120 protein-coding genes (2 of these 120 cut by a window edge) are annotated in these 114,456 nt (G+C 44.2%); 51 read left to right on the forward strand and 69 right to left on the reverse strand.

Translation table 11 applies throughout. The annotated features are described in order from the left end of the window. The 3 genes from P0M28_RS08565 to P0M28_RS08575 all read right to left on the reverse strand — a co-directional run. Positions 1–166 carry the 5' portion of a DoxX family protein gene (locus P0M28_RS08565; RefSeq protein WP_302209388.1) on the reverse strand. 716 nt of this gene lie to the left of the window's left edge, so only the first 166 of its 882 coding nucleotides appear in the window; its start codon is at positions 164–166; the stop codon falls past the left edge of the window. 114 nt (positions 167–280) lie between these two features. Beyond that, positions 281–1,720 carry a hypothetical protein gene (locus tag P0M28_RS08570; RefSeq protein WP_302209389.1) on the reverse strand — a complete coding sequence of 480 codons (1,440 nt, stop codon included), beginning with the start codon at positions 1,718–1,720 and terminating at the stop codon, positions 281–283. Between the two features lie 684 nt (positions 1,721–2,404). After that, entirely contained in the window at positions 2,405–2,683 is a 279-nt protein-coding gene (locus tag P0M28_RS08575; RefSeq protein ID WP_302209390.1) for a VOC family protein, read from the reverse strand. 74 nt (positions 2,684–2,757) lie between these two features. Here P0M28_RS08575 and P0M28_RS08580 point away from each other — a divergent pair, with 74 nt between their 5' ends. Together P0M28_RS08580 and P0M28_RS08585 are read left to right on the forward strand one after the other, a co-directional pair. Then, positions 2,758–3,789 carry an XdhC family protein gene (locus tag P0M28_RS08580; protein ID WP_302209391.1) on the forward strand — a complete coding sequence of 344 codons (1,032 nt, stop codon included), beginning with the start codon at positions 2,758–2,760 and terminating at the stop codon, positions 3,787–3,789. Between the two features lie 346 nt (positions 3,790–4,135). Further along, the gene (locus tag P0M28_RS08585) at positions 4,136–5,155 is read left to right on the forward strand and encodes a Fic family protein (RefSeq protein WP_302209392.1); all 1,020 of its coding nucleotides are present in this window, start codon (positions 4,136–4,138) and stop codon (positions 5,153–5,155) included. 8 nt (positions 5,156–5,163) lie between these two features. Here the strand turns inward: P0M28_RS08585 and P0M28_RS08590 are convergent, their stop codons facing one another. Continuing rightward, positions 5,164–5,784: a redoxin domain-containing protein gene (locus tag P0M28_RS08590; protein ID WP_302209393.1), complete on the reverse strand. Its 621-nt coding sequence runs from the start codon at positions 5,782–5,784 to the stop codon at positions 5,164–5,166. Between the two features lie 83 nt (positions 5,785–5,867). Here P0M28_RS08590 and P0M28_RS08595 point away from each other — a divergent pair, with 83 nt between their 5' ends. Next, entirely contained in the window at positions 5,868–7,151 is a 1,284-nt protein-coding gene (locus P0M28_RS08595) for a monooxygenase (RefSeq protein ID WP_302209395.1), read from the forward strand. A 34-nt stretch (positions 7,152–7,185) separates the two neighbouring features. Here the strand turns inward: P0M28_RS08595 and P0M28_RS08600 are convergent, their stop codons facing one another. The 9 genes from P0M28_RS08600 to P0M28_RS08640 form a co-directional block, all read right to left on the reverse strand. After that, positions 7,186–8,055 (reverse strand): pepsin/retropepsin-like aspartic protease family protein, encoded by an 870-nt coding sequence (locus P0M28_RS08600; RefSeq protein ID WP_302209396.1) that lies wholly within the window; start codon positions 8,053–8,055, stop codon positions 7,186–7,188. Between the two features lie 22 nt (positions 8,056–8,077). Continuing rightward, entirely contained in the window at positions 8,078–8,761 is a 684-nt protein-coding gene (locus P0M28_RS08605; protein ID WP_302209397.1) for a DUF8737 domain-containing protein, read from the reverse strand. Between the two features lie 144 nt (positions 8,762–8,905). Further along, positions 8,906–9,361, reverse strand: a complete 456-nt coding sequence (locus P0M28_RS08610) for a DUF1569 domain-containing protein (RefSeq protein ID WP_302209398.1) — start codon at positions 9,359–9,361, stop codon at positions 8,906–8,908. A gap of 128 nt (positions 9,362–9,489) precedes the next feature. Then, positions 9,490–10,071: a Crp/Fnr family transcriptional regulator gene (locus P0M28_RS08615; RefSeq protein ID WP_302209400.1), complete on the reverse strand. Its 582-nt coding sequence runs from the start codon at positions 10,069–10,071 to the stop codon at positions 9,490–9,492. Between the two features lie 54 nt (positions 10,072–10,125). Then, the gene (locus tag P0M28_RS08620; RefSeq protein ID WP_302209401.1) at positions 10,126–10,506 is read right to left on the reverse strand and encodes a diacylglycerol kinase family protein; all 381 of its coding nucleotides are present in this window, start codon (positions 10,504–10,506) and stop codon (positions 10,126–10,128) included. A gap of 92 nt (positions 10,507–10,598) precedes the next feature. Next, positions 10,599–12,059: a TrkH family potassium uptake protein gene (locus P0M28_RS08625; protein WP_302209403.1), complete on the reverse strand. Its 1,461-nt coding sequence runs from the start codon at positions 12,057–12,059 to the stop codon at positions 10,599–10,601. A 172-nt stretch (positions 12,060–12,231) separates the two neighbouring features. Beyond that, on the reverse strand, positions 12,232–13,572 hold the full coding sequence (trkA, locus tag P0M28_RS08630) for a Trk system potassium transporter TrkA (protein WP_302209404.1): 1,341 nt from the start codon (positions 13,570–13,572) through the stop codon (positions 12,232–12,234). 258 nt (positions 13,573–13,830) lie between these two features. Next, positions 13,831–14,373 carry a hypothetical protein gene (locus tag P0M28_RS08635; RefSeq protein WP_302209405.1) on the reverse strand — a complete coding sequence of 181 codons (543 nt, stop codon included), beginning with the start codon at positions 14,371–14,373 and terminating at the stop codon, positions 13,831–13,833. A 62-nt stretch (positions 14,374–14,435) separates the two neighbouring features. Continuing rightward, on the reverse strand, positions 14,436–15,122 hold the full coding sequence (locus P0M28_RS08640) for an HAD family hydrolase (protein WP_302209406.1): 687 nt from the start codon (positions 15,120–15,122) through the stop codon (positions 14,436–14,438). 74 nt (positions 15,123–15,196) lie between these two features. Between P0M28_RS08640 and P0M28_RS08645 the strand changes: the two genes are divergently transcribed. Both P0M28_RS08645 and P0M28_RS08650 read left to right on the forward strand, forming a co-directional pair. Continuing rightward, the gene (locus P0M28_RS08645; protein WP_302209407.1) at positions 15,197–15,487 is read left to right on the forward strand and encodes a YciI family protein; all 291 of its coding nucleotides are present in this window, start codon (positions 15,197–15,199) and stop codon (positions 15,485–15,487) included. An 80-nt stretch (positions 15,488–15,567) separates the two neighbouring features. Beyond that, the gene (locus tag P0M28_RS08650; RefSeq protein WP_302209409.1) at positions 15,568–17,163 is read left to right on the forward strand and encodes a peptide chain release factor 3; all 1,596 of its coding nucleotides are present in this window, start codon (positions 15,568–15,570) and stop codon (positions 17,161–17,163) included. Positions 17,164–17,184: 21 nt separating this feature from the next. Here the strand turns inward: P0M28_RS08650 and P0M28_RS08655 are convergent, their stop codons facing one another. Then, positions 17,185–17,838 (reverse strand): Uma2 family endonuclease, encoded by a 654-nt coding sequence (locus P0M28_RS08655; RefSeq protein ID WP_302209410.1) that lies wholly within the window; start codon positions 17,836–17,838, stop codon positions 17,185–17,187. A 168-nt stretch (positions 17,839–18,006) separates the two neighbouring features. Between P0M28_RS08655 and P0M28_RS08660 the strand changes: the two genes are divergently transcribed. From P0M28_RS08660 to P0M28_RS08680, 5 genes are all read left to right on the forward strand, one after another. Then, the gene (locus P0M28_RS08660) at positions 18,007–18,594 is read left to right on the forward strand and encodes a Crp/Fnr family transcriptional regulator (RefSeq protein WP_302209411.1); all 588 of its coding nucleotides are present in this window, start codon (positions 18,007–18,009) and stop codon (positions 18,592–18,594) included. Positions 18,595–18,695: 101 nt separating this feature from the next. Beyond that, positions 18,696–19,529, forward strand: a complete 834-nt coding sequence (locus P0M28_RS08665) for an oxidoreductase (RefSeq protein WP_302209412.1) — start codon at positions 18,696–18,698, stop codon at positions 19,527–19,529. 20 nt (positions 19,530–19,549) lie between these two features. Continuing rightward, on the forward strand, positions 19,550–20,281 hold the full coding sequence (locus P0M28_RS08670; protein WP_302209413.1) for an RluA family pseudouridine synthase: 732 nt from the start codon (positions 19,550–19,552) through the stop codon (positions 20,279–20,281). Positions 20,282–20,300: 19 nt separating this feature from the next. After that, positions 20,301–20,609: a DUF6787 family protein gene (locus tag P0M28_RS08675; RefSeq protein ID WP_302209414.1), complete on the forward strand. Its 309-nt coding sequence runs from the start codon at positions 20,301–20,303 to the stop codon at positions 20,607–20,609. A gap of 14 nt (positions 20,610–20,623) precedes the next feature. Further along, on the forward strand, positions 20,624–21,067 hold the full coding sequence (locus P0M28_RS08680) for a hypothetical protein (protein ID WP_302209416.1): 444 nt from the start codon (positions 20,624–20,626) through the stop codon (positions 21,065–21,067). 137 nt (positions 21,068–21,204) lie between these two features. Here P0M28_RS08680 and atpC read toward each other — a convergent pair whose 3' ends face one another. Together atpC and atpD are read right to left on the reverse strand one after the other, a co-directional pair. Further along, on the reverse strand, positions 21,205–21,453 hold the full coding sequence (gene atpC, locus P0M28_RS08685) for an ATP synthase F1 subunit epsilon (RefSeq protein WP_302209418.1): 249 nt from the start codon (positions 21,451–21,453) through the stop codon (positions 21,205–21,207). Positions 21,454–21,535: 82 nt separating this feature from the next. Continuing rightward, on the reverse strand, positions 21,536–23,041 hold the full coding sequence (gene atpD / locus P0M28_RS08690; protein WP_302209419.1) for a F0F1 ATP synthase subunit beta: 1,506 nt from the start codon (positions 23,039–23,041) through the stop codon (positions 21,536–21,538). Between the two features lie 166 nt (positions 23,042–23,207). Between atpD and P0M28_RS08695 the strand changes: the two genes are divergently transcribed. Both P0M28_RS08695 and icd read left to right on the forward strand, forming a co-directional pair. Beyond that, complete coding sequence (locus tag P0M28_RS08695; protein ID WP_302209420.1) at positions 23,208–23,369, forward strand: hypothetical protein; 162 nt, start codon at positions 23,208–23,210, stop codon at positions 23,367–23,369. A 294-nt stretch (positions 23,370–23,663) separates the two neighbouring features. Then, positions 23,664–24,890, forward strand: a complete 1,227-nt coding sequence (icd, locus tag P0M28_RS08700) for an NADP-dependent isocitrate dehydrogenase (protein WP_302209421.1) — start codon at positions 23,664–23,666, stop codon at positions 24,888–24,890. Between the two features lie 73 nt (positions 24,891–24,963). On the opposite strand, the gene P0M28_RS08705 is transcribed toward icd, so the two are convergent. Then, the gene (locus P0M28_RS08705; protein ID WP_302209423.1) at positions 24,964–25,326 is read right to left on the reverse strand and encodes a hypothetical protein; all 363 of its coding nucleotides are present in this window, start codon (positions 25,324–25,326) and stop codon (positions 24,964–24,966) included. A gap of 426 nt (positions 25,327–25,752) precedes the next feature. Here P0M28_RS08705 and P0M28_RS08710 point away from each other — a divergent pair, with 426 nt between their 5' ends. Then, positions 25,753–26,709 (forward strand): L-threonylcarbamoyladenylate synthase, encoded by a 957-nt coding sequence (locus P0M28_RS08710; RefSeq protein WP_302209425.1) that lies wholly within the window; start codon positions 25,753–25,755, stop codon positions 26,707–26,709. A 14-nt stretch (positions 26,710–26,723) separates the two neighbouring features. Here P0M28_RS08710 and P0M28_RS08715 read toward each other — a convergent pair whose 3' ends face one another. Then, positions 26,724–26,915 (reverse strand): hypothetical protein, encoded by a 192-nt coding sequence (locus tag P0M28_RS08715; protein WP_302209427.1) that lies wholly within the window; start codon positions 26,913–26,915, stop codon positions 26,724–26,726. A gap of 368 nt (positions 26,916–27,283) precedes the next feature. On the opposite strand from P0M28_RS08715, the gene nqrF reads away from it, so the two are divergent. The 3 genes from nqrF (at position 27,284) to P0M28_RS08730 (ending at position 30,483) form a co-directional block, all read left to right on the forward strand. Next, the gene (nqrF, locus tag P0M28_RS08720; RefSeq protein ID WP_302209428.1) at positions 27,284–28,585 is read left to right on the forward strand and encodes an NADH:ubiquinone reductase (Na(+)-transporting) subunit F; all 1,302 of its coding nucleotides are present in this window, start codon (positions 27,284–27,286) and stop codon (positions 28,583–28,585) included. A 94-nt stretch (positions 28,586–28,679) separates the two neighbouring features. Continuing rightward, on the forward strand, positions 28,680–29,852 hold the full coding sequence (locus tag P0M28_RS08725; RefSeq protein WP_302209430.1) for a formimidoylglutamase: 1,173 nt from the start codon (positions 28,680–28,682) through the stop codon (positions 29,850–29,852). 19 nt (positions 29,853–29,871) lie between these two features. Further along, positions 29,872–30,483 (forward strand): 3-keto-disaccharide hydrolase, encoded by a 612-nt coding sequence (locus P0M28_RS08730; RefSeq protein ID WP_302209431.1) that lies wholly within the window; start codon positions 29,872–29,874, stop codon positions 30,481–30,483. A 20-nt stretch (positions 30,484–30,503) separates the two neighbouring features. On the opposite strand, the gene P0M28_RS08735 is transcribed toward P0M28_RS08730, so the two are convergent. Next, positions 30,504–31,907, reverse strand: a complete 1,404-nt coding sequence (locus tag P0M28_RS08735) for an amidohydrolase (RefSeq protein WP_436841395.1) — start codon at positions 31,905–31,907, stop codon at positions 30,504–30,506. A 188-nt stretch (positions 31,908–32,095) separates the two neighbouring features. On the opposite strand from P0M28_RS08735, the gene P0M28_RS08740 reads away from it, so the two are divergent. The 3 genes from P0M28_RS08740 (at position 32,096) to P0M28_RS08750 (ending at position 33,284) form a co-directional block, all read left to right on the forward strand. Continuing rightward, a complete protein-coding gene (locus P0M28_RS08740) occupies positions 32,096–32,479 on the forward strand; it encodes a Dabb family protein (RefSeq protein WP_302209433.1) in 384 nt (127 codons plus the stop codon). Positions 32,480–32,649: 170 nt separating this feature from the next. Next, positions 32,650–32,904: a hypothetical protein gene (locus tag P0M28_RS08745; protein ID WP_302209434.1), complete on the forward strand. Its 255-nt coding sequence runs from the start codon at positions 32,650–32,652 to the stop codon at positions 32,902–32,904. Next, positions 32,904–33,284: a type II toxin-antitoxin system VapC family toxin gene (locus P0M28_RS08750; protein ID WP_302209435.1), complete on the forward strand. Its 381-nt coding sequence runs from the start codon at positions 32,904–32,906 to the stop codon at positions 33,282–33,284. The genes P0M28_RS08745 and P0M28_RS08750 overlap by 1 nt, the downstream gene beginning before the upstream one ends. Positions 33,285–33,320: 36 nt before the next feature. On the opposite strand, the gene P0M28_RS08755 is transcribed toward P0M28_RS08750, so the two are convergent. The 4 genes from P0M28_RS08755 to P0M28_RS08770 form a co-directional block, all read right to left on the reverse strand. Further along, a complete protein-coding gene (locus P0M28_RS08755; RefSeq protein ID WP_302209437.1) occupies positions 33,321–34,028 on the reverse strand; it encodes an Rv2686c family ABC transporter permease subunit in 708 nt (235 codons plus the stop codon). Beyond that, entirely contained in the window at positions 34,025–34,717 is a 693-nt protein-coding gene (locus P0M28_RS08760; RefSeq protein ID WP_302209439.1) for a fluoroquinolone export ABC transporter permease subunit, read from the reverse strand. Before P0M28_RS08760 ends, P0M28_RS08755 begins: the two co-directional genes overlap by 4 nt. Beyond that, the gene (locus tag P0M28_RS08765; protein WP_302209441.1) at positions 34,714–35,562 is read right to left on the reverse strand and encodes an ABC transporter ATP-binding protein; all 849 of its coding nucleotides are present in this window, start codon (positions 35,560–35,562) and stop codon (positions 34,714–34,716) included. Before P0M28_RS08765 ends, P0M28_RS08760 begins: the two co-directional genes overlap by 4 nt. A gap of 88 nt (positions 35,563–35,650) precedes the next feature. Further along, positions 35,651–36,307 carry a TetR/AcrR family transcriptional regulator gene (locus P0M28_RS08770; protein ID WP_302209442.1) on the reverse strand — a complete coding sequence of 219 codons (657 nt, stop codon included), beginning with the start codon at positions 36,305–36,307 and terminating at the stop codon, positions 35,651–35,653. A 291-nt stretch (positions 36,308–36,598) separates the two neighbouring features. Here P0M28_RS08770 and P0M28_RS08775 point away from each other — a divergent pair, with 291 nt between their 5' ends. From P0M28_RS08775 to P0M28_RS08810, 8 genes are all read left to right on the forward strand, one after another. Then, the gene (locus tag P0M28_RS08775) at positions 36,599–36,907 is read left to right on the forward strand and encodes an ArsR/SmtB family transcription factor (RefSeq protein WP_302209443.1); all 309 of its coding nucleotides are present in this window, start codon (positions 36,599–36,601) and stop codon (positions 36,905–36,907) included. Positions 36,908–37,170: 263 nt separating this feature from the next. Continuing rightward, positions 37,171–37,314: a DUF302 domain-containing protein gene (locus P0M28_RS08780; protein WP_302209445.1), complete on the forward strand. Its 144-nt coding sequence runs from the start codon at positions 37,171–37,173 to the stop codon at positions 37,312–37,314. Between the two features lie 63 nt (positions 37,315–37,377). Continuing rightward, on the forward strand, positions 37,378–37,935 hold the full coding sequence (locus P0M28_RS08785) for a YeeE/YedE family protein (protein WP_367281904.1): 558 nt from the start codon (positions 37,378–37,380) through the stop codon (positions 37,933–37,935). 11 nt (positions 37,936–37,946) lie between these two features. Then, the gene (locus P0M28_RS08790; protein ID WP_302209447.1) at positions 37,947–38,417 is read left to right on the forward strand and encodes a DUF6691 family protein; all 471 of its coding nucleotides are present in this window, start codon (positions 37,947–37,949) and stop codon (positions 38,415–38,417) included. A 126-nt stretch (positions 38,418–38,543) separates the two neighbouring features. Then, positions 38,544–39,116 (forward strand): RNA polymerase sigma factor, encoded by a 573-nt coding sequence (locus P0M28_RS08795; protein WP_302209449.1) that lies wholly within the window; start codon positions 38,544–38,546, stop codon positions 39,114–39,116. A 6-nt stretch (positions 39,117–39,122) separates the two neighbouring features. Further along, a complete protein-coding gene (locus tag P0M28_RS08800; protein WP_302209451.1) occupies positions 39,123–39,431 on the forward strand; it encodes a hypothetical protein in 309 nt (102 codons plus the stop codon). A gap of 145 nt (positions 39,432–39,576) precedes the next feature. Further along, positions 39,577–39,951: a hypothetical protein gene (locus P0M28_RS08805; RefSeq protein WP_302209452.1), complete on the forward strand. Its 375-nt coding sequence runs from the start codon at positions 39,577–39,579 to the stop codon at positions 39,949–39,951. A gap of 31 nt (positions 39,952–39,982) precedes the next feature. Continuing rightward, positions 39,983–40,420, forward strand: coding sequence for an Hsp20/alpha crystallin family protein (locus tag P0M28_RS08810; RefSeq protein ID WP_302209453.1), 438 nt, complete (start codon positions 39,983–39,985; stop codon positions 40,418–40,420). Between the two features lie 81 nt (positions 40,421–40,501). Here the strand turns inward: P0M28_RS08810 and pyrF are convergent, their stop codons facing one another. Continuing rightward, positions 40,502–41,323 carry an orotidine-5'-phosphate decarboxylase gene (pyrF, locus tag P0M28_RS08815; RefSeq protein ID WP_302209454.1) on the reverse strand — a complete coding sequence of 274 codons (822 nt, stop codon included), beginning with the start codon at positions 41,321–41,323 and terminating at the stop codon, positions 40,502–40,504. A 414-nt stretch (positions 41,324–41,737) separates the two neighbouring features. Here pyrF and P0M28_RS08820 point away from each other — a divergent pair, with 414 nt between their 5' ends. The 5 genes from P0M28_RS08820 (at position 41,738) to P0M28_RS08840 (ending at position 47,549) form a co-directional block, all read left to right on the forward strand. Then, on the forward strand, positions 41,738–43,777 hold the full coding sequence (locus P0M28_RS08820) for an alpha/beta hydrolase family protein (RefSeq protein WP_302209456.1): 2,040 nt from the start codon (positions 41,738–41,740) through the stop codon (positions 43,775–43,777). Positions 43,778–44,006: 229 nt separating this feature from the next. Next, entirely contained in the window at positions 44,007–45,917 is a 1,911-nt protein-coding gene (locus P0M28_RS08825; protein ID WP_302209458.1) for a tetratricopeptide repeat protein, read from the forward strand. Then, positions 45,917–46,651, forward strand: coding sequence for a LytR/AlgR family response regulator transcription factor (locus tag P0M28_RS08830; RefSeq protein ID WP_302209460.1), 735 nt, complete (start codon positions 45,917–45,919; stop codon positions 46,649–46,651). Before P0M28_RS08825 ends, P0M28_RS08830 begins: the two co-directional genes overlap by 1 nt. Before the next feature lie 126 nt (positions 46,652–46,777). Continuing rightward, positions 46,778–47,200 (forward strand): beta-ketoacyl-[acyl-carrier-protein] synthase family protein, encoded by a 423-nt coding sequence (locus P0M28_RS08835; protein WP_302209461.1) that lies wholly within the window; start codon positions 46,778–46,780, stop codon positions 47,198–47,200. Positions 47,201–47,396: 196 nt separating this feature from the next. After that, complete coding sequence (locus P0M28_RS08840) at positions 47,397–47,549, forward strand: hypothetical protein (protein WP_302209462.1); 153 nt, start codon at positions 47,397–47,399, stop codon at positions 47,547–47,549. A gap of 360 nt (positions 47,550–47,909) precedes the next feature. On the opposite strand, the gene P0M28_RS08845 is transcribed toward P0M28_RS08840, so the two are convergent. From P0M28_RS08845 to P0M28_RS08880, 8 genes are all read right to left on the reverse strand, one after another. Next, positions 47,910–48,296, reverse strand: a complete 387-nt coding sequence (locus P0M28_RS08845) for an LbetaH domain-containing protein (protein ID WP_436841375.1) — start codon at positions 48,294–48,296, stop codon at positions 47,910–47,912. Positions 48,297–48,479: 183 nt separating this feature from the next. Beyond that, positions 48,480–49,607, reverse strand: a complete 1,128-nt coding sequence (tal, locus tag P0M28_RS08850) for a transaldolase (RefSeq protein ID WP_302209463.1) — start codon at positions 49,605–49,607, stop codon at positions 48,480–48,482. A 146-nt stretch (positions 49,608–49,753) separates the two neighbouring features. Next, positions 49,754–50,371: an NUDIX hydrolase gene (locus P0M28_RS08855; protein ID WP_302209464.1), complete on the reverse strand. Its 618-nt coding sequence runs from the start codon at positions 50,369–50,371 to the stop codon at positions 49,754–49,756. A gap of 218 nt (positions 50,372–50,589) precedes the next feature. Then, positions 50,590–51,225 carry a uridine kinase family protein gene (locus tag P0M28_RS08860; RefSeq protein ID WP_302209465.1) on the reverse strand — a complete coding sequence of 212 codons (636 nt, stop codon included), beginning with the start codon at positions 51,223–51,225 and terminating at the stop codon, positions 50,590–50,592. Beyond that, positions 51,218–51,808, reverse strand: coding sequence for a non-canonical purine NTP diphosphatase (locus P0M28_RS08865; protein ID WP_302209466.1), 591 nt, complete (start codon positions 51,806–51,808; stop codon positions 51,218–51,220). Before P0M28_RS08865 ends, P0M28_RS08860 begins: the two co-directional genes overlap by 8 nt. Positions 51,809–51,810: 2 nt before the next feature. Further along, positions 51,811–52,782 (reverse strand): FKBP-type peptidyl-prolyl cis-trans isomerase, encoded by a 972-nt coding sequence (locus P0M28_RS08870; RefSeq protein WP_302209467.1) that lies wholly within the window; start codon positions 52,780–52,782, stop codon positions 51,811–51,813. 27 nt (positions 52,783–52,809) lie between these two features. Next, complete coding sequence (locus P0M28_RS08875) at positions 52,810–53,712, reverse strand: FKBP-type peptidyl-prolyl cis-trans isomerase (protein ID WP_302209468.1); 903 nt, start codon at positions 53,710–53,712, stop codon at positions 52,810–52,812. Continuing rightward, complete coding sequence (locus P0M28_RS08880; RefSeq protein ID WP_302209469.1) at positions 53,709–54,755, reverse strand: DHH family phosphoesterase; 1,047 nt, start codon at positions 54,753–54,755, stop codon at positions 53,709–53,711. Before P0M28_RS08880 ends, P0M28_RS08875 begins: the two co-directional genes overlap by 4 nt. Positions 54,756–55,097: 342 nt before the next feature. Here P0M28_RS08880 and P0M28_RS08885 point away from each other — a divergent pair, with 342 nt between their 5' ends. Then, positions 55,098–55,688, forward strand: a complete 591-nt coding sequence (locus P0M28_RS08885; protein WP_302209471.1) for a NifU family protein — start codon at positions 55,098–55,100, stop codon at positions 55,686–55,688. 1 nt (position 55,689) lies between these two features. Here the strand turns inward: P0M28_RS08885 and P0M28_RS08890 are convergent, their stop codons facing one another. The 6 genes from P0M28_RS08890 to P0M28_RS08915 all read right to left on the reverse strand — a co-directional run bounded on the left by P0M28_RS08890 (position 55,690) and on the right by P0M28_RS08915 (position 63,276). Continuing rightward, entirely contained in the window at positions 55,690–56,427 is a 738-nt protein-coding gene (locus P0M28_RS08890) for a hypothetical protein (protein WP_302209472.1), read from the reverse strand. Positions 56,428–56,990: 563 nt separating this feature from the next. Continuing rightward, entirely contained in the window at positions 56,991–57,701 is a 711-nt protein-coding gene (locus tag P0M28_RS08895; RefSeq protein WP_302209473.1) for an RpnC/YadD family protein, read from the reverse strand. Positions 57,702–57,722: 21 nt separating this feature from the next. Next, positions 57,723–60,683, reverse strand: a complete 2,961-nt coding sequence (gene infB / locus P0M28_RS08900) for a translation initiation factor IF-2 (protein ID WP_302209474.1) — start codon at positions 60,681–60,683, stop codon at positions 57,723–57,725. Positions 60,684–60,720: 37 nt separating this feature from the next. Further along, on the reverse strand, positions 60,721–61,965 hold the full coding sequence (gene nusA, locus P0M28_RS08905) for a transcription termination factor NusA (RefSeq protein ID WP_302210869.1): 1,245 nt from the start codon (positions 61,963–61,965) through the stop codon (positions 60,721–60,723). A gap of 7 nt (positions 61,966–61,972) precedes the next feature. Further along, a complete protein-coding gene (rimP, locus tag P0M28_RS08910; protein ID WP_302209475.1) occupies positions 61,973–62,452 on the reverse strand; it encodes a ribosome assembly cofactor RimP in 480 nt (159 codons plus the stop codon). 275 nt (positions 62,453–62,727) lie between these two features. Then, positions 62,728–63,276, reverse strand: coding sequence for a RagB/SusD family nutrient uptake outer membrane protein (locus tag P0M28_RS08915; protein WP_367281914.1), 549 nt, complete (start codon positions 63,274–63,276; stop codon positions 62,728–62,730). A 665-nt stretch (positions 63,277–63,941) separates the two neighbouring features. Between P0M28_RS08915 and P0M28_RS08920 the strand changes: the two genes are divergently transcribed. From P0M28_RS08920 to P0M28_RS08935, 4 genes are all read left to right on the forward strand, one after another. Next, positions 63,942–65,348, forward strand: a complete 1,407-nt coding sequence (locus tag P0M28_RS08920) for a hypothetical protein (RefSeq protein WP_302209476.1) — start codon at positions 63,942–63,944, stop codon at positions 65,346–65,348. Positions 65,349–65,792: 444 nt separating this feature from the next. Then, entirely contained in the window at positions 65,793–66,518 is a 726-nt protein-coding gene (locus P0M28_RS08925) for an IS1 family transposase (protein WP_302205761.1), read from the forward strand. 74 nt (positions 66,519–66,592) lie between these two features. Then, positions 66,593–67,228 (forward strand): hypothetical protein, encoded by a 636-nt coding sequence (locus P0M28_RS08930; RefSeq protein ID WP_302209478.1) that lies wholly within the window; start codon positions 66,593–66,595, stop codon positions 67,226–67,228. 15 nt (positions 67,229–67,243) lie between these two features. After that, a complete protein-coding gene (locus P0M28_RS08935) occupies positions 67,244–68,401 on the forward strand; it encodes a S41 family peptidase (RefSeq protein WP_302209479.1) in 1,158 nt (385 codons plus the stop codon). Positions 68,402–68,406: 5 nt separating this feature from the next. On the opposite strand, the gene P0M28_RS08940 is transcribed toward P0M28_RS08935, so the two are convergent. After that, positions 68,407–68,715, reverse strand: a complete 309-nt coding sequence (locus P0M28_RS08940) for a hypothetical protein (RefSeq protein ID WP_302209480.1) — start codon at positions 68,713–68,715, stop codon at positions 68,407–68,409. A 275-nt stretch (positions 68,716–68,990) separates the two neighbouring features. Continuing rightward, positions 68,991–69,488: a hypothetical protein gene (locus tag P0M28_RS08945; RefSeq protein WP_302209481.1), complete on the reverse strand. Its 498-nt coding sequence runs from the start codon at positions 69,486–69,488 to the stop codon at positions 68,991–68,993. A 434-nt stretch (positions 69,489–69,922) separates the two neighbouring features. On the opposite strand from P0M28_RS08945, the gene P0M28_RS08950 reads away from it, so the two are divergent. Then, positions 69,923–70,921 carry a M28 family peptidase gene (locus tag P0M28_RS08950; protein WP_302209482.1) on the forward strand — a complete coding sequence of 333 codons (999 nt, stop codon included), beginning with the start codon at positions 69,923–69,925 and terminating at the stop codon, positions 70,919–70,921. Between the two features lie 76 nt (positions 70,922–70,997). On the opposite strand, the gene P0M28_RS08955 is transcribed toward P0M28_RS08950, so the two are convergent. Together P0M28_RS08955 and P0M28_RS08960 are read right to left on the reverse strand one after the other, a co-directional pair. Beyond that, entirely contained in the window at positions 70,998–72,710 is a 1,713-nt protein-coding gene (locus tag P0M28_RS08955; protein WP_302209484.1) for a SusD/RagB family nutrient-binding outer membrane lipoprotein, read from the reverse strand. Positions 72,711–72,728: 18 nt separating this feature from the next. Next, entirely contained in the window at positions 72,729–75,824 is a 3,096-nt protein-coding gene (locus P0M28_RS08960; RefSeq protein ID WP_302209485.1) for a SusC/RagA family TonB-linked outer membrane protein, read from the reverse strand. Between the two features lie 260 nt (positions 75,825–76,084). On the opposite strand from P0M28_RS08960, the gene P0M28_RS08965 reads away from it, so the two are divergent. After that, positions 76,085–76,831 carry a DeoR/GlpR family DNA-binding transcription regulator gene (locus tag P0M28_RS08965; RefSeq protein ID WP_302209487.1) on the forward strand — a complete coding sequence of 249 codons (747 nt, stop codon included), beginning with the start codon at positions 76,085–76,087 and terminating at the stop codon, positions 76,829–76,831. Positions 76,832–76,867: 36 nt separating this feature from the next. Here P0M28_RS08965 and metH read toward each other — a convergent pair whose 3' ends face one another. Both metH and P0M28_RS08975 read right to left on the reverse strand, forming a co-directional pair. Further along, the gene (gene metH, locus P0M28_RS08970; RefSeq protein WP_302209488.1) at positions 76,868–79,624 is read right to left on the reverse strand and encodes a methionine synthase; all 2,757 of its coding nucleotides are present in this window, start codon (positions 79,622–79,624) and stop codon (positions 76,868–76,870) included. A gap of 15 nt (positions 79,625–79,639) precedes the next feature. Then, positions 79,640–80,668 (reverse strand): homocysteine S-methyltransferase family protein, encoded by a 1,029-nt coding sequence (locus tag P0M28_RS08975; protein ID WP_302209490.1) that lies wholly within the window; start codon positions 80,666–80,668, stop codon positions 79,640–79,642. A gap of 231 nt (positions 80,669–80,899) precedes the next feature. Between P0M28_RS08975 and P0M28_RS08980 the strand changes: the two genes are divergently transcribed. From P0M28_RS08980 to purH, 3 genes are all read left to right on the forward strand, one after another. Next, positions 80,900–81,787, forward strand: a complete 888-nt coding sequence (locus P0M28_RS08980) for a geranylgeranylglycerol-phosphate geranylgeranyltransferase (protein WP_302209492.1) — start codon at positions 80,900–80,902, stop codon at positions 81,785–81,787. Positions 81,788–81,967: 180 nt separating this feature from the next. Then, entirely contained in the window at positions 81,968–82,543 is a 576-nt protein-coding gene (gene purN, locus P0M28_RS08985; protein WP_302209493.1) for a phosphoribosylglycinamide formyltransferase, read from the forward strand. 176 nt (positions 82,544–82,719) lie between these two features. Continuing rightward, entirely contained in the window at positions 82,720–84,243 is a 1,524-nt protein-coding gene (purH, locus tag P0M28_RS08990) for a bifunctional phosphoribosylaminoimidazolecarboxamide formyltransferase/IMP cyclohydrolase (protein ID WP_302209494.1), read from the forward strand. Here purH and P0M28_RS08995 read toward each other — a convergent pair. Together P0M28_RS08995 and P0M28_RS09000 are read right to left on the reverse strand one after the other, a co-directional pair. Then, complete coding sequence (locus P0M28_RS08995) at positions 84,233–85,411, reverse strand: glycosyltransferase family 4 protein (protein ID WP_302209495.1); 1,179 nt, start codon at positions 85,409–85,411, stop codon at positions 84,233–84,235. The genes purH and P0M28_RS08995 overlap by 11 nt on opposite strands. A gap of 1,028 nt (positions 85,412–86,439) precedes the next feature. Beyond that, positions 86,440–86,913: a hypothetical protein gene (locus tag P0M28_RS09000; protein ID WP_302209497.1), complete on the reverse strand. Its 474-nt coding sequence runs from the start codon at positions 86,911–86,913 to the stop codon at positions 86,440–86,442. Positions 86,914–87,037: 124 nt separating this feature from the next. Here P0M28_RS09000 and P0M28_RS09005 point away from each other — a divergent pair, with 124 nt between their 5' ends. Next, positions 87,038–87,151, forward strand: a complete 114-nt coding sequence (locus tag P0M28_RS09005) for a 30S ribosomal protein THX (RefSeq protein WP_302209499.1) — start codon at positions 87,038–87,040, stop codon at positions 87,149–87,151. A gap of 8 nt (positions 87,152–87,159) precedes the next feature. On the opposite strand, the gene P0M28_RS09010 is transcribed toward P0M28_RS09005, so the two are convergent. From P0M28_RS09010 to P0M28_RS09040, 7 genes are all read right to left on the reverse strand, one after another. Beyond that, entirely contained in the window at positions 87,160–87,738 is a 579-nt protein-coding gene (locus tag P0M28_RS09010) for a DUF4136 domain-containing protein (protein WP_302209500.1), read from the reverse strand. A gap of 57 nt (positions 87,739–87,795) precedes the next feature. Then, positions 87,796–88,785 (reverse strand): NAD(P)H-quinone oxidoreductase, encoded by a 990-nt coding sequence (locus P0M28_RS09015; RefSeq protein WP_302209501.1) that lies wholly within the window; start codon positions 88,783–88,785, stop codon positions 87,796–87,798. A 175-nt stretch (positions 88,786–88,960) separates the two neighbouring features. Next, complete coding sequence (locus P0M28_RS09020) at positions 88,961–90,373, reverse strand: TolC family protein (RefSeq protein WP_302209503.1); 1,413 nt, start codon at positions 90,371–90,373, stop codon at positions 88,961–88,963. A gap of 129 nt (positions 90,374–90,502) precedes the next feature. After that, on the reverse strand, positions 90,503–93,565 hold the full coding sequence (locus tag P0M28_RS09025; protein WP_302209504.1) for an efflux RND transporter permease subunit: 3,063 nt from the start codon (positions 93,563–93,565) through the stop codon (positions 90,503–90,505). Positions 93,566–93,653: 88 nt separating this feature from the next. Continuing rightward, on the reverse strand, positions 93,654–94,739 hold the full coding sequence (locus P0M28_RS09030; RefSeq protein WP_302209506.1) for an efflux RND transporter periplasmic adaptor subunit: 1,086 nt from the start codon (positions 94,737–94,739) through the stop codon (positions 93,654–93,656). Between the two features lie 135 nt (positions 94,740–94,874). Beyond that, a complete protein-coding gene (locus tag P0M28_RS09035; RefSeq protein ID WP_302209508.1) occupies positions 94,875–95,675 on the reverse strand; it encodes an alpha/beta fold hydrolase in 801 nt (266 codons plus the stop codon). Between the two features lie 163 nt (positions 95,676–95,838). Then, entirely contained in the window at positions 95,839–96,387 is a 549-nt protein-coding gene (locus P0M28_RS09040) for a hypothetical protein (protein ID WP_302209510.1), read from the reverse strand. A gap of 77 nt (positions 96,388–96,464) precedes the next feature. On the opposite strand from P0M28_RS09040, the gene P0M28_RS09045 reads away from it, so the two are divergent. Next, positions 96,465–97,823: a hypothetical protein gene (locus P0M28_RS09045; RefSeq protein WP_302209511.1), complete on the forward strand. Its 1,359-nt coding sequence runs from the start codon at positions 96,465–96,467 to the stop codon at positions 97,821–97,823. 74 nt (positions 97,824–97,897) lie between these two features. Beyond that, entirely contained in the window at positions 97,898–98,320 is a 423-nt protein-coding gene (locus P0M28_RS09050) for a VOC family protein (RefSeq protein ID WP_302209512.1), read from the forward strand. Here the strand turns inward: P0M28_RS09050 and P0M28_RS09055 are convergent. From P0M28_RS09055 to P0M28_RS09075, 5 genes are all read right to left on the reverse strand, one after another. Next, positions 98,310–99,269, reverse strand: coding sequence for a hypothetical protein (locus P0M28_RS09055; protein WP_302209513.1), 960 nt, complete (start codon positions 99,267–99,269; stop codon positions 98,310–98,312). The two genes, P0M28_RS09050 and P0M28_RS09055, sit on opposite strands and share 11 nt — an antisense overlap. Before the next feature lie 12 nt (positions 99,270–99,281). Continuing rightward, positions 99,282–99,836 carry a hypothetical protein gene (locus tag P0M28_RS09060; protein ID WP_302209514.1) on the reverse strand — a complete coding sequence of 185 codons (555 nt, stop codon included), beginning with the start codon at positions 99,834–99,836 and terminating at the stop codon, positions 99,282–99,284. A 144-nt stretch (positions 99,837–99,980) separates the two neighbouring features. Beyond that, a complete protein-coding gene (gene selD, locus P0M28_RS09065) occupies positions 99,981–101,018 on the reverse strand; it encodes a selenide, water dikinase SelD (protein ID WP_302209515.1) in 1,038 nt (345 codons plus the stop codon). A gap of 2 nt (positions 101,019–101,020) precedes the next feature. Further along, positions 101,021–102,070, reverse strand: a complete 1,050-nt coding sequence (gene mnmH, locus P0M28_RS09070) for a tRNA 2-selenouridine(34) synthase MnmH (protein ID WP_302209517.1) — start codon at positions 102,068–102,070, stop codon at positions 101,021–101,023. 26 nt (positions 102,071–102,096) lie between these two features. Continuing rightward, entirely contained in the window at positions 102,097–103,419 is a 1,323-nt protein-coding gene (locus P0M28_RS09075; protein WP_302209519.1) for a dicarboxylate/amino acid:cation symporter, read from the reverse strand. 160 nt (positions 103,420–103,579) lie between these two features. Between P0M28_RS09075 and P0M28_RS09080 the strand changes: the two genes are divergently transcribed. Continuing rightward, positions 103,580–104,200, forward strand: coding sequence for a hypothetical protein (locus tag P0M28_RS09080; RefSeq protein WP_302209520.1), 621 nt, complete (start codon positions 103,580–103,582; stop codon positions 104,198–104,200). A gap of 25 nt (positions 104,201–104,225) precedes the next feature. Here the strand turns inward: P0M28_RS09080 and P0M28_RS09085 are convergent, their stop codons facing one another. From P0M28_RS09085 to P0M28_RS09095, 3 genes are read right to left on the reverse strand one after another with little or no spacing between them, the layout of a single operon-like run. Then, entirely contained in the window at positions 104,226–105,074 is an 849-nt protein-coding gene (locus P0M28_RS09085; protein ID WP_302209522.1) for a DUF2911 domain-containing protein, read from the reverse strand. A gap of 17 nt (positions 105,075–105,091) precedes the next feature. After that, on the reverse strand, positions 105,092–106,198 hold the full coding sequence (locus P0M28_RS09090; protein ID WP_302209523.1) for a helix-turn-helix domain-containing protein: 1,107 nt from the start codon (positions 106,196–106,198) through the stop codon (positions 105,092–105,094). Positions 106,199–106,208: 10 nt separating this feature from the next. Next, positions 106,209–106,904 (reverse strand): hypothetical protein, encoded by a 696-nt coding sequence (locus P0M28_RS09095; protein ID WP_302209524.1) that lies wholly within the window; start codon positions 106,902–106,904, stop codon positions 106,209–106,211. A gap of 258 nt (positions 106,905–107,162) precedes the next feature. On the opposite strand from P0M28_RS09095, the gene P0M28_RS09100 reads away from it, so the two are divergent. Beyond that, a complete protein-coding gene (locus P0M28_RS09100) occupies positions 107,163–107,750 on the forward strand; it encodes a Uma2 family endonuclease (RefSeq protein WP_302209525.1) in 588 nt (195 codons plus the stop codon). A 7-nt stretch (positions 107,751–107,757) separates the two neighbouring features. Here the strand turns inward: P0M28_RS09100 and P0M28_RS31070 are convergent, their stop codons facing one another. Both P0M28_RS31070 and P0M28_RS09105 read right to left on the reverse strand, forming a co-directional pair. Further along, positions 107,758–107,901 (reverse strand): hypothetical protein, encoded by a 144-nt coding sequence (locus P0M28_RS31070; protein WP_367281905.1) that lies wholly within the window; start codon positions 107,899–107,901, stop codon positions 107,758–107,760. 1 nt (position 107,902) lies between these two features. Beyond that, entirely contained in the window at positions 107,903–108,340 is a 438-nt protein-coding gene (locus P0M28_RS09105; protein ID WP_367281906.1) for a DUF1572 family protein, read from the reverse strand. Between the two features lie 601 nt (positions 108,341–108,941). Here P0M28_RS09105 and P0M28_RS09110 point away from each other — a divergent pair. The 4 genes from P0M28_RS09110 to P0M28_RS09125 all read left to right on the forward strand — a co-directional run bounded on the left by P0M28_RS09110 (position 108,942) and on the right by P0M28_RS09125 (position 110,419). After that, positions 108,942–109,451 (forward strand): hypothetical protein, encoded by a 510-nt coding sequence (locus tag P0M28_RS09110; protein WP_302209527.1) that lies wholly within the window; start codon positions 108,942–108,944, stop codon positions 109,449–109,451. Positions 109,452–109,589: 138 nt separating this feature from the next. After that, positions 109,590–109,856 carry a hypothetical protein gene (locus P0M28_RS09115; protein ID WP_302209528.1) on the forward strand — a complete coding sequence of 89 codons (267 nt, stop codon included), beginning with the start codon at positions 109,590–109,592 and terminating at the stop codon, positions 109,854–109,856. Positions 109,857–109,961: 105 nt separating this feature from the next. After that, a complete protein-coding gene (locus tag P0M28_RS09120) occupies positions 109,962–110,141 on the forward strand; it encodes a hypothetical protein (protein ID WP_302209529.1) in 180 nt (59 codons plus the stop codon). A gap of 80 nt (positions 110,142–110,221) precedes the next feature. Beyond that, the gene (locus tag P0M28_RS09125; protein WP_302210872.1) at positions 110,222–110,419 is read left to right on the forward strand and encodes a type II toxin-antitoxin system RelE/ParE family toxin; all 198 of its coding nucleotides are present in this window, start codon (positions 110,222–110,224) and stop codon (positions 110,417–110,419) included. 31 nt (positions 110,420–110,450) lie between these two features. Here the strand turns inward: P0M28_RS09125 and P0M28_RS09130 are convergent, their stop codons facing one another. The 6 genes from P0M28_RS09130 to P0M28_RS09155 all read right to left on the reverse strand — a co-directional run. Beyond that, positions 110,451–110,954, reverse strand: coding sequence for a methylated-DNA--[protein]-cysteine S-methyltransferase (locus tag P0M28_RS09130; RefSeq protein WP_302209530.1), 504 nt, complete (start codon positions 110,952–110,954; stop codon positions 110,451–110,453). Positions 110,955–110,959: 5 nt separating this feature from the next. Next, complete coding sequence (locus P0M28_RS09135) at positions 110,960–111,778, reverse strand: sugar phosphate isomerase/epimerase family protein (RefSeq protein ID WP_302209532.1); 819 nt, start codon at positions 111,776–111,778, stop codon at positions 110,960–110,962. An 84-nt stretch (positions 111,779–111,862) separates the two neighbouring features. Beyond that, positions 111,863–112,969: a fatty acid desaturase family protein gene (locus P0M28_RS09140; RefSeq protein WP_302209534.1), complete on the reverse strand. Its 1,107-nt coding sequence runs from the start codon at positions 112,967–112,969 to the stop codon at positions 111,863–111,865. Between the two features lie 198 nt (positions 112,970–113,167). Next, the gene (gene ispF, locus P0M28_RS09145; RefSeq protein ID WP_302209535.1) at positions 113,168–113,653 is read right to left on the reverse strand and encodes a 2-C-methyl-D-erythritol 2,4-cyclodiphosphate synthase; all 486 of its coding nucleotides are present in this window, start codon (positions 113,651–113,653) and stop codon (positions 113,168–113,170) included. 78 nt (positions 113,654–113,731) lie between these two features. Continuing rightward, the gene (locus P0M28_RS09150) at positions 113,732–114,193 is read right to left on the reverse strand and encodes an RES family NAD+ phosphorylase (RefSeq protein WP_302209537.1); all 462 of its coding nucleotides are present in this window, start codon (positions 114,191–114,193) and stop codon (positions 113,732–113,734) included. A 6-nt stretch (positions 114,194–114,199) separates the two neighbouring features. Further along, positions 114,200–114,456 carry the 3' portion of an Xre family toxin-antitoxin system antitoxin gene (locus P0M28_RS09155; RefSeq protein ID WP_302209539.1) on the reverse strand. 217 nt of this gene lie beyond the right edge of the window, so 257 of the gene's 474 nt are visible here — the last part of the coding sequence; its start codon lies off the right edge, out of view; it ends in the stop codon at positions 114,200–114,202.

Genomic DNA, 114,456 nt, shown 5'->3' on the forward strand with positions numbered 1-114,456 from the left:
AAGTAACTCCGGAAATACGCTCCAGCGGCTCTGACCATTCGTGAAAGGGCAAAACAATGAATTGTGTCCTAAATAGCTTAGTTAACGCATACGGTAGCATAGCTAAGCCAAGTATGTAACGAATAATCGTTTCGTAAGTGGCTTTGTCTTTTAGCAGCTTCAGCATAAACAGGTTGTTTTTCTGAAGATACAATATGCTTGCCTCTTCTCAGCGAACGAAGCATAAAAAAAGCCAAGAACGATGTCCCTGGCCTTATTTTACGTATGAAGAGTATAATTATTAGCAAAGTTTATTAATAAAGGTCTCGTCCATTTTGATGAGCATGGTAGGAGCAAAATGCTTCATATCAAAGCGGGCAAAGCGCTCGGCTAGTGCCCGTATCTTGTTGTACTTATCACGTTTTACATCAGAAACAGAAATCTTCAGAATTTTGGTGAAGATCACGATAGACTCACAGTTGTCTTTACCCAGTAGCCGTATCTGACGCTGAATACTGTTGGTTAACTGGTTAAAGAGATCATAATCGTTCATTAGGCAGTACTGAAGAGCGAGTACCGCTTTTACCTCTAGTTGGGCGTACGGATACTTTTTGAGACTTAGTTCGTTTAGCAGATTGTTAATCCACCGAGCCGACTCATTGTACTCACCAGCGTAGTAGCAAGACAGTGCTCGGTACATCACGTAGGTTACATATTTCGGCACATCGTCTAAATCGCCTTCATAATCGTGGAAAAGCATTTTGTTTTCCTCGTATAAAGTTTCTTCGTTACCCATGCGTTGTGCCCGCTCAATTTTAGAAACTAGGTACTGCGCTGGGTACGTATGTAAGCTGTAATTTGTCAGTAGGGTATCTACCGCATCATTTACTTCTTCGTAGAAGTCTTCAGCCTTACGGTATACTTTGTAATGGTTGTAATATTCTAGACGAAGCAGCTCGTACACCAATTGCAAGTGGTGATAGATAGAATCTAGGTAATAATTACTCAGAATCTCCTGCATTTTATCCAGAATATCCTCAATGGGTTCGTGCGTATTGTTGTCGTAAGACTCACCTTCCACAAATAAACGATGAAAGATATTCAAGCAACTTTGGTAGATGTACAATCGGTGCGATTCGTACAGGTTGCACAAGTTATTCATTTCATCCGTCAGCAGCGAAAGCTCAAGCTGGGTGGTCTCATCGCGCGACATAGTGTAGTCACCGTACTTTTTGAAGTACTGACATAACAACTCTTCAGCCTTATCTACCGCCAGCGTATACGCCACATGCTTGTTGTACGATTGCGAATACGTAAAGTGATCGGGAGTATTGATGTGTAATTTGCGAAGGGTTTTGTAGATGGTGGTAAGTTCACTGGGCAGATCGTAGTCAAGCAGTTCTTTCTCAATCTTCTTCAGCGTAGCAATAGCGATAGCACGTTTCTTCGTAAATATTACTTCGTTAATATTAGCTACCTTTTTAATCAAATCAGTACGAGGGTTTTCCATTTGCTGAAGCAAATATTCCTCGATTTTTTGATTAAGGCGAGACCGCAACGTATAGTAAGCATTCGTATTCACTCCCAGTTCGTCCATTATTTTATTATCAGATAATGAACGTTCGCGCATCGCTTTTAGCAGGTATGCTGACTTCTCCGCACTGTTCTCAATTAGCGACTCATGAATGGATGTATAGTCGGAGTCGGATAACTGCTTAATGATATTCTTAAGTTTCGCCATCGTAAATATTGGTAATTGCTAAACCCTACTTTTAATTTAATGCAAACAATATTACGTAAAATTTGCTACTATTAATAGTTTTGCATTGGCAGTATAAAATTGAAACACAATGGATTAAGTAATAATTATGACAAGCTTTAGCAAAAAGTCACTATAATAACCATATACAATTAGTCAGTATTATTACTTAAATGAAATAGAATATGAATATTCCTTTAAATGGAATATTATTTAGGTTTTGCATCACTTATATGTTCGATGTAATAATTATTGGATAGAGTAATAAATTTGTCTCAATATTCAAGGCCACCAAAAAAATGTGTGCGCGGTTCCACATCCAACGGTAAAATTAATTCCTTATATAGTATTCCAAAAGCTATTTTTCTTTCTTATAAGCAGAAATACCAAAAGTTACCATTTCGCATTTTTTACCGAAAATATTTTACAATCGGTTGCTTAAAGTTGCCAGTAAGATTGAGCGTTGCTAGGTAACAATAGGGCGAAAATCGGCTAAAAAGTGCTGCGTAAGCCCAAAACAGCTCGATAGTTCCTGCAAATTTGCCATCAAATAACACTAAACTGTCACTCATTTACGCGCCAAGGCGGATTTTTGCGATTGCCCCCACTGTAAAATAGAATGAGTTGATTACCATCAGGGTCTTTTAATCGGACTTTCCGCCATAACTAACGTTGGTCAGTCGGAAGCTCATTAAACACAATGCCTGTCGCACGAAGTCGGGTCACCCGTTCATCCAAGCCTGCACACTCAAAGTATACGTAGATTCCATCGCCCTCAGGAAGCTCTTCTACCCGATGAATAGAAAAAGTGGCATCATCCTCGGGACACTCGAAGCGAGCGTAGTACGGCAGTGCGCCTACAATCAGCCGTAAGCCTAACTTCTGATAAAAAGCTACCGACTTGCTTAAGCCTACTGAAGGTACGGTAATTTGGTTTAGGTTCATACGTACTTTTCTGTTATGCATTTCAAGGCTGATAAGATATAGTTTGTACCTTGTAAAAACAACGTTCGTCACTTATGCGTGAATACCTTTCAACATTACAGGCCTGGCTAAAACAGACCAACACTATAGCATTGGCTCGGGTTATGAAGACCTGGGGGTCGTCGCCTCGCCCAGTAGGCTCGGTTATGCTAATTAATTCTGAGGGAGAGATGGACGGCTCGGTAAGCGGGGGTTGCGTGGAAGGCGACGTGGTAAAGCAGGCAAAAAGGGTACTGACTGAGAACCAATCAGCAGTATTAGATTTTGGGGTAAGCAGCGAAGAGGCTTGGTCGGTTGGGCTGTCTTGTGGTGGTAGCATTCAGGTTTTGCTTCAACCTGCTACTTTCAGCGAAAATAGTGTCTGGCAACAACTGTTAAATCACACCGAAGAAAACAAAGCTGCCACGCTTGTTTCGTCTCTCAAGAATGGCAATAGTACCAATACATTGATTAATGAACAAGAGCAAGTTTGGGGCGACGAGCTACCCGAAGAAGTGCTTATGGCAGCGAGAAATGCTTATTCTAAACGCTCTCACCAGACAATTACCCACAATACTACCACCTATTTTATTCAGGTATTCCCTCGCAAGAGCGTGCTACTGATTATTGGAGCCGCGCACATTACTGTAGACTTAGTGGCACTAGCCAATCAGTTTGGTTTTGAAACCGTGGTGATTGACCCGAGAGGTTATTTTGCTCAGCATACGACCTTCAGCGACCCGCCAGCACAGATTCTCCCTAACTACCCATCAGAGGTATTAGACCAATTTCCGCTAGATGCCTACACCTTTTGCGCCGTTTTGTCTCACGACCCCAAAATTGATGACAATGCGCTAGAAATTTTACTCCCATCAGAGGTGGGTTACATCGGAGCACTAGGCAGTAAGAAAACTCACGCTAAGCGAGTTGACCGCCTACTGGAAAAGGGAATCGATCAATCGCTCATGGATCGTATTCACGCCCCTATCGGGATTAATATTCATGCACAGTCGGCCAAGGAAATTGCTCTATCTATTATGAGCCAGATTATTGAAGTAAAGAATCAGTATTCGCGGAGGGAGAAATAGGTGAACTGTCGTATTTTTTCTTTTGATTAGGTTCAATAAGACTTGCTAAAATTTCCTGTTCCATATTTTCGGTTGGTATTGCTGTGTTAATTAGTAAGCTGGATGAACTTGAGATATAGATTATCATATCTCATATTATGCATTATAGTTGAGATATAAATATCTATATTGTAACTTTTCAATCTTAATTGATATATATTTATTTTGTTAGAATTCTTACTATATGATTCAGCTAGAGAGGTATAGGTCTGGATATTTTCAAAAGAGTCATACTGGGTACGAATATTTTATTCCGACCAAAATCAATGATAGATGGGTATGGGAGGACTCTAAACTAAATCTTTTAATGGAGAAGGCTGCTATCAAACTCGGAGAACTAAATTCGTTTTCTAAGCTTGTTCCAACTATTGATCTTTTTATCCAACTGCATGTTACAAAGGAAGCGGTAGTTTCAAGTAGAATTGAAGGAACTCAAACTCAGATGGATGAAGCTTTAATGGATGAAGATGAAATCGCACCGGAGCGAAAAGATGACTGGATAGAGGTAAACAATTATATCAAATCGCTTAACACGGCAATTGAACGACTTGAAAAACTACCCATATCTTCGCGCTTACTAAGAGAAACTCATCAGATATTGCTGGATAGTGTAAGAGGAGAGCACAGATTACCAGGAGAATTTCGCTCGAGCCAAAATTGGATCGACGGAAACAGTCTATCTGATGCGATTTTCATTCCTCCTCATCAGGATTATGTTGGTGAACTAATGAGTGACCTAGAAAATTTTATTCATAACGAGGATATAGATGTACCAGAGCTTGTTAAGATAGCTATTGCCCACTACCAGTTTGAAACTATACATCCTTTTCTAGATGGTAACGGAAGAATTGGTCGACTCCTAATTACTTTGTTCTTGGTTGATAAAAAGATACTAACGAAACCTCTACTGTACTTATCAGCATACTTTGAAAAGAATAAAGGATTGTACTATGATAACTTAACTTTTGTAAGAACAAAAAACGATATGAAGCAATGGCTAAAGTACTTTTTAGTGGGCATTGCCGAAACAGCTGAGAAAGCATCACAGACATTATCTAATGTACTAGAATTGAAAGAAAGACTTGAGAATAAAATCAATAATGATTTCGGCAGAAAAAGCCAGAATGCCATAATATTACTCCAGTACTTACTGAAAAAACCTATTATAAATGTGAATCAGGCCAAAGATGTTACTGGGCTAACTTACAATACAGCAAACTCTCTTATTTCAGATTTTATAGATGCTGATTTTCTTAAAGAAGTAACGGGATATAGCAGAAATCGAGTGTTTATATTTGATGAATACCTCAAACTATTCTATAAATAAGGTCACTATCAATGATGCCCGTGATGCGATTCCTCTACCATACTGGTGCCAATTAGGCAGCCGATGGCTTCGGTTTTGGAGACTGAAATCGGATTACCCTGTAAGTAAGCGGTAAGCGCATCTGCTACGTAGTGTTCAGTAACAACCCGACGGTAGCGACCTAGCTCGTAGAACCAGTTGTCGATCGCTCCGCGGTAGCGCACCTGGCCGAGTGAATCTAGTAAGAACGCTTCGGGAGTGGTGTTGGCTTGAAGCTGCTTCGCTAGCTTTTGTTGGGGGTCGGGCAAATGGGTAAAATTGTAACGGTAGTCTTGGGCAAATTCAGCAATCGTCTCATGGTCAATACCAACTACCGGATACACCGCCACCACGGTCACGTCTTTATCTTGCCACTCTTGCTGAAGCTTACGAAGCGTAGCACCGTACTTCTGTGTCACCGGACACTCGGGGTCCATAAACAAAACTACCGTAGCCGCTTGGCTGCGGATTTGATGCGGAGTAAGTTCCTGCCCAACCAGGGTTTGAAAGGTATCTTGCGGCCAGTGGATAACCTGAGCGGATAAAGTTGAAGCGAGCAGTATGCCAGATAAGCTGACTAGCAACCAGCACCAATAGCGAACGAGATTCATAAGAATTATGTATTTTTGAGGTTAACGTACCGAGCAATATAAAGAATCGGTTAGAGAAGCGAAAATATAATTATGGAAAGCGTATGCTTCGCTTACGTACTATTTTCTTAGTTGGAATATTGAGTTGGACTGGTAGCACTTACGCCCAAAACCAGATCACTTTTAACGATCATGTGGTGCATATCGTCCACCGCAATTGCACTCCCTGTCATCATAAAGGCGGAATTGGGCCGTTTCCACTCGTTACGTATCAAGACGTGGCCAAACGAGCTGATTTTATTCAGCGCGTAACCGGAACTCGCTACATGCCACCTTGGAAGGCCGATCCAACCTTTCAGCGCTACAAAAACGAACGTCTGCTCAGACCTCACGAAATTAACCTGATTAAAGTATGGGTAGAAAATGGTGCTCCCGAAGGCGATCCGCAGAAAGCACCACCTCCGCCCACCTTCGCCAATAATCCGCACTTGAAAATGGAGCCGGATTTAGTACTGCCCATGACGCAGCCCTACGAAATTTCGGATACGGGTATTGAAGATTTCCGCTTCTTCAGCGTACCAACCAACCTACCGAAAGATGTATACATCAAAGCGATTGAGTTTGAACCGGGCAACCGTCGCTACGTGCATCACAGCCGCATTATGGTAGATACTACCAACCAAATCCGGGGTATTGATCGCATGTCGGAGTATGATCCTCGTATTAAAGAATTTCAGAAAACGCCGCTGGCCGATGAGTTTCTGTACGGTTGGGTACCGGGCAACCTGCCAATTGTCTTTCCCGAGGGTACTGGTAAACCGCTGAAGAAGAATAGTGACCTGATATTTAATGTCCATTACGCTCCCTCGGGTGTTAGCGATACGGATCAGTCTACGGTAAAGTTATACTTCACGAAAAAGCCCGTTAGCCGAGAGGTAAAGACATTCGCATTGCGGGAAAACGATATTGTCAACCAGCCCTTCGTAATTCCGGCGAATAACGTTAAAACGTTCTACTTGCGATCAGCACCTCTCAGTAATGATATTCAGCTAATTTCGGTGCTGCCCCATATGCATACCTTAGGTCAATCGTTTGTTGCTTACGCCATTACTCCTAGTGGAGATATGATTCCGCTGGTACGCATCAACGATTGGGATTTCAACTGGCAATCTACCTACGTATTTCGGAAGCCACTCACCCTGCCCGAACGGTCAGTTATTTATGCCGAGGGCATTTATGACAATACCAGCGACAATCCCGAAAACCCTAATGTACCGCCCAAAACCGTTACCTACGGTTGGAACACCACCAGCGAAATGATGAACCTAATTATGTACTACCTGGATGCTCCGTCGGTCGGGCCACTTCGGAAAGATGCCCAGGAATAGAAGATAAGATTGTCGTAACGGACTGTTTCTCTATCTACTTAATCTTGTAGTCCCCGTTGATATTATCTATATAAAGCACGTGATCTTTGAAGAAACGATTTCCTATCCGTATCCGATTGGTAGAACTAATCTTCACCTCAACGTTAGCTATTTCGTAGTCGTCTATTTTAACTAATGGAATAGTTCCAACCTGTTGCTTCACTGTTCGTACTCCTCCTACCGTATAGACCTCTCGCTCTTCTTCGCGTAGATCATATTTGCTCAAAAGTTGTTTAGCAAGCTTTGATTCATTTGGCACACCCAGCGCACTAGATGATCCTAAATCAACCATCGCTTGGTATTGCTCTCCATCAATGGTCACCGTTACAAAGGGAGACCCATCTTTCCGGTCAATTTCAATTTTTTGAAATGTGCTGTCCACTAAGTTACGAGAAGATAGGGTCAGCGTTTGGTTGGGATAGTCTATCCGCCAGTTGGCTTTACTGATTACATTTTGACCGATAAATCCACCAAAATTAGGCACCTTATCATTCAAACCCTCTAAATTACTATTAATGGCTTGTAAGCTTCTGAAATCCACATCGCCTATCTGGAACGATGGTACAACCTCTCGTCCGAATTTCACAGTACGGTTAGAAGCCCCCGTTATTTTCATCGATTTTCCGGTGGTAGTATCTCGCTGGATCACCACTAAGTCGGCTCCCGTATCAAACAAAAAGTTTCGGGTGGTATCACTGCTCAGTGTTACGGGAACGATAATTAGCGATTTGTAGGTGGTAAACGGGAATTCGTAATAGAAATCCTCCGGCTGAATGTAGCCTGCCCGTTGTAGTTTTGTAAGATTAAAGCACCCTACCGTAGTTAGTAGTAAAATTGAAAAGAGTGCGCGTTTAATAAGTTTCAATGATTTGTCGATTTTATTGTTGCTACGGCAAGGTAGTGACAATTTCCTTATTCCATTCGTAGCGCAATGCTACTAAATGGCTAAACAGTACTGCCGGAACTACCACGCCGGGCAGCAAAACGAAAGGAAAGGTTAACACCGCAATATTTGGTTGATTGAAGGCTAATTGCTGAAGCGGAGACGGTATAGATAAAATAGCGTGAATTACGATGTTACCCAGCAGCAGCAGCGAGATAATATGCCACCCAATAATTAATGAACGGCTTAGTACTCTTTTCTTGTAGCCGAAATAGTAAATGAAAGGCGCGGTGATGCCCGCCAGTATATCAAAGTTTCTCCCCGCAAATGTCATTAGCTCCGGGATAGTACCGTACACAAATAGCTGATAAAGAATAAGCTCCACCGGCACTCTAACCACATGAATCAGCACTAAAGGTGGAATATTCGCTTCATGTACCCGCTGGGAGTTAAAAACATAAACAATAGTCAGCAGCGGTATAAGCAACACCATAGTAAAGCGAGGGGGCACTGAATCGGTATTCTGATAAAAGCCAGAAAAAGCTAGCACTGATAGTAGCATTAGCCACGCTAAAGCGGTTATCCATCCGCTTGCAGATAGACGGATAGCTGCATTTAGCATAATCAACGTGAACCCGGCAACCAGAATAAACTCTCCCGCCACAAACCAAGGAATAGAATCAAGCATAATAATGAACGACGATTAATGAATAATGACTAATGTGCGACTTGTCCCAGAGTGAGCAATGTCGCCGTGGAACGAAGCAATGAGCAGATTTACAAGGTTTAAGTTTGGAAAAACAATGCAGCGAAAATAAACTTCGGTCTTCGGTCAAACCCCGAATTGGCGCAGATGATGTTCCAGATGTTTATGAAACATAGCACTCCACTCTTCTTTAGTAAGTCGACCGAATGAATGAGACTCTCGGTTATGAAAATGTTTTTCTCCTAGCTCCTGGGTTTTCTTCAAATACTGTACGAGTCGCTCCTTTTCCACTCCAAAGTCTTTGGCATCTTTCACAATAAATTGCGGAGCAGTTTGACCGTTTTTCTTGTAAGGCTTGCTGCCCACCACGGTAGACTTGGCAAAAAGCTTAAGCATGAATTTTACAAAAGCATTCGGTTTAGGGTGCTTGTTTTCGTAAGTCATTTCGTAGGTCACGTTGCAGTGGGCTAGCATTTGAGCTACATTCATTTTCCCCCATTGGTTGGGAGTAGTAGGGGTTAACTGGTTCACTCGGTTAATGAGGCTGTCAGTGATGCTTTTCTCAAAGATGTTGTTGGCCATAGGTTAGGGATTGGGTGTTGGGCATTAGATTTGTGTTTCTAAGCTGTAGAAGCTCTAATGCCTATAAGCACTTATAACAAAGGTACCGCAGAATGAATACGAAATTCTTGTCATAGGACAAGAATTTACTACTCCTTAGCTATTTCTTTTCTTATTCGGCTCAGTGAAGTATCCGTAATACCCAAATACGTGGCAATATGCTTTAGGGAAACATTGTGAATCAATTCAGGGGACTCTTTTACCAACTGTAAGTACCGCTCCTTGGCCGAGTCAGTAATCATCGCCGTGCTTCTCCGCTTAAGGGCAAAGTAGCTGCCTACCAATCGAGATCGCCCCCCTTCCCGGAAAGCTTCAATACTGTGAAATAACCGCTGAAACTCATCAAACCCCAGCCGCCACACTACGCAATCGGTAAGAGCTTGGTAGTGTTCTTTAGTAGGATTTTTCAGAAAGAAAGATGGCCAGTCAATGAGGATTTGTGCTTTCGTGAAGAAGCCCGTAGTGATGTCATTCCCATCAGTATCAACTGCGTAAGAGCGGACAAAGCCACTTTCTACGAAATAGTAATAATGAGCTACCTCACCCGCCTGTAAAATATACTCGTTCTTATTGAACGTAACTTGGGCGAATTGAGAGACTACGCTAGCTAACTCTTCAGCCGTAAGATTATCATTCTTCAGAATTTTTTGTAGGATGTGTTGCTCAGCCATCAATGATTGTCGTGAATTTTAAAACTTTGTCTTGCCGTTTATAGGGTTTTTGCTTCAGAAGAACAACTCCCCGAGTTTAGGCAGAAAAATAATTACGCCGATCACTACGGCGGTAATAGCGGAAAGTAACACCGCTGCCGCTCCCAAATCCTTAATTCGCTTAATGCGGTCATCTCGCTGAGGTGAAATAAAATCAGCAATGTGCTCTACAGCCGTATTGAGAATTTCGGTTACGAAGACAAAGCCAACCGTTAGCACAATAACTATCCACTCGGTTGCGCTCACGCTGAAGAAGGCTCCGAGTATAATTACCAGAAGGGTAATCGCCAGATGCACCCGAGCGTTATGTTCTTCCCTAAACAACGCCTGCAACCCACTGAAAGCGTGGTGAAAACTCTTAATTCTATCGATGATTGAGAATTTTTTGGCAGACATATCCTCAAGTCACTGATACAGGATAAAATAGCTGATTAATTCCCAGACAAACTCCGAGATTGTTCATTGCTAACTGTTCATTGTTATTTGCCCTACGCATGACGACTCCAGTAATAGGGAGTGAACAGCATCAGTACGGTGAACAGCTCCAACCGCCCGAGCATCATCAGAAATGACAGAAACCACTTGCCAAAGTCAGGCAGATGGGCAAAGTTATCAACCGGACCTACGGTACCAATTCCCGGCCCGATGTTGCCTAAGGAAGTAGCGACTGAACCAACCGCCGTCATAAAATCTACCCCCGACAGCGACATAATGGCTGAGCCTAGCGCAAAAATGGTAATATAGATGATAAAAAACGCCAGTACATTAAAGGTAATATCCTGGGTAACCGCATTATTGTTGTAGCGCACCGGAATTACCGCCGAGGGATGGATCTGCCGCTTCATTTCGAGTAAGCTGTTCTTAAGCAGAATAGTATGCCGAACAATCTTTACCCCACCCGAGGTTGATCCTGCCGAACCACCGGTAAACATCAGCAGAAAGAATATAACCGTCAGTAATGGCATCCAAGCAGTATAATCGGCGGTGATGTAACCCGTAGTACTAATCACCGATATTACCTGAAAAACGGCGTAACGGAAGGATTCTTCCGCATTATTTTCAGTAGAAATAAAAATACCTACCGTAGTAATTGTGGTGACAATAACCGTGAACCACAGATAATTTCTGAACTCTTCGTTCTGCCAGACTTTCCGAAAGCTTCCTTTCAGCATAAAGTAGGTAAGCGTGAAGCTGGTACCTGCTAAAAACATAAAGATAGTTATCACATACTGAATGTAGGCTGAGTCGTAGTGAGCAATACTAGCGTTTTTTGGGGAAAACCCACCCGTTGCCATGGTGGTTAGGCCGTGGTTAATCGCATCGTAAAAGCTCATTCCACCAATCCAGAGCAAAACCGTTTCGGCAAGGGTTAGGCTAAGATAGATAATCCATAACCGTTTGGCCGTATCTCGGATACGGGGTTTTAGTTTGTCAGGACTAATGCCAGGTGCCTCCGATTGAAATAGCTGCATTCCACCGATACCCAGAATTGGGAGAATAGCCACAGCCAGCACAATAATTCCCATGCCTCCAATCCACTGGGTAAGGCTTCGCCAGAACAGAATTCCTTTGGGAACTACCTCAATATCAGTGAGAATGGTTGCACCGGTGGTAGTAAAGCCCGACATAGCCTCAAAAAAAGCATCTGGATAAGTAGGAATAGCCCCACTAAGAAAGTACGGTAAGGAGCCGAAAGATGAGATCAGTATCCAGCTCAGAGTCACCACCAGATAACCATCGCGACGGCGCATTTCTTTATCTTGCTGATTGCGCGTAAGCAGCCACGTACCTCCTCCCACCAACAGCGTAATGCCCGACGACGAGAGTAGTGCTTTCCAATCTTGACTGCCGTAGTACAGCGATACCGGTAAACAAATGAGCATAAAGCCTGCGGTGAATACCAGAATCAACCCCAGAATATTGAACAGCACTTTCCAGTTAAAGAGCATACCCGCGCTAAAGTGTTAAAGTGTTAAAGTGTTAAAGTGTTAAAGTGCGTACGTAGTGTGAGAGTACTTGTGTATTCATATTTAGGGTTGTTTTGAGTTACCAAAAACAGCGTTCTAAATACCAAACTCAAAAATTTTAACACTATAACACTACGCACCATAGCACTAAACTCTATTTAAAAAATTTCTCCACTTCCGACAAAGCATCCCGTTGGCTGAGTACCACTACCCGATCGTCGCGTTCAAATTTGAAATTGCCTAAGGCAATGTAGCCTTTTCCGTCACGGATTACTCCACCGATAATAGCATCGCCCGGAAACTTCAGATCTTTCAGGAGACGATTGGCAATTTTACAATTATCGTTCACTTCGTACTCCAAAATCTCGGCTTCTACTCCGTGAATACCCGTGATAGAGACTACATCGCCCTCGCGGATGTAGCGGAAAATAAAATTGGCTGCAATTAGTTTTTTGTTAATCATGGTATCCACCCCGATATTCTGACTCAGATGGATGTAGTCCGTATTTTCTACCAAGGCAATGGTTTTCTTTACCTTTCTATCTTTGGCTACCAAGCAACTAATAATATTCGTTTCGGAGTCACCGGTAAGAGCAATGAAGGCATCCATGTCGGCGAGCCCTTCCTGCGTAAGTAGCTCCACATTCCGCCCGTCGCCGTTAATCACCAGCACATTGGGTAATTGGTCAGCTAGCTCGAAGCACTTTTCTTTATTTCGCTCAATCAGCTTAATTCGGTACGAGTCGCTAAGTTTTCGGGCGGTGTGGTACCCGGCTTTACTACCACCCAAAATCATCAAGCTCTGGATTTCTATTTTTACCTTGCCCGTCAGTTTGAGCACTCGGTCAATGCCGTCGGGCTGAGCAATAAAGTACACGTGGTCGTTCACTCTAAGACGGTTATTTCCCTTAGGAATGATGGTTCGCCCCTCGCGTAGAATAGCCACAATAATATACGAATTATCCGGGTTGAGCCGGGAGGTTTCAGCCAGCGTCTTACCAATTAAGTTACTATCGTGATCCAGTGTAATTCCGATTAGCGATAATAGCCCTTGATCAAACTCGAAGGTGTCCGTAACTGCGGCCATGCGTAGCAATCGCTTCACCTCCCGGGCCGCTAACGATTCGGGTGAGATCAGTTCATCGATGCCTACGGCTCGTAGATCGAGTGTTTCCTTATCCATGAGAAACTCCTCATTGCTAATGCGAGCTACTGTACGCTTCACGCCCAACTGTTTGGCAATAACGGTAGTAGCCAGATTTACTTCTTCCGATTCGGTTACCGAAATCAGCAAATCTGCCTCGCCCACATTCGCTTGCTTTAGCGTCTTGAAAGAAGTTGCATTTCCCTTTATGGTAGCCACATCAATCTGACTACCTAGCTGACGAAGACGCTCAGCATCCAGATCAATCACCACAATTTCTTGGTTTTCGTACGAAAGGAGCTTAGCTAGGTGTGCTCCCACATCGCCCGCTCCGGCAATAACAATCCTCATAGCAGTAATAAACTCAAAAAAAGCAAATATAGCATAATAGTAGTGGAAAATTGAAAATCGATTATTGGTAGTATTAGACAGTTAAAAGTTAAATTGTCATGTATCTTCTACTGTGTAAGAATAATCTATTGCATCATAATACAAAAGAGTTGATACTAATATCACTATTGACTTTTGGTAGTTGTCATTTTAACAAGATATACCTATGGATATTAAAAGCGAGAATAGCCTATACATTTCCCATTTCGTAAAGGTGGCTTAGGTGAGTTTCTTACTTTTAGATTCTCTGTATAATTTAAACTCTTTCTTTAGTATTCTTCTGTATGATGTATATAACTGATATGCTGCTTCTTGAGTTTGATATATGTCAAACGTCATGTTAGCCCAGTGTATTCCACTCTCAGTGTATATAACATTATACAGTGTTGCGTTTCTAATTTGCTTATTACGACCTTTATTCTGAATATACTCATCAACATGCTCTAATATATCTCGCATATTTCTTGCGTTTGTAATCTCATTGTCAAAATTATTAATAGCATTCTCTACTTTTACTTTAATCTTGGCAACTTTTCTTCCCACTAAGATCGGTTGACGTAACCTTTTTAAAGCCGTAATGTAGAAATATACATCGGTGAGAAAGTTCCAAGGATCATCTCTAATACTAAAGTCATAGTTTACTAAGCGACCCCTTTGTAAATTCAGTCCATCCACTGCTCGATTAACAAAGTACTGAGAATCCTCTAATATCGCGATTTCTCTTGCAGTAAGTGGACAATTATTATCTTTAGTATTATGCATAAAAACACTATTTCTAGATTTAACTATTAGAAGATTCAAAAAGCTCAGCTTATAAAATATACTTAAAGATACTTGATAACATCTTTGATACTACTCAATTGTTTAAACTGAAGATGATCAATGGTGTTGTCTACCTTTTCATAAGCCCAGGTGGTATGATAGGGTACATGAAAGGCATGGCCACCCAGATTTAGCACGGGCATAATATCCGATTTTAAGGAGTTGCCAACCATCAGAAACGCTTGGGGCGGAATATCCAAGTGCTGAATCAACCGTTCGTAATTAGGTTCTTTCTTCTCCGAGACAATCTCAATGTGATGAAAATAGTTGGCTAGCCCTGATTTGAGTAGCTTGCGTTCCTGATCCAGCAAATCACCCTTGGTGGCCATTACCAATCGGTATTTTCCTTGTAAAGCCTGTAGCACCTCTTCTACTCCCTCCAGTAATTCAATGGGTTTATCCAACATCTCTTTTCCAAACTGAATAATCTTTTCAACCGCTTCCAGGCCAATGGTTTTGTCCGACATTTGAATAGCCGCCTCAATCATAGAAAGCGTCATGCTCTTGATGCCGTAGCCGTAGAGAGCAAGATTATTGATTTCGGTTTCTAGCAACTCCCGGGAAACACTGTGCTGAGGCAGATAATCTTCCATCATTTCACAAAACTTATCCTCGGTTTCCCGAAAGTAAGGTTCGTTTACCCACAGCGTATCGTCCGCATCAAAAGCAATTACTTTTATTTGATCCATAGTGGTAAATCTAGCCTTTGGCGCGGAGCATCCCAAACCAATTGTTATCTTTACTACTGTTGAAAACCAATCCTATGGAATTTCTACTAATTGCCTACGATGGCACCGACGAAGCAGCTTTGGAACGACGCATGAGCATTCGGGAAGAACATCTGGCTTACGCCCGCAAATTGTACCAAAGTGGAAAGCTAATTAAAGGAGGGGCTTTTCTCAATGAAGACGGAAAGATGGTTGGCTCTACCATCATTTATCAGGCAGATGCAGAGGCCGAAGTACAAGAAATTATTGCGAATGATCCCTACAAAATCAACGGAGTGTGGGTGGATATTGATGTTAAAGCTATCCGCTTGGCTAACTTGGATTAATCTACTCAAATACGGGAAATTTAGCGATGAGAAACTAATTTTACGAACTTGTTGTCTAGTAGGCGCAGAATACAAGATCCATGAGCAAACTTACTGAAGAAATAGCCAAGCGGCGTACGTTTGGCATTATTAGTCACCCCGATGCGGGCAAGACTACCCTTACGGAAAAACTACTGCTGTTTGGCGGGGCCATTCAGACCGCCGGAGCGGTGAAGTCCAGCAAAATTAGTCGTCATGCTACCTCCGACTTTATGGAGATTGAGAAGCAGCGGGGCATCTCCGTGGCTACCTCAGTAATGGGATTTATGTACCGAAACGGGGGTGACCCAATCAAAATTAATCTGCTGGATACTCCTGGTCACCAAGATTTTGCCGAAGATACCTACCGCACGCTTACCGCGGTAGATAGCGTAGTGATGGTGATTGATTGTGTGAAGGGTGTAGAGATTCAGACCGAAAAGCTGATGGAAGTATGTCGGATGCGAAATACTCCGGTAATTGCCTTTATTAATAAGTTAGACCGTGAAGGACGCGACCCTTACGACTTGCTAGATGAAATTGAGGCTAAATTAGATATTCAGGTACGCCCATTGAGTTGGCCCATAAGTATGGGTAAAAGCTTTAAAGGAGTTTACAGTCTGTACAATAAAAGTTTATTTCTTTTTCAACCGAGTAAACAGAAGTTACAAGACGAAGGAGTACAAATTAGCGATATTCACAGCCCAGAGCTGGATGAATATATCGGCGAAGGCTTCGCCGAGCAACTGCGCGAAGATGAAGAACTGATTACGGGAGTGTACCCCGAATTTGATATGGAAGGCTACCTGAGTGGCAAAGTAGCTCCGGTGTTCTTTGGTAGCGCGGTCAACAACTTCGGGGTGAAGGAGATGCTAGACACCTTTGTAAATATTGCCCCGTCCCCTAAAAGCCGGGAAACCGAAGAACGGGAAATTACTCCGGCTGAAGAGAAGTTTACCGGATTTGTTTTCAAAATTCACGCAAACATCGACCCTCGCCACCGCAATCGGATTGCCTTCGTTCGCATCTGCTCGGGCACTTTTGAGCGAAATAAGCCCTACTACCATACCCGACTCAAAAAGAACTTCAAATTCTCTAGTGTAACGGCCTTTATGGCGCAAGACAAAGAGATTATTGATGAAGCCTTCCCTGGTGATATTGTCGGACTGTACGATACTGGTAATCTGAAAATTGGGGATACGCTCACTGAGGGAGAAGAAGGTACTTTCAAAGGTATCCCTAGCTTCTCGCCCGAAATGTTTAAGGAAGTGATTAACCAGGATGCGATGAAAACCAAGCAACTGGACAAAGGCTTATCGCAACTGATGGATGAAGGCGTTGCCCAGTTGTTCAGCTACGAACTTGGCTCGCGGAAAGTAGTGGGTACGGTAGGAGCACTTCAGTTTGAAGTAATTCAGCACCGATTGAAAAACGAATACAATGCTAGTTGTACCTTTCAGCCAATGAATCTATACAAAGCCTGCTGGATTAGTAGCGATGATCCCAAAAAGCTCCAAGAATTTATCAACTCTAAAGAGCGGCATATTGCCAAAGACAAAGACGGCAAGTACGTGTTTATGGCCGAAACCAAGTCCTGGCTACAAATGGTACAGGATAATTTTCCTGACATTCAATTTCACTTCACTTCGGAATTTTAAACAAAAATCAACTATTTCGTATCAAGCGAAGAGCTGACTTAGAAAAGCCATAAGTTTGTTTTCATCAAAGATCACCGGGATAGGAAAGGTGAGCCCTGAAACCACCGAGCTTTGTAAGTGTCCATCACTAGCTTTAGTTATTAAATCGTACTGCTGGTCTTGCAATACGTACTGCTCTACGGTTTTCTTTTGAGCATCTACAATCCAGTACTCTGCCACCCCGTGTAGCTGATAGTCTTCAAACTTCACTCCTCTGTCTCGGGCCTGCGTCCCCGAAGAGAGCACCTCCACCACTAGGTCAGGAGCAGGAAAGAATAGCTGATCCTCTTCAAACGTTTGAGCTTTCTCTTTCTTAAAGAAGCATACGTCCGGTTCAAAGTCATTGCGGGTCAACCGAATAAGTATTTTCTCGAAGCCAACGTAACCTAAGTCGTTTTTATGACAGTAAACTTTCAGTAATTGTACCAAACGACCGGTAACATCAACGTGCCTTTTTTTAGCGGGTGAATGAACTACTACTTCGCCTTTAATAAACTCTACCTTCTCCTGCTCGCTCATCTCTTCATAGAAACGCTGACGGCGGTTTTGCTCCTCACTCCAGGCTTGCTGAAGCTCTTCCAAAATCATAGGTGCCCGGAGCGAGTTCATAATTTCATCAACAATGGCTTCTTTCATAGCAGTTTAATAATACGAGGTATCTTTAAAATACGAAGAAACTATTAATCTCGTTGTAGTGCCTGTCTATTTTCATAGATGCAGTCAAAATTTGAACCTGGTTTGTACGAAACAAGTTTTTCGGGGCTCAGTTTTTCTTCAAAGAGCTAATTCCAACTAAGTGATATTTTGAACGAATACCAGAAGCTACTACAAAATATTCGTCGGCACGTATCCCTAGGACCGACGGAAGAACAGAGGCTGCTTACAATTGTCCGAACCACCCGCATCCGAAGGCGACAATTTATCGATCAGCCAGGTTATGTTTGTTTGTACCGCAACTATGTGGTGAAAGGGGCTTTTCGCTCTTTCTTCGTTGATACCGAAGGCAAAGAGCATATCGTACAGATTGCGATAGAAGATTGGTTCGTCAGCGATTTTTATAGTTATATCACCCAAACTCCCGCCACGCTCTTCGTAGAAGCCCTAGAAGACTCAGTCATTTTGCAAATGCAGTACGAAGATATTGAGCAGCTTTGTACCGAAATTCACGCGCTAAGCGAGTACTTCCGCATTACAACTGAGCGGGCGTTTGCTTTCTCCCGGAAAAGAGCCTTGTCTAATCTGAGTAAGACAGCCGAAGAGCGTTATCTGGAGTTGCTGGAGCGATACCCCAACATCGTTCACCGGGTTCCACAAAAGACTATTGCTTCGTACCTGGGCATGACCCCGGAGTTTCTGAGCAAAATTCGGAAGAAGCTCGCTTCCAAATCTTAAACCAGTTCAAGTCTATTTCCTAATCTAGCTTATTTCTAACTACCTCAGACTGCTACATCTTTGTAGAGTCAATATTGGCATCACTAAAAATCGTACAACTAATGAAAAAGCATATTTGGTTGATTACCGGAATTTCCAGTGGCCTGGGGCAAGCATTGGCTCAAGCAGTTATGGAAGCGGGCGACTACGTGGTAGGCACGTTACGTCAGCCCGAACAAATAGAACAATTTAATCGGCAGTACGCTGATCGGGGAGCTGCTATTCTGCTCGATATTACGAACCCAGACGCAATTCAGGCGACAGTTGAGCGAGTGACTTCCGAATTTGATCGGATTGATGTATTGGTGAACAACGCCGGAGTGGGTTTCGTAGGAGCAGTAGAAGAAGCTTCTATCGAGGAAGTAAGAAACGTCTTTGAAGCAAATTTCTTCGGTACGTTAGCCCTCACGCAAGCGGTATTGCCCCGTATGCGCCAGCAACGAAAAGGGCATATTGTGCAAATTTCGTCGCACGCTGGTATCAAAGCTTTTGCCGGATTCGGAGTATATAACGCCAGTAAATTTGCGCTAGAAGGGTTCAGCGAAGCCCTGGCTCAGGAAGTAGTTCCGCTCGGCATCAATGTCACCATCGTGGAACCGGGTCCGTTCCGAACGAACTTCGCAGGAAGTCGCTTGGGACAAGCTCAGCAGGTTATTGACGATTACGCAACCACCGCCGGGGCGTTTAGAGAAAAGCTGAAAAGCGTAGACGGACAGCAGGAAGGCGACCCGTCCAAAGCAGCGCGCGCGATCATTGACTTGGTCAATTCCGCTAACCCTTCGCTTCGTCTTCCGTTAGGAAAGACGGCACTCAAAACGATACAAATGAAGCTAGACAGTGTAGCGGCCGATCTGGAAGCCAACCGAGAGATTGCCGAGCGTGCCGTGTTTATGTAGAAAAAGTTGCATTATCTACCATGCTAACCCCGAATGTTCTGTACGAAGACAATCACTTACTGATTGTAAACAAACCCGCGGGGTGGCTGGTGCAGGGTGATCGTACCGGAGACCCGCCGCTGGTAGATTGGGGGAAAGAGTATCTGAAGAAGAAGTACGATAAACCAGGGGCAGTATTTCTAGGAGTAGTGCATCGGCTGGATCGACCAGTAAGCGGGGTGGTAGCGATGGCTCGAACTTCTAAAGCACTGGCTCGGATGAATGAAATTTTTAAGACCAGAAAAGTAACGAAAACCTATTGGGCATTGGTGCAAAATCCCCCGCCTCAGCCAGAAGACACGTTGGTGCATTGGCTGGTGAAAGACTCAGCTAAGAATAAAGTGACAGCTTTTCGTGCTGAGAAAAGAGATAGTAAACGGGCGGAGTTGTCGTATCGTCTGGTTATGAGCAAAAATCCCCCTAACCTCCTTTTCCAAAGGGGGAAAAATGGCGTACATTTATTGGAAGTGAGACCACTTACGGGGCGATCGCATCAGATTCGGGTGCAGTTGGCGGCAATGGGTTGCCCTATTGTGGGTGATGTGAAGTACGGTGCTGCCGAGCCATTGCCGGATGCTAGTATTGCACTACACGCGCGAACGCTATCATTTATTCATCCGGTTAAGCGCGAACCCATGAGTTTTACGGCTGATGTACCATCGCTTGATCTTTGGCAGCCTTTTGTGTCGGCTGAGGAACCAAAAAATGATTAGTTGCCGTTAACGTTTGCGTATGACTTGGATAGAAAAGCTCAGAAGTCGCTGGGAAGTTAATAGTGTCGGACAGGTAATTATCATTTTAATCGTATTTGCCTGCACCGGATTTTCCGTACTTTTTCTGAAGCAGCCCCTCTATAACCTAGTAGGTATCACTCCCGAAACCTCCATCTGGATTCGGGTGCCTTTTTATTTGTTAACCATTCTGCCAGCTTACCAGATACTGTTGTTGGCTTACGGTTTCATTTTTGGCCAGTTCCGCTTCTTCTGGAATTTTGAGAAGAAAACTTTTTTTCGCATCTTCGGAAAGAAACTTCACCACTAGTTGTTCTAACTGCCATGAAAAAGACAATAACATTTTTACTGATTATTTTTAGCTTTTTTGTCATTTTAGGCTGTGAAAAGGATAATGTAGCACCTGAGGATGCGTATTCTATCCTTATTATCAATAAAACGGAATTTCCACTTACTCAAGTAACGTTTGCAGCAGTGAAGGGGCCGGCTAGAATTAACAATACCATATCGTGGAACATAGTAGACAAAAAGCCAGCGTATGACTCAATTATTTTCGATACTATTGGGCAGAATGAAGAGGCCAGTATTAGATGGACGCCTAGCTCTTTTCCTGATAGTGTTGATTTTGTTAGATTTAGCGCAGAATCGAATAACTCTATTAGAAGCACCGCATTTGGCCGATTTAGAGGAAACGATATTCATATCGTTAGAAGCTTAACCTTGACTATCACAGAAGACGCTATTATGACTGCGGGCAAAGATCCGTGATGATTAAAATTGATATTCTATCGTATATGATGGGGGGTTGGCTAATAAAAAAGTAACAGAGTATTGTAATGCGGTAGAGTTCAGTATTCTGATTTTTGTTAGTTGGAACTTTAAGCTCAGAATGCTAAGAACTCAGGCTATTCGCTTATCACCCGTTCGGCTAATACAGTAATCGTATTATTTAGCACTTCCACCACTCCTCCTTCTACGGTCACTGCACCTTCGCCAGCCTTACCTCGGTATGCTATATCCCCTTTTCCCAGTGAGCTAACTAGTGGGGCGTGGTTACGGAGCACCTGAAACGAGCCATCACTTCCTGGAAAGGTAGCTGATTCTACTTCACCTTCAAAAACTTCCTGATCGGGGGTAATTATTGTTAGTTGCATGAGTCTTAGGTTTTGGATTTTGGGGGTTAGGTTTTGGGTTAGAATCTCTAATCCCCAAAACCCAATCCCTAAAACCTAATTTCTATTTCGCTTCCGCCATCAGTTTTTCACCTTTGGCCACGGCATCGTCGATGGTTCCTACTAAGTTAAAAGCGGCTTCCGGTAAGTGATCGTACTCACCATCCATAATTTGGTTAAAGCCTTTGATGGTATCTTTAATATCTACTAGCACTCCTTGCAAACCAGTAAACTGTTCGGCCACAAAGAAAGGTTGCGATAAGAAGCGTTGTACGCGGCGAGCGCGGTGGACTACCTGCTTATCTTCTTCCGAAAGTTCATCCATACCCAGAATGGCAATAATATCCTGAAGCTCGTTATAGCGTTGCAAGATATTTTTCACGCGCTGAGCAGTATCGTAGTGCTCAGCGCCCACAATATCGGCTGAGAGAATTCGGGAGGTAGAATCTAGCGGGTCTACTGCCGGATAAATACCAATCTCCGCTAGTTTACGCGAAAGTACAGTAGTAGCATCCAGGTGGGCGAAGGTCGTCGCTGGTGCCGGGTCAGTCAAGTCATCCGCCGGTACATATACCGCTTGTACGGAGGTAATGGAGCCGTTTCGGGTAGAAGTAATCCGCTCTTGCATAGCTCCCATTTCGGTAGCTAGCGTAGGCTGATACCCTACTGCTGAAGGCATTCGACCTAACAGAGCCGATACTTCCGAACCAGCTTGGGTGAAACGGAAAATATTATCGATAAAGAACAGAATGTCACGACCTTGGCCTTGTCCGTCGCCATCGCGGAAGTACTCCGCCACACTTAGCCCCGAAAGAGCAACGCGGGCACGAGCTCCGGGAGGTTCGTTCATCTGTCCGAAAATCAATGTGGCTTGCGATTCTTTGAGCGAAGCCATGTCTACTTTGCTCAAATCCCAGCCGCCTTCTTCCATAGAGTGCTGAAATTCTTTACCGTACTTAATAATATCGGCCTCAATAAATTCGCGCAGTAGGTCATTTCCTTCGCGGGTACGCTCTCCTACTCCGGCAAATACCGAGAATCCTGAATAGGCTTTGGCAATGTTGTTAATCAACTCCTGGATCAGTACCGTTTTTCCTACTCCAGCTCCACCGAACAATCCTACTTTTCCTCCCTTGGAGTAAGGCTCTAATAAGTCAATTACCTTAATTCCGGTAAAGAGAATTTCCTCGGAAGTAGAGAGGTCTTCAAACTTGGGGGGTGGGTTGTGAATGGGTCGCCCTTTTCCGGCGTCCGGTTGAGCAAGCCCATCAATGGCTTCGCCCACCACGTTGAACAGCCGTCCCCGAATTTCATCGCTGGTTGGCATTTTAATCGGCTGGCCAGTATCTACCACTTCGGTACCCCGCACCAAGCCTTCGGTGGCTTCCATCGCGATGGTTCGCACCCGATCTTCTCCCAAATGCTGCTGAACTTCCAGCACCAAAATAGTCCCGTCCGGTCGGGCGATAGTAAGAGCATCAAGAATATTAGGCAGTTTGGCATCCTGAGCATCGAAGCTAACATCGACCACCGGCCCAATTACCTGAACAATTTTTCCCGTATTTGCCATGAATATGTACTATTAAATAATATGCACTGAATTAAGCGGTGGCAAAAATAGGGCATCTGTGGCGGTATTGCAACGAGGGGGGAGAAAAATATATAGGGCTTTCTTATAAAAATACGTGAGTGAGACAACGTTGTACACTTGGTTTTCCACTACTAAATCCAGCAGCATGTCCACGCACGGTTTACAGCAAGAAACAACCGCATTTTATGAGCAACTTCAACAAGCAGAAGAGCTAGATTTGCGGGACATACGTGGCAAAAAGCATGACATGGTGTTTGTCTTATTAGGTGTATCAATGGGTTGCTTTGGCATCGCGATGGTACTTTAGCCAGTCTTTGGCAACATCCCGGTTTCAGCAGTTTGCTTCAGGTTCAACGCACTTATTTGTGTAATAAAACGAACCAGATAAGTCAAGGAGAATTCTATTACTTTTTCAATGGAAATAGTAAACGCGCCTTTGAGTACTTTAAAGCGATAAGTAATCATTAGGCGATTGAGACTTTGAAGAAAATCAAGTTTCTGTGAGAAAGCCCTATATTCCCTATTTTGCGAGGTTCGGATAGAGATTAAAAATGTGTAATTTTGGTGCCTACTAATTTTTATAACTAATTTTTGATAAGCAATGAGCGAACAAAAGATTACAATTCAAGATGGCAACCTGCACGTACCTGACCAACCTATTATTCCATTTATTGAAGGCGATGGTACAGGAGTAGATATTTGGCCTGCTTCTAAAAAGGTGATGGATGCTGCTGTAGAAAAGGCTTACAGTGGTAGCAAGAAAATTAACTGGAAGGAAGTGTACGCCGGACAAAAATCATACGACAAATCCGGAGAATGGCTTCCTGCGGAAACACTAGATACTTTTCGCGAATATTTAGTGGGTATTAAAGGACCTCTGACTACTCCCGTAGGTGGCGGTATTCGCTCACTCAATGTTGCTCTACGACAGGAGCTTGATTTATACGCTTGCGTGCGTCCGGTACGCTGGTACAATGGCACTCCCTCTCCGGTAAAAGACCCTAGCACTACCGATATGGTGATCTTCCGGGAAAATACCGAAGATATTTACGCGGGTATTGAATTCCAGCAGGGTTCTGACGATGAGAAGAAGTTTGCTTCTATGCTGAAAGATACTTTTGCTGACCGGTATAAGAAAGTGCGCTTTCCTGACACAGCCGGGTACGGTATTAAACCGGTATCGGTAGAAGGTACTGAACGCCTGGTTCGATCGGCGATTGATTACGCTTTCCAGTACAAACGCGACTCGGTAACGTTGGTACACAAAGGTAACATCATGAAGTTTACCGAAGGGGCTTTCCGTGATTGGGGGTACAACCTAGCCAAACAAGAGTTTGGAGCTGCCGATTACGAAGGTGGGCCTTGGCAGATTATTGAGAAGGATGGTCATAACATTATCATCAAAGATGTAATTGCCGATGCTTTCCTACAGCAGATTCTGCTACGCCCAGCGGAGTACGATGTAATTGCTACACTCAACCTAAACGGCGACTATGTGTCTGATGCATTAGCCGCAATAGTGGGAGGAATTGGAATTGCTCCGGGGGCAAATATTAACTATGAAACCGGAAATGCCATTTTTGAAGCTACCCACGGTACGGCTCCAAAATATGCCGGGCAAGACAAAGTGAATCCCGGCTCGGTGATGCTTTCGGGTGCGATGATGTTTGACTACCTAGGCTGGACTGAGGCTGCTACTTTAGTCAGAAAAGGAATTGAGGGCTCTATCTCTGCTAAGAAAGTGACTTACGATTTTGAGCGGCTAATGGATGGAGCTACGCTACTCAAATGCTCTGAGTTTGGCGATAGTGTGATCGAGCATATGTAAAAGTAAAAAAGGTGGCTCATTGAGCCACCTTACTTCATTTCCTAAAGTTGGGGTTGTTCTCCTACACATTGTACTAACCCCGCGCCCAGATTGCTTTAACTTCGTCAATAGCCTCCTCCACTGCATCTCTGTCCAGACCTAATTTACAGGCCATGTCTACGCAAAGCTGATGTTCCTGCTCCGCCATTTCACCGTCAACAATAGATATGAAGATAGCATCCATTATTTGGTCTTCAGGTTGCACTTGGTTCAGTGGTACCACATGTTGTAGTTTATCAGCATCTTTTATAATGCGTTCAAACTCTTCAGCCTTCAATCCTGTCTCCTCAGCTCGCTCAGCCAGAAACTCTCTCTCTCTTGCATTCATGTACCCATCAGCCGCTGCAATAGCAACCAAGTTTACAAAATGTTCTAACTTAATTTTTCGATTTGTCATATGAGGTGGTTTAGAACTCCATATCAAACTTACAATTTGCTATTTAATCCTCCAACTCCCTGATTTTCAGGACATGTAATGTAGAAGTTTCCCAATTCTGCTTTTCTGGTTTTTGCTAGGTAACTCAGATATAGCTTGGCTTGTAAGGTTTGGGTAGGCTTACTTAACAATTGCCCTCTTTAAGAGGAAGTAGAATACAATCTTATTTTAAGAATAGAACTATGGTTAGGAGTCTATAACTGGTCTGAAGTACAGAGATAGTAATATTAAAAAAATAAGATATATAATTAAATTAATAAATTATGGCTTGAGCTCGTTTGAACTCATCCTCTTTTTTGAAGATTTCAGTATTTGTTTGGTTTTACTCTAATAACTAATATTATTGAGTAATACTTACTAAATGACATTTATCTATCGGAAACAGCTATGGCAGTTAGTGGAACTGATGTGCAGTACGCTAAAGAGCTACTTTGCTCAAATGAGCTAGTAGTTATTCCTACTGAAACGGTATACGGTTTAGCAGGCAATGCATTAAACCCCGAAGCCGTAGCCACTATTTATGAGGTGAAAAATCGCCCATCTTTCAATCCGCTCATCATCCATACTGATCGTTTGGAGAAGGTAACCAACTACGTATCCTCCGTACCACGGGTAGCGCAGCAACTAGCTAATGCCTTCTGGCCGGGCCCACTCACCATACTGTTACCCAAAACGGACGCGCTACCCGATATTGTAACCGCCGGATCAGACCGAGTGGCGGTACGAATTCCTCAGCATCCTCTTACGCTTTCTTTACTTAAAGAACTTGATTTTCCATTGGCTGCCCCCAGTGCTAATCCATTTGGCTACATTAGCCCCACTACAGTTACTCACGTAGAGGCTCAACTAGGTGATAAGATAAACTACATTTTAGACGGGGGGTCATGTTCAGTAGGTATTGAATCTACCATTGTAGGGGTAAAAAATGATGGGATAGAAGTATACCGCTGGGGGGGTATTTCTTTGGAAAATATAAAAGCCGTGGTACCCAATGTACAAACCTACGTTAGTCAAACAGAAGAAGCCCCTTCTGCCCCAGGGATGCTAAAAAGTCACTACGCTCCATCAAAGAAGGTTATTATCGGAAACTTAACCGAATTGCTGGGGCAGTATCCTCCATCAGAAGTAGGAATCATTTCCTTTCAAAATATCTTCCCGCAAGTTCCAGAAAATCAGCAGTGTGTGTTATCTGCTTCGGGCAATTTAAATGAAGCAGCTCGGGAGCTTTTTTCCTCGTTACGTCAACTAGACAGTCTCGCTATCAAAGTAATTTTAGCTGAACTTGTTCCTAACTACGGATTAGGGCGGGCTATCAATGATCGTTTAGCCCGGGCTTCAGCCTAGTTTTGTAACTGCATTTACGCAACTACGCTTCTTTCTGGTGCTAGGTTAGGTGAGTTAGAGTAAATACTTCTTACTTCACTTCGGATGTGATTCCATGTTTCTTCGTAAGAGGTAGCGTAGCTTACAGTATGGTGTACGCCTCGTGGTTCCATAGACTCAGCTACCATCCTGGCATTAGATTTCTGAGAAAACAGTAACTTCTTCATGCTAATATTGATTTCATTAAAAAATATTACATTACAAATGTACAAAAATATATTATTATTATACAAATAATTACATTTATTTTTACGAAAATAGCCTCTATTTCACGTTAAGGGCATTTCACCTTTTGTAAAAAGTACATTAGTAATGATAGCTATCACGCAAAAGCAACAATTAACGGTGTATTTACAGCTATCATTCCGTATTAATACTAAATTTAAAATTTCTGTCAACTTTTTTCTTAGGCAGACCGTTACCTTTACAAATCAGCACTTGGCAAAAGAAAAGCTAAGTTTTTGCACATTTTTATATCGATTTATTAGATATATTTGTCGTGCATTTTATGGTGTAATTCAAACTAAATAGACCAATGACGCAAGTTGTCATCACAGCAGTTGTAGCTTTTACAATTATCATCTTACTGCTAGTAGCACTGCTACTGTTTGCTCAATCTAAGCTAGTGCAGCAGGGCGATGTAAGGATTATTGTTAATGGCGATGAGGAGAATCCGATTGTAGCTTCTGCCGGAAGCACATTACTTTCTACCTTATCTAGCGAGAAAATCTTTTTACCCTCTGCTTGCGGAGGGGGAGGTACTTGTGCTATGTGTAAGTGCGCTATTGATGAAGGGGGCGGAGACGTACTTCCTACTGAAGTAGGCCACCTGAGTCGCACAGAGCAGAAGGAGAATGTGCGCCTATCGTGCCAAGTGAAGGTGAAGGGCGATATGCGAATCCGTATTCCAGAAGAGATATTTGGTATTAAGAAGTGGGAGTGTGAAGTAGTTTCTAACTACAATGTCTCTACGTTTATCAAAGAATTTGTCGTTAAGCTTCCGGAAGGAGAGACATTAGACTTTGAGTCGGGAGGATATATTCAGGTAGACGTACCACCGGTAGTAGCGGAATTTAAGAACATGGATATAGCCCCTCATCCAGACTTAGGTCATAAGCCAGATATTTTTCAGGAAGACTGGGATAAGTTTGGTATGTGGGATCTAACCATGAAAAACGACGAAGAAATCTTTCGGGCGTATTCTATGGCGAACCACCCAGCCGAGGGAAATATTATTATGTTGAACATCCGGATTGCAACTCCGCCGTGGGATAGGGCCGCTGGTAAGTGGATGGAAGTGAACCCCGGAATATGTTCATCATACGTATTTACCCGTAAAGAAGGCGATAAAGTAACGATTTCAGGTCCATACGGAGAGTTTTTCATTAACCCTACGGAACGAGAAATGATCTACATTGGTGGTGGTGCTGGCATGGCTCCGCTACGGTCGCACATTTTCCACTTATTTCATACTGAGAAGACCGACCGTAAAGTATCATATTGGTACGGAGGACGTTCCAAACGAGAGCTATTCTACGTAGATCAATTCCGGGATATTGAAAAAGATTTTCCGAACTTCAAATTTCACGTTGGTTTATCAGAACCGCTAGAAGAAGATAATTGGAAGGTGAAAGAAAGTTTGAATGACGAAGGCGACGGTTACGTTGGGTTTATCCACCAAGTGCTGCTTGATAACTACTTGAATGATCACCCTGATCCTGACGAAGTAGAGTACTACCTTTGTGGGCCTCCGTTGATGAACGCTGCAGTACTCAAGATGCTAGAAGACATGGGGGTGCCGCCCGAAAATATTCGGTTTGACGATTTCGGTGGCTAGCCGATTTCTGATTAAAAGAAGAAAGGGAGCGAATTTTCGTTCCCTTTTTTTTATTTTGGCCGATAAGTTTTCAGAATCATTCTAACCTCAGTTCATGAGTTTAAGTCTATTTTTTCGCCCGGTTGACCCCACCGTTTCCGAATGGGTTTCTCAGCAAAATACCGTATTTAAATCCGTTGAGGTATTCACTCAGGAATTTCCGAATTACGCTGAAGCTGATATTGCCCTCATTGGTTTGAGTGAACACCGAGGGGGTGAGTTTGATGAAGGAATGGAGCAAGCTGCCGATGCCGTACGGAAAGCGTTTTACCGACTGAAGAAAGGGAGCGGAGCTTATAAAGTAGTAGACTTAGGCAATATGGTGAATGGCCACAGTCTGGAGGAAACCTATGGAAGAGTGCGTGAGGTGTGCGAAACCCTTATCAATTATCAAACCTTTCCAGTGCTTATTGGTGGTTCTCACGATTTAGATTATGGCCAGTATCAAGCCTACGAAACGCTAGAAAAGCTAATTAGTGTACTCGCAGTTGATGCTTTTATAGATATTGAGCGTACGCAAGCAACTGAGCAACCTCTACGACCCAACCAGCATCATTTACACCAAATCCTGATGCATGATCCTAACTACCTGCTACACTATAGCCACTTGGGTTATCAGAGCTACTTAGTAGACGATGACGTACCATCTTTACTCAACAAGTTTTACTTCGATAGCTACCGCTTAGGGTTGGTGAACCAGAGTATTGCTACGATGGAGCCAGTGCTGCGGGGAGCTGATATGCTGAGTTTTGATATTTCTGCCATAAGATCGGCTGATGCCCCCGGGCACGCCCGAACCCAACCATTTGGTATGACGGGGCAGGAAGCTTGTCAACTTTGTTGGTACGCAGGACATAGCGAGCGATTAACTTCAGCGGGATTCTACGAGTATAACCCTGACTATGATGATGAGCGACAGACCACTGCCGCTGTACTAGCCGTAATGATTTGGTATTTGATAGAAGGCTACTACCACCGTACCTACGAGGAAAATTTTGAAAGCAATGATTTTGTTAAATACTTAGTACCACTATCTAGTGCTCCTGAACAGATCACTTTTTATAAGGCTAAGAAAAGCGAAAAGTGGTGGATGGAAGTACCTACCCCGCCTAATAATCGCTTACGTGAGCGCAAAAGTATTGTACCCTGCGATAAGGCAGACTACGAAATGGCTACCAAAGGAGAAATACCGGATCGGTGGATTCAAACTCAAGCCAGATATTCTTAATAACCTAATTCTATTTCTTATGAAAATTTTCATTTACTTATTTTTTTGCAGTGCCTTACTAATTACTGGTTTAGATAGTTGTGCTCAGAGCGATGATTTTACCTCTCTTTTTAACGGAAAAAACCTAGATGGCTGGAAGATTTACGGAACCGAAAAATGGTACGTAGAAGATGGTTTACTGGTGTGCGAAAGTGGTTCCGATGAAGCCTACGGCTACTTAGCAACTGATAAATCCTACAAGAACTTTGTGCTTACACTAGAATTCCAGCAGGAAGCCAACGGAAACAGTGGTGTGTTCTTCCGCTCGTCTATTGAGGGTACTAAAATTACAGGCTGGCAGGTAGAAGTAGCCCCTCCCGGCAATGATACCGGTGGCATCTATGAATCATACGGACGAGGCTGGCTGGAGCAAATTCCCGAAGAGAAAGAAGATATTCTAAATATGGGAGAGTGGAACCAAATGCGAATTGAAGTAAATGATGATCAGGTGCGGACGTATCTTAACGACGAATTGATGGTGGATCTGCAAGACGAGAAAATTGGTCAGGCCAACGGTGCTATTGCGCTACAAATTCACGATGGTGGCGGTATTAAAGTCCGCTGGCGCAACCTGATGGTGAAGGAGCTGTGACGATCGCCTCTCATGATTTACTATTTTCGGTAATCTAATGGTGGCTCTCGATCACCTAGTAAAGAATTGTAAGCAAAATCATCTCCACGCTTCTGCATTAGTTCTTCCCGAGCGGTTTCGGTTACTTCTGGCTTCTGGAAAATATCAATTGCGGTCAGTGTCAAAGTTTTAGCAGCTACCATCATGCCCTTGTGGCCGATGCTGGTTCCGCCGGCAGCTACGGCTTGCCAACTGTGAGCATAGGTGCCTGGCACCCAAGTGGCAGATGACATTCCGGCGGTAGGAGCCATCCAGCTTACATCACCCACATCGGTAGAACCACCTGTGCCCCGATTACTAACCGCGTAGGGCTGAACTTGATTAGCTGATGCTAGAGTTGCATCAGAATCATAGGTTTTTTGAATCTGCTCAGCAAAGGTCTTTTCTTCTTCATCGTAACTTACTCCACCCACGGTCTGTATATTCTGGTACATGATCTCTGACAGCGTTTCGTTGGGCAGCACATTGTAAATTCCGTGAATCACTTCGTATTCCATCCGGGTTCCGGTTCCCAAAGCAGCTCCTTCGGCAGCTTTCACTACTCGCTCAAACATATCGCGTACTTCCTGCATTTCGGGGTGGCGCACGTAGTAAAAAGACTCAGCAAAGCCTGGAACGATGTTGGGGGCATCTCCGCCTTTAGTAATTACGTAGTGAATGCGACTTTCGGCAGACACATGCTCACGCATCATATTCACCATCATGTTCATGGCTTCAATACCATCCAATGCCGAACGACCTTTGTCAGGAGCCGCTGCCGAGTGAGCCGAGTTACCGTAAAAACGGAATTTTGCTGATTTATTGGCTAGCGAGGATCGGGCACTCGCGCTATTCTGACTACCCGGATGCCAGTGCAGTACTGCGTCTACGTCGTCAAACAAACCCTCCCGAACCATATACACTTTCCCCGCCCCACCTTCTTCGGCGGGAGTACCGTATAGGCGAATGGTTCCTGGCGTTTTGGTTTCTTCTAACCAACCTTTCACCGCAATAGCCGCAGCTACCGAGCCAGTGCCAAATAAATGATGACCGCAGGCGTGCCCACTTTTTCCTTCTTCTATAACTGCCCGTTTGGGTATAGCAGCTTGGGACATGCCTGGCAAGGCATCAAACTCAGCTAACAGGCCAACGACAGGCTCTCCTGAACCATAGGAAGCAACAAAGGCCGTGGGGATTCCGGCTACGCCAGCTTCTACTGAAAATCCAGCATCAGTCAATGTTTTTTGTAGTAGTTGCGAACTTTGCTCTTCCTGGTAGCCTAATTCGGCGTAGTTCCAGATTTGATGGGCGATTTCGGCGTACTGCTCGTATTTTGTATCCAGGCTAGCTAGCACCGCTTTTTCTGCTTTGGATAGCTTAGATTGGGCAAAGCCCGGGAGAACCATGCCGAGGCTTACCAAAAACGTAACGAATATTCTCAAAAGTACGGCTACCAGATTAATGAGACAACCAGAAGGTTAAATTTTCTAGGAAAAGAGTATGTCTAGGTAATGTTAGGTAGCTCCTGACTCATTGAGAGTGCTAATAGCGATAGGAAATTTGTATATTTCGGACTAACCTAACCTTATTAATCATGCAAAAACTTATTTGCCTATTCTTTTTCTTAACATTCTGCACCATGACAACCTTTGCCCAATCCGACAATAATGATGTTCGTCACGTAGTGGTATTTAAGTACAAAGCGGATGCATCAGAGGCGGATATTCAGAAAGTGACCGATAGCTTCCGCGATTTACAAAACAAGATTCCCGGCATAGTCTCCTTCGAGCACGGCATCAACAACAGCCCCGAAGGAAAAAATATGGGCTTCACCCACGTTTACCTACTCACTTTTGAAGATGCCGCCGCTCGCGACACCTACCTCCCTCACCCCGAACACAAAAAATTCGGCAGTCTGCTCGGCGAATTAGATGTGCTAGAAGATGTATTTGTAGTGGATTATACGGTGGGGGAATAACAGCGCATAAATATCCGATAGTTATCTCGAGCGAAGAGCGAGCAAAGTAATTCTTAAAAATAAAATACCTCTTTCAAGTTGGATCGTTTGAAGAAGCGATGCATCAATCTACTTTCTGAACCACACTGCCACTCATTACGCACTAGTTGTTAAAACGTTATTTTTATCTTATGACTGCCATTGAACTGAAAAGTCGGGTTTATCAGCAAATTGCCCACTTAGACGAGGCACAATTAGAAAAGCTGTATGAGTTGCTAGACCAGGAATTTGTGACCCCTACGACAAAGTCGTCTCAAGCTACGAAAAAGCGACCTTTGGGAAATATGAAGGACAAAATATGGATGACTGATGATTGGAATTCAGATGAAGTAAATCAGGAAATTGCCCAGTTGTTCAACGAAGGCTCTGTCTTTCCTAAAGAATAATGCATTATTTGCTAGATACTCACATTTTTCTCTGGAGCTTACGTGATCCAGAAAAACTCTCATCTAAGGCATTAGCAGTTCTAGAAAGCACTGAAAATATTGTATACGTAAGTGCGGCAGTGAGTTGGGAAATTTTCGTGAAGCGGGCAAAAGGAACACTTGCTTTTACTGGAGACGTTTCCGATATTCTGGATCAGCAATCTTTTGAGCCTCTACCAATTAGTCATCAGCATACCACTGCTCTGGAAAAACTTCCGACTATTCGTCACGATCCGTTCGACCGAATTATGATCGCTCAGGCGATTATCGAGGATTTAACGTTTATCACCAGAGATAGAATGATATTGAAGTATGAGGATGTCAAACTTTTGAAGGGCTAGTTTCTCTTCTCTGAGTCTGCACAATTTGACAGTTATTCAAAACACTCTCCTTTCAAAAACCCTTGCCAATACAAACAGCACCACCCCATAAACTGCTAAACCCACAGTGTAAAACAACCAGAAGTTTCCGCCGTAGGCAATGGCTTCTACGCTGCGGAACGACCAGTAGGTGGGAATGATGGCAAAGCCTTCCAACGCACTATAGTCTAGGAAATAGCGGAGGATAGGGAGGTTGAGCACCAGATTGAAAATTTTGAACTGAGCCAAGCCTTCCATTTTGTTGCGGGCGAAGGTCGCCGTCAGTAGGGCGAGTAGTGGGGCGATCAGACTGTACTGAATAGCGAGAAGTAGTGCTTTTTCAAATGGTATCGCTACTAAATCTCCGTACATCAATAGCATTAAGTTGACAATAATGGAGATCATTACTCCAGCAGCTAAGCGAAGTAGAACGAAGATTCCGGCTGAGATGGGAGCAACCCGCAGCGCACTGAATACATTTTCGTCTTTTTCTTCCAGAAACAGAAAACCATTGATGAAGCCAAACATAGTGGCGGACTGCATGCAAGCCCACATCAGAATTACCGGATGGTAAGGTTCAATCACCGGGTACAGTTCGCTAAGATAAGGTACCAGCAACTTCACAATTGCTAGAGCGATGAGCGGGAAGAATAGCAAGCCCTTTAGCAGTGGTTCGCGGAAGGTGATTCGGAAATCGTTGTGGCTAATCAGCAGTAGTTGTTTCATGACCAAATGTGTTTACGGAATGACGCTCGGGCGAGGTAGTAGCTGCCAACCACGGCTAGTGTACCGTAGCCGTAAGCGTAGGCTAATTCTGCGGTCGATACATCTTCAAAAGCGGCTTGTATCAACAAAATACTTGGATACGACGGAATGGGGTAAAACCAGACTGAAGAAGCCGCGCCAAAGAAGGGAATAAACGGTAGAGCGGTGAGAATCAGCAGTGGAATCATCCGCACTATAAATTGGTTAAACGAATTAGTTTGAGCTACCAGCCAACCACCCAGAAAAATATAGAACAAACTAGCTCCAATTACACCCATTGCGAAGTGAACGTACTGAAACTGCCAACCGTAACCTGCCCAAGCCATCAGGAAGGAAGTAACTAAAGCCACTGCCGTAAGTGAGATTGCTTTAGACCAAAGGTAGGTGTCAGTAGATAAAGGTGATACCGCCAAGGCTTCCAGTGTGTGCTGATCCTTTTCAAACAACACTAACGCACCAATAAACATAAGCCCAGTTACTACCGGATCGTTGTAAATCAGGAGTACCAGTAGTTTTTCTAAACCACCTAAGTCTTTCAGCAGGTAGAATAACCCTAAATACAACCCAGCTAGAACCAGTGAAACTACGATTAACTGATTGCGATGTAGTAACACTATATCCCAACGAAGCAAGTGAGTGAGTGATTTCATACTAAGCTTTGTCCGGTTAGTTTGATAAATACATCCTCTAGCGTCGCTTCTTCTGAGTGAATGGTTCGGATATTGTTCTCCCGCAGAATAGATAGAAAACCTTCGTTTTGGCCGAGCGTATCCAACGCGTATTCGTAAGCAGTACCGTTATTCTCAGCTTCAACCCGCACTTTTCGCTGTCCGTGCTGCAACTTCAACGTGGCCGGACGATCCAAAGCTTTAATTTCCCCATCAATAATCAAGGCGATGCGGTCGCAGAGAGCGTCGGCATCGTACATGCTGTGGGTAGTGATGAAGATCGTTTTTCCCTGAGACTTTAAGTCCAGAATGATGTCTTTAATAATTTTTCCGTTCATGGGATCTAGACCCGACGTAGGTTCGTCCAGAAACAGAATATCCGGGTCGTGCAGAAAGGAGCGGATAAAATTTAGTCGCATCTTCATGCCTTTAGAAAAGTCAGCGACAGGTTTGTCTGCATCATCTTTCAACCCTACCTTATCCAGCAATTCGTGAAAATCAGTTGGTTTCTTCTCGTAGAAGTTGGCGAAGAATTGCAGGTTTTCTAGCGCAGTCAATTTCAAGTAATGATTGGGTAGCTCGAAGCTTACGCCAATGCGCTGGTAAAAATCCTTGCCCCAACCAAACAAGTCTTTTCCCTGAATCTGCACTTGGCCGTCGTAACCATCCAGCAGTTTGTACAGAATTTTTTGAGTCGTACTTTTTCCGCTGCCACTCGGACCAAGAAAGCCAAATATTTCCCCAGGATCAATCGCAAAGGAGATACCTTTCAGGGTAGGATCTGAGTTTTTGGGGTAGGTATACCGAAGGTCGTTTACTGTTATCATGACTATTTAAGGTTATCGGATATAATCAAAGTCACTTGTTAGATGGCTCTGATTAGGTTATTTATTTTCCATTATCCTCTTTCAATTTTCAATTGCTCTTCATCCCCGATTGTAAAATATTAATAAGTTGCCGAAGTACTTGAGTGTACTCAGCTTCACTGGCTTGTATTACCGAACCTAAGGGGTTAGCATCACTATCAGCTGGCGCTAGCATTTCCAACAAGGTCTTACTAATCTGTATGATTAGTCGAGCCATCACAGTAGCGTCCAGATTCTTTTTCAGCTTGCCCTGCTCTTGCTGCTGCTTAATTATTGATGAGAAAAAGTTGACAGCCTCCTGATCGTAGCGAGCCATATCTTTTGCCACTGTGGGAATCAACTTCTCCTGACTATAGCGGTACAAGAAGCGGTTCATTATTGGGTACTGAGCATCAAAAGTTAACCCTTGATGAAATAAGGCTTCCAGCCAATCCCAAAAATTGTCGGGAGTAGTGGTCGTGGCCGATTGCATAAACTCTCGTTTTCGGGCGATCACATACTCTTTCAAATAAAGGTACAGGGCTTGCTTATCATCAAAGTACTGGTAAATACTTCCTTTGGCGATTCCTAACTTTTTCACTAATCGATTGAGGGAGGCTTCCTGATAGCTATGCAGCGCAAACTCTTCAAAAGCAGCTTCAATAAACTGTTGCTTTTTTTCGGAATTGAGCCGCTCAAATGTAGGCTTTGCTGTTAATGTGACCATATGGTCATAATTTATTCAGTTATTTAATACGAGACCTGTGCAAACTGGTTTCACTTTGGCTGAGAAATCTTAATTACTGCATTGCCAACAGTGCTGGTTTTTCAACAGTATTATTGGCTGTGGGTAGTTGTGGCGTTTGCAATAATCATTTCCATTGTCAGTATCAATGTTTATCGAAAATCAGCTTCAATCCAGTACAGACTGTTGCAGAAAATAATGGATATTCTATAGGAATTAGCAAAAATTCGGTGAAGATATGAACACACTTTCATATATTTACGTAGACTAAGTATGACTCAAGCAGTACCAACCCTCAATTCGGAAAAATTAGAGAAAGTTGCCTTTATTTTGAAGACGATTGCTCACCCGTTGCGGATTGCTATTGTGGATTTGCTCTCTAAGCGGGAAAAGATGATGGTGAATGAAATTACCGAAGCTTTAGGCTCGGAACAGTCCTTGGTATCGCATCATCTCACTAATATGAAACTGAAAGGAATCTTGGCTAGTGAGCGAGACGGCAAAAAGGTCTTTTATCACCTAAAAATGAGAGAGGTTGTGGGAGTGTTAGATTGTATGGACAAGTGCCAAGCAGTACTCTAAAAAAATTTTGCATAAAACATGAAATAATTAACATATGATAATTTATAAATACATCACCTTAGCAAATAAACTTGCTCTGTATCAATATCCATCTGAGCGAGAGACTTTCACTTCCAATTGTTGATTTTCAACTAAAATACCTATGAAATACTATCACGCTAAACAATTGGCCAATATTTCCTTTTCGGAAGCTGTAAATCGGGTTACCGAGGTTTTACAAGCTGGCAGAAAGTAAAATCAGAACCCTGCTGCCTTGCAATGTAGTGGTTCAGCAACTAGACCATCAAACCGTTGAAGTAGCAACCGCCGATTCAATGGCTTCCATGCAAGCAATGGAGAATGAATCGCTAACTGATATTGCTACCAAAGTGCAGAGTAAACTGAAACATGTGATTGACGCTTTGTAAATATTATTTCTAGAGACTTAACTTCCTCAAAAGAGCCGTTGTACTCTTTCTGACCATGATACTATGAGAACATTACTATATGAACCCTGGCCTTGGTACATCGCCGGGCCGCTCATCGGGCTGATGATTCCGCTACTTTTACTACTGGCAAACAAGCAATTTGGCGTTTCTTCTTCGTTACGTCACGTGTGTGCGGCTTGCGCTCCTATGAAAATTCCGTTCTTTCAGTACAATTGGCAAAGTGAGCGTTGGAACCTGATTTTTGTAGTGGGTATTTTGTTAGGCGGTATGCTGGCCAGCTTTTTCATGCCCTTAACGGAGGCAGTGCCGATTACCGAAGAAACTACTGCCCAACTCAAGACACTGGGAATAGAAGAGTTCAGTGGGCTTATGCCCACTAATCTCTTTTCTTGGAACAATCTATTTACAGCTCAAGGGTTTGTATTGATGGTAGTAGGCGGTTTTTTGGTAGGCTTCGGTGCCCGCTATGCCGGAGGTTGCACTTCCGGGCACGCTATTATGGGATTGTCAAATCTACAGTGGCCTTCATTGGTAGCCGTCATCGGATTCTTTATTGGCGGACTGACAGCTACATATTTTATCTTACCCTGGCTATTCTAATCCAAGCTAATATGACACACTCTACGGTAAATAAAAGACCCGAAAAAATTTCGGACAATCTCTCTGAATTATTTCAGTATCTGAAATTTTTGCTACTTGGTATCTTCTTTGGTTTTACGCTCACCAAAGCAGAAGTGATCTCCTGGTTCCGTATTCAAGAAATGTTTCGCTTTGAATCTTTCCATATGTACGGAGTAATTGGTTCTGCCGCAGTGGTAGGCATGATCGCCCTCTTTCTGATTCGCCGGTTTAGTCTCAGATCAGTTGATGGTGAAAAAATCGTACTGAGGCCTAAGAAATTTCATACTGGAACTATAATCGGCGGAACTATATTTGGGTTAGGTTGGGCATTAACCGGTGCCTGTCCCGGTCCACTTTTCGCACTAGTTGGTAACGGATTCGGCATAATGCTGGTGCCACTGGTCAGTGCCATCATAGGTACTTGGGTATACGGCTACCTCCGAGAAAGCCTACCGCATTAGTAGCTAAATAGCAGAACACTATCGCAGTCTGCTCATTATTCTGTCCAGACTTCTTTCTATCAGATTCTTTCCTACCAGCAGCACTAGTTTAAAGTATTTTTGGCTTCTGTTCGTCTTACCTAAAGAATGGAAGACCCTACTGATACCTTGGTGCCTAAACCCTCTCCACCCAAAATTGTGCAGGTAGTCAAAGACTATGGCAACCGACTCTTTCGCTTCATCCGAGGGCGAGTAGGCTCGGATGAGGACGCAGAAGATATTTTGCAGGAGGTGTGGTATCAGTTAAGCCATTCGGTTAATATTGAGGAAATTGAGCAAATTAGCGGATGGCTATACCGAGTAGCCCGAAACAAAATTGTAGATAAGCACCGTAAGAAAAAGCCAGATTCGCTGGGCGATCATTTACACGGAGAGGATGGTGAATTTAGTATAAAAGCTATTTTACTAGCGGACGACCACGATCCTGAAACTGAATATCTCAAGGAAATTTTTTGGCAAGAACTGTTTGTTGCTCTGGAGGAACTTCCCGAAAACCAGCGGCGGGTATTTGTGGAAAATGAATTAGAAAATAAAACTTTGCAACAAATTGCGGATGAGAGCGGAGAAAAGCTAAAAACGATTATTTCTCGAAAGGGGTATGCCGTAAAACATTTACGCCGCCGACTGGAAACCTTGTATCACGAATTTTTATCTTACTAAGCGCCCATGACTCCTAGAAAACGCCACCGAAGATTTTTCTTTTTCCTATTTGTTTCGCTGCTAATTGGAGCACTATCAGGAGTGGTAATGATGCTGTGGAATGCTATTCTTACTGATGTACTTAATGCTAAACCCATTACCTACCCCCAGGCTTTAGGATTGTTTATTTTGTGCCGAATACTATTTGGGAGTTTTCGCCTCGGAGGCACCGGCCGCTCACCCTGGAAAAAACACCGTCGAGGCCGATGGAGTAATTTGAGTCAGGAAGAAAAAACTAGGTTGAAGGAAGAGTGGCGCAAACGCTGCAACCGATAAACTCATCTGCTTTTCCCGCAGTTCACTTTCATCCGGCGAGATCTTCCCGAAAATATTTTTCAAAAAAATTACCGATTTGGTAAAGTAATTTCCGAAGTCGCCCGTCTTCTGCTGTGAAAAAGTAATTACACTAAAAATAGTAACCATGTATAATTCATTGTTAAAAATCATTTTGATAGGCGTTGGCATTGGCCTCGTCTTGTTTGCTTTGCCCTTCATACTCAAGATAGTACTGTTTGTCTTACTCTTGGGAGTATTATTTCGCTTTGTTGGCCGAAGGCTTTTTTGGAGTAGGTTCGCCCGGGTAGCGTCGATTCGTAACGGATACTACCCGGGTGGATACGGTTACCGTGGACACGGGAGTCGTTGGCATTATCCTCGTAGATATACGTCAGAGCTACATCCGGCATCTGCTGACAACATCCGCAATATGACGGACGAGGAGTACGATTCGTTCCGGCAAAAGCTAGCGGGTAACTCTTCAGATGCTACCCAAAGAACGACTATTGAAATTCAGTAAAACTTATTAGTAACCAATTAAATTAAAAATCATGTACAGAAAACATTATAAAAACCAAGGGGGAACCACCTACAAAAAATACGCACCCTTTATTGACGCTGAGTTTTGGGAAGGTATGCGAGGTGGCTTCTTTCGCCGACCCAAGTACAACGTCCCGCTTAACATTGCTGAAACAGATACCAACTACGAAGTCCACGTATACGCTGTAGGATTTGAAAAAGAGCATATTACCATTACCGTAGAAGATGATGTTTTGTGGATTCGGGGGAAGCGTGACATTGATAAAGATAATCCGCCTAAATTCAAACGGCAGGAGTTTCCGGTAAAGCATTTTGAGCGAGTAGTCAGCCTCTACGGACAGGTAGATACTACCCAGATAACGGCTCGGCAGGAAGGCGAAATACTAATTATCACTTTACCCAAACTGCCTGAGGCCCAAGCCTCTACTCAAGATGTGAAGATTGATTAGAAAGCAAAATCTCCAACAGTAATTAATTTCGAAAGGCAGCTAGTAGTAGTTGCCTTTTTAGCTGTGAAGGGGCGAACAGTGTCAATTTCTAAAATGATTTAGTAGCTGCGCCATTTTCTGTTGTAGCTGTTGGGCGGCTTTTCCAGCCTGTTCAGCAAAATCTTCTCCTGAACTGGCATAAATAATACCACGGGCTGAGTTAACTAATAATCCGCAGCGATCATTCATGCCGTAGCGAGCTACTTCTTCCAAACTTCCTCCCTGCGCTCCCACTCCGGGTACTAACAGGAAGTGATTGGGCACAATCTTTCGGATTTCCTCCAGCTTTTTAGCCTGAGTAGCTCCCACTACGTACATCAGTTGCTCCTCGGAACCCCACTGCTGGCTAGTTTTCAAAACCTGTTGATATAACGGAATCTGTGACTCACCTACTGGCAAATGCTGAAAGTCATGGCTGCCTTTATTGGAAGTGAGCGCTAGTAAAATCACCCACTTTCCGGCGTATTGCAGAAAAGGAGTCACTGAATCTTCACCCATGTAGGGTGCTACGGTGATAGAGTCAAAATTGTAAGTTTCGAAAAAGGTGTGGGCGTAGCGCAACGAAGTGTTACCAATATCGCCCCGCTTAGCATCAGCAATCGTAAAAAAATCATTGGGAATATAGTCCAGCGTTTTTCGCAGGCTTTCCCAACCCCTCGCGCCCAGCGACTCATAAAAGGCAATGTTAGGTTTGTAGGCAATACAGTAATCTGCCGTAGCATCAATAATCTGCCGATTAAACGCAAAAATCGGGTCTTCCTCCCTGTGTAGGTGTCGCGGAATCTTTGCTAAATCGGGGTCTAAGCCTACGCATAAAAAAGATTGTTTCTGTTGAATTAATCGGAATAGGTCGGTTTGGGTCATGATATAGACGGTTTTAGGTGCTTAGCTTTACTAAGATAGTGCGAACTACAGGTAAAAAATGTTTCTTCCTATCTAATAAGGAAAAATTTGCTGTCTGAACGAAGTGATCCACCGTAGACGCGGCGGGTTGCCGCTGCAATTTAAAGCTTCCTAGATTTTTTGCCTACTTTTTCCATTGATGAAAAAGCCGACGTGGCGCGGTAGGAGCCTGTCCGGCTTGAGGACTAGCAACTGAAAGTCAAGTACCTACAAGCTGTCATCATTTCTTCTCCTTCATAATTCTTACTCGTTTGTCACTTTACGGCAATACTCTTTGAAAGAGATATGCCTCGAGAGAATATTTGATGCATCAACAACTTCATTGTAAATTCACCACACTACCTGATTGTCTAACCATTCGTGATTACAGTTCTAATGATCAAAAATACACTTTTCTTACTCTTTGCTATCGCAACCTCTTTTTCTCACCTAATCCTAGCCCAATCGACCAAACCAGCTTTTTTGCGGATGGATGTATTTGAGCTGGAGTGGGTTACTTCGCCCCAAGTTTCACCCGACGGCAGTATAATCGTTTACGAGCGGCGAGGGATGGATATTATGAAAGACCGCAAAACCTCTAGCCTCTGGCTGATGAGTGCCAATGGTCAATCGCACTACAAACTCACCAGCCGGGAGGTGAATGAGTCTAGCCCTAGCTGGTCGCCTGACGGGAGTCGGATTGCGTTTGTGAGCTCAGCCGAAGGTCACGGGTCAGAAATTTACGTCTACTGGATAAAAAATGGTAAAGTCGCCCGTCTGACCCAAACGGAGCGTTCCCCTTCCAGCCTTAGTTGGTCACCCGACGGCAAGCATCTGGCTTTTTCTATGCTGGTACCGGAGAAAGCTCCTATGTTGGTAAGCCCGCCACCCAAACCTAAAGGTGCCGAATGGGCCGAGCACCCGCGGGTAACCACTCGCCTGAAACACGAGTCGGATGGCTCAGGCTATATTGAACCAGGCTACCGTCAGTACTTTGTGCTACCCGCCGACGGAGGTACGGCTCGGCAGATTATCCAGGGCGAATTTCAGCATCGCTCCAAGCCAGTCTGGACAAAGAATGGGCAATCCCTGATTTTTTCTTCCAACCGTAATGATAATTGGGAGTACGACTTCCGTAATTCTGAGATATACCGAGTTAACATTGCGAATGGAGAAGTAACCACCCTAACCGATAGAAATGGCCCGGACAGAGAACCTGCTATTTCTCCCGATGGTAAACAGATTTTGTATATCGGCTTTGATGATAAGAGACAAACCTATCAGGTAAGCAATGTGTATGTGATGGATGCCGATGGCTCCAATAAAAAGCAGATTTCGCTAGAATTAGACCGTAGCATAAGTAGTCCGGTATGGGCCGCTGACGGTAAGGGATTCTATTTTCAGTACGATGATAAGGGGAACACTAAGATTGGGTACGCTACGCTAAACGGTAAATCTGAAGTAGTAACTGGTAATTTGGGAGGCACCGCTATCGGTCGCCCCTACGGTGGGGGGTCGTACAGTGTTTCTAACAACGGCACGATTGTGTTTACCCACACTACTCCTTATCATCCTTCTGAATTAGCGATGGTTCGCCGGGGCGACGAAGCCAAACAAATTACGCACCTCAATGAGGACTTACTGGACTACCGGCAGTTGGGCGAAGTGAAAGAAATATGGTATAAGTCCAGCGTAGATAATCGGGATGTGCAGGGTTGGGTAATGAAGCCACCCACTTTTGATCCCAATAAGAAATACCCGCTGTTGGTAGAGAACCACGGTGGCCCCATCTCCAACTACGGCGACCGCTTCTCTCCCGAATTGCAGTTGATGGCCGCCGATGGCTACGTAGTATTTTACCCCAACCCCCGCGGTAGCACCAGCTACGGTGAAGAGTTTGGCAATCTGCTGTACCACAACTACCCCGGCGATGATTACCAGGATGTGATGGACGGAGTAGATGCGATGATTGAGCAGGGCTTTGTTGCCGAAGATAGCCTCTTTGTCACCGGCGGCAGTGCCGGAGGCATTATGACCGCCTGGATGATCGGTAAAAACAATCGATTCCGAGCCGCCGCCGTGGTGAAACCCGTGATGAACTGGATCAGCAAAACTCTGACAGCGGACAACTACTACGGCTACGCTAACTCCCGCTACCCCGGTCAGCCCTGGGAAAATATTGAAACCTATATGAAGTTCTCGCCAGTGTCGTTGGTAGGCAATATTGAAACCCCTACACTAGTGATGGTGGGTACCGCCGACCTGCGTACTCCCCTATCCGAAGCCAAGCAACTTTACCACGCCCTAAAAATCCGGCAAAAAGAAACGGCGCTGGTAGAAATCCCTGGTGCCTACCACCTGATTGTCAACCGTCCTAGCCAATTGATCACTAAAGTTGATCATATTTTGGCTTGGTTTGATAAGTATCGGAATTGAGGGTTACTCCTGCTCAAGTCAGCGTATTTATCTAGAATACAGCTTCCTATTCTTAATGACAGCTCAGTTCCTAATGTTTGAACGATAGTATAAAATTATTCGGAGCGACTCGTTCTGAGCGACTCATTCCGAAACCACAGTTTCTAGTTGACTATTCAGCTTCTCTTCGCTAGTTTTACTGAGCGGTACTTACCATCTAATTTTTAGTCGCTACTAGTTTCCTATTACCATGAAGAAGTGTTACCTGTTACTTGCGTTGGTACTACTCTCCCACTTCTCCGTTGCCCAGTACAATAGTAAAGTTGACAGTTTACAAGCGATTTTACCCACCCTACAGGGCGAAAGTCGGGTGACGGCCTTACGAGATTTATGCTACTACTTGTCTGAAATGCGACAAGAAGGCTCATTGGAGTACGGACAAAAGGCCGTAGCCTTAGCGCAAAAATTAGATAACCCTCTGGTGTTGGGGCTGGCCTACAAAGATTTAGCCCGAGCCTTGATGATAGCTGACCAGTTTGGCTCAGCCGTTGCCACCTATGATAAGGCCATTGCTATTTTTCAATCTAGGGGCGACCAAGAGCAAATGGCCTACATATACAACAACCTGGGTAATATTTATAAAGATAAGAGCGATTATGATACTTCGCTACGCTATCTGTTTCGTTCACTAGCTATTAAAGACTCACTGGGAGGAATAAAATTGAATACTGCCTACCGGTCGATCGGCGAAACTTTCCGAATGAAGGGCAACTACGATAAAGCTCTACAATACTTCCATCGATCCTTGGAAATTAACCAGCAAGATGGTAATCAGCAAGGTATATCGCATGACTATAATAGTATGGGGGTTACTTACGAGGGGCAAGGTAACTACGAACAAGCACTAAAGCATGGCCTTCAAGCGCTGGAAATTAATCGCGAACTTAATGACTTGATGGGATGCGCTATCGCTATGAATAATATCGGAACAGCCTACTATAAAACTAAGCAGTATGATCAGGCCCTCAAGTATTACCATCAAGCTTTGGCGATAAAGGAGCAGCTTAAAAGTAGAAAAAGTATTGCTTATACTAACCAGCAGTTGGCAAGGTTGTATACCGACTTAAAACAGTACGATAGTGCCTTATTCTACGCGAATACTAGTAGGGATTTATTTGCTGCTATCAATAGTAAAGAGAAGGCAGCACAGACCTATCAGCTACTATCAGATATTCACGAGTCTCAAGGCAACTACAAACGAGCTCTCGCTAATCATCAAAGCTATGTATCACTGAAGGATTCGGTGTTCAGCATTGAGAAGGAAGGGCTAATCGCCGATATGGAAGGTAAGTACCAGTCGGCCAAAAAGGATGCCGAGCTACTTACACAGCAAGCCACTATTACTAAGCAACAAACCCAACAGCGTATCTACCTCGGACTAGCCATTGGACTACTAGTACTGTTGGCCGGACTATTATTCTTCTACCGCAAACGACAGCAGCGCAACCGGGTGCTCCAACAGCTTAACGCGCAGTTGGATGCCAAAAATCATCAGAACGAACTGCTACTGAAAGAAATTCATCACCGCGTGAAGAACAATCTGGAGATGGTTAAAAGCCTAATTGCCCTACAGTCAGCCCAATTGGAAGATTCGGCAACCAAAGAGGCTATGCTAGCCAGTCAGAACCGGGTGCAATCGATGGGTATTATTCACCAGAAACTCTACCAGGGCGATAACCTAGGTAGTATTGAGATGAAAGACTACTTCATTAACCTTAGTGAAGGCATTCTAGATACCTTCAACGCAGAAGATAGAATAAAGATAGAGTGCGCGATGGACTATTTGGAGCTAGATATAGATACGGCTGTACCCATCGGGCTCATTGTGAACGAACTCCTAACAAACGCGCTGAAGTACGCCTTTCCTCAGGATTCGTTGGGCACTGTTAACATTAGCTTAGCCCGCCCTGATGATACCACCTTAACCTTAACTGTTACCGATAATGGTGTGGGCAAAACTTCGGAAACATCACCCCAAGGAACTGGCTTTGGTTCGCAGTTGGTGCAATTGCTCACCCAACAGCTTAACGGGCACATGCAGGAGGAAACTCAAGATGGAATGCGGTTTTCTTTCCAATTTAACCTAAACTATGCTGCCTGATGGAAGAAAAACCTGCCAGTGTGCTAATTGTGGAGGATGAAATGATAATCGCGGCCAATCTTTCCCTGCAACTTACCGAGCTAGGCTACGAGGTGACGGGCATTGTTCCCCGAGGAGAAGATGCCTTGCACCACATGGCTGATAATCGGCCCGACGTAGTACTGATGGATATTAACCTGAAAGGATCATTAGATGGCATCGAAACGGTGTGCCGGTTGCAGGCTATCCACAATGTAGCGATCATCTACCTAACGGCTAACGCTGATGATGCCCACTTTAACCGAGCGAAAGCCACCCGGCCAAGTGCCTTCATCTCTAAGCCCTACAAAAAACTCGATCTCCAGCGAGCCTTAGCCCTAGCGGTTGAGAGCCATAAAGCCATTGAGAATGATCCAGCTATTCCAGAAAAAGAGCTCATGCTGGAAGACCGAATCTTTGTTCGGCATAATGATAAGATGATTAGAGTAATGCTCCAGGATATATCCTATCTAGAAGCCGACCGAAACTACTGCCGTATCTTTACCCAAGACCAAGAATATTTGCTGGTGGGCACTCTCAAGAAAATTGAGCACAAACTACCACCGAAGTATTTTACCCGCGTTCACCGCTCCTTTATTATCAACTTAACCCACATCGACGAAGTGGCAACCAATCATTTAATGATTGCCGATAAGCTCATACCACTAACCAAACCCGCAAAAGACGAATTGCTCATGCGGCTACAAACGCTGTAGCGTATTCCTCGATCACGCAAATGCACTCTTCGTACACTAGTTTCTACTGTTCGTCCAATACCAGTTGTTACCATCATTATTATTTGATTGCTTAGCCAATGTTATCTCATAACAAACGCTATTCAAATGAAAAGCTATATCGCTGCTATTGGAACCGTGGTTCCCAAGTACCGTATGCCGCAATCGGATAGTTTGATCTACGTAAGTTGCACTGGTGTATATGCCCCCAGCGTAGATATTGAACTTGTTCAAGAGTTAGAATTATCGTACCAAGTACAGCGTACTGCTACTATTTTTATGGGATGCTGCGCTGCCTTTAACGCACTAAAAGTAGCCGATAGTATTGTTCGGGCGAATGCCCAAGCCAATGTACTGATAGTATGTACCGAGCTGTGTGCGCTACACTTTCAATCCGCTACGGTGCTGTTTATACTGAAGGCTTTGTGGCAGGATTTGACCATTGCTGACAATGATAAGTCGGTACTTAGCTTAGCCCTTGGCTCCGGATTGACGCTAGAAAGTATGCTACTGCGAGTAGCTTTCCTTTAGGTAAATTATAGCCAATGAGCATACCGCAAAAGGAATAATATTGATATAAAAGTACTCTGATGCTACTTAAGATTACTATGGTGTCGCTTCTGGTAGCGAGGAGTACTTTTCTACAAAAATTGGGATAATCACCCATTTAGTGGGTGCTATCAAAATTGAAAGAACTATAATTTTTATTTCACCTAAAAATCAAGTTATGCAAACCATCTTACTCTTAATCGCTATTGTTACTGCTCTTTTCTTAGTTAAAGTAGATCGTATAATCTACGAAGCTTTACAAATGGACTTTGATTTTTATCGCCCTCTAAATGACGTTCCTCCTTCAACCGATCAAGCGATAAAGCGATAAAGCGATAAAGCTAAAGAAGCCAGTTTCAGAAAACCTTTACCCGGAGGTAGAAAAAGAGTTAGTCAATGTACGATTATCGTATGAGTAGCTGGTTTTAAGGTTCGAGTATCACCCCCTTTTACAATAGCTTGGTACACATTTCACTAAAAAAAAGTAAGTATTTCTTTATACGCTAAATCACAAGGGGCGCTGAACACATAGATTCGGCGGCCTCTTGTTTTTTTAGATGACTGCTGTTGCTTAATAGACAACATTGAACCTTTTGCGCTGGTCAGTATAGAGTAGCGCATCAATCTTCTACCAAACACGTAGACTCGCATTATTATACTCCCGCTCTTAATTTATCTATCCCGTTTCCGGTCAGATTCTGAACATTGGCAGTGATTTTCTCAATGGGCCAATCCCACCAGCGGATTTCGAGCAACTCTTGAATTTCTTCTTCTTGAAATCTCTTCCTAATTTCTTTTGCGGGATTTCCCCCCACGATTGAGTAGGGCGTCTTTGGTGACAACTGCTTTTGTGGCTATAATTGCCCCGTCGCCAATAGTTACGCCTGGCATAAATAATGGTAGCTCCAAACCCAATCCAAACATCATTACCAATGGTTGTATTACCTTTGGTTGGGTACTCCTTGCCATCCATTGCACCCGACCAATCTTCACCAAATATGGCAAAAGGGTACGTTGAGATAGCTTTGCTTAAGTGATTAGCCCCGTTCATAATAAACGTAACATCCAATGCGATCATACAGAACTTTCCGATAATCAGCTTATCTCCGGTATTACTATCATTCTAGCAAAAATTCAGCGTGATAATTCTTATACACATTTCTAAGAATAATTCAGGTAGCCTTCTATCGGCCTGAATAATAACAAAAATGCCAAACCCTATCATGAGTTCGGCATTTGCATTTTTTAAAAGCGTGCTGTTTTAAGCATGAGCTTTGCGCTGTTCTTCAATGGCATCTAGCAGTTGGTTGAATGGTTTCTCAAATTTGGCAACCCCTTCTTTTTCCAGGTCGTCAGTAACCTTTTCCATATCAATGCCTAACTCTTTTAAAGTAGCCATCGCCTTGTCAGCCTGACCCATTCCTTCGGCTACTTGGTTGGTAGGTTCTTCACCTTTCTCTAGTAAAATATCCAGTGTATCACCCGGCATGGTGTTTACTGTATCAGGCCCAATGAGGGGATACACGTAACGTAGCTCTTCATAATCAGGATTTTTGTTACCAGTACTTGCCCACAGCACCCGTTGCTTACGACCACTCTGAGCAGCCAGTTTTTGAAAACGCTCGCTAGAGAATGCCTCTTCAAACACTTTGTAGGCTTGCTTTGCATTAGCTATCGCCGTTTCACCCAACACAGACTTTGCTTTTTCGGCATGATCGGGTTTGTTCTCAATAATATCTTTCAGCATAGGGTCTACCATCACATCAATCCGACTTAAGAAAAAACTAGCTACTGAAACTACATTACGAATTGATTCGCCTTGCTCCAGCCGTTTTTCTAAACCTTCCATGTAGGCTTCAGTCACGGCTTGGTAGCGATCTACGCTGAACAGTAACGTTACATTTACATTAATTCCTTCGCTCAGCAACTGAGTGATGGCCGGTAGCCCCTCTTTAGTGCCTGGTACTTTAATCATCACGTTGGGGCGGTTCACCGCGTTCCACAAATAACGACCTTCTTCAATCGTTCCCTGGGTATCGTATACTAGTGAGGGCTGCACTTCCAGGCTCACGCAGCCATCTTCGCCATTAGATGCATCATATACCGGACGAAACAGATCAGCAGCACGCTGAATATCCTCTATGGCCATGCTTTCGTAAATCTTAATACGCTCTAGCCCTTCGTTGGCAAGCTTCTCAATAGCTTCGTCGTAAGCATCACTGCCACTAATTGCCTTCTGAAAAATTGCCGGGTTTGAGGTTAAGCCTCGTACTCCCTTTTCAGTAATTAGCTGTTCTAACTCACCGTTGTTAAGTATCTGTCGGCTAAGATTATCGAGCCATACACTTTGGCCTAGCATGTATACTTTGTCCAGCATTCGGTTTTCCATAGTTTTTCTTTTTTGCATCAGTATGCACTGAATATGATTAAGGTTAAAAATTAACAGGTTATCCTACTATCTTAACTTGATAAAACAGTGAAGGTTGCCAAAGATGGCGAATAAGTCACCTATACGGCAAAGATGCTAACTTCATACTAATCGAGTAGTACGGCTTGATCGGGATTACGATGAAAGTTAAATAACAACTTAGCTTGGTTCACTGTTAGCCGTTCTACTGACAAGGAAGGCAATTCATTTTCACCAAAGAAACCTACATTCATGGTCTCGGGGCCAGTTTGTATCTCGCCCTTGGTATGCTGACACAGGATAAATATTTTGTAGGTGTAAAAGGGAGTAGGCGGATGATCGTGACATTTCTTATCCAGCACAGCTAGTAGTCGCTCCGGTACTACCGTAATTCCGGCTTCTTCTTGCACCTCTTTTACGACAATCTCGGAAGGTGAGTAACCTACATCAGCCCAACCACCAGGTACTGTCCATCCCTGGTCAATTTTCTCCTGCACCATCAGTAACTTATCGTCCCGAAATACCACTCCCCGAATATCAACCTTCGGAGTAAGGTAGCCGTTTTCCCGTTCAAACAAATCCATCACTTTCTCAAAGGGGGCTTCGGAATAATCAGCCAGCATTTGAGCACTGATCTGCATTAATTCTTCGTATCGTTCCCGATCGTAGTCGTTTTGGCAGTAGGTAAGCCCTGCCTGCGCTAGTGCCTGAATACGTTGAGCGGTGGTAAGCCAGGGGTGGTGCATAATAGTGAGTTAGTTCTTAGTGTGCTGAATATTCAGGTTGTTATGAAACAATGTTCAAGTAGCTACTCCACTCTTCTGATAACGACAAAAATGATCGTACGCTCGGCTGAAGCAGTATTTTGGCTACTGCGTCCATCTTTATTTTCTGGCGGATACAGCCAGTATGTGGACAATAGCGTTGCCTAGCCACCCCAGACCGATTACCGCAAATTGCTGCCTCACGACAACTTGGTTTTAAGGTAAGCAACTAATACCTCCGCCGTAGCTGGACACTCTCCTTCAGCGTACTCTCGGTTGTTCGGAAAAATAAGATCGGCTTCGTGTTTATGCGGATCAATGTATTTCTCGTAGGCAGGAGCTACGTGATGGCGGTACATATAAAGAATATCGTCGAGAGGGTAACCTCGCTCGCGCGTGTCGCGCATAATACGACGTTGTAGCTTCAAATGCTCTTTGGTTTCCACAAATACCTTCAGATCAAGCTGTTGAGCTACCGCCGGAAAATGAAAAACGAAAATACCTTCTACTAAAATAATATCGGCGGGCTTGAATTCCAGCATTCGGGGCGTAATTGCCGGATTATTGAAGGTATACTCCCGACGGTAAACTGCGTTGCCTCGCTTAAGCTGTGCCAAATCATCGGCAAACGCTTGGTCTTCTATTACCGAAGGCTCATCAAAGTTAATTACTCGATTTTCGGCCAAGCCGTGCGGAGGAAAATCTCGGTAGTAATTATCTTGAGAAACCAAACAGCAATGTTCTTCGCCCAGCAGTTGGTGTACCCAGTGTAAGAACTGAGTTTTACCCGACCCACTTCCGCCAGTAATTCCTACTACGTAAGGATTGTTAGCCATGCTGTACTTTGTAGTTGTTCAGAAAATGAACCAGTTGTTGCACCGCCCGACCGCGGTGGCTAATCTGGTTTTTTTCTTCTAAAGACATTTCAGCAAAACTTTGTTGGTACCCCTCGGGAATAAAAATTGGATCGTAGCCAAAACCTTGCTGTCCCGAGCGTTTTTGGGTGATGCTTCCGGTAACTTTTCCCTCGAAGGTATAGGACTTTCCTTCTAAGATAAGGGCAATTATGGTTCGGAACTGAGCCTGGCAGTTGTTAGCACCCTGAAGTTGATCCAGCACCTTTTGCATATTATGCTGGCTGTTTCGTTCCGGGCCAGCGTAATGAGCCGAGTCAACCCCTGGTTTACCATTGAGGGCAGCGATTTCCAGCCCAGTATCATCAGCAAAGCAATTTACCTGATAGTGCTGGTACACAAACTCTGCCTTCTGCCGGGCATTTCCCTCTAGCGTAGGCTGCGTTTCGGGCAGCTCTTCAGTGCAACCAATATCCTGCAAACTAATGATATCGAATGTATCTCCCAGTAGCTGCTGCACCTCGGTAACTTTGTGGGCATTATTAGTAGCGAAGCAGAGTTTCATAGCTAGTTTACTGATACAAGCTCAATATCAAAAACCAGAGTAGTATAAGGAGGTATAAAAGAATCTCCCTGAAATAAATCAGAGAGAATTTCTGAAGGAAATGCTAGTACAGATTCTCTATAAGCTGCTCTGGAAGGTATTACGATAGTACCTTTTTCACCCTGCCTCATCTGCGATACTCCAATATCAAACCCGTCAATCAAATTATTTGACCCCACAGTGAATGGTAGCAAAGTATTCGTACTTACATTACTGTCAAACTCAGTTCCATCCAGAAACGTACCGGTGTAACGCACTGCAACGCGACTTCCTTGACTAGCTTCAGCACCATCGGCCTCACCTTCCTGAGTTTGCACGTAATACACCCCGGCAGTAAGACTGTCCGCATCAGTCAGGTTATTATCAGTTAGATAATTTTTGATAAGTTGATCTTCCTCGGCACGTAATTGCGCTTCAGTAACAATCTCTACCAACTGAACGCGCGCCCGAACAATGGCATCGGGAGGAACAACCCCCTCCAAGCTATACCGCAGGTAGGCAAAGGCCGAAGGTAAGTAGAATTCATACTCCTCACCTACCCGCATATTAGCGATAGAGAAGTCCAATACTGGAAATAAGAGATTATTTTGGTCAATAATATTACTAGCCACAAACTGGTAAGTAACCGGAGGTTCGCCAGAGTCGGCTAACCTTTCGTCAATTATCTGACCATCCAGTACAGCTATTTGGTAATAGATACGAATAATATCATTCCTAGCCAAAGTATCACCAGTGGGGTTCTCGGTAAGTACTTCGTAGAAAATATCACCATCGCGGGTAGCATTAATATTGTTGTCGGCTAGATAATCCTCTATAATCTGTTGTTGCTCCCGCAGTAACTCCTCACCCTGAACACCAGCGTCTTCTGAATCGTCAGAGCAACCCCAACATCCTATTACTATCCCCATGAGGAACCATCCTAGTAGCTTCTTCATACTTCTAAAACAGATTGTATTTGCCAACTATTGCTTTACATCCACCAATTCTACATCAAAAATTAGAATGGAATTGGCGGCAATAAGCCCGTTATCTTGAGGGCCATACGCTAGAGGGGAAGGAATATAGAGCGTGGCTTTCGTTCCTTCATTCAATAGAGCAACTCCCTCATCCCAACCCGGAATTACCGCTCTCTGTCCCAAAGGAAAGCCAAATGGCCCATTAGGGCTATCGTAAGATGATTGAATTTCGGTTCCATCTATTAATTTGAGTACGTAATGTACAAACACCGAATCACCGGCGGAGGGTTGTACTCCACTGCCTTCTTCCTTAATTACATAACGTAAGCCTGATTCAGTAGTCTGAGCGTCAATGCTATTTTCCGCTAAGTACTCGCTAATGGTAAGACTATCAGCACTAAATTGCTCAGCTTGCTGGGCGAGCATATCTTCTTGCTGCTTTCGCATCTGTTCCATCTGATACGCCTGAAAATCTTCCGGCGACATTACATCTTCTACGCCTATCTGAAAAGTAATTGGCATTTCAGGTTCAATACCCGGAGGAATTTGCGCCTGAAATGTGTTCACAAACAACTCTTCGGCAGAAACTTGAAAATGGGTACTGTCACCTTTTTTCAGCGTACCAAAAGCCTCAAAAACCTGATTAGCCGTATCGCTAACAAATTGTACCGGAATAGGGTCAGTCATTCCCGCCGGAGGAAATAGCAGTGAATCATCTTTAAAGTACTTCATGTACATGAGTATAAAATCACCGCTGTCGGCCACAGTACCTTCTCCTTCAGACAGATACTTGATTTTCAAGCCAGACGAAGTGGTTTCGTAGTCGGCTTCTCCGGTCTGGCTACAGGCTGAGAAACCTAATAGTAAACTTATACCAACGTATGCAATATTAACAAAAGAAATCTTCATGGTACGTGTAACGCTTTTTGCTGTAATTGATTATGATGTAACTGATCTTTATACTGCGGTAGCAGTTTCAAAAACTTCTGTAAGGTTTCTTCTAGCGAAAGCTGGGATACACCGCCGGCAGCATTTTTGTGTCCCCCTCCGCCAAAGTGCTCGGCAGCTAGATCGTTCACGGCAAAATCGCCCACCGAGCGAAATGATAGCTTCACCACGTCGTTACGGTCAATAATGATTGCCGCCATCGTAATGCCTTTTATGGAAAGTGCGTAGTTCACTAGCCCTTCCGTATCACCCTGCCGCGACTTGAAGTTCCGTAGATCTTCGGCCGTAATGGCGAAATACGCAGTTTTGTACTCGTCCATCACGACCAGTTTTTGGTTGAGCGCGTAACCGATAAACCGTAACCGATCTACTGAATTGTTATCGTATACTAGTTTACTCACTTTGGCAGCATTAGCGCCCAAACCAATTAAGTCGGCCACTACCTGATGTACGTGCTGCGTAGTATTGGGATGGCGGAATGAACCAGTATCGGTCATCATACCCGCATACAGGCATTCGGCCATATCCGGATCAATTTTATCACGCTCACCTAGCTCATCAATAATTTGGTACACTAGCTCACAGGTAGCTGCTGCTTCGGTATCCCAGAATTCCACGCTGGCAAAATCTTCCCTACCGTGATGATGGTCAATCAGTACTTTGGTGGCTGTGGCTTGCCGGATTGGCTCTTCCATCGTATCAATCCGATTGAGCGAGCAAAAATCCACGCAGACAATAACATCAGCTTCTGCTATACACTGATCGGCCTTTGGTCGCTGCGCCTTATCGCAAAAAAGCAGCACGTTTGAGTGCCCTTTCATCCAGTGCAGAAACTCAGGATAATCAGTGGGTGAAATCACTTGAACATGATGCTGTTGCTTTTCTAAATACAAAGCCAATCCCAAGGCCGAACCGAGCGCATCAGCGTCGGGATTCTGGTGGGGAACAATAACTACCTTCTGGGGTGAACGTAGCAATTCTTTAAAAACGTTAATATCTTGCATTCTATCAGATCAGGTAGTATGCTAAATCAGAAACCCGGCATGTGGTACCTTAAAACGGATCACAAAAGTGAGGATATTAAATTAAAAACCAAAGAGACTATATACGTTTCTTACTCCGAGTATGTTAGCTTAGGTTTAAGATGAACGTAAGTAACTAACTTATTACCAGCTATTTAAAATGTTTTATCTTACACCAATTGACCATATTATACAACATGTAGTGAGATTTAGTTCATCGTTTCTAACTATAAAATCAGGGTGTAGATGTGTGCCCGTTAGATGAACTTAACCTGTATCTTTACGTTACCTAAATAAGTTTTTACTGCATAAATAACATTCACTATGAATAGTACGCAAACCCGTTCTCGCAACGTGCATATTTATCTAGAATCTAACCCCAATCCGAATTCTTTAAAGTTTGTCGCTAACTTTATGTTGCTACCTGATGGGGAAAGTTATGACTTTCCGGATGCAGCAAGTGCTGAGCATGCTCCGTTGGCAAAAGAGTTATTCGCACTTGAGCACGTAGAGCGGGTATTTTACATGAGTAATTTTGTAACGGTTACCAAAAGCGAAAAAGCCGAATGGGCTGAGATTCAGGAGACAATTAAGCAGCATATTAAACAACACTTAGAAGATGAGAAACCGATTCTTGCCCCCGAAGCATTTGCGGAGGATCATGATGATGCAGGGGAGGATGATGAAACTGTTATCAAGATCAAAAGTATTTTGGATGAATACATTCGCCCGGCTGTGGAGCAAGATGGCGGAGCCATTAGCTTTCACTCTTTCCGAGAAGGCATAGTAAAGGTATTATTACAAGGCTCGTGCAGCGGTTGCCCTTCTTCTACCATTACGCTCAAGGCCGGTATTGAAAATCTGCTCAAAACAATGGTTCCCGAAGTACAAGGGGTAGAAGCTGAGGGAGTTTAGTCTAACGTCCTATAAAAATAATCTGACTTACCTGAACAGGTTTTCCTTGGTGATATGCTACCTTCCATGTGGGCATTGATAAAATTATTTCTTCTATTGCTTTTTCAACCTTTAACCTGTTCATTTTGGAAGATACAAAACTTACAACTTCCCCAGTTTCTGAGATAACGACAGCTCCTGAAAATTGCCCTTCAAACTTTACACCCTTTTGAGTAGTGTGGTCAATAATGTACTGATTTATTTTCGCCTTACTTTCGCTTTCATTGCGCGCGCCTGTAAACAGGGCAGGTTCTTCAACTGTTGCATTCAGAAAAATTGGTTTATCGTTGCTTCTTTGGTAATCTATCGTTTGAAACCGAGAAGCGTTCGGTCTTTCGCGTATATTAGATATTATCCTTGCTGTATCGGGCTTATCGCTTATATCCCATCTAGTTTCCAGGTTTAATATTCTTACTAATGTCTTTTGTATCTCTGCAAGTTCTGAATAAATATGAGCCGAGTCCCAACTACCTAGAGTCAGCCGATCTTGATATAAGCTAAGTGTAGGTTTATTATCAACGAAGGCAGTAACTTTAATTTTATTCGCATTTTTTGCTGTAAAAATTTGAAGGCTCACTTTTTGGTTCTGGAAAAAGTCTTTGATAACAATGCCATCACGGTGTAAATCTTTTATGCGGATTCTATACTGGTACTTATCTTTTGATTTTGTTATTGAGTCTAGTTTGGTTCTTTCATCCAAAATTATGAATGTGAGAGGTTTCTTGTCCCATTCTATACTGTACGTGCTCTGAGACTCGAGTTTCTTAGCCCCTCTTGCCTGAGTTATAGGCAGTTGATGAATTTGCGTAGAAAGCTGATTAATTAGGCTATCAATGATTTTCTTATTGGATTGACCATAGATGTGATTGAAGCAAAAAACAAACCCAGTTAGTATTATTCCGACTTTTTGCACGTTTTTTATCGAAAATAACCCCTTAATGTAGGAAACTAATGAGAACATAGAGGAAAGATAGAATTACAAAAAATAACCCGTATGATCTAAGTACTTTCTTCCGATTAGCTACAGGTAACCACCAAAGAGCATACCACGGACGGAAGAGGCCAAATAATAATATTCCAGCCGAAATCCAGATAAGAAAAGCAATGATTGATTGAAGGTAGGTGATAGCTAAAAAAGAAGAGCGAAAATGAAGATGTCACTTTTGTTGCATTTGTTCTCTAATGCCCTGAATTCGGCTCATAGTTACCCCAACAACCTTGGCAATTTGTTCATCAGTTAGCAATTGAGATTGTAAGAGCGATTTAATAGTTTCCTCTGTATTTTCTTCTTTGCCTTTTTCTATACTTTATTCCTTGCTGATAACGTATGTCATCTTCTATGTTATAAGTAATGGGCATAGCTTCTGTATGTTTTATAGTTTCTTTTTGCAGATCCCGTAAGTTGGATAGTATCTCTAGTTGTCTTACGTAACGACGGAGTTTTCGTTCATTATTGGTCAGTGCTTGCAGTTTACGTAAGATTTCTGGAAGGATGGTATCGACCTCGCTTTTCTTGAAATTGCTCAAAATCGCTAATACCGCTTGCTCTGGCTGAGTAGCATCATCCAGTAGTTTACGATAGTCTAACTGATGGATATCTACCAGGGAGAAACGGTAATCAATCATGCCTTCCTTCAATTGGGTAGACATACGTGGTTTTCGTCGGCCCATAAATACAACGTACTGCTTAATACTTTCACCGTACTTTTCTTTTAACATGGCGTAGTACAGAAGCATCCGATTAAGCATTGCTGCTTTATCTTTCACCTGAAATTCAAGGTGAAGTATGTACGACTCGTGGGAATTAGAAGAGATAACGCGCTTCAGAAAATCTGGCCTGCGCTCTAAAGTTGTTTGAATGTCATCAGGAATCTCTTCTAGGCGGCCCAACGATAAACCAAGTAACTTATCAGCTAAAGGGAGAATGAGTGCCTCAATATTTTCTTTGAGAATCTTATCGTAATCCTGGCTCATAGAATATATGAGGTGATCGCTCTACAGTGAGCGTTTCACCTCTTTCTCCTCGAAACCTTCAATTACGTCGCCAACTTTTATGTCATTAAAGTTTTTGATACTGATACCGCACTCAAAGCCAGCACGCACTTCACTTACGTCATCTTTTTCTCGCTTCAATTGATTGATTTCTCCGGTGTAGGCCACAATACCATCACGCACTAGGCGAATTCGGTTATTACGCTTCACGGTTCCGTCGGTTACGTAGCAACCCGCTACCGTACCTACGCGAGATATTTTGAATATTTGTCGTACCTCAATATTACCTGTAATTACTTCTTCCACCGTTGGGGCGAGCATACCTTCCATCGCATCCCGCACTTCATTAATGGCATCGTAAATGATAGAATACAAACGAATTTCAATTTCCTCTTTCTCAGCTAAGTTACGAGCACTATTGGAAGGCCGTACCTGGAAACCAACGATAATAGCATCGGAAGCCGAAGCCAGCAGCACGTCTGATTCAGAAATTTGCCCTACCGCTTTGTGGATAATATTCACTTGAACCTCTTCAGTAGAAAGCTTCAACAACGAATCAGATAATGCTTCCACTGATCCATCCACGTCACCCTTCACAATTACGTTCAGTTCGCGGAACGAGCCAATCGCCAAGCGACGGCCAATTTCATCTAGCGTGATATGCTTTTTGGTACGCAGCGACTGTTCGCGCTGAATCTGCTCTCGCTTGGTAGCAATTTCCCGGGCTTCCCGGTCAGTTTCCATCACGTTGAACTTATCACCCGCCTGAGGGGCACCGTCTAGGCCAAGCATCTGTACCGGAGTGGCCGGAGGAATTTCTCTCATCTTCTTGCCCCGGTGATCAAACATCGCCTTCACTTTGCCAAACTGCGAACCAGCTAAGATTACGTCACCTATTTTCATGGTGCCTGATTCTACCAGTAAGGTAGTTACATAACCCCGACCACGGTCGAGCGTCGCTTCAATTACTGTTCCGGCAGCCGGACGGCCAGGGTTGGCTTTTAGCTCTAACAATTCTGACTCAAGCAGCACTTTTTCCAGCAGTTCATCCACACCTTGCCCGGTTTTGGCCGATATTTCCTGACTCTGATATTTTCCACCCCATTCTTCTACCAGAATATTAACTCCTGATAATTCTTCGCGAATTTTATCAGCATTAGCATTGGGGCGATCGATTTTATTGATCGCAATAACGATGGGTACGCCCGCTACCTGAGCGTGATTTATCGCTTCTTTGGTTTGAGGCATCACGGCATCATCAGCCGCTACCACAATAATTACTACATCGGTTACTTGAGCACCCCGCGCCCGCATCGCAGTAAAGGCTTCGTGACCGGGTGTATCTAAGAAGGCAATGCGTTTACCACTTTCGGTCGTTACATCGTAAGCGCCAATGTGCTGGGTAATTCCACCGGCTTCCCCTTCAGTTACTTTAGAGCTACGAATGTAGTCCAGCAAGGAGGTTTTACCGTGGTCAACGTGCCCCATAATGGTGACGATAGGAGCCCGATCTTCTAGATCTTCTTCGCTATCTTCTTCAACTTCAACGGCAATCTCCTCTTTGGCATCTACAAACTCTACTTCAAAACCAAATTCGTCGGCGATAACGGTAATGGTTTCAGCGTCCAGTCGCTGGTTGATAGAGACGAACATGCCGAGCGACATACACGTAGAAATCACTTCGTTTACGCTCACATTCATTAGCGAAGCTAGGTCATTAGCCGAAATAAATTCGGTTACTTTCAGAGCCTGCTGCTCCTGTGCCTCCTGCATTGCCTGCTCTTCCCGTTCTTTTCGGGCATCACGGCGACGCTCCTGACGAGCCTTTCCTCGCTTCTTATTACCACCGCTTAGGCGGGCCAGCGTTTCCTTAATTTGCTCTTGTACTTCCTTATCCGAGATTTCCTCCTTCTTCTTGCTCCCTCCACGCTTATTACCACCTCCACCTCGACGGTTGTCTTGGCGTCCACCTTGTTGAGTGTTCGGCTTGCTATCATCTTTAATTCGTCGACGACGCTTACGCTTTTTCTTGCGCTCATCGGACGAGGCTACTGGAGTAGCTTTATCCTTTTTCTTAGGTTCGGTAGGCAGTTCAATTTTACCCACCACATTAAGCCCCTGTAGCTTATCAGCTTTTGCCTTAATTACCTGAGATTCCTTTTTTTCTTCCGGCTTTTTGCTGTCTGCTGTTTTGTCCTCTTTGTTCGTTGCTTTCTTAGTCTCTTTATTTTCGGTATCAGCTTTCTCCGGCTTCTTCTCCGGTTCAACTACCTCAGCCTTTTTGGCCGTCGGCACCTCTTCTTTTGGTTGGGCTTCTTGCTGAGGAATTTCCTGTTGAGGTGCTTCCTCTTTGTCTTTGGGCTGGGGTACCGGAGGTGGTGCCTCTTCCTTCACCGCCGGCTCTACCGTAGGACTAGGTTCTTCTTTCTTAGCCTCTACCTTTGGAGTTTTCTTAGCTTCTTCTTTTTGCTTAGTAGGCTTGGCTTTTTTCTTACTGCCTACCTCATCCAGATCAATCTTACCTAGTACATTCAGTCCCTGTAGCTTGGGAGCACCAACGCTATCTGACTTCTCTTCTTTCTCCTCTTCGGCAGGCGATGAACTTACCTTAGCTTCTTTGCTTTCGGTATCCTGTTTTTCTTCTCGAGACGCTTTCTCCGACTCAAGTTTTTTGATAAACAGCTCTTCCTCATCCTGCTTCTCAGGCGGAGTGTGTTTTCCAGTAGCGTCAATAATCTGATTTTCTTCCCGACTACCAATGGTAAGGGCTGATGCTTCTTCTTTATCCATAGCCGATGAGGCAAATTCCTTGGCTAGTACATCGTACTGTTCTTTCGGAATTTTTGCATTCGGACTACGATCTATATCAAAGCCTTTCTTACTCAAAAACTCTACGATGGTGTTACGTCCCACGTTGAATTTTCGGGCAACTTGGCTAAGCCTCATCGTTTTTTCTTCTACCATACTCAAATATGAGTTATTTTTCGCGTTTTGTAAAATTTTATTCAAATTCCTGGCGCAGGATAGAGAGTACATCCTCCACCGTTTCTTCCTCTAAATCAGTACGCCTCACCAACTCTTCTTTGGTTAAAGACAGTACACTTTTAGCCGTATCTAAACCGATCTTTTTGAATTCGTCAATTACCCAGCTCTCTACTTCATCGGCAAACTCATCCAGATCAACGTCTTCATCAGCTTCCAACCCAAGAGTCTCGCGGAACACATCAATCTCGTAGCCCACTAAGCGACTAGCGAGTTTAATATTTTGACCGCCCCGGCCAATAGCCAGCGACACTTGATCAGGCTTTAAGAAAACCGATACCCGCTTGTCATCTTCGTCAATTTTAATAGAGCTAATTTTAGCCGGACTCAGTGAGCGGGTGATGTATAGCTCGAGGTTATCGGTAAAGTTGATTACGTCGATATTCTCGTTCTGCAACTCTCGCACAATGCTGTGGATACGTGACCCCTTCATTCCCACACAAGCTCCTACCGGATCAATGCGGTCGTCGTACGAAGCGACGGCGACCTTGGCTCGTTCGCCCGGTTCACGCACGGTGTTCTTCATTTCAATCAGGCCGTCGTATACTTCGGGCACTTCCATCTCGAACAAACGCTCCAGAAACTTCTCGGAAGTACGCGACATAATGATGCGCGGGTTCCCGTTTACCATCTCTACCCGGTGAACAATGGCTCGCACTGATTCGCCCTTGCGGAAGCGATCTTTCGGAATCTGCTCTGAACGCGGCATAATCAGTTCGTTGCCTTCCCCATCAATCAGCAAAAGTTCGCGACTCAGAATTTGGTATACTTCACCAACAATAATTTCACCTACTAAATCCTTATATTTCTGGAACAAAATATCTTTTTCCAGGTCTTTTACCTTCTGAATTAGCGTTTGGCGAGCCATCATTACCGTACGGCGACCAAAATCTTCCAGCTTAATTTCTTCGGCCACTTCTTCACCAATCTCGAAATCAGGCTCGATCTTTTGTGCTTCGGTAAGACTTATTTTATCGTGATCCCAAATATCTTCGGAATTGTCGTCTACTATCTCCCGAAAGCGCCAAATCTCCAGGTCACCTTTGTCAGCGTTAATAATAACATCAAAGTTTTCGTCAGTTTCGTATCGTTTACGAACCATCGCTCGGAAAACGTCTTCCAGAATGCGGATCATGGTGGGACGGTCAATGTTTTTGCCCCGGGCAAAATCCGCAAACGACTCGATTAAAGTTGCCGTGTCCATCATATGCTTAGAATGTAACTAGTACGTTTGTTTTTTTAATTTGATCAAAAGGAATTTGCACATGCTGCGCTGGTTCACTTTTCTTCTTCTTTTTACTCTTGGCTACCGATTCAAGCTCTATAGCATCGTCTGATACCTCTCGCAAAACTCCCTGAATGGTCCTACTGTCCTGGGTTAGCACCTTCACTGTGCGCCCCACGTTTTTTTGGTACTGCCGATGCAGCTTTAGCGGCTGATCTAAACCGGGAGAGGACACTTCCAGGGTGTACTTTCCGCTAATCAACGCTTCTTCCTCCAGCCAGTTAGCTAATGCCCGGCTTACCTCAGCACAACTATCAATAGAAACCCCTTCATCACCATCAATATGTACAATCACTTTGGTTCCGGCAGGAGTTTGATTTACTCGGGTGTCTACCAGGAAAAAATGATTGTCTTTTTCTTCCAGAATGTTAGAGACCCACTGTACAATTTTGTCTGATACTGTCATAAATTATAACAAAAAAAGAGGGGACGATAGCCCCCTCTTGAATGTTGCTGTAACAAACTTGTGTAAAGTTAGCAAATATGTTATTCAAAGCAAAGACATTAGAGAAAGTGGCTCGTTATCTTTTTGGCTATTTATTGTCACCTATTTTAGCTTGTTGATGGAACAATACTGGAATCAACAAAATTCATTTTTCTAGATTTAATACATCAACAGAATAGCAAAAGCCGTTCGGAAATGATCCGAACGGCTTTTGCTTTATCGTTACTAATTAGTGTTTAGGTACCATAACCTGGTGCTTGTTGAATATTCTCATTCACATCAGTCTCTTCCTGGGGAAGTGGCAAAATAAACCGTTCGTTAGGAAACTCTACTGTGCAAGTAGGCGAAGTGCAGTCGGTACGTACCAAGTCTTGCTGATTGCGGGTAATATCAAATACCCGATGGCCTTCGGCAAAAAGTTCGCGCCTTCTTTCTTCTAGCACCACATCAATTAGTGCTTGCCCCGTCAAACCACTGAGTTCGGTAGCTCCGGCCTGGGCGCGAATTTGGTTCAGATCCTCTAAGGCCCCGGCCGCATTACCCAATTGAGCCCGAGCTTCGGCCCGGATCAGATGCACTTCCGACAGTCGGATAACTGGAACATTATCAGTATCGATATTAGAACCTTCGCTCGGAAATTTATATACTCGCTGGCCTATGCCGTTGGCATCGGCGTAGATTCCTCTACTGATATTCTCATCCCTAATAAATGAGGTGTTGCGAATATCCCATTCTTCACACGGGAGAACAGATAGCAGGAAGGTAAATAATTTTCGTAATCCGATTCTTGATAAAGACTATTAGTATAGCGGGCATACTATTCTCTTAACAATACCAGCAAAATAAGTTTCATCTATTTTTGTATAAGTTGTGACATGATAAAACTTATGGCTCGCCGAAAATGAATATGTAAACACTTTATTTTCTGCGGATATTTTGATGGTTATGATAATAAATTCGCTAGGGCATTGAAATTTGGAAAAAAGATGTAATGGTAAAGTAAATTTTTAATTTGTCTTACAAAACAAAATTTAATAATTGATCTGCTTTGCTTAGTATAATACATTGTATATATTGAGCAAAGATACATTATGATTTTTGTAAAAATATAAACTGTATCAGATTGATACGTCTTAAGGGTGAATAGTACTGGGAATGGGTTAATTTTTTTGGTTGCAGAAAAGAGGTACGGAACCTACCGTGTTTGAAGAAGCCTTAGAGTAGGTCGCTAATCAATTATCTGTTAGGTAATACAAAGCACGCTGTGAGCTGCTTGATATACAGGAATGTTTTTGCCAAACTGTACTACTTTTTTGTAGGGCAAAAGGCATAAAGACCTCTATTACTTATATGGTTTTGTAGCTTTTAAACGCTATTAGCAGAATGCAATAGGTAGAATACTATTTTAAATTATTTTATCTCTCATACACCTTAAATTTTTTAATGACCTATGAAAAAGTTACCTTACTTTGCCTTCTTTATTTTAGTTCTTTTTTCGTGCAGAGAACAAGAACTTAGTGACCCGTCTGTACCTGTACAGGATGGAAAAGCTCTTAGGCCTATTCCTCCAAATGATCCTAACTCACAACCAGACTGGAATTGGGAATCCAACTGGATTGTTCGGTATCAGCCTATAGGAAGCTCGCTAGTAACAATTAACACAGTCAATCCATTCTTTTACAATCCAATTTTTGGTCATGCTGATGCTAACTTGGTAGATATGAGAGCTTCGGAAGGCTGGATGCTTGTTGCTAGAGATTTTGGAACCTCTACATGGGCACCGCCTATTCCTTATATTGTACTATATAATCGGTATAGAGGCCTTCTGAGGGTATGTGCATTAAGGACTAGTGATTTAACAACTAACGAGCAAATCACTGAAATAAGTTTTGATACCACCGTTCCTGCACCAGATTTGTTCCGGTTTACAGGTCAGTCTAAACAGATAGCAGTGACAACAGCTAGAGAAGGAACATCAAGTGGTGCACTTGAGTGGATGATATCAGAATTTAACGTTCAAGGTTATGTGCCGTCCATTAACCGTAATGCACGCTTTATAATAAAATTTAAAGAAGCCCAGAACTATAGGTTTGAGTCTGAGGGAGATATCAATCTCGCGGGAACAGCACAAGCTAAGCCGTCAGGAAATAGTTTAGTTGGCGGAATTTATAAAGTGTCTGATATTACATCTAAAGTTTGGGATAAACTTCCTGAATATGGAAAAGGTGAATTTTTTAATGCTGTTAAAAGTCTTACTAAAAAAAGCCCCCTCACTGTTCTCAACGCCGCTGCAGGTCTTATCAATAGTTTTACTGGGGGAGGTAAGGCTCCTGATTATAATATTTCTCTAAAAGGGAATATGTCGCTAGATGGAACCTTGAGTTTGTCGACTCCTAGGGGAACTGTACCTATTTTTCTTCGTGGTGATGCGACGCATAACAATCAACCTAGGGCAGTGCAAGATATACCATGGGGTGTTATGAATTACAAAGGTAACACAAAGATCATCAAAGAATACTTCATGGATCAGCCCGGTGGAGAAGAAGGTGGTGGGGAAGATGATGACAACCTTAAAATTCGTTATCGTACAAAGAGTGGTTTCTTCAATGATATTTTAGTTGTTAATCCTGCAATTGCTAGCGATATATCTAAAATAGAGGTCGGCTGGATTATGAGCAGACAACATAGTGTTAGATTCATGCTATTACATATATTCCAAGGCTCTGGGTTTTACAGAGAAACAAGTACAGACGCTTACCCTCCCCCAAAAGTACCACAAGGGGTAGCGGTAAGGATTACCTTTAACAACGGTGATATCATTTATAATCGTTTTCCAGTACAATATACATCTAGGTAAAAAGAATAGAAAAAACCAATCGAGAGAGATAAAATAGTAAGAGCACTGTCATAGTTTATTATCTATGACAGTGTTCTTTGTTATAAACAGTTTTTATCTTAATACTACTCTTATACTATTGTAACGTTTCGTTGGTGTAACAAACATTATAGTTGGTTGACTAAACCAAAAGTTAGACTTCATATAACCCTTTGAGCCTCTGGTAAAAGGCTCTAAGGATAGCATTATTTCGCCATTAACCAAACCATAATAATTTTGAATTCATTAGAAATCTTTGTTTTTCACTCCTTACACAAAGAAGAAAAAGTTTAGGCTATCATTTAGACTCGTTAACATTGTTGCTATTATATCGTAGGTAGTGTACTTTAAATAAGGATGGAAAGATTAAAAATTTGGCAATGGAACAGTACTTCGTATTATTGGATCGACCAAAATCTAAATAATATGACTACTTGTCCTCATTGCCAAAGCTTGAAGATCGTAAAAAACGGATTTACCTCCTACGGTAAACAAAACTATCGTTGTCGTGTCTGCAAACGTCAAGCGGTAGAAAGAATGCCCGCTACTACATTTGAAAGAGAAGAACTATTAAAGAAGCTATTGTTAGAACGGGTTTCTCTCCGAGCTATCGCCCGTATCTTGAGGGTAAGTTTGCATTGGGTGGTTCAGCGTGCTAAACAGTGTTGGCAATCAGTAAGTACCGAGCTTCCGATAGGCAAGTTGGATACCCCTGAACTACACTTATATTGTCTGGAAGCAGATGAGATGTGGACGTTTGTAGGGGCAAAAGACTGTCCCGAGTGGCTCTGGTTAGCTGTAGAACGGCGGACGGGACTAGTAGTAGGGTTTCACCTAGGGGGCAGGGATCAGGAAGGTGCTCTAGGACTATGGTTGAGCATTTCTAAAAAACTACGCAAGAAAGCATTGGTATTTACCGATGGGTTAGCTGCTTATGCGAATGTTTTTGAGCGAGGCCAGCATCAGCCCGAAGGAAAGCCCCAGACTATCAAAATAGAGAGATTAAACAATACCATCCGACAACGATGTGCTCGCTTAGTCCGCAAAACGCTGTCCTTCTCTAAAGTTTGGGAAAACCACTACCTGGCAATCAAATACTTCTTGGTAGATTACAACCTTAGCAGATTAGCAAAAAAACCATCCTTATTTTAAATACACTACCATATCGTAGGCTTTTCCTAATAGTTGCCTTACTCTTTTTGGGTTTCATAGAAGCTCCGGCGCAGATGTACGTAGAGGTTAGAGGCGGCTACACATATAACCAATTGGACCAAAAATTCACCTCCGCCACTTTTAAGGAAGTAGAGGCTACAGGAAGCAGTTACATAGCAGTCATGGCTACTTATCATATCGTAGAAAGGGTTCTTGTTAAGTTCGGAAGTGAGTGGGTTTCAAAAAAATATCTTTTAAGAAGAGCGCAACCATTCCGCGATATTTATAAAAAAAAGGATAACAACTATCTACAAGTACCTGCCAGTATTGGTTTACTACTTATTTCTACAAAAAAGCTACGATTTGTAGCAGGTTCAGGAGTTTTTGGTGGATATTGGCTATCATCCACAACAAAAGGAACCATTCCTAACGCTTTCAATACTTTCAATACCATAGTAGATGGAGATATTATACAGAATTTCTGGATTTCTGAATACTCAACTAGAAGTACTCTGAATGAAGATGATAATGTTCGTATAGAAGCAGGGATTTTGTTTGAAGCAACTGCCAATTACTCTATTAGTCCGATATGGTCGTTGGCCACCAATTTTAGCTACCAACACGCCTTAACTAGTCAACGAAAACGTTCACCGGATATAATAAATAGAACCTTAATTGCGTCCGTAGGAGTGATGTATAAGCTCCGCTAATAAATAAGCCTTCAAATGAAGTATATTAATATTACTATGTCACTGTTAGTTCTGATAGTATCTGCTGGCTGCGAACGTCAGGATCAGGAGCATACAATTGAGATACCTTACTTTGAGTATTTGTTTGTATCATTCTGGGAGCAAATGGACAAGAATTATGTCTTCTGGAACACTGACTCAACTGATTGGGAAGAGACTTATTACCAATACCGAGGTATATTTTCTCAACTCGATATAAATGACGACGATGACGTAAAATCATCTGTTAGATACTTCCAAGAAATGACCAGAAATCTTACTGATGGTCACTACCAAATTAACTTCTTTCATTCAGCGATAACAGATTCTGTCATCAATCCTTTATTAGAAAGAAAAAGAAAGCTTGGGGTTCTAGGTAATCCCTATTCCTATTTTTTGAAAGACTCAGTATATTTAGACGAAGGTTATCTAATTGGTAGTGATGAAACGAATACTCTCAACTACCAACCATTGAGGACTATCTGCGGTGAAATAAATGGCGAGATTTTATACTTCGCTTGCAATTTTTTTGGACTGTCACAATCCTATTATTTAAACGCTAGTAAAAGTGTTAAAGCCTCTCTTGATTTCTTTTTTGATTGGATAGAAAATAATTCGGTGCACCCAAGAGGAATCATAATAGATGTGAGAAATAACCCTGGGGGAGATCTAGCTGATCTTAACTTTTTGCTAGGAAGCTTAATTGGACAACCACTACATATAGGCTATTGCCATTACAAAAATGGTGATAACCCATCTAACCTCACTCCTCGGATAGATGCACACGTCAACCCAACTTCTAATACGAAGGATATACAATTGCCAATAGTTGTATTAGCAGATAGCTATTCAGCATCGCTGGCAGAACTTGTAGTAAGTGCAGTCACAGCATTCCCCCAGGGAACGTTTATAGGAGAGACCACTTGGGGCGCAGTGAGTCCCGTAGTACCTTTTGAGGTATACGCCAGTGGGTCATTTGAGATTGAGAATTTTATGCATGTACAGATGTCTTCTTGTAGATTTATCTCTCTTGATGAAAACAATTACGATGGTCTAGGATTGACACCCAATATTTCCATTCCCCATTCCGCGGAGGCATATAGTCAGGGCAAAGATATCCAGCTTGAAAAGGCCATAGAGCTATTTTTCAATTAATATTTTCAGTGTCTCGACATCAAGTAAAAGGTTGAGAAATGCTCATTATAACGTTTGCGGTGATGGCGATAACCACCTATAGAGGCAGCAATGAGCAGGTTTTCTAACCAGTCTTGATGATAGACAAAACCGTTGAGTCTAGTGGCAGGACTGGTAAGCAACTCAGTATGCCGGGTAACTGCTGGACAAGAGGGCGAGAAGTTGTAGAGTAGCGCAAATGCCCGGAAGTTAGCCGATGTGCTTTGGATAGTGGCATGGAACATCTGGGAATTAAAGGCATGGCAGCTCATGGCCTTCATTACCCGGTCTAACATATTGGCTGTACGATGTGCTGTGGGGAAGTCTAGGTGTTTTAACCATCTTTGTTTCTTAGCGCATAGCTTAAGAATATTGGCTTTCATGGCACTATCAGGCACCTGCTCGCTAGCCCATTCCGAGAGCCTACGAATTTGCTGACCTAGCTGGCGTTTAGATTCAGCTTGATAGCAGTCTCATATCTTATCAGCAGCCGTGTCAAAATAGACTTTCAACTTCTGGATGGCCCGATCTCGGACTTTGATAAAGGCATGAAGAAAGCACTCTATGACCGCTACTTTAGGAAAAAGATACTGCCAAGCATTTTGCGTAGCTGACCACCCATCAGTAGTGACTGTTTTAGGCTGATAAGCCGCTCGTATATCTTGAGCTTCCTGCTGAAACACCCCGTAGCCTTCTCTTCATCAGCTTTGGCACAGACCTCGGCCCCTAGCATACAGCCCCGCCCAATAGTGGAAGCGACATAGGCTTTTTGCCCCTGGATACGGATATGCTGCCCATCAGCCACATCAGCCAGCACATCTTCGGGCAAGTTATCAGTCTCATACATGGTAGTACCCACCAAACTGGAACGACCTAGACACAGGTACATCCGGTACCACCACATAGGATTACGTCCAAACACAAAAGCTAGTGCCCAAAAGGGAACCCCAAAGCGCAACAGGAACAAAGGCTTAGATACTTCTTGGGTTTTAGCTCGCATAGCGGGTAGTAAAAAGCTAGGGCGGATTTGGTAGTTTATCCCGTTCACTTGGATCTTATATAGCTGCACGTTGAGCTTTTTGGAGACTCGGCTTCTACCGTTGAGATATACTCTTGAGCCATCTCGCTAGGAAACAGTTCGGCATGACGATCAAAGGCTTCCCTGATAAGTTGGTGAGCTACTTGATTGTCTTGCATAAAGGTCGGGTAGATTGATTCGGGGATATCAACAACTATTGTACGGTTTTGCGTATCTTTCACTGCCTTTAGTCTTGCTTTGATTTTGCTTCGCACCCGAAAGATAGGTACGGCTAATGGCTTTTTTAGCTATCAGCGCAAAACGTTACAATCAGGAGAAATGAACCTCTCTGCATAATTCTGAGCTATTTTTTGTTATAGACTGTTTGGTTTGAGCTAGCTGATGTCCTAATTTCAGAGACAGTTTTCCGATGGGCTGTAGGCATCAGGATACATTTTTGTTTAGACTTTAGAAGACAATACAATATGAAGAAGTTCCGACAGCAGTATACCATTATTGGTATAATCGCTTTACTAGCTGCCTGTCAGCCCAATCAGTCTGAAACAGTAGCTACCGAGCCAACCGGGCCTCGCTATGTTCCGAATTTCAATGCCGACTCAGCCTACGCCTACCTAAAAGCCCAAGTAGACTTTGGTCCCCGAGTGCCTAACTCAGCTGCCCACCGTGAGTGTCGGGATTATTTAGTAAGCAAATTGGAGCAGTTTGGTGCTCAGGTACAACTACAGTCGTTTGAAGCCAGAGCTTACGATGGCACCATGCTTGACCTCAGCAATATTATCGCAAGCTATCAGCCCAAGAAATCCAAGCGAATTCTGTTGGCAGCTCATTGGGACACCCGCCCTTACGCTGATAAAGATTCAGTGCGCGCTGAAGAACCGATTTTGGGGGCGAATGACGGAGCCAGTGGAGTTGCCGTATTGTTAGAAATGGCTCGGGTCATGAGTCAGGATTCTTTGCCAGATGTAGGAGTAGATATTATTTTCTTTGATGGGGAAGATTACGGGGAGCCGGAAGATTACGATGAGTTGCAACCCGAAAATTCGCAGCAAGTGTACTGGTGCTTAGGCTCTCAGTATTGGGCAAAAAATAAGCATGAGCCTCGCTATTCAGCGTACTACGGAATTTTGTTGGATATGGTCGGAGCGAAGAATGCCACTTTTTACCGGGAAGGAGTTTCCCGTCAGGCTGCACCTAGTATTGTTAAACGAATTTGGGATGCGGGTCACCAGTTAGGTCACGGGCAGTATTTTATTTATAAAGACAGCCCCGATATTGTAGACGATCATGTATACGTAAACTACCAAGCCAAAATTCCGATGGTCAACATTATTGAGCACGATCCTGCCAGTGAATTCTACTTTGCCCGTTACCACCATACCCACGCCGACGATATGAACATTATCAGTCGGGAAACGCTAGAAGCGGTGGGTGAAACGGTGATGTATGTGGTGTACCAGGAGTAATACGCCTACGTCAGACATAAGAAAGGCTACCCAGTTGGATAGCCTTTCTTAACAAATTTAGACTGAGACATTTATTCTATTCAGCCCACCAAAGGGTAGTACCTTGCACATTCTCACCTTGCCGACTAATTGCCTCTGCGAAGCCACTGGGATTGAATGTCTGCAAGTTACTGCCGTAGCGCAATCGCTGCGGATACCTTCCTTGCTCTATAGTACCGGGATCATAAATCTCATAATCATCAACTCCATTAGCTAAGCTAGCTGGATAACCGGTGTCCCGCACAATCGCCCAGGCTTCGTAGCCATCAGTATAGTGCGCTGCCCAGCGTTGCATGGCTATTTTTTGCAGATTCTCTTCGGTAGTACCATTTAGCATACCCATATCCTGCGTGGCTAGGTACTCTTCTATACTACCATCGTTCACCTCCCACAAGCGCATTGCTTCCCGAATACCGGTCTGATAAAGGGCTTGAGCGTCGCCAGACACTAATCCACGAACGGCAGCTTCAGCTTGCAAGAAAAAAGACTCGGCTGATAAAAGCACTGTTTCGGGTTTGGCTGAACCGCCTCGATTTTTCCGTTGAATAACAGCTTCACTCGGAAGACAGAAAAAGCCGTACTGAGCCAACCCACTCATTTGGCCATTGAGCCGAACCGGTTGTCCTACGTAGTTCTCTCCTTCGGGCATGGTTACCGTAATTGTTTGGTTACCCTCAGTCTCTCCTTCTGTCCAGGTATACGTTGCCCCAGCTTCGTCGAGTACCTCTCGGATGAAGGCGACTCGCTTAGGAAATAAATCATGACCCGCAGCATTATCGGTAGCGGAGGGGCGTTGTAGGGTGGCAGTACCTCCTAAAGCAGGCTGCGTGTATTTCTCTAGTCGCGGATCGTTATTGTCCCGCAGAAAATTAACTAGCTCCCGGCTTACCGTCCAGTTTGACCCATCGCCAAAGTTGTACCAAATGTCACCGTAGGTAGCATACTCCCACTGCGATATTTCCAGGTCTTTTTCAATGACAGCACTTTCACCTTCGGCTAGTAATGGTTGCTCCAAAGCTTCCTGAATGGCCGTTTCTGAGAAGTCGTTATCGGGTGCTCCGCTGGCCCGCATTGCTACTTTTAGCTTGAGCGTATTAGCAAACCGCTTCCATTTTTGCAAGTCGCCCCCGTAGACTACATCGTTATTTCCCAGGTCTTCAATCACGTTTCCGGTGGAAGTTTCCTCTCCGATAGTAGTCATAGCCGTGTTCAAGTCAGCAATAATACCCTGGTAGATTTCCCGCTGCGTATCAAACTTAGGTAAGTCAATATCTTCCTTGAACAGATCTGAGTAAGGAATTTCACCGAAGGTGTCGGTATAAAGCTGATAGTAGTGGCTTTTGATAATGAGAGCTACCGCGTGGGTAAGTTCATTTTCAAATTCGCCCCCTGGCTCGGTAAACTCCAATACCTGTTTAATGGTAGGTAGGTACCCGTTAAAGTGATCCCAGGTGGCATCGGTATACCCCCCATTGTATTGATACCCTAGCCCGTCGGACCACCAGCATCGGCTGTGGCCAAAGGTGAAGTGCCCACCAAAGCGATCAGCGTGGATAAGATTGCCCCGCCAGTAAGCGAAGCGGCTAGGTAAATAGGGACGCAGCATAGCTTCCGTGAGAAAGAACTTCGCACTGGCATCTTCGGTGACAATCAGATTGGGGTTGATATTCTGCTCCTCAAAATCGGAGGTGCAGGCCCCTAATGTCACTAATACTAAGAGTACAGCAAATGTTTTTTGTAATATTTTCATAGGATAAGTCGTCGAGAATTAAAAGTTTACATTTACGGAGAAGCCATAAGAACGAGGAGTCGGCATACCGTAGAGTAGTATACCTTGTCCGGCATTGCTGGTTCCCAGGGTCATCTCAGGATCAAACCCTCCTTCAAAACCTTTGTACAGGAAGAAAAGGTTCCGCCCAATGAGGCTTACCGAAGCACTCTTAAGAAAGTTCCCGTCTAACAAAGACTGCGGAAACCGGTAGGTGATCGATAGCTCTCGTAACCGCACGTTGGTCTGGTCAATGACATAGTTTTCGGCAATACCACTGTATCCACCCCAGTACTGCTGCGCTAAGATTGTCTGGTCATTGTCTATCAATGTTCCATCGTCTTGCCTGATAACCCCATCTACTATGATACCTTCGTCTCGGTACTGAAGTGAGCGGACCGAATTTCCAGAACCATCCATTGCGGCTTGGGTAGCTGCGTATACTTCGCCTCCGAATCGGCCATCAATTAGCATACTGAGAGTGAAATCTCTGTATCTAAATGTATTACTAAAGCCCAACAGAAAATCTGGTTGGAAGTCGCCCAGCTTCGTTCTCTCGGGGGTCGCTTGTAGACGACCGTCGGCAGTTAGTAGCGGTCGGCCGCTTACGGAATCGCGCAGTAGCGTTTTACCCCAGATTTCGCCGTAGCTTCCTCCTACCGTGGCTCGGGTTTCCAGTCCACCTCCGTTAGTAATATTCCACTGGCGAGCTTCCACATCCTGCACAAATTCGGTCAAGCGGTTACGGTTACTGGAGAAGTTGACACTCGTACTCCACATCATACTCTCAGTGCGTAGTGGCGTACCACCAACCATTAGCTCTATCCCTCTATTCGTAATTTCACCAATGTTAGTATGTACTTCTGCGTACCCAAACGGGTTTACCTGCTGGTTGTCGGTGCTAATGATATCAATCAGTTCGGTAGAGGCAATGTCGTAGTAGGACGCATCAAAGTAGAAGCGATCGCCAAACATGCTTCCTTCAATGCCTACTTCGTACGTTTTTGTAAACTCCGGTTGTAGGTTTACATCAAACCATCGATTGGGCACGGTGAGCGTAGTAATGCCTAGGTAGCTGTTGTTCTTCGCCTTTAGATTGTAGCTGTTTTGCAGCCGCCAGGGCTGAGCGTCTTTTCCTACCTGCGCCCAACTACCCCGTAGCTTTAGTGCATCAAATAGCTGCTGTGACGGGTCAATTAGTTCGCTGACCATCAGGGCTGTGTTTACCGATGGGTAAAAATACGACCAGTCCGTGGAAGGTAAGGTCGATGTCCAGTCATTACGCCCAGTTAAATCTAAGAAGACTATTCCTCGGTAATTGAGGGAAGCCGATGCGTATACCGAGTTGGTTACCCGTGGTACAGGCACCCCCGCCTGAGCATCAACCAGATCAGCACTCTCGATAGTGGTTACGGCCGGAATCCGGAGGTTCTCACCAAAGACACGCATCCGCTGACTAGTGGTGTACAAGTGATTGGCTCCTACGTTGAGGTCAAGATGAAAATCAGACGAAAGGTCTTTACTTACCATTACTAGCACATCGGCGTTGGTTTCTTGAAACTGGTCGTTGGTGAAGTTTAGCCGCCCCTGTTGAAAAAACCAGTGGCCGGTTTGGGTTACTCCTTCGTCCCGAATATCAGTAAAGTCGGTACCGATACGGGCGTGAGCCGAAAGCCAATCAGTAAATTGATACTGAGCCTTAGCGAAGCCCATAAACCGACTACGCGTATCTTCTGACCGGTCGTGGTTCAGCGTCCAATACGGGTTAGATGAGTTAGGCGTCACATTTCTGGCCAGTCCGGTTTCTTCGTCCCGAAAATCTTCAAAATCGGCAATAGCCGCGTTGCGGGGTAAGCTGTAAACGCCGGCCAGTAGTCCTTCAGAACCCTGCCCAATACGGTTGCGGACAAACTGCTTTACGTAAGTAGCTTTGGCATCTAGCGTAAGCCGGTCAGAAAGCTGGGCTACGGTTCGTAGGTTAAAGTTGTGCCGTTGCAGAAATGAGTTATCCACCATGGCTTGGTTGTTGGTATTGGTATACGAAAACCGCCCGGTTATATTCTCGTTACCACCGGATAGAACCAGGGTATTTACGAAGTTCCCTCCCGTGCGAAAGAAGTCTTGTACGTTGTTGGGTTGAGCTACGTAGGGGCGGGTAGTTCCATCCCAGTAGAGCTGGTCGCTGCCGTCGAGGCGGCCACCCCAGGAGGCACCACTACCTTGAAGTTCGTCTATATCAAGCGGGGGTCGGTTTTCAGTACCTTGGCCGTACTCATTCTGAAACTCAGGTAATATCATTGGGTCAGAAAACATAGTACTGCTAGAAATTCCCACACCTATACCCTTACTGGCCTGACCGGTTTTGGTGGTAATCATAATAACCCCATTGGCCGCCCGCGAACCGTACAACGCAGCAGCGTTTGGCCCCTTTAGTACAGTCATGGAAGCAATGTCGTCAGGATTAATATCCGAGATACCAGAACCGGTGTTGCGACTGCTAAAGAGGCTACCGTCTTCGCCAGTAGTCGAGTTATCCATAGGAATACCATCTACCACGTAGAGGGGCTGATTACCTTGGGTAAGGGAATTATTTCCCCGGATGATGACCCGAACCCCAGATCCCGGGCCACCGCCCGTTTCGGTAATGTTCACCCCCGCCACGCGGCCTTTCAGGTTCGATACCGCGGAAGGCGACGCTTTCACAGTAGAGATGTCTTCGCCACTTACCTCCTGCACGGCGTATCCCAGCGATTTTCGCTCTTTCTCGATGCCAAAGGCCGTGACAACCACCTCACCCAGTTGGGCAATATCGTCAAACATCGTTACGTCAATAATCGACTGCTCGTTCACGGCTTGCTCGTGTTCTAGATACCCTACTGAGGTAAACCTCAATACTGCATCTTCGCCTACTTCAATGGAGTAGTTACCATCCACATCAGTGATGGTTCCAGTCTGCTCACCCACGACGATAATATTAACCCCAGGTAGCGGTTCATCATTGAGAGCATCGGTGACTTTGCCGCGTACTTGAACTTGTCCGAAGACTTGCCCTAAGTAGCACGACAACAGGAAGGAGAGTAGTACTTTTTCTTTCATACTGTTGTGTAGTTGGTTATGAAATGTTTTATAGCAAACATAAAGATATTGCTAATCTTATTAATTGCAAACAAAGGGTGGAATTATGCGGGTTTTTGCGGTTTTTTTTAAAATAATCTCAAGTTTTATCGTTTTTACATTATCTTAGATTGATATTCACCAGGTAGTATTTCTTGTTCTTGCAAAAGAGAGCAAGTTTTTTTAAGACATAAACTACCCAACTACATTTTTATCTTGATCATTGTAAGGTTCAATTGACTATGTTAAAAATAGAGAGACAAAACGCCATTTTGCAGGAGGTGCGGGCATTTCAACAAGTGAAATCATCGGCACTGAGCAATATGTTTGAAGTATCGGAAGATACTATTCGCCGCGACCTGTATGAGCTTGAAGAATACGGTCATCTCAAACGAGTACATGGGGGAGCAGTGGTACCCTCCTACATTCCCAGCTTCAAGAAGCGGGAAGTACAGGAAATTGAAACCAAGCATCTGATAGCAAAGAAAGCCCTTCCCCTTATTGAGGAGGGGCAAGTACTTATTATCGATGGAGGCACGTCCAACCTACAGTTAGTTAATCTGCTTCCTACCGATATATCGCTTACTGTGTTTACGAACTCGATACCAGCTGCCTCCAAGCTCTGCGAGTTTGCTAATATAGATAGTGTGTTGATGGGAGGAAATATTCTCCGGAAGGGGTACACCACCGTCGGGCATCAGGCCCTTGATTCCCTAGCTGATATCCACGCTGATATATGCTTTGTTGGCATTACGTCTATCGATGACCAAATCGGCCTCACCGAAGCCAACCAGCCAGAGGCTATCGTAAAAAGGGCGATCATTAATGCATCAGATAAGGTAGTCACCTTGGCAATTTCTTCCAAAATTGGTACTAAGCAAGCGTTTAAAGTAGGCCCGATAGACTGCCTGGATGTGCTAATTACAGAATTAAGCCCTACCCACTCGTTACTAGAACCGTATCAGCAGCAAGGGTATACCGTACTTTGACTCACCGATCAATACAAGATGCCATGCTATCAAAAGTTAATCCTCCAAATATGGACTCAACCACTTACGGCAAACTTCTAGGGGCATATCTTTGCGCTGAGCATAATCCTTTAGTTGGTCTTCATCGATGCGAGAGATGCCGAAATAACGAGACTGTGGATGAGAGAAATACCAGCCACTAACCGAAGCTGCGGGGAACATAGCAAAGTTTTCAGTCAGGGAGATTCCGGTATTTTCGGTAACGTTGAGCAGTGAAAATAGCGTCTCCTTTTCGGTATGATCGGGACAAGCCGGGTAGCCGGGAGCAGGACGGATGCCGGTGTATTTCTCGCGAATAAGGGCTTCATTATCTAAATCTTCATCGGGAACGTAGCCCCAGAACTCCGTACGAACGCGACGGTGCATGAGTTCGGCGAAGGCTTCGGCAAAGCGATCGGCCAGCGCTTTTACCATAATGGAGTTGTAGTCGTCGTGGTCAGCTTCAAAGCGTTTGGCAATTTCTTCGGAGCCTACTCCCGTAGTTACAGCGAAACCACCCACGTAGTCGGTCACTTCGGTATCTTTGGGCGCAACAAAATCGGCTAAGCAGAAATACTCTTTGCCCGCCGCTTTTTTAGTTTGCTGGCGAAGATGGTGCAACGTAACTAAATGCTGGCTACGGTCTTCTCCATCTTCCGTAAAGTGATAAAGTTCAACGTCGTCGCAGCGCACTGTATTGGCTGGAAAGAAGCCAATGACGGCGTTGGCCGTAATCCACTTCTCCTGAATTATCTTCTCCAGCATTTCCCGGGCATCAGCGTAAAGTGATTGGGCTTCCTTACCCACAATCTCATCGTCCAGAATATTCGGAAATTTTCCGGCTAGCTCCCAAGTCATAAAGAAGGGTGTCCAGTCAATGTACTTAGCAATCTCTTCTAGTGGATATTCTTTGAAAACCTTGGTACCCAAAAACTGGGGTTTCTTCACCTGCCGAGCCGACCAATCGGTTTGAAATTTATTGGCGCGGATTTCTGCCAACGGGGTGAAGGCTTTGCGAGTTTTCTTTCCTGCGTGGCGATCACGCATCTGCTGGTATTCTTCCTGAACTTTCTGTTTAAAACCATCGCGAGCTTCTCTGTTGAGTAAACTGCTGGCTACGGGCACCGAGCGGGAAGCATCCAAGACGTGAATAACCCCACTCTGATAGCTCGGTTCAATTTTTACGGCCGTATGAATTTTGGAAGTAGTCGCTCCGCCAATCAACAACGGAGTGGTAAACCCTTGCTCATCCATCAGTTTAGCCACGTTTACCATCTCATCTAATGAAGGAGTAATGAGGCCACTCAGACCGATAATATCTACGTTTTCTTCGCGCGCTTTGTCCAGGATTTTCTGGGCGGGAACCATCACGCCCATATCAATTACATCGTAGTTGTTGCAGCCCAACACCACGGCAACGATATTTTTACCAATATCGTGCACGTCTCCTTTTACGGTAGCAAGTAGAATTTTTCCTTTGCTTTGGGCTACCCCATTATCACCCGATGCCCGTTTTTCTTCTTCAATAAACGGAATCAGGTAAGCGACGGCTTTCTTCATCACCCGGGCACTCTTCACCACTTGGGGCAAAAACATTTTTCCAGCACCAAACAAATCGCCTACTACGTTCATCCCATCCATCAGTGGCCCTTCAATCACCTGAATAGGTCGTTCAAATTGGTGACGGGCTTCCTCTACGTCTTTTTCAGCAAATTCAGCAATTCCTTTAACTAGTGCGTGTTCCAGTCGCTTTTCTACCGGTTCGCGTCGCCAAGAATCATCAGCTTTCTTTTTCTCTTTTCCGTTGCCTCTCACTTGCTCAGCAAAATCAATCAGGCGTTCGGTAGCATCATCGCGACGATCAAGTAATACATCTTCAATGCGTTCCAGTAAGTCTTTCGGAATATCATCGTACACCTCCAACATGGTAGGGTTGACAATGCCCATATCCATGCCAGATCGTTTGGCATGGTACAAGAAAGCCGAGTGCATCGCTTCGCGCACGGTGTTGTTACCTCGGAAGGAAAATGACACGTTGCTAACCCCACCGCTTATGTGCGCTCCGGGTAGGTTCTCCCGTACCCACTTGGTGGCTCGAAAAAAATCTAGGGCGTTGAGGCGATGCTCTTCCATCCCGGTAGCCACCGGGAAAATATTCAGATCAAGAATGATGTCTTGGGGGGGGAAGTTTACTTTATTGACCAAAACATCGTAAGAACGCTGGGCAATTTCAATCCGGCGGTCGTAGTTATCAGCTTGGCCATCTTCGTCAAAAGCCATCACAATCACGGCTGCCCCATACTTGCGAACGAGTTTCGCCTGACGAATAAACTCTTCTTCGCCCTCTTTCAAGCTGATAGAATTTACCACAGACTTTCCTTGCACTACCTTCAGCCCCGCCTCAATGATATGCCATTTAGAGGAATCGATCATAAAGGGAACCCGCGCAATATCTGGCTCGGAAGAAATGAGGTTGACGTACTTCACCATGCAGGCTTCACCGTCCAGCATCCCGTCGTCCATATTGATGTCGATGATCTGGGCACCGTTTTCTACCTGATCCCGGGCTACCTCAATGGCTTCTTCGTACTTCTCTTCAGCAATGAGTCGGGCAAATCGGCGCGATCCAGTCACATTGGTTCGTTCACCAATATTCACGAAGCCAGTATGCTCATTAACAACTAGTGGCTCCAATCCACTGAGGCGTAAGGGCGGTAAGCTAGCATCAGATAACACCTGAGCTACTAAAGTATCTTCTAGCGAAGTAGTTGACATAAAGTAATAGTAGAATTATACAGTAACCGGAGTATTCGAGTGCGTTACCGCGCGAGGCGCATATTTTTCAGCCATGCGGGCAATCGCCTGAATATGCTCGGGAGTGGTGCCACAGCATCCGCCTACAACATTTAAATATCCTTTTTGAGTGAATTCTTCAATCTCAGCAGCCATTTCCTCAGGAGTTTGATCGTACTCCCCAAACTCGTTAGGTAAACCAGCGTTGGGGTGCGCTGTAACCAAGCAGTGGGCGTGGCGTGATAGCTCCCGTAAGTAGGGCTGCAAATCCTTCGCTCCTAAAGCGCAGTTTAGGCCAACACTGAAGAGGTTACCGTGCATAATAGAACTCCAGAAGGCTTCGGTGGTTTGCCCCGATAAGGTGCGCCCACTGGCATCGGTAATTGTTCCGGAAACCATAATTGGTAACAAAATACTATGATCTTCAAAGTACGTCTGGATAGCAAACAAAGCAGCTTTAGCATTCAGCGTATCGAATACGGTTTCCACCAGAAGCATATCCGCTCCGCCTTCTACCAGTCCGGTGATTTGCTCGGTATACGCGGTCATCAATTCGTCGAAGGTAACCGCCCGGTAGCCCGGATCATTCACATCGGGTGACAAAGAGGCAGTTCTATTGGTTGGCCCCAAAGAACCTGCCACAAACCGAGGCTTATGTGGTTCACGCGCGGTAAACTCATCAGCTACCTCACGGGCAATCTTCGCCGACTGGAAGTTGATGTCGTACACCAAGCTTTCCAGGCCATAATCAGCTTGGGCAATGGAGGTGCCACTAAAAGTATTCGTTTCGGCAATATCGGCTCCCGCCGCAAAATACTCCTGATGGATTTCGCGGATAATATCCGGTCGGGTAATTGACAAAAGATCGTTATTGCCTTGTAATGGGTGCGCGTGATCTTTCAGCGCCTTATTCCGAAAATCGTCCTCCGTCAGCTTGTGACGCTGAATCATGGTGCCCATCGCCCCGTCTAAAATCAGAATACGTTCTTGCGCTAGTATCAGTAATTGTTCTTCCCGCGAATTCATAAGAAATTGGTCTAACTTATAATTGCTAAGTTACTGCAAATTTGCTAAATTATTTGACTGTTAACTACCTTAAGTACAGCTCAACTTTATTGCCAAATAGATAACCATGATAGTACACTTGAATAAGTAGCAGCCGATATAACCTAAATTATATGAAATTCATTCGTTGAAGTACTTTTTTATTGATGGTTGAGCAAATCAATATCGGGTAATTTGCGTTTTAGTGTAACTATGGGAGAGATAAAAGCGATACAGATACCGTTTCGGCTTTTTTACTGGACCAAGGGGTTTGCCAAGCTCACGCGGGTACATAACCTACTTTTTCTAGCACTAACGCAGTACTTCGTAGCCTACTTTCTGGTTGATGTCCATCATGGTGAGAAAGCCTATCTCACTGACATACGTCTGTTTCTCCTGGTTTTTTCTACAGTATGTATTGCAGCAGCGGGTTACATGATTAACGATTACTATGATGTTAAGATAGACCTAATCAATAAGCCCCAACGAGTGGTGGTAGGCACTACCTTGAAACGACGCTACGTAATGGCCGGGCACGTAGCCCTTTCGCTCTTTGGTATTTTTGTAGGCTTTTTACTTTCTTGGGAAGTGGGGGTTATCCACTGCGGGAGTGTGTTTTTGCTGTGGCTACATTCTAATCACCTGAAGCGGATTCCTTTTATTGGAAATTTAATTATCGCCTCTCTGTCTGGATTGGCTGTGGCTTTGATCGGTATTTACTATTATGAAAATAAATTTTTAGTATTCACGTATGCAGTGTTTGCCTTTGCCATCTCGCTGGTACGAGAGATTGTAAAAGATATGGAAGGCTTACCTGGCGATCAAACCTTCGGATGCCGAACGCTACCGGTAGTCTGGGGAATCCATCGTACCAAACTATTACTGTACGTTTTATCAGCTATTTTCATTTTTTTGCTCTTCTTCCTCTCCGGAAAGTTAGGTAATCAAACACTTATCAACTACTTTCTTTTGCTAACCATCCCCATCACTTTTTTTATTATCCGCTTAGTTCAGGCTGATACTCGCCGCGAATTTGCTTTGCTAAATAATTTTTGCAAAATACTAATACTAAGCGGCATCATTAGTATGGTGTTTTTTTAATGTGGGTGTTACCATGCTATGGTGCTCTAGTGTTACAGTACCCGTGTATTCAAGTGTGAGGTTTACGTTCAGGGTTCTGTAATCCCCAAATCGATCTACGACGAACTAAGTACCTTCCCACAAGAACTTAAGTACTTTAACACCATAACACCAACAAAGAAAGTATGTATATTTGCCCGCATGAAACAATTGGCGGTTTTTGCTTCGGGTAGTGGTACTAATGCGGAGAGAATCTTTGAGCGATTTCGCGATCATACTTCTATTCGGGTAGCCGTGCTGTTCACTAACAATCCCAATGCAGGCGTGATTGCCCGCGCTGCACGCTTCAATATTCCGGTAGAGATATTTGAGAAAAATGCGCTCACTGAAACTGATAAAGTATTAGAAATACTTCAGTCGTACCAAGTAGGTTGGATTGCCTTGGCGGGTTTTATGTTGATGATTCCCCAGAATTTAATCAATGCCTTTCCAAAACGGATTATCAATATTCACCCTGCCTTATTACCCGCTTACGGTGGCAAGGGTATGTACGGAATGAACGTTCACCGGGCAGTAGTAGAGGCTCAAGAAGAAGTAACGGGTATCACGATTCACTACGTAAATGAAAATTACGACGAAGGTGCGGTAATTTTTCAGGTAGGCTGCACTATTCAGCCCTACGATACCGCCGAGACCATTGCCGAAAAAGTGCATCACCTCGAGCATGAATACTATCCCCAGATTATAGAAGAAACAATGGATAAATACGAGATATGAAATGTGAAAAACAGAGAATAGAAAGAGAAAAATGTGCGGGTGGTCGCTATACGGGTTCTTCGCGCGGAGGACAGAAAATGGAGAAAGGAGCGAATCTTCTCAAGTAACAATTTAACCATTGAGCAAGCAAACAATTGAACCGCGAGGCGGTCGCAATCAAGCAAATCAACATACTTATGAATCGTACTATTCAATCGGCCCTTATTTCTGTTTATCATAAAGATCAATTGGAACCCATCGTTCAGCAATTACATCAATTGGGGGTAACCATTTATTCTACTGGAGGAACTCAAAAGTTTATTGAGGAGCAAGGTGTTCCAGTTACGGCGGTAGAAGATCTAACCAGCTATCCCTCTATTTTGGGCGGACGGGTAAAAACGCTGCATCCGAAGGTATTCGGTGGTATTTTATACCGTCGTGAAAACGAAAGCGACCAAAGCCAAGTCGGCGAATACGATATTCCGGGCTTAGATTTAGTCATTGTAGATTTATATCCATTTGAAGATACCGTTGCCTCAGGTGCCTCGGAAGCCGATATTATTGAGAAAATTGATATTGGTGGTATATCACTCATTCGGGCGGCAGCCAAAAATTTTAGCGATGTACTAGTGGTTTCCTCCCGCCAGCAGTATCAGCCCCTGCTCAACTTATTGAAGGAGAAAAAAGGCACTACCGATGCGGAAGATCGAAAGGAATTTGCGCTGGCAGCATTTCAAACCTCGGCGCACTACGATACTGCTATTGCCAATTATTTTGCCGGAGAAACCTCAAAGCCACTGTTTCCGAAGGAAGGATTACGAAAGAAAGCGTTACGCTACGGCGAAAACCCTCACCAGGCCGCTGAATTCTACGGCAATCTAGACGAAATTCTGGAGCAAATTCACGGCAAGGAACTCTCATTTAATAATCTGGTAGATATTGATGCCGCTGTGGCTCTAATTCAGGAATTTGATGGAGAAACTGCCTTCGCTATTCTTAAGCATACCAACGCCTGTGGAGTGGCCACGGGTGTTACCGTAAAAGAAGCCTACGAGAAAGCCTTCGCGGCGGATACCGTTTCCGCTTTCGGAGGAATTTTAGTAACCAACGCTGAAGTAGACCAAGACGCTGCCGAAGCGATGCACGACTTATTCTTTGAAGTGCTTATTGCCCCTTCTTTTACCAAAGAAGCGTTAGAAGTTCTTACTAAAAAGAAAAAGCGTATTTTATTGCTACAAAAACAACCACTAGAGCAACCTCGTCAATTCAAGACTTTGCTGAATGGAGTAGTAGAACAAGACCGAGACCGGACAACGGATACTAAATCTGACTTGACCACCGTCACTGATAAGCAACCCACGCAAGATGAAATTGAAGCACTGCTATTCGCCAGTAAGGTTTGTAAACACACCAAATCCAATACGATTATCTTGGCAAAAAAAGGGCAAATGCTCTCCAGCGGAGTAGGACAAACCTCTCGGGTAGATGCGCTGAAACAAGCGATTGATAAAGCCGGACGGTTTGGGTTCGATCTAAACGGAGCCGTGATGGCCTCCGATGCGTTTTTCCCGTTCCCCGACTGTGTTGAAATTGCCCAAGGTGCAGGTATTGCCGCCGTTATTCAACCCGGTGGCTCCATCCGCGATCAAGATTCAATTGACGTTTGCAATCAGCACCAAATGGCGATGGTTACTACCGGAGTACGCCACTTTAAGCACTGATACTAGTGGCCCGAGCAGTTTGGGGTTGCAACGTAGCGGTTTCCCGAGATCGTTCAACTGCTTTCTCCTTAACCACAACTGTACGTTTAGGCACTACTAGCTTCGATCTACGTACCAAATAGCGTCGCTGAACCGCCAGCGCATAAACCGTGAAAATCAGAACAATAACGGAGAGCGAAAGAGCGATAGAAGATTGGGCGAAAAGTAAACTGGCTGCAATAATTAGTGCTCCTACAAAAGATAGATAGATAGTAGCCTGCGCGTGCTTATGACCATTGTCTACAATTAGATGGTGTACGTGGTTCCTATCCGGGGTGAAGGGGCTGACTTTACGGAGAAGACGATGGCTAAACACCCGTAAGGTGTCAAACAGAGGAATAGCCAGTACCGCAATCGCCACAGTGGGTGCATTGCCAATGTACCAGGCATTAGGGCTTTCGTTGAATTGAATAAATTTTACCGACAATACTGCCAAAATAAATCCAATCACTAGCGAGCCACTGTCGCCCATAAATATTTTGTGCTGCTTGGAGAAGTTGTATCGTAAAAAGCCTACCAGTGCCCCCACTAGTGTAGCACATAACACGGTACCCCAGATCACCCCTACCACCGCAAAGTAAGTGCCGTAGGCAATGGCTGCTATTATGCCCAAACAACCCGCTAATCCATCAATGCCATCAATCAAATTGTAAGCATTAGTTACTACTACAAAAATAAATAGTGTAAGCCCAAAGCTCATCATATACGGAAGTTGGTGTACTCCCAACATTCCGTAAAAATTTCCAATTCGGATATCTGTCAAGCCAATAAAAATAATACCCGCCACCAATTGCGCCAACAGTTTTTTAACCGGATCAATGACCAAAATATCGTCTTTTATCCCGACAAAAAATAAAATAACAATAGCCGGTAGCACTTGAAAAAAAGAAAAATCTGACGAGCTACTCCAGTGCGAAGCCATCGTAAAAACAATAATGATCGCTGCGAAAATAGCTACTCCGCCCAAACTAGGGGTTTTCTGCCAATGAGAACTCCGGTTATTAGGCTCATCTAGCAGGTGTTTTTCTCGGGCCACCCGAATAACGGCGGGTATAACTGCTGAAGTGATAAAAAATGAAGTGAGCAATACAAAGGAGAGTAATACCCAAGGATATTCAGTCAGTAACATGAACAATGTGGTTTGTAAAGGTAAATAGTTGTTTATGAACAGTAATAAAGGTCTCACTAGACAGATTAGTAGAAACTTCAGTTACTGGTCATTACTAAGGTAAACAGATTATCTTTCTGTTGTAGAAAAATGTAAGATTGGCGTGCTAAACTTTACAACATTTACCTTAAACTAATTCTCTCGATTTATTTTTAGAATATTATTGCTAATTTTTTCTTATCAAAACTGAAAATAAAGCATCACTATAGTAAAGTATTATAGTTTTACCTACCGAGCTTATACTGGAAATCTGAAGAGTAATAAACGTGGTTGGCGAGAGGCAGTGATTAATGAGTAGTGAGAAATTGACGATGAGAAGCCTCTGGCGAGGAGCTGAGCGAGGGGAGTAATTGAAGCCGGAGAACAGAAAAAAATAATAAACGAGTAACGACAAAAGTAGTGGCTGCGTCCGCGGCAACCAACACTCAGTAGATACGCTCCGCCGGGACGGAAGACGGAAGCAACTGCCAGTCACTGTAGACCATCGGCTGTGGATCAATAACCAGCAATTCAACAATCGGTATCCCCCGCTTTTAAAAACAAATCAGCGTATTACTCTAGTACCTGTACAGGAAGAGACAGTACTATTTCTTGAACTTGTAGAGCGTGATTGAGCGAATTTCAAAAGCTAGGTTAGCATAGCACCTAGTAGTTGTCTATGGTGAGCTAACAATCGGCAACTAAAACAAGACTTTTCTAAGGAGTGCTAGCAAGATAAAGCATCCATTTGCATTTGTTCTTTTGGCGCGGTACTTCGCAGATCGCCGCCGCGCTACAGTGGCTCGGTTACGGAAAGCCTCACACAGTTCGCCACGCAATAGTCAAGCCATCACTAGGCGTGCCTGCTCGGTTTCCGTACCTCGTTCTGACCCAAAATTCCGACGTTCAATGCGGACCGCTAGTCGCGGACGGCTAGTCTTGGGCACTTTACGGTCGCCGCGCGATTATCTCATCATTCCTAAGAATATGAGGGGAAAAGCGGAAATAGTTTAGCCTACGCTCACTGCTGATGCTACCTCTAAGGAGGGCAATTCTACCTGCTGGAGTAGCTGTTCTTCTAGCAAATCAGCCCAGGCATTCATGTAAATTACCACATCTTCGCGGTAATTGTGGCGCAAGTGGCGAGATGTCTCTGGCAAACGGGCTAGCACCTGTTTATCTGATAGCTGCTCTAAATGCTTAAAGTCCGCTAGTTCCATACCTGCATCCAGCATAATAGATATTACCTGATCCATTAGGTAGCCACTGGTAGGGCAAAAGTCTAGTGCTTGCTCACTCCAGTCGCCCCCTCGGGTTCGCATAGCGTATTCATGAATATCGGCTCGTGAAAGCTGCGTAACTTCCTGAACCAAATGACCACAATTACAGCTGCCCATGTGCCCCCACTGATACTGCGGGGACCTGGCAAGTTTCTTAGCGGTGCTTCGAATTGCTGCAATAAGGGTGGGTTTGGGAGAGGCCATAACAAATAAATTTAAATAAGAAGTCTTACTACTCTATAAACCAGTTTTGGAAAATATGGTTTCTCACGAAATTTACTAATTTGGATTATCAAATAAAATTTTCATTCAGTAGTATTCTTACGCTATGGGAAAAGGCGATAAAAAAACGAAACGCGGAAAAATTAGTAAAGGCACATTTGGGGTGAGGCGCCCTAAGAAAGACGAGAAAAAAGAAGAGGCTGATAAAAAAGAGCGCTAAGCTAATGCTTAATTAGCCACTGAAACAGCTCCGTCTGTACTAGTTGGAAAGCCTTTGAAAATCTTATCCACCATTTTATAAGCAGTCTCAAACCGCTCTTCGGGATTGTTCACCGGACCTATGCCAATACCCCGCCAAATTAATTCTTTAGCTTGGTTATCAAATAAGTCTACCACCATTGTACCGGTCTTCTCAATTCTGATTTCCCGGTAAGTTTGAGGAGGCACCCAGCCCAAGGCGTAAGGGTTATACGCCCACATTCGCCGTCCGTAAGCTCCGTAGGGGTCAGTTGATCTTGTTACGGCCGTTTGCTCCTCATCAGTCATAATGTTGAAGGCAATGAGAAGCTCAGGGTTTTCGGTATTGGGCTGATAATTCTTTTCCCGCAATTGAGCTACAATACTTTTGCGAATTTCATCGTACAGAATTAGGCTAGCCTGATCCATCTCAGATTCATCAGGCGATACGAACGCAAAGGTTTTGTAGTGGCTAACTTTCTGATCAGCCGGCGCTTCGGTATACGTTTTGATTGATGAACAGGCGATGCTGCTGATAATAAGTATGCTGAGAATATATCGATAGATCATAATGGTAGCCCTCCAAGTATGGAACGTAAAAACCCGTCTAATTTGTGCAAACAAGGTTTAAGATTTACCAATTCTTAAGACAATTTTACCGATGTTTTGGTTGGATTCCATTCGCTGATGCGCTGCTTTCACCTCTTGCCAGTCCATAATCTGATCAATAACCGGACGCAGCCGACTATCTTGAAAACGTAGAATAGCAAATTCAGCAAAGGCTTTAGTCAGACGAATCTGATAGTCGCGACTGCGGGAACGAAGGGTAGATGCCAGTATTTGGATTCGTTTACGCAGTAAATTCCCTAAGTTAAATTGCTCCAGATGGGTTCCACCCAGTAACGCTAGCATAATCAACCGTCCGTCAGTACGTAATACCGAAATATTGCGCTCAAAGTAGGGAGCGGCAACAAAATCAATAATCACGTCTACCCCTTCCCCGTCGGTAATTCCCTTCACTTCTTTCTTAAAATCCTGGTTTTTGTAGTCAATGGTGTAGTGCGCTCCTAAATCTTGACAGGTGGCGTGTTTAGCCTGCGAAGCCGTGACGATAATATCTCCCGCCTGCATCTCTCTGGCGAGTTGAATAGCTGCGGTTCCTACCCCACTGGCACCGGCGTGAATCAGAATTCGTTCATTGGTTTGTAGCTTTCCCAGCCAGTGTACCGCCTGAAAAGCGGTCATAAATACTTCAGGAATAGCGGCCGCTTCTTCAAAGGATAAATTATCAGGAATCGCCATTGCCATATCCTGGTGGATGACAGCATATTCGGCGTAGCCACCTCCGGACAGTAACCCAAATACTTTGTCACCAATTTTCCACTTATCTACTTGCGCCCCTACTTCCACAACCTCGCCGCTCATTTCCAGACCTAAAATTGGTGAAGCCCCTTCCGGCGGAGGGTACTTACCTTCCCGCTGCAAAATATCAGCTCGGTTCAGCGCGGTAGCGTGAACTTTTACCAATACTTCATCTGAGGCAGGTTTGGGAGTTTCGTATTCTCCCAAATAAAGTTGATCGGCTTTTCCAGGTGATTTGATAAGGATAGCTTTCATGGGCTGGTTGTGTTTCTTTTGCTGAATACCCTTTTGTTCAGATGAAATGACAGACGATATTGAGAAAAAAACTTAAGCGTATTGCCGGATGAGGCTTTGTACCCAGCGAATTCCGGCATCCCCTGCTTCTTAGGTGGGAGACCCCGGCACTCGCTTCGCTCGGCCGGGGATGACTTTAATAGCTACTGCTTGCCAGTTTCCCGCTTAGTCGCATAAGTTCTATTTCGGCGATTTTAGTGGAGTAGACCGCATCGAGGAGGCGACCGGAGGCGGCTACGGCAATGCGTTGGGCTTCGCGTAGTTCTAGGGAATTAGTATTTCCTAAGCGGTAACGTTCCAGAGCAATTTCAGCTCGCTCTAGGGCGATAGCTTCATTTTCCGTTTCCAACTCGATGAGTTGAATACTATTGGTGTAATTGATAAACGTTTTTTCTAGACCCGATTCCAATTGCAGCCGTAAATCTTGGGTAGCGTACTGCTGAGTTTCCATAGCGATCTGGGCATTTTGGATAAGACGGTTCTTGTTGAAGCCATTAAACAAATTCCAGCGGGCAGTGACTCCGTAAGCAAAGCCATCTGACTGTCGGGCTAGTACAAAGCCAGCCTCCGCTTCGGAGGTAGCATAATTATATCCTCCATCAACACTAATGGTAGGTAGACGGTCAGCGCGAAGCTCCCGATTGGTTAAATAAGCGATGTTTTCTTCCTGCCGTGCCCGGAGCAATTGGGGATTGGCACTAAGCATCTTTTCTTTAAGTCCCGCTAAACGAAGCTCTAAGTTAGCATCAATCTGGTCAGGTACTGAAAACTCGGCGTCCGATGGGCGAGCCAATAGAGTATTTAAATCTACTTTAGCATTGTACATCTGCTGACGTTGACTAATGAAAGCCGAGGTATCAGCATTATAATCGGCTTGAGCAGCCAAGTATTCCAATTTAGATGTACGACCTACTTCGTACTGCGTTTTGGCCAGTTGCTTACGAATATCCGAAAGTTCTAATGCACTTTGAATGACTGTAAGTAGCTCTTGCTCTAAAATAACGGTGTAGTACGCCGAGGCAATATCTGCCACCAGATTTTCCAAAGTAACTTGAGCATCCAAATTACTAGCCTGCTGTATCTCTTTTAATTTATTATAGGTAGCGAACATTCGAGTACCATCGAAGATTGTCCAACTTACGACTGAGGAAAGCGTCGTAGCGTTTGAACGAGCGTTTTCAACGGTTTGTCCATCTCCACTAGCAAAGTCTAGTTCTGAGTCTTGCACATCAAAATTCCGAATCGCTAGCACATCTAAATTGGGTAACATTCCAGCGTTTCCTGGGGATAAATTATTGTTGGCAACTTCTTGATCGTTACGGGCAATCTTCACTGAGAAGTTATTTTCTAGTCCGGTTTGGATGGCTTCTTCTAGTGTAAGGATGTTTTCCTGGGCTTGAGTGGCTAAAGAAAATAGAGAGAGTAAAAAGAATATAAAGGCAAACTTAGTAGTCTTGTGAAAATTAGAATTATGGTGATTTTTTTTTAAATCCCCCTTACCCCCTTTTTCTAAGGGGGATGTCGCATATCGCAATATTTTTTCAAACACAAGAACAGAAGTTTTCTTATGTGCTGCTCCCCCTTTTTTAAAGGAGGCCGCCGTGGAACGGGCTAGGGGGATTTTTTTACTGTGAAGGTCTTTTCGGTTATGTAGTATCATTTTACTAAAATAGAAGTATCACGTGCGAGCCATGCGGCGTTCTTTATCGCTGGAAATGTAAGTATACATGGCTGGAATTACGTAGAGGGTTAGGATGGTGGAAAAAATTAGTCCGCCAATCACTGCAATACCCATTGAAACCCGACTTTCAGAACCCGCTCCTAACGCTAGGGCAATTGGTAGAATACCTAATACGGTGGATAGACTGGTCATCAGAATAGGTCGGAAGCGGGATTCGGCAGCTTCAACAATCGCTTCCTGGATGCTCATTCCTTGCGCTTTACGCTGGTTAGCAAACTCTACAATCAAGATTCCGTTTTTCGTCACCAAACCGATCAGCATGATGATTCCAATTTGGCTGAAGATATTAAGGGTTTCGTTAAAGTACCAGATGGCGAGTAGAGCCCCAGCTAAAGCTAGGGGTACGGTAAACATGATGGTAAATGGATCGCGGAAGCTTTCAAACTGAGCCGATAGCACCAGGTAAATTAGAATAATGGCAAACAGCAAAGCGAATAATAAACTGTTAGAACTTTCCCGAAACTCTGCCGACTGCCCGTCTAGATCAGTGGCAAAGGAGCCATCTAACGTCTCCTGAGCAATTTGCTCCATAGCATCAATACCGTCGCCCAGGGTGTAGCCGGGAGCTAAGGCCGCCGATACGGTAGCCGAGCTATAACGGTTGAAGCGAAACAGTTGAGGCGGAGTACTTTCTTCATTAAGGTACACTAGATTGTCTAACTGAATTAGCTGGTCGTCAGCATTCTTTACGTACAGCGAGCGTAAATCTAGCGGGTCATCCCGATCGTCACGCTTTACCTGGCCAATAATTTGGTACTGCTTACCATCCATAATGAAGTAGCCGAAGCGAGAGCCGCTTAGCCCTAATTGCAAGGTTTCGGCAATATCGCGTACGGAAACTCCCAGATTCCGGGCTTTTTCCCGATCAATTTCAATGGATATTTCTGGTTTATTGAACTTTAGGTTCAGATCTACAAAGGCAAACGCGGGGCTTTGATCGGCTAAATCCATAAAGTTGGGCAACACCTCTTCTAGCTTCTCTAAAGTTGAAGCTTGAATCACAAACTGCACGGGTAAGCCCTGTCGTTCATTGTTAATAGTTGGTTCTTGGGCAATATAGGCTCGCGCTTGAGTGAGTGCCTGCACTTTAGGAGTAAGTACATTGACAATCTCCTGCTGGCTTCGTTTTCGCTCCGAAGCATCAATCAGCGTAAGGCGCATGAAGGCTGAGTTGACCGAAGAAGTAGAGCTAAAACCCGGGGAGGTCACGGTGATGATTGCGTCGCTTTCGGGTATATTTTCCTGCACTACATCTACCAACTGATCTACGTAATGGTCCATGTACTCGAAGGTAGCCCCTTCCGGCCCCGAAGCTAACATTCGTATTTGCCCTCGATCTTCCAGCGGAGCTAGCTCTTGTTGAAGTGTATTTAGAAATAGGTAGATCAGCCCGACCGAAGCAGCGATTACCCCAAAGGCCAGCCAGCGATACTGCATAAAGCTTTCCAAAGAGCGGTTGTACCCCCGATTCATCCAATCAAAGAAGGGTTCGGTTTTCCGATACAGCCATGTCTGTTGCTTGCGCCGCTTTAAAATGCGAGAACACAGCATAGGAGCGAGAGAAAGGGCTACAAAAGAAGAGATCACTACTGCCGAAGCAATCACCAATCCAAATTCGCGGAATAGCCTTCCGGTAAGTCCCTGAAGAAAAATAACCGGTAAAAATACTGCGGCTAAAGCTACCGTAGTAGAAACTACGGCAAAGAAAATCTCCTTAGCCCCTTCTAAGCTAGCGTCTACGGGTGGGGTACCTTGCTCAATTTTGGCGTAAATATTTTCTAGCACTACAATGGTATCATCCACTACCAGTCCAATCGCCAACACAATGCCCAGCATGGTGAGCACATTGATCGAGAAGCCCAACACGTACATCAGGAAGAAGGTGCCGATGAGGGCAATCGGAATGGTGATGACGGGAATAATTGTGGTACGCCAATCGCGTAGGAAGAGAAAAATAATTAGGGCGACCAGCGTAAAGGCTACAATAATTGTTTGCTGTACCTCCGCTACTGACTCACGAATGTATTCGGTTTTATCAAAGCCAATTCCCACTTCAATATCCTCAGGTAAATCCTTTTTAATAAATTCTAGCCGTTCATAAAACTGATCGGCAATCTCAATATTATTGGCTCCGGGTTGCGTTCGGATGGCCAAACCAACCATTGGGATACCACCGCGTTTCAGTAGCGTTCGTTCGTTTTCAGGCCCTAGGGCAGCATTACCAATATCTTTAAACTTTACTACCGTTTCATCTGATTCTTTGATAATCAGATTATTATAATCTTCCGGAGTATTAATTCGCCCCATTGTGCGGACGGTCAACTCGGTATTAAGCCCTTCTACTCGACCGGAAGGAAGCTCGACATTATCGCGCCGTACGGCATTCAGTACATCCAGTGGAGTAAGATTGTAAGCAGCTAGTTTATCAGCATCCATCCACAGGCGCATCGAGTAGCGTTTGTCTCCCCAGATACTAATATCACTCACTCCCGAAATGGTTTGTATTCGTTCTTTAAAATCGTTTTGGGCAATAGCCGAAAGCTCGAGTAGTGAACGCTTATCGCTCTTGATGTTCAGAAAGATAATCGGGCTAGAATCAGCATCGGCCTTACGGACGATAGGCGGATCAGCATCGGGTGGGAGGCGGTAGATGGCCGCAGAAACTTTGTCCCGCACGTCGTTGGCAGCAGCTTCCAAATCGACATCCAGATCAAATTCGGCCGTTACTGTACTTCGCCCATCGCGACTCACCGAAGTCAGGCTTTTAATACCGGCTACGCCATTGATAAATTCTTCTAAAGGCTCCGTAATCTGCGACTCGATTACATCGGCATTGGCTCCGGTATACTCGGTAGAAACTGAAATACGAGGCGGGTCAACACTAGGATACTCCCGTACTCCCAGAAAACGAAACCCGATGATGCCGAAGATGAGAATGACAATCGACATCACAATGGCTAATACCGGACGCTGAACACTGGTTGAGGATAAACTGGCCATAGGCAAATGATTAGTGATTGATGACTAATGATTAATGATTGAAGTGTTATTATTTATCAATCCGCGCCGCGTCGGCATCATTCATTAATCATTCTGTTAAGGTGATATCTACTGGGCTACCGGATTTAATTTGCAGAATACCGGAGGTTACCACCGTATCTTGCTGGCTAAGCCCCGAAGCTATTTCTACATCTTTATTGGTACGAATACCTACCTGCACTTTGCGCTCTTCTACGGTTCCCTGCTTGGCTACAAACACTTTGTGACCGTTTAGTTCGGGGATCACAGCTTGGGTAGGAACCATTAGTGCATCATCTTCCCGGTTAAGGGTTAAGCTGATGCGGGCAAATTGACCGGGTAACAACCGACGATCTTGATTGGGGCTGATGGCTCGCATTTTCAGGGTGCGGGTAGCGGGGTCAAGCATTGGATCGATAGCGTAGATTTTACCTAAGAAAATATCATCGGAAGCATCCGTGCGAAACTCAACTTCATCATCTACCTTTATATCGTTACTGTAGCGACCGGGCACTGAGAACTCTACCTTGGCGGGGTCAATGTTAGAGAAAGTTGCAATAATTGTTTGGGGGGAAATATAACTGCCCGTACTCACGTAGCGCAGACCAATAACGCCATCGAAGGGGGCGCGAATCTGAGATCGATCAATTTGAGCTTCCAAAACCTTAATATCAGCGGCCGATGTATTTAACTCTGTAAGTGCTTGGTCGTATTCCTCTTGGCTAATTGCTTCTTTCTCCAGCAGTAGGCGCTGGCGGTACTCCATATCTTCGCGTAATTTCCGAGTATACTTGAGTTTCTCAAGCTGAGCTCTTAGCTCTTCGTCATTAATAGTAACCAGTAGTGCCCCTCGTTTTACTTCTTGCCCTTCCTGAAAATGGATACCCGTGACTTTTCCAGATATTTCACTACGGATTTCTAGAGACTCATTGGCTAATACTGCCCCGGTAACCTGAATCTGATCGCTGAGCCGCTTGGGTTCTACCACCACTGCATTTACTGGAACAGCCTTGACCGTGCCGGGAGCTGAAGCCGCGACCGCAGTAGCGTTGGTACCGCTATCTTCACTAAAAATATCGAGTTTCGGTAATGCAACCAAAAAAGCAATTACAAGTACGATAACTACCGTGAGGATAGTCTTAACCTTTGGATTCATAGATTAGTAGCGATATATTGATGATCGTTCATTTTTAAGCTGTTGCTCCCAGAACTACGTGACTCTAACGGAGAATAGCTTACCACGATCGTTGACTATGATACAATATGTCTATTATTTTGGGGAGTCTGTCTATTATTCTGCACTAGACACCAGCGCGTGGCGATTAATAAACTGGAGAGCCTCTTGATTAAATATATCCGGTCGCTCTACATTCACCACATGACCGCAGTTCTCGATCACCCTAAGTATTGCTTGCTGGTGTAATTTCACAATTCGCTTGACCGGGGGCAAAAACATATAATCATGCTCACCCATCACGTACAGGGTCGGGATATTAATATCTTTTTCTTTGAAGTACTTGAGCAGAGGGTTTACCTCGTAGGTAAGTTTGTACCAACGCAGAAACTCCTTCTTATAAAGCCGCTTGGCCTCCCGAATAAATAGATTGCGAGAAACCTGATCGCGCTTACTGGGCATAATGACCCAGGCAAACAGTTGGTACAACCACATGTACGGCATAAACCGCTTAAGCATATGGCCCATGTACACTAAAAAGCGAGAGCGAATATTGAGACGGGTGATGGCTCCACAGAGTACCATCGATCGTAATCGTTCCGGGGCTAGTTCACCAATGGTGCGGATGATAATAGAACCCAACGAGACCCCAACAAAATGAGCTTGCTTGATTTTCAGGTGCTCTACTACCTCCAAAATATCCCGGCTAATATCTTGAAAGGAATATTGGTTCTCTACGTACTCCTTCAGTAGCTCTTTAGAACGACCATGCCCCCGCAGATCTATCAGCAGTACATTAAACTGCTCCTTAAATGCTTTGATTTGCTTATACCAGATAGACGAACTCCCTCCGGCGCCGTGCACAAACACGACCCAGTCCTTTTTTTCATCCGAACGGTATTCCCGATAAAATAGCATAAGCGAAACAAACGTACCTCAATAAACTATATTTCTGTCAATATGGTTGGGAAAAATTTGTTTTATAAATTGTGTTAAGGTGTTAGTTCTAGGTTCATGCCTATGAAACCCTTTGCGTTAAACCCAAAATTCTGAACTATACGATAAAAACAAAAACACATTCTCAATACAAATCCACCAAGCGATAGTAATCCATCATCGTCTTACGAAAAGCTTCTCGCTCATCTCGGGTAGCCAACACCGGAACCCGTTCTCCTTGAGCATTTTTGGTAGACAGCTGATGAGCATCTTGTATGCTATTGTATACCTGGCTGGCAAACTGGTAGTGACGTTCTTTATTTCCCGGCAGATATTCGTAAATACCCGTCTGTTGCACACTATCTTGCCAGTAAATTTTAAGCGTATCTTGCTGCTGCAAATAAGTATTAGGCTCCGTTAGTACGTAAGCTTCGTCGTAACGCCAGTTGATAACGATTGCCAGATTGAGTACGGGCTGCTCTTCTGCCTGACTCCGTTCTTTAATCCGGTAGATATCGAGCTTAGCCTCCTCCATTGTTTCTTTATCGTAGTAGCCCTGTCGCACATTTTTAAAGAATAGCTCGGAAGCATCAGAAGTGGTAAACTTGGCTTCAGCATCATTTACTTTGCGCTTTTTATCAGGATTACAGGCGATTAACCCTATAACAAGAAGAATGTAGAGTATTTTTTCCATAGCACTGATCTAACCGTACGCACTAGATAATGGTTTACTGGCTAATCTACTTATATTCGCTAATAAAGACTACCCGGATGATAAGCCGCACCACAAGTTACCTCACTACTGTACTCCAGATAAATAAATTCTTACTTCTGCTGTTAGGAGGAGTGGTGGGGGCCTGTTCGGTAAACCAGGAGACTCAGCAATACGATGCATTCGGAGGGTACACCGGAATTCAACGGGGAGCCACGGGTTGGTTTAGAGTAGAACAAGTAAATGATCGCTGGATGTTCATTACCCCGCAGGGGCACGGTTATGTAGCGTTGGGAGCTAATCATACCGGACGATACCTGAATGAACGGGAACAATCTGCTGGTTTGTATGAACGGGTAGATGACAATCGAGAGCAGGCTGAAGAAGCAATGTATCAGGCCTACGTGGAATCAGGGCTGAACGCCGGGGAAGCCTACGCTCCGCTCAATCCTTATTTGGAAAACCGCCTGCCCCATATCGCTCATTTTAATTATCCCAACAGCAAGCACACCTTCGATATTTTTGACGACTCGGTACAAACCTCCTTCCGTCAGCACTTACTCCCTCAGTGCCAAAGCGTGGCCTCAGATTCGCTTTTACTGGGGATCGCTTTTGTAGATTTACCTATCTGGGACTCGCGCCGAGTAGACTTTTATCGCTCCCTTCCGCCTTTGGCTCCCGGTAAACAAGCGTATCAAAGGTTTTTAATGAACCAGCACGCTACTATTCAGGAATTGAATGAAAGCTATGGGACTTCTCTGGCTTCTTTTGATGAACTTTTGGAAACTACCGATTGGGCATTAGATACCGAACAGGCATCTATTCAGCAAGACGACGATCTGTTTATGGGACAGATTGCCGAAAAACTTTATCCTTTGCTCCGAGATATTGTGCGAGAAGGCGCACCCAATCATCTGTTCTTGGGAGAACGCTACGTGCTAAGAATGGTACCGGAGCCAGTATTGCAAACGGTGGGTAAGTACGTAGATGTATTCTGCACTCAAGCCCTAATTCTTAGCCCACAGCGGCCACCCGAGTGGCAAGTATTTCAGCAAGGTGGCTACGATAGCACCTTTGCCATTGTGCAGAAACCCATAATCGTTGTAGATTGGGCTACTCCCTTTAGCTTAGATGAAACCTATACCACCGATCGAGGCACGGTGAGAGAAGAAGCTCAAGCCGCTGAAGACGTTGCCCAGTGGGTAGAAGATGCATTAGCCCAGCCGTACATTATCGGAATTTTTAAATGCCAGTTCATCGGTACCCACGGCAACGATCGTTGGTTTCCCAAAGGGCGCATGAAACGAACGCTGTGGCAAGACGACGGTACGCCGTTCCCAGTGATGACCAATCGGGTCTCCCAAGCCCATCGGGAAGCTTTAAATGATGTTTATCAGTCGGTTGCAGCAGAAAAATAGTGTTAAAGTGCTATGGTGTTTTAGTACGATAGTTATCTTTGAGTACTATAACACTACGCACTCTAACACTAGATATGATGAGTACTCCTTTTCACCTAGCTTTTCCCGTTTCCAGCCTGATTGACACCCGCCAGTTTTATGAAGATTTGTTGGGTTGCACAGTAGGGCGTACCTCCGAGCGATGGATAGATTTCAACTTTTATGGTCATCAGATTACGGCTCACCTAAAGCCGGAAGAAGTACTGAAAGCGCAAACGAATGAAGTGGATGGCGACCAAGTACCCGTACGCCACTTTGGGGCCATTCTAGATATGGAAACCTGGGAGAAGTTAGCTCAGCGACTAGAAAACGCAAATATTGACTTTATTATTGAACCCCACGTGCGCTTTAAAGGTGAAGTAGGAGAGCAAGCCACCATGTTTTTTCTTGACCCCAGTGGCAACGCACTAGAGTTTAAAGCCTTTCAGAACCAAAGCCAGATTTTTGCTAGCGAATAGTAATTGTCGGCGACTGCTCAATAATCTCTTGAACCGAGAACCTTTCAGTAGCTAGGGTATCTTTAGGAGTATCTCCGTAAATAACGACTTTGTCGCTGAGAGACCGATATACGACCACCTCGAATCCTTCTTGTTCATACCTGGGGGAAGCAGGTGAAATCTCAGCACCTTTCTCGGAGAAGTACAACCCATCAAAATTCAGGATAAATGACTGTTGCGATGGTAGAACAGCATCAAAGGCGCCTGCCCGATTATTTTCGTATCCTTCCGCTGAGTACATCCATATTTCCAGGCGTACTGAGTCGGCGGTAGTATTTTTTACTCGCAGTACGTCTCGGTCAACCTGAGGAATCTTGCGACCATCCAATGTGATACAGTGAATAGTAAAAATGAGACGATTTCGCTCGTCGTTGAGGTTGTACAGGTTATGGTTCAATAACAAGGAAGCAACCATACCGGAAGACATCGTTCCCGATGCTTTGGCTGGTTCGACGTAGTGCTTTAGCATGGTATCCGTTATGTAGGATGAAGCACTAAGATAGTCAAAATATCTCCCGCTAGTACGATAGTCCATTTCCCAATAGTGGGCGATACTATCGGACGAGATTTTCTTTTTTTGGCTTCCGTAATACCAGATTTCGCTAAACAGTTTGGGAGATAAACTATCCAATACTGACGAGAGCAAAGCATTGTCAAAAATATTAGAAACCTCTCGGTTGGCCATCATAGTATCGGCCAAAGAATCAGCATATTCACTTAAACAAATAGCTACGCCTTGATTACAGTCTTGTGTCACATGTCTATCAAAGAAATAGATGAGTGATTGAAGGTAATCCATCTCTTCCTCGTCGAAATAATAATGAATCAACGGATCTTGATCGAGAGACTGACTGTGCAGTACGAGAAGGGGTACAACTATCAGTCCGGCAGAAATCACGATCTTTTTCATTGGTAAACCTCGTTACATACCCTGAACAATAGTCTTTTTAGAAATATAAATACTCCACATGCCCAGAAGGATTTGGGCGGTGTCAGCCGGCAAGGCGAGTTGGACTCGAAGTGAATCGTTGAGCGTAACCGGATGGGTATACAGTAAGGTATCTTGACCAATGCGTTGTACATTACCGATTAATTCTTGTTGCTGTTCCTGACTGTAGCGGTAAGCCTCCAGAATTTGCTGCTCTTTTTCTGGTAAGTCGCTAGCTTGAGTAGACACCGGAATCCAGTGGATAGTGGCCTCCCCGGCGAAGGTATGCACCGATTGATTTTGTAAATAGGCTACAAAGTCGATCTCCAGCTTTTCTTCTTGATACTGCTTTGTCAAAAGAGACAACATTTGCTGAGCCATTGAGCCACCTTGTTGGTAAGCAGCCTCAGTAACCTGCTCAGGGGTGACGCGCTTAGGTTCTCGCTGAGCCATTTCTTCTTGTACCGCCGTGGTATCTACCCGCTGCTCTCCGGTGCCACCGCAAGCCGAAATAATTACGAGAAGCAGTAAAACTGAGTATCGTATCATAAGCAAAATTAATTATGAAATACTAACCTAAAGCGATTGGTAAGTGTTCTAATGGTTAAAGCCACAGTCAAACAGTAAACAAAATCACCTAACTCTACCCGATAAACTGTAAACAGTGGACTATAAGCTGTCGACTGTAGATAACTACACCACCTGAATCAGCAGATCTTTTGGCTCAGTCGTTTCGCCAAACGCTTCTACCGATAGGCCAATAGATTGAGTATACTGAATGAAGCTAGTCTCATACTCTTTTTCTACGGCAACTAGCAAACCACCACTCGTCTGCGGATCACATAGTAGTGCTTTTTGTTCATCACTTATCGGGCTGATTTTATCTCCATAACTATCCCAATTACGCTTAGTGCCACCCGGAACACTACCCTGAGCAATGTACTGGTCAATACCATCGAAACGAGGAACTTTATCGTAGTTAACAACGGCACTTACCTGACTAGCCTCGCAGACTTCGGCTAAATGACCAAGTAAGCCAAACCCAGTTACATCGGTCATAGCTTTTACGTAGGAAAGACGACCAAACTGTATTCCAGCATGGTTTAATTGTAGCATACTTTCCCGAGCCGTTTGCAGATCAGCCTCTTTCACTATTCCTTTCTTCTGGGCAGTAGTTAACACTCCAACTCCTAGCGGTTTGGTTAGAAATAACTTACAGTCCGGAGTAGCTTGATCGTTTCGCTTAATGTGTTCTACCAGGATTTGCCCGGTAACGGCTAACCCGAAGATGGGTTCAGGAGCATCGATACTGTGTCCGCCTGCCAGTGGAATATTTGCTTTGCGACAAGCCGCTTTCGCTCCGGAGATTACCTGCTGGGCTACTTCGGCGGGAAGCTTATCAATGGGCCAGCCCAGGATTGCCACGGCCATTGTAGGCTTTCCACCCATCGCGTAAACATCGCTCAGGGCATTCACCGAAGCAATTCGTCCGAAGTCAAACGGGTCGTCCACAATGGGCATGAAAAAATCGGTAGTACTAATGAGGGCTTGCCCCTGCCCTACGTCGTAGACAGCAGCATCGTCTTTGGTGTTGTTACCGACAATTAGGTTAGGGTCGTGAAAGTCGTCATCCGAAGCTAAAATGCTTTCCAGTACTTGGGGAGATATTTTGCAGCCGCAACCAGCCCCATGGCTGTATTGAGTAAGTCGGATCGGTTCTTTTTCCTGCATAATCAGATAGAAGTTAAGTTAGGGTGAAGGTTTTTATTAGCGGCAAATTTCCGAATCAGTTGGGCATTTGTCGCTGGGTCATCAGTTGGGCAGTCCAACGTGTAGCGTAGAGACTCCGTTTTACGGTTCAGATTACGCTGATAACTACGGTCGTAGTACTCCAGTAGCAGATCAGCCACATCAGCTAATCGTTTTTCTTCCAAAGCTTGTAATGCTTGCTGGGTTCGTAATCCACCCAATCGTCGTTCAATAGTATGAATGGCCCGAGCGAGCTTTGTTGGGTCAAGATGACCATAATCCCGTACCAGACGTTGCACCCGAAGTGAACGAGGAACTTCAACCACCACCACCGGAGCTTGTTTCATATGTTCCCAAAACTCGTGCGGAAGTTGCGCTCCGCCAATGCTAAAGGATTCATCTTCTACCCAAATAGTACGTGATAGATCGAGCGAACGCCAAGCAGCAAACAAACTGTTCTGGAATTGCTCCGAAGTTGGCTGGGAGCTTTGCCCAATTCCCCCAAAGGCCGAGCCTCGATGATTAGCTAATTTCTCTAAGTCAATAATTTGTTCGCCTTGCTCCGCCAGTTCCTGAAGTATTTCGGTTTTACCGCTTCCGGTAGTTCCGCCTACAATCAGAATTGGTAGTGGATTTTGGTAGATTTCCAGTACGGCCCGACGGTAGGCTTTATAACCATCGGCCAGCGTATGAGCTTGTAACCCGGCAGTAGTGAGTAGCCAGGCTACGCTTTCGCTCCGCATCCCACCCCGCCAGCAATGTACCAGCACTTGTCCGTCTACGGCCAATTCACTAGCGGTTTCTACCAAATTACGCATCTTCGGGCCAACAATATCCAAGCCTTGCAGCAGTGCTTCGTAACGGCTGATTTGTTTGTACGCAGTACCTACCTGCGCCCGTTCTTCGTTAGAAAACAGTGGTAAATTATGCGCTTTGTAAATATGGCCTGCCTCGTATTCGGCAGGAGATCGGACATCCAGTATAGGCAATTGTTCACCTCGGTTGAGAAATTCATGTACAGAAAGTGAAGCCATACTGGATTAACCACTATCAGCCAGTATTAGTTAGATGAATTAATTACCGTTTCTCGGATTTGCTCATCAGGCAAGCCGCCTTCGGTTCCGGCTACCACCATTGATACTGAAGCATCGCCGGTTACATTCACCACCGTACGGCACATATCAATAATTCGGTCGGGGGCTAAAATTAAAGCCAGTCCAGCAGCGGGCACACCGATGGCTTCCAGCACAATTACCAGCATTACCACTCCTGCTCCGGGTACGGCAGCGGTTCCAATGGAAGCCAGCGTGGCAGTCAGTACAATCATTAGCTGACTAGTGAGTGATAGGCCTAGTCCAAGGGCCTGAGCAATGAACACGGCCGCTACGCCCTGGTACAAACTGGTACCGTCCATGTTGATGGTTGCGCCTAGTGGTAATACAAAGCTAGATACCTCCTCGGAAACCTTTAGGTCGTTCTGCACCACTTCCATGGTGACGGGCAAAGTGGCCGCGCTAGAGCTGGTACTGAACGCTAGTAGCTGAGCGGGACGCATCGCCCGGAAAAACTTTTTATACTTTACTTTCACAAACATTTTAAAAATTGCCGGGTAGACTACTGCCACCATAATAAGTAATCCAAGAATAACGGTCATGGTATACCACAGCAGGGCGTAGAGTAGCGTAAATGCTTCATTAGGATTTTCTCCGCCAATCTCCACAATCAGGGCGGCGATCAGGGCAAATACGCCGTAGGGAGCCAGCAGCATAATGAACTCTACGATTTTGATAATCACATCGTTCAACCCATCAAAAAAGGCGATAACTGGTTGCCCTTTATCACGAGGTATTTGCAGCAGCGCAATGCCAATTATCAGAGCGACGAATACTACTTTTAGCATCGCTCTGTTGTCGGAAAATGCCTCAAATACGTTTTGAGGTACAATATCGACCAGCGGTTGCAGCGGTCCCGCATCGCGCACATCCTGAGCATCTCCTTGCCGGGTTTCCACATCACCGCTGTATAGTGCCATTAGGTTTTCGCGGGTAGATTCCGGGAGCTTTTTACCTGGCTGCACAATATTGACTAAAATTAACCCAATGGTAATGGCAATGGTAGTAGTAGCCAGATAGGTCAAGATGGTTTTTCCACCCATACGGGACAGTTTGGATACATCGCCCAGGTTAGCAATTCCCACAATCAGGGAAGCCAGCACCAGCGGCACCGCAATCATTTTTAAAGAATTGACGAAGATTGTTCCAAAGGGCTTAATATATTTGGCGGTAAAAGTAGGATCCCAACCGAACTGGATACTGGCGAGTCCAAACAATAATCCTAGCACCAAGCCGATAATGATTTGGGTGTGAAGCGGTAGTTTTTTCATGTGTGTAGTTCAATCTATCTGCTTTTGAAGGAAGCGACCGTAAAAATGCAAAATCCTCAGAGTAAATACTAATGGGGAAAATAAGAACACCCAAAGTTGACTACCTAAACAGTTCGTTATTGACTATTTACTGATACGATATTTGGTTATAACTATTTTTATGAGAACAACCTTTGGTTTTATTCTAGTACTACTGACTGCTACAGCCTGTACGAGTACTAAACATCAGTTAGTCCCTCGCTATGGTTTTGATTTTCAGGTGGGGGAACGATTAGTTATCGCCCAGTTTCAGAGCCGCTCTACCCTATCGACCTACGCCACCGAGCAACTGCTTGGCGCATTCCATCAGTGCCCCGATGTAGAAATTGTACCACCCGATACGGTGCATAACTTTTTTTACCGCAATATGCTGAATGTTAATCCGATTTGGGAAGTGGATATTCCGATGATGGTTCGTATCCGGCAGGCGACCCAGGCCCGTTATCTGCTGATTGGAAAGTTCCTAGACGAGTCTAGTAGTCGACCACCCGTAAGCATCGCTACGCGCTATGCCAACGGATACCAAGATGACATCCATGAAAATTACTCGCGGGTTCAGTTTCTGCTGTACGACTTAGCTACGCACCGTACCGTTCTCAGCCTTCAAACCCGCACGAAGGCTAATCAGTACAACTATCAGGGCGAAGATGGCGCAACTAGCTTTTTCGCTCCGGCTAACCTGACCAAAACCGTAGTAGATAAAGGAGTAAAGAAGCTAGCGGATTCCTGCGGTTGCGATTGATGAATGCGTAGCGTGGCCTGTGTGATTAGTTTTTATTCAGACGTTGAATGAGCTGCTCATTTAAGCGTACGAGATCAGTATTGCCTGCTACTTTTGATAGCCTCTTTGAACGTTTAGCTGCTTCTATTGCTTCTGCATTCTGATTCAGATCAGCCAGAATCAATGCTTCGCGGTACACCTGAAAGAATTGAGCATCATCGTGTTCGGTTACTTCCTGAATATAAGTTAGAGCACGCTCAAGATCAGTCTGGGCTTCGTGTAAATAAAGAGCTGCCTGAAAGTAGTCGTTACGGCTGGGGCCAGCCATCGCTCGGTCAATGGTTGCCATCATCCGTTGATGTACCTCAGTCTGTACCGAAAAGCGGGTTTCGGTTTTAGCCCACCGTAGTACCAATGAAGCTTTATCCAATTGAATATCCTCTACGCCAATGGTAAAGGTTTCGGTAAAATACGGTAGCTCAACGAGGGGTGCAGTTACGGTTACTGCCGGGGTAGCATCGGTATAACTTTGCCAGTTGCGGCTTGCGTAGGGGTAGAGAAGCAACGTCCACTGCTGAGGCTCAATGCGACTAAGAACGGCGTACTCGCCTTTAGAAACTAAAACATCAGTCAAAGTTATGTCTTCAGAAACCGTTAGTTTGGTGGTCGCATTCGCTCCGGTACGCCATAGCTCAGCAAAACGAACTACCCCTTCCTCGCCGAAGATAGTGCGGTTACGCGCGCTTGGTCGGGAATAGATGACCTCCAAATCAGTGAAGCCAATCTGTTGATGTACGGTTGCGGTTGGACTCATAGCGGGAGCTACCACTTGAGCCTGAGCATTCATCAGGCACAGTAGAATAGAAAGAATAAGTGAGAACAGTTCTTTTAACATAATTCAGTGAGTTAAGCTTAAGATACGCCCCGGAAGTATTCGCTCGGCGAACGACCGACAATCTTCTTAAACGCTTTATTAAAGGTGGTTTTAGAGTTGAAACCTGCCTCCTGGGCCAATCCGAAGAAGGTAAGCTCCTGGGCTCGGTCCGTTTTGGCCAGCTCGATAAATTCCTTAATACGGTAGTAATTGACGTACTCGAAAAAGTTCATGCCAATGCGCTCATTAAGTAGGCGGGCTAACTCGGGACTACTCACCCCCAGTAGGTTCGCAAGTTCTGACTTGAGCAGTTTACGATTGAGATAGGGTTTCTTTGCTGCCATAAGTTGCTCCAGGCGATCTTTCAGTGCATCTAACTCGGTAGCAGAAAACTTGGATTGAGCGTACTTCGGCGACTCTACCGGAGGCACTACCGTAAATAGCTCCGGTGCTTGCAACGCATAAACCGCAATAAACAGGATTAATAGAGCAATGCTGATCCAGATTACTTGCCACACTACGCGGTTAAACATCGGTAACCCGAATATCCCGCCTACGTATAGCACCAGCCAGGTTAGCATACAACCGCCAATCGCCAGTAAGAAGAGGAGGAAAAACTTGGTTTTGATCATATAGCTCATCTCACTAGAAAGAGTACGCCGAAACTGCTGAAAGCTTCGTACACTCATTACCCAGTAGGTTAGGTTGAAGACTAATCCAACCCCGACAAAGAGCACAATATTGCGAAACTGCTCCCCCGAAGCGGCTCTCATCTGTAGAGTTTCGTCGCTGGGTAGCATAAAAGTAAAAACAACCCCTACGTTAAACAGCACCGCCGGAAGATAATGCCACCCATGGTGATAACTAGCAGGACGCTTGAGCAGAGCCGATTGGGTGAATAGATAAATGGTAGGCCCAAACAGTAGGGTAGCAAACTCTGAGAAAATTACCCAACGATAGTTATCGGCAACTAGCCCCGTTAAATACAGCACTCGCCCTAGCAGGCCTACGGCCAACAAGGCTATAAAAACCAAGATGTAGCCGTTTATCCGCTTGCGTTGCGTAGGCGATAATCCGTATACTGCCAGCAACAGTAAAGCCTGAAAGAAGCTTAGGTACACCAATTGATTTAACAGAGCCTGCATTTGAGAATCACTATAGTGCAAAAGCGTTGAGGTGCAAAACCCCTCGGCGATCAAATTTCTGCGTAGCCTCTACAAAAGTTTCGTAAGCTTCCCGATCATCCCAGGTAACTACGGTCATAAGATCGGGCTGATAGTAGTAGCCGAAGGGGGAAGTTCCGTCCTTCAGCGACAGTACCACTTTCCCTCCCGCTTGCTCCACTTGCTGCAACCACTGCTGTTGGTACTCTTGAAAAGCACCCTCTTCTTTCTGCCAAAGCGATGTAACCACATTGAAGTCCTTCCTATCAATAGTAAAGTCAAGCGTGCTAGGCACTTCGTAGTAAGTAAGGTGGAAGGTAGGCCAAATAGCTCGGCGTTGGGCGTGAAAATCAGGTACTTCCTTCTCAATTTCGTGCAGAAACTGTTCCCGCTTTTCAAGGTTCTGCCATTTACCCAAAATCATAGAACCCGGTTGGTAGTTTCCTTGGGTAAGTTCTTTCACTTTAAACCCGGGCAGACTCTCGTAGCTCATGCGCGCAGCTACTGGGAACGCAGTTTGTCCGTAATTCTTGAACAGAGAGTCTGACCCAGGATTTTGAGATAGCAAGAGAATATCCAATACCTCTCCGGCCTCGAGATGATAGGTGCTTGCCGAAGACTGCGCTAACAATGACCAGGTGATAAAGGAAAATAAAAAGCTGACTATTCCACTGATAAGATACTGCATATGTGTTATGTTAAATAATGAATGATTGGTACAAATGTAGAGACAACATGTACGCTGAAAAAGCAATGATCTCCCCCAACAGATACGAATACAGTATGCGTACAACTTTTTGTATGTTAAAGCGATTGATCGGACTACGTAGATAATAGGATAAGAGGTTAGTAGTTTTTATACCGTAGGCTTGCATCCGTCGTGTATATGTATTTTTGTATCCCTTGTCTATACTTCCTACCTTAGAGTAACAAGAAACTATTGCCAATGGAACGCACTGCAACGAAACTTCTATCATTAGAAGAATACAATCAACTAGAAGAAGAAACCAGTATACGCTACGAATACCATAATGGAGAAGTATTTGCAATGGCGGGAGGCTCGCCCAGACACGGTATTATTGCGGGAAACATTATTAGACTGCTTGGGAATCATTTGAAAAAAAGGTGCCGAGTAGGAAGTAGCGATTTGAAATTTTATATCGAGTCCATTAATAAATCGCTGTACCCGGATGCATCCGTGATTTGCCAACCTTATCAAGTATCAAAGCACGATCGCAATGCGCTAACTAACCCCATTCTACTAGTAGAAGTATTATCAGAAAGCACCGCTAACTACGACCCCGTATCCACGGCGGGAGGTAATAAGTTTCACTACTATAGCGAACTACCATCGTTGCGTGAGTATGTACTGATAGAACAAAATATCTGGAAGGTAGAAACTCGCTACCGGAGTACTGCCCAGGAAGAGTGGAAGATGAACTGGTTTGAGGGAGAAGAAGCTTCCGTTACGCTTCATTCTATGAATGTCACTATCCCCCTCGCTGAGATTTACCAGGAAACCGAAGGTTTGTAAAGGAAAGCTAACTTCCAACCTGTTTCTCATCGTTTAAAAACTCATCCGTGAAGTGCGCTCGTCGTTTAGGTTGGGCAAATTTAGTCGCATTATACCCTTTAGAATCACCCTTCGGAACTGATAAACTTTGCCATTGTTTACCTTTAATCATCTTACCCAAATACGTGATTTGGCCCAACGTGGTAAGCGTAATGGGCTAATTGCCGATTGATAGCTTCTACCACCGTATGCCCCATATTACGAATATAAACTACCTCGTCAAAGTTATCAGCATTTACCGAATCCAACGCCTGAAAGAGACAGTCCCAGCCTTCATTCCACTTGCTGAGTAGTTCTTCTTTGGTTTTGATCCGATCTTCAAACTCTTCGTCGCGCTTACGCCATTCTTTTTCACCGTCGGTAGTGAGAAAGTCAGTCCAGCGAGAAAGCATATTGCCTGACAGGTGATTGACGATAATAGCGATAGAGTTATTATCTGAACTATATTCCCAAAACAGCTCCGGCTCGCTTAGCTGAGCGAAGGTCTTATCACCCAGCGAGCGATAGTAAGCAAATTGCTTTTTCACACTTTCTAAGTAGTTTTCTATCATTCCTCTGTTTTTTAAGTTTTACGTGGACTTGCTGCGAGTTTCAAGCGCGTAGCATAGGTATGGGCAGTAATTCGCCCTACTGAATTTACGTTCTCTTCTTTCATTTTGGTACACGACCGCCCTAAACTGAAAAGTATTTGGTGATTCAAGAAAATACTTAGTACTACCCCCCACGCGAAACATTCGTCCCCAGAAGGGCATTTGTAGATCAGAGTATTTGCGCCAGATTCCACAATCATTAAGAAGGATAGATTTACCCCTACGCTACGTAACGCAACTTCTCCGGAGCAGTGATGTACGATCGCGCTAGTTCACGTGACCTTTAAGTAGCACTACTTTGCCCACTTTTTACCCGATTTAAATGTTCCGCACTGCCGTTTTACGCTTGCCTCTGCCCGAATAACCGTTCTGCTACACTGCTAATTATCGGTTTTTCTCACCGGAAAGGCAAAATGGTACAAACCTCTAGAAGTATCATGTAGCTTTTATGCCTAAAATGCTGAGTTTGAAGGTAGGCTTTGGTGTATTTTACGATTATATAAAAGATAAACACTATGGTGAGCTATCTCCATGTTGGCAGTAACAGTAAAAAGTAAAAAATATGATCCGTTATATATTTATCTTCAGTGCTATATTTGGCTGTAATCTTAGAAGCCAAGAAACAGTAATATATGTAGATGAAACACCAGAAATTGATTCCACCTCTTATTATTCAATAAGATATGATAAGGACGGAAATATAATAGGTGAATATAAAAGTGATGAGTACCTAGAACTAGAAGCTGAAATAGATAAGGTGTTCACGAATCATCACTTATATTCTATTAAAGATTTAAGCGGTGATGGAGTTGCCATTTCTCACAAAACTAATTTACAGGGCATGATAGTTGGATCAAAAGATAAGAATGACACTGTAATGATTTTGAGAAGTGAAAGTGAAAGCATACAGAGACCAATAGATGAGAGTGGCAAATTTGAATTTTCTGATTTGCCTATAGACACTTATCACCTTTTTGTTTCAAATACGACAAGTCAATTGACTTTCATTGATAAGATTGATTTAAAAAACGGCCTAAACTACAAACTAACACTTGAAAAGAAGGAAGAATAAAGCTGCTGACAGAATGCAAGCCTGCCCCCTCCCCTATGGCTAAAGCCTACATCGGCCTTTTACAAACACTCAAATTGCGAATCAGAGAGTCACAGAATATACCAGCAGTGTAAATGAAATCTAAGAAAACCAAGCAAATTGATTATCAGAAGTAAAAAAGACTATTTCATTAGATTTCCTCTGGGGCTGTTACTGATCTTTATCATTGGTATAAGCCCCTTCCTAATTGGTATGATTGGAGCCAGTATTGTGGAGTACACATCGGGAGAGCCTTGCCATGAGGGAAACTGCTACTGGGGCGCACTGCCGTGGCTGTCTTTTTTCACTATGCCCGTAGCGAGTTTACTGTTCATCATCTACCTAATTATCGTAGCGATTGATACGGCTAAAATTCTTAAAAGATAAAGGACTATCACGCTAGTGAAGTAAGTATCAAAAAATTCATTGAACTTATTTTCTCAACAGTATGTGTCAATATTTTGTATATTATACTAAATCAACATGGTAGTGATGAAGAAAACCCAACTATTGGAAACTATTCAAGACATGCCCGACGAATTTTCGGTAGATGAGTTAATGGAAAGGCTACTGATCTTACAGAAAATAGAAGAGGGTCAGCAGCAAATACAGGCCGGACAGTTTTATACTGAAGAGGAAGCTAAAAAGAAACTGGAAAAATGGTTAAAGTGATATGGGCAGAGCGAGCCATTGACGATTTGACTAACATAGCAGATTATAGCAACTGATATTCAGACAAATACGCTTCATCTATCGTATCTAAGCTTTTTAGTAAGGTCAATATTTTGAAGAATATGCCCAGAGTTGGCAGAATAGTGCCTGAGAAGAATGATGAGAATATCCGGGAGCTAATAGAGGGGAACTACCGAATCATTTATGAAATCAGTAGTGAAGATAGAATAGACGTACTGATGGTGCATCACTCATCCCAACCACTAGGAGATATTTGAGTAAGAACAATTATAAACTTTAGCATCAATCCTAAAACAAGCTCAGTACCCCGTGGGCGATACGCTTTTCATGATCTAACAACCACTTTTTACGCCACATGCCGCCGTTGTAGCCCGTTAGGTTACCGCTCGTCCCGATAATGCGGTGGCAGGGCACAATAATCGCAATTTGGTTTTTACCATTGGCTAAACCTACCGCTCGGCTGCTTTTAGCATTACCGATCTGTCGGGCCAAGTCAGCATAGGTATTCGTCTGACCGAATGGAATCTTTAGTAGCCCCTGCCAGACGGTTTGCTGGAAGAGAGTACCTTCCTGCTGGAATTGTAATCCGAACGTTCGGCGCCATCCGGCAAAGTATTCGTCCAGATGCGTAGCACAACGGCGTAGTAAGGCCGGGGCATTATTAGTGCTCACCGCTTTTTTTTCTAGTTCCTGATGCAAATCCGCGTAGCGCACCCCGGAAATGAAAGAATCATTTCCGCTAATTAACAGGTCACCCAGTGGTGAAGGATGCACAATGGTGAAGGTACGCATAGCATCTACACATGCTTACAGTAAGCTTCAATAATCTGGTTGAGAAATTCCGCCTGATCCATACTCCAGTAGCGGTTAGAAAAAATCTCTACTTCAATCATTCCCTCAAACCCCGCTTCTTCTACCCACTTCCGAATTTGCGGAACATCAATACAGCCCTCGCCCATCAGTCCCCGATCTAATAGAAAATCTTCGGTGGGTACCCGCCAGTCGCATACGTGAAAGGCAGAAAGGTTACCGTTGCGCCCGCAGCGCATAATTTCCGATTGTAAATTATCGTCCCACCAGAGGTGATAAACGTCAGCAGCAATACCTACCCAGGGAGAATCAATGGCTTCCGCCATATCGTTAGCTTGCCCCAGCGTATTCACTGCCGAACGGGTGTCGGCGTACATAGGGTGCAGCGGTTCAATAGTCACTTGCACCTGATTAGCTTCGGCGTGGGGCAGAATAGCTTCAATCCCCTCCTGAATTTGCTGGCGAGAGGTGGTTAGTGATTGATTGGGTTCAGCACCACAAACCAGCACTACCATCGGGGCACCTAACTCAGCGGCTTCATCAATGGCTCGTCGGTTGTCATCAATAGCAGCCTGACGCTTTTCAGCACTAGCTGCGGGAAAGAAGCCACCCCGGCAGAGCGAGACAATATTTAGTCCGTGATTTCGTAAGCGGTTACCCGTCTGGGACATGTTACGCCCTTCCAGCGCATCGCGCCATACCGTAATGCCCTTAACGCCTGTTTCGGCAAAGCGTTCGGATGATTCTTCAATGCTCCAGGGTTTGGTAGTAATCGTATGGATGCAGAGTTGGGAAAGGTCTTTCACAGTGAAAATAGGTTAGTCGGTAAACAGCGACTAAAATTACAAAAGGAAATTACTTACTCCAGTATTCCATCCGATTTTCTCTGGCTAGCCAGAGATAGAATAAGCGTGCGCCGGGATTTCACCCAAGCTCTTCATCATCTTGACGTGAGAGGCCAGCGCATCGCGGAAGCGAATCTTCTCATGGTAAGGTAAATGAAACTCCTTAGCGGTCTGCTGCACAATGGGAGCAATAGCTTCGTAGTGAATATGGCAGATATTCGGAAATAAATGATGCTCTACTTGAAAGTTGAGTCCCCCTACGTACCAATTCAGCAAACGGTTATTGCGGGCAAAATTAGCCGTTGTCTCCAGTTGGTGAATGGCCCAAGCATTCTCAATATTACCTTCTTTATTAGGCAGCGGTTGCTCTACTTCCTCTACAATGTGCGCCAGTTGAAATACGAGCGTGAGAATATACCCGGCGGTAAAATGCATTGCTAACACTCCAATAACTACCTGCCACCAGAGTAGCGGAGTAATCAGCATTGGAAGGGCTACGGTAAAAAAGAGGTATAAAACCTTCGTAAAAATAAGCTTCCAAAGTTCGCTGGAAAACTTAGATTTCTGTCGCTCTACCATCCCGACCTTATTGTAAGATAATAACTTAATCAGATCGCTGATGATAAAAAATAGGGTATTGAAACCGTACAGAAAGAATACATAGATATATTGATAGCGATGTATAGATCGCAAAGATGCGTGCTTCGATAACCGGATTACCAGCTTCGTCCGAATGTCATCGTCTAACCCGTGAATGTTGGTGTAGGTATGGTGTAGTACATTATGCTGTATTTTCCAGACTACGGGGTTAGCCCCAATAAAATAGGTGAGATAGCCTACCCAGCGATTAACGGTAGCACTACGGGAATAAGAACCGTGTAAAGCATCGTGCATAACCGACATGCCGATACCCGCCATAGCCACACCCATAGTAATAGCAAATGGCAGCAGCCACCATGCGTTAACCGATAAAGTGAGTATGGCGGCATAAGCGCCAAAATAGATCGCTGAAAGAATAATGGTTTTTGCCACCATCTTCCGATTGCCGTAGTGGGAAATGTCCTTATCTTTAAAATACTGATTAACGCGCTTGCGTAAGGTAGGAAAAAAGGCTGATCGATCAATATCGATAAACCGTGCTTGGTAGTTCATACAACTGGTTTAAAGAGCGAAAATGATACGCTGCTCAGTCAAGAAAGATGGGGCCAAACGAGAGGGAGTGAGGTAACACCATCTGGTGGGCAATGATCCTTAGTGTCTGTATGCCACGCTAATTTGATTCCCCTCTACTACATATTGTTTTAAGAGAATGTTCAGGGGATTGGCAAAATAGAATAAATTTCTCGCTAATCAATTGCTTTTCTTCACTATCAGCGCTACTGCGTGAGTGGCAACCCCCTCCTTTCGCCCCACGAAACCCATCTTCTCAGAGGTAGTGGCTTTAATAGAAATAGTTGATTCTTCTACCTCCATCACTTCGGCCATAGTAGCTCGCATAGCGGGAATGTGAGGATTTACTTTAGGAGCTTCCAAACAGACGGTAGCGTCAATATTGCCTAATTCGTAGCCCTCCTTACGCAGTAGTTGCATTACTTCTTTCAGCAAAATTTTGCTATCAACCCCTTTGTACTTGGGGTCAGTATCGGGAAAGTGAAAACCAATATCACGCAGATTAGCTGCTCCCAGCAGGGCATCGCAGATAGCGTGAATCAGTACATCAGCATCCGAGTGGCCTTTTGCTCCATGTGTATGCTCCAGACGAATGCCACCCAGCCAAAAATCTTGTCCTTCTTCCAATTGATGCACATCGTAGCCGTAACCAATTCTAAAGTTCATAGAATAATTGAAAATGGATAATTAATAATACACAAAGGGGTTAGGAATCAGTATAAATACAATGATACAAAAAGTGCCTTATTCAAACTGATTTTGTTTGAAACGAGGATCAAAAGCGAATGATTGCTGGTCAATTAGTTGAATCTTTTTGTAATCGGAATGCTGAGTATTGAGCACGTAATTGAATTCTTGGTGCATAATAGCGGAAGGCACTTTCAAAATGGGTGTGTTCTCAGTTTGAAACCACTGGCTACCGATTGCTTGGCAAGAAGGGTGTCGCGCTCGCTGAAACCAATCACTTGGTAACTCATTGGGTCGCACTGAGGTAACTGCCAAATCATCCGGAATGTAAATAACCATAATCGTAAATTGCTCGCTAAGAATCTCACCGGAGGCGTGCACCAAGTTTTCCAGGCACGCTAGCGAACGGGAAGCTGCTGTATACAATACTTTTTCGCCCGTATAGTTCCATCGATTGGTACGTCCTGAAGCAAAAAGCTCGTTGGCGTACTCAGCTTTTACAATGCGGAAAACTTCCATCCGTCATTAGGCAAACTCGCCATTGGCAATACGCTCCACTTCATCGCTCACTAGATTCAACCCTTCCGAGGTGATGAGTAAGTCAAAGGGTTTATCACCATCTAAGCCAAAGGCCGGCTTATGTAACCACCGCTTAAATATTTCTACCGAACCAAATACCGTTTCTCCTCGCTGAACTAATTTTTGGTACTTCAATAACGCTTCCGCTTGCTGTGGGCTGAGCAAATCTTCCTGAGCACGGTAATTTCGGGCAGTACGCACAG

Source organism: Tunicatimonas pelagia, assembly GCF_030506325.1.
In the GTDB taxonomy this organism is placed as follows: Bacteria; Bacteroidota; Bacteroidia; order Cytophagales; family Cyclobacteriaceae; genus Tunicatimonas; species Tunicatimonas pelagia.

Coding starts and splice junctions, on each gene's coding strand:
- P0M28_RS08950 (WP_302209482.1), top strand. CDS start 69,923: ATGAAGAAGTTCCGACAGCAGTATACCATTATTGGTATAATCGCTTTA.
- P0M28_RS08880 (WP_302209469.1), bottom strand. CDS start 54,755: ATGCAAGATATTAACGTTTTTAAAGAATTGCTACGTTCACCCCAGAAG.
- atpD (WP_302209419.1), bottom strand. CDS start 23,041: ATGGCAAATACGGGAAAAATTGTTCAGGTAATTGGGCCGGTGGTCGAT.
- P0M28_RS09130 (WP_302209530.1), bottom strand. CDS start 110,954: ATGCGTACCTTCACCATTGTGCATCCTTCACCACTGGGTGACCTGTTA.
- P0M28_RS09120 (WP_302209529.1), top strand. CDS start 109,962: ATGAAGAAAACCCAACTATTGGAAACTATTCAAGACATGCCCGACGAA.
- nusA (WP_302210869.1), bottom strand. CDS start 61,965: ATGGACACGGCAACTTTAATCGAGTCGTTTGCGGATTTTGCCCGGGGC.
- P0M28_RS08840 (WP_302209462.1), top strand. CDS start 47,397: ATGCAAACCATCTTACTCTTAATCGCTATTGTTACTGCTCTTTTCTTA.
- P0M28_RS08655 (WP_302209410.1), bottom strand. CDS start 17,838: ATGAAAGAAGCCATTGTTGATGAAATTATGAACTCGCTCCGGGCACCT.
- P0M28_RS08965 (WP_302209487.1), top strand. CDS start 76,085: ATGTTAAAAATAGAGAGACAAAACGCCATTTTGCAGGAGGTGCGGGCA.
- P0M28_RS09055 (WP_302209513.1), bottom strand. CDS start 99,269: ATGAAAAAGATCGTGATTTCTGCCGGACTGATAGTTGTACCCCTTCTC.
- P0M28_RS08675 (WP_302209414.1), top strand. CDS start 20,301: ATGACTTGGATAGAAAAGCTCAGAAGTCGCTGGGAAGTTAATAGTGTC.
- P0M28_RS09040 (WP_302209510.1), bottom strand. CDS start 96,387: ATGGAAAAAATACTCTACATTCTTCTTGTTATAGGGTTAATCGCCTGT.
- P0M28_RS08855 (WP_302209464.1), bottom strand. CDS start 50,371: ATGCACCACCCCTGGCTTACCACCGCTCAACGTATTCAGGCACTAGCG.
- nqrF (WP_302209428.1), top strand. CDS start 27,284: ATGACGCAAGTTGTCATCACAGCAGTTGTAGCTTTTACAATTATCATC.
- metH (WP_302209488.1), bottom strand. CDS start 79,624: ATGTCAACTACTTCGCTAGAAGATACTTTAGTAGCTCAGGTGTTATCT.
- P0M28_RS08645 (WP_302209407.1), top strand. CDS start 15,197: ATGGAATTTCTACTAATTGCCTACGATGGCACCGACGAAGCAGCTTTG.
- P0M28_RS08570 (WP_302209389.1), bottom strand. CDS start 1,720: ATGGCGAAACTTAAGAATATCATTAAGCAGTTATCCGACTCCGACTAT.
- P0M28_RS08955 (WP_302209484.1), bottom strand. CDS start 72,710: ATGAAAATATTACAAAAAACATTTGCTGTACTCTTAGTATTAGTGACA.
- P0M28_RS09095 (WP_302209524.1), bottom strand. CDS start 106,904: ATGCAGTATCTTATCAGTGGAATAGTCAGCTTTTTATTTTCCTTTATC.
- icd (WP_302209421.1), top strand. CDS start 23,664: ATGAGCGAACAAAAGATTACAATTCAAGATGGCAACCTGCACGTACCT.
- P0M28_RS08980 (WP_302209492.1), top strand. CDS start 80,900: ATGGGAGAGATAAAAGCGATACAGATACCGTTTCGGCTTTTTTACTGG.
- P0M28_RS09005 (WP_302209499.1), top strand. CDS start 87,038: ATGGGAAAAGGCGATAAAAAAACGAAACGCGGAAAAATTAGTAAAGGC.
- P0M28_RS08725 (WP_302209430.1), top strand. CDS start 28,680: ATGAGTTTAAGTCTATTTTTTCGCCCGGTTGACCCCACCGTTTCCGAA.
- P0M28_RS08745 (WP_302209434.1), top strand. CDS start 32,650: ATGACTGCCATTGAACTGAAAAGTCGGGTTTATCAGCAAATTGCCCAC.
- P0M28_RS08740 (WP_302209433.1), top strand. CDS start 32,096: ATGCAAAAACTTATTTGCCTATTCTTTTTCTTAACATTCTGCACCATG.
- P0M28_RS08710 (WP_302209425.1), top strand. CDS start 25,753: ATGGCAGTTAGTGGAACTGATGTGCAGTACGCTAAAGAGCTACTTTGC.
- P0M28_RS08805 (WP_302209452.1), top strand. CDS start 39,577: ATGTATAATTCATTGTTAAAAATCATTTTGATAGGCGTTGGCATTGGC.
- purN (WP_302209493.1), top strand. CDS start 81,968: ATGAAACAATTGGCGGTTTTTGCTTCGGGTAGTGGTACTAATGCGGAG.
- P0M28_RS08705 (WP_302209423.1), bottom strand. CDS start 25,326: ATGACAAATCGAAAAATTAAGTTAGAACATTTTGTAAACTTGGTTGCT.
- P0M28_RS08830 (WP_302209460.1), top strand. CDS start 45,917: ATGGAAGAAAAACCTGCCAGTGTGCTAATTGTGGAGGATGAAATGATA.
- P0M28_RS08975 (WP_302209490.1), bottom strand. CDS start 80,668: ATGAATTCGCGGGAAGAACAATTACTGATACTAGCGCAAGAACGTATT.
- P0M28_RS08625 (WP_302209403.1), bottom strand. CDS start 12,059: ATGCTCTTTAACTGGAAAGTGCTGTTCAATATTCTGGGGTTGATTCTG.
- P0M28_RS08765 (WP_302209441.1), bottom strand. CDS start 35,562: ATGATAACAGTAAACGACCTTCGGTATACCTACCCCAAAAACTCAGAT.
- P0M28_RS08870 (WP_302209467.1), bottom strand. CDS start 52,782: ATGAAGAAGCTACTAGGATGGTTCCTCATGGGGATAGTAATAGGATGT.
- atpC (WP_302209418.1), bottom strand. CDS start 21,453: ATGCAACTAACAATAATTACCCCCGATCAGGAAGTTTTTGAAGGTGAA.
- P0M28_RS08680 (WP_302209416.1), top strand. CDS start 20,624: ATGAAAAAGACAATAACATTTTTACTGATTATTTTTAGCTTTTTTGTC.
- P0M28_RS08615 (WP_302209400.1), bottom strand. CDS start 10,071: ATGGCTGAGCAACACATCCTACAAAAAATTCTGAAGAATGATAATCTT.
- P0M28_RS08640 (WP_302209406.1), bottom strand. CDS start 15,122: ATGGATCAAATAAAAGTAATTGCTTTTGATGCGGACGATACGCTGTGG.
- purH (WP_302209494.1), top strand. CDS start 82,720: ATGAATCGTACTATTCAATCGGCCCTTATTTCTGTTTATCATAAAGAT.
- P0M28_RS08580 (WP_302209391.1), top strand. CDS start 2,758: ATGCGTGAATACCTTTCAACATTACAGGCCTGGCTAAAACAGACCAAC.
- P0M28_RS08865 (WP_302209466.1), bottom strand. CDS start 51,808: ATGAAACTCTGCTTCGCTACTAATAATGCCCACAAAGTTACCGAGGTG.
- P0M28_RS09110 (WP_302209527.1), top strand. CDS start 108,942: ATGATCCGTTATATATTTATCTTCAGTGCTATATTTGGCTGTAATCTT.
- tal (WP_302209463.1), bottom strand. CDS start 49,607: ATGGAAAACCGAATGCTGGACAAAGTATACATGCTAGGCCAAAGTGTA.
- trkA (WP_302209404.1), bottom strand. CDS start 13,572: ATGAGGATTGTTATTGCCGGAGCGGGCGATGTGGGAGCACACCTAGCT.
- P0M28_RS08935 (WP_302209479.1), top strand. CDS start 67,244: ATGAAGTATATTAATATTACTATGTCACTGTTAGTTCTGATAGTATCT.
- P0M28_RS08715 (WP_302209427.1), bottom strand. CDS start 26,915: ATGAAGAAGTTACTGTTTTCTCAGAAATCTAATGCCAGGATGGTAGCT.
- P0M28_RS09060 (WP_302209514.1), bottom strand. CDS start 99,836: ATGATACGATACTCAGTTTTACTGCTTCTCGTAATTATTTCGGCTTGC.
- P0M28_RS08585 (WP_302209392.1), top strand. CDS start 4,136: ATGGAGAAGGCTGCTATCAAACTCGGAGAACTAAATTCGTTTTCTAAG.
- P0M28_RS08825 (WP_302209458.1), top strand. CDS start 44,007: ATGAAGAAGTGTTACCTGTTACTTGCGTTGGTACTACTCTCCCACTTC.
- P0M28_RS08940 (WP_302209480.1), bottom strand. CDS start 68,715: ATGTTAGACCGGGTAATGAAGGCCATGAGCTGCCATGCCTTTAATTCC.
- P0M28_RS08670 (WP_302209413.1), top strand. CDS start 19,550: ATGCTAACCCCGAATGTTCTGTACGAAGACAATCACTTACTGATTGTA.
- P0M28_RS09025 (WP_302209504.1), bottom strand. CDS start 93,565: ATGGCCAGTTTATCCTCAACCAGTGTTCAGCGTCCGGTATTAGCCATT.
- P0M28_RS08695 (WP_302209420.1), top strand. CDS start 23,208: ATGTCCACGCACGGTTTACAGCAAGAAACAACCGCATTTTATGAGCAA.
- P0M28_RS08845 (WP_436841375.1), bottom strand. CDS start 48,296: ATGATCGCATTGGATGTTACGTTTATTATGAACGGGGCTAATCACTTA.
- P0M28_RS09085 (WP_302209522.1), bottom strand. CDS start 105,074: ATGTTAAAAGAACTGTTCTCACTTATTCTTTCTATTCTACTGTGCCTG.
- P0M28_RS08920 (WP_302209476.1), top strand. CDS start 63,942: ATGAAAAAGTTACCTTACTTTGCCTTCTTTATTTTAGTTCTTTTTTCG.
- P0M28_RS08895 (WP_302209473.1), bottom strand. CDS start 57,701: ATGAGCCAGGATTACGATAAGATTCTCAAAGAAAATATTGAGGCACTC.
- P0M28_RS08750 (WP_302209435.1), top strand. CDS start 32,904: ATGCATTATTTGCTAGATACTCACATTTTTCTCTGGAGCTTACGTGAT.
- P0M28_RS09140 (WP_302209534.1), bottom strand. CDS start 112,969: ATGAACTACCAAGCACGGTTTATCGATATTGATCGATCAGCCTTTTTT.
- P0M28_RS08800 (WP_302209451.1), top strand. CDS start 39,123: ATGACTCCTAGAAAACGCCACCGAAGATTTTTCTTTTTCCTATTTGTT.
- P0M28_RS08930 (WP_302209478.1), top strand. CDS start 66,593: ATGTACGTAGAGGTTAGAGGCGGCTACACATATAACCAATTGGACCAA.
- P0M28_RS09030 (WP_302209506.1), bottom strand. CDS start 94,739: ATGAATCCAAAGGTTAAGACTATCCTCACGGTAGTTATCGTACTTGTA.
- P0M28_RS08590 (WP_302209393.1), bottom strand. CDS start 5,784: ATGAATCTCGTTCGCTATTGGTGCTGGTTGCTAGTCAGCTTATCTGGC.
- P0M28_RS09010 (WP_302209500.1), bottom strand. CDS start 87,738: ATGATCTATCGATATATTCTCAGCATACTTATTATCAGCAGCATCGCC.
- P0M28_RS08960 (WP_302209485.1), bottom strand. CDS start 75,824: ATGAAAGAAAAAGTACTACTCTCCTTCCTGTTGTCGTGCTACTTAGGG.
- P0M28_RS09105 (WP_367281906.1), bottom strand. CDS start 108,340: ATGATAGAAAACTACTTAGAAAGTGTGAAAAAGCAATTTGCTTACTAT.
- P0M28_RS08775 (WP_302209443.1), top strand. CDS start 36,599: ATGACTCAAGCAGTACCAACCCTCAATTCGGAAAAATTAGAGAAAGTT.
- P0M28_RS08635 (WP_302209405.1), bottom strand. CDS start 14,373: ATGCATAATACTAAAGATAATAATTGTCCACTTACTGCAAGAGAAATC.
- P0M28_RS09090 (WP_302209523.1), bottom strand. CDS start 106,198: ATGCAGGCTCTGTTAAATCAATTGGTGTACCTAAGCTTCTTTCAGGCT.
- P0M28_RS09015 (WP_302209501.1), bottom strand. CDS start 88,785: ATGAAAGCTATCCTTATCAAATCACCTGGAAAAGCCGATCAACTTTAT.
- P0M28_RS08795 (WP_302209449.1), top strand. CDS start 38,544: ATGGAAGACCCTACTGATACCTTGGTGCCTAAACCCTCTCCACCCAAA.
- P0M28_RS08875 (WP_302209468.1), bottom strand. CDS start 53,712: ATGAAGATTTCTTTTGTTAATATTGCATACGTTGGTATAAGTTTACTA.
- P0M28_RS09035 (WP_302209508.1), bottom strand. CDS start 95,675: ATGCTATTTTATCGGGAATACCGTTCGGATGAAAAAAAGGACTGGGTC.
- selD (WP_302209515.1), bottom strand. CDS start 101,018: ATGCAGGAAAAAGAACCGATCCGACTTACTCAATACAGCCATGGGGCT.
- P0M28_RS31070 (WP_367281905.1), bottom strand. CDS start 107,901: ATGATTAAAGGTAAACAATGGCAAAGTTTATCAGTTCCGAAGGGTGAT.
- P0M28_RS08575 (WP_302209390.1), bottom strand. CDS start 2,683: ATGAACCTAAACCAAATTACCGTACCTTCAGTAGGCTTAAGCAAGTCG.
- P0M28_RS08610 (WP_302209398.1), bottom strand. CDS start 9,361: ATGGCCAACAACATCTTTGAGAAAAGCATCACTGACAGCCTCATTAAC.
- P0M28_RS08925 (WP_302205761.1), top strand. CDS start 65,793: ATGACTACTTGTCCTCATTGCCAAAGCTTGAAGATCGTAAAAAACGGA.
- P0M28_RS09075 (WP_302209519.1), bottom strand. CDS start 103,419: ATGAAAAAACTACCGCTTCACACCCAAATCATTATCGGCTTGGTGCTA.
- P0M28_RS09000 (WP_302209497.1), bottom strand. CDS start 86,913: ATGGCCTCTCCCAAACCCACCCTTATTGCAGCAATTCGAAGCACCGCT.
- P0M28_RS09100 (WP_302209525.1), top strand. CDS start 107,163: ATGGAACGCACTGCAACGAAACTTCTATCATTAGAAGAATACAATCAA.
- P0M28_RS08595 (WP_302209395.1), top strand. CDS start 5,868: ATGCTTCGCTTACGTACTATTTTCTTAGTTGGAATATTGAGTTGGACT.
- P0M28_RS08620 (WP_302209401.1), bottom strand. CDS start 10,506: ATGTCTGCCAAAAAATTCTCAATCATCGATAGAATTAAGAGTTTTCAC.
- P0M28_RS08665 (WP_302209412.1), top strand. CDS start 18,696: ATGAAAAAGCATATTTGGTTGATTACCGGAATTTCCAGTGGCCTGGGG.
- rimP (WP_302209475.1), bottom strand. CDS start 62,452: ATGACAGTATCAGACAAAATTGTACAGTGGGTCTCTAACATTCTGGAA.
- P0M28_RS09150 (WP_302209537.1), bottom strand. CDS start 114,193: ATGGAAGTTTTCCGCATTGTAAAAGCTGAGTACGCCAACGAGCTTTTT.
- P0M28_RS08790 (WP_302209447.1), top strand. CDS start 37,947: ATGACACACTCTACGGTAAATAAAAGACCCGAAAAAATTTCGGACAAT.
- P0M28_RS08860 (WP_302209465.1), bottom strand. CDS start 51,225: ATGGCTAACAATCCTTACGTAGTAGGAATTACTGGCGGAAGTGGGTCG.
- P0M28_RS08885 (WP_302209471.1), top strand. CDS start 55,098: ATGAATAGTACGCAAACCCGTTCTCGCAACGTGCATATTTATCTAGAA.
- P0M28_RS08770 (WP_302209442.1), bottom strand. CDS start 36,307: ATGGTCACATTAACAGCAAAGCCTACATTTGAGCGGCTCAATTCCGAA.
- P0M28_RS09080 (WP_302209520.1), top strand. CDS start 103,580: ATGAGAACAACCTTTGGTTTTATTCTAGTACTACTGACTGCTACAGCC.
- P0M28_RS08730 (WP_302209431.1), top strand. CDS start 29,872: ATGAAAATTTTCATTTACTTATTTTTTTGCAGTGCCTTACTAATTACT.
- P0M28_RS08755 (WP_302209437.1), bottom strand. CDS start 34,028: ATGAAACAACTACTGCTGATTAGCCACAACGATTTCCGAATCACCTTC.
- P0M28_RS08605 (WP_302209397.1), bottom strand. CDS start 8,761: ATGCTTGATTCTATTCCTTGGTTTGTGGCGGGAGAGTTTATTCTGGTT.
- P0M28_RS09050 (WP_302209512.1), top strand. CDS start 97,898: ATGATGAGTACTCCTTTTCACCTAGCTTTTCCCGTTTCCAGCCTGATT.
- ispF (WP_302209535.1), bottom strand. CDS start 113,653: ATGAACTTTAGAATTGGTTACGGCTACGATGTGCATCAATTGGAAGAA.
- P0M28_RS08835 (WP_302209461.1), top strand. CDS start 46,778: ATGAAAAGCTATATCGCTGCTATTGGAACCGTGGTTCCCAAGTACCGT.
- P0M28_RS09045 (WP_302209511.1), top strand. CDS start 96,465: ATGATAAGCCGCACCACAAGTTACCTCACTACTGTACTCCAGATAAAT.
- P0M28_RS08785 (WP_367281904.1), top strand. CDS start 37,378: ATGAGAACATTACTATATGAACCCTGGCCTTGGTACATCGCCGGGCCG.
- P0M28_RS08735 (WP_436841395.1), bottom strand. CDS start 31,907: ATGGTTCTCCCGGGCTTTGCCCAATCTAAGCTATCCAAAGCAGAAAAA.
- P0M28_RS08650 (WP_302209409.1), top strand. CDS start 15,568: ATGAGCAAACTTACTGAAGAAATAGCCAAGCGGCGTACGTTTGGCATT.
- pyrF (WP_302209454.1), bottom strand. CDS start 41,323: ATGACCCAAACCGACCTATTCCGATTAATTCAACAGAAACAATCTTTT.
- P0M28_RS08820 (WP_302209456.1), top strand. CDS start 41,738: ATGATCAAAAATACACTTTTCTTACTCTTTGCTATCGCAACCTCTTTT.
- P0M28_RS08810 (WP_302209453.1), top strand. CDS start 39,983: ATGTACAGAAAACATTATAAAAACCAAGGGGGAACCACCTACAAAAAA.
- mnmH (WP_302209517.1), bottom strand. CDS start 102,070: ATGGCTTCACTTTCTGTACATGAATTTCTCAACCGAGGTGAACAATTG.
- P0M28_RS08760 (WP_302209439.1), bottom strand. CDS start 34,717: ATGAAATCACTCACTCACTTGCTTCGTTGGGATATAGTGTTACTACAT.
- P0M28_RS08995 (WP_302209495.1), bottom strand. CDS start 85,411: ATGTTACTGACTGAATATCCTTGGGTATTACTCTCCTTTGTATTGCTC.
- infB (WP_302209474.1), bottom strand. CDS start 60,683: ATGGTAGAAGAAAAAACGATGAGGCTTAGCCAAGTTGCCCGAAAATTC.